Annotated in this window: 99 protein-coding genes, 2 pseudogenes and 1 riboswitch (1 of these 102 only partly in view); of the genes and pseudogenes, 53 read left to right on the top strand and 48 right to left on the bottom strand. The window is 72.2% G+C overall.

Annotated elements, in window-relative coordinates; translation table 11 throughout:
- Positions 1–587, top strand: partial view of a glycosyltransferase family 87 protein gene (locus tag OG956_RS26770; RefSeq protein WP_330340548.1) — the end only. Its footprint begins 649 nt before the window's first position; only the last 587 of its 1,236 coding nucleotides appear in the window; the start codon falls outside the window, past its left edge; it ends in the stop codon at positions 585–587.
- Here the strand turns inward: OG956_RS26770 and OG956_RS26765 are convergent.
- A complete protein-coding gene (locus tag OG956_RS26765) occupies positions 517–1,893 on the bottom strand; it encodes an MATE family efflux transporter (protein WP_330340547.1) in 1,377 nt (458 codons plus the stop codon). The genes OG956_RS26770 and OG956_RS26765 overlap by 71 nt on opposite strands.
- A gap of 90 nt (positions 1,894–1,983) precedes the next feature.
- Between OG956_RS26765 and OG956_RS26760 the strand changes: the two genes are divergently transcribed.
- Entirely contained in the window at positions 1,984–2,514 is a 531-nt protein-coding gene (locus tag OG956_RS26760; RefSeq protein ID WP_330340546.1) for a PadR family transcriptional regulator, read from the top strand.
- A gap of 21 nt (positions 2,515–2,535) precedes the next feature.
- Here the strand turns inward: OG956_RS26760 and OG956_RS26755 are convergent, their stop codons facing one another.
- The 5 genes from OG956_RS26755 to OG956_RS26735 all read right to left on the bottom strand — a co-directional run bounded on the left by OG956_RS26755 (position 2,536) and on the right by OG956_RS26735 (position 7,963).
- Positions 2,536–3,729 (bottom strand): hypothetical protein, encoded by a 1,194-nt coding sequence (locus OG956_RS26755; RefSeq protein WP_443065613.1) that lies wholly within the window; start codon positions 3,727–3,729, stop codon positions 2,536–2,538.
- Between the two features lie 28 nt (positions 3,730–3,757).
- On the bottom strand, positions 3,758–4,789 hold the full coding sequence (locus OG956_RS26750) for a C40 family peptidase (protein ID WP_330340545.1): 1,032 nt from the start codon (positions 4,787–4,789) through the stop codon (positions 3,758–3,760).
- A gap of 295 nt (positions 4,790–5,084) precedes the next feature.
- Positions 5,085–6,119 carry a C40 family peptidase gene (locus OG956_RS26745; RefSeq protein ID WP_330340544.1) on the bottom strand — a complete coding sequence of 345 codons (1,035 nt, stop codon included), beginning with the start codon at positions 6,117–6,119 and terminating at the stop codon, positions 5,085–5,087.
- Positions 6,120–6,339: 220 nt separating this feature from the next.
- Positions 6,340–7,683, bottom strand: a complete 1,344-nt coding sequence (locus tag OG956_RS26740; protein WP_330340543.1) for an NYN domain-containing protein — start codon at positions 7,681–7,683, stop codon at positions 6,340–6,342.
- A 40-nt stretch (positions 7,684–7,723) separates the two neighbouring features.
- Positions 7,724–7,963, bottom strand: a complete 240-nt coding sequence (locus tag OG956_RS26735; protein WP_014672226.1) for a hypothetical protein — start codon at positions 7,961–7,963, stop codon at positions 7,724–7,726.
- Between the two features lie 165 nt (positions 7,964–8,128).
- Between OG956_RS26735 and OG956_RS26730 the strand changes: the two genes are divergently transcribed.
- Positions 8,129–8,920 carry a rhomboid family intramembrane serine protease gene (locus tag OG956_RS26730; protein ID WP_330340542.1) on the top strand — a complete coding sequence of 264 codons (792 nt, stop codon included), beginning with the start codon at positions 8,129–8,131 and terminating at the stop codon, positions 8,918–8,920.
- On the top strand, positions 8,917–9,198 hold the full coding sequence (locus OG956_RS26725; protein WP_330340541.1) for an Lrp/AsnC family transcriptional regulator: 282 nt from the start codon (positions 8,917–8,919) through the stop codon (positions 9,196–9,198). The genes OG956_RS26730 and OG956_RS26725 overlap by 4 nt, the downstream gene beginning before the upstream one ends.
- 41 nt (positions 9,199–9,239) lie before the next feature.
- Here OG956_RS26725 and OG956_RS26720 read toward each other — a convergent pair whose 3' ends face one another.
- The 6 genes from OG956_RS26720 to ctaE all read right to left on the bottom strand — a co-directional run bounded on the left by OG956_RS26720 (position 9,240) and on the right by ctaE (position 16,379).
- Positions 9,240–10,601, bottom strand: coding sequence for an aminotransferase class V-fold PLP-dependent enzyme (locus tag OG956_RS26720; protein WP_330340540.1), 1,362 nt, complete (start codon positions 10,599–10,601; stop codon positions 9,240–9,242).
- 157 nt (positions 10,602–10,758) lie between these two features.
- Positions 10,759–10,875: riboswitch (SAM riboswitch) on the bottom strand.
- Between the two features lie 132 nt (positions 10,876–11,007).
- Positions 11,008–12,072 carry an anthranilate phosphoribosyltransferase gene (gene trpD / locus OG956_RS26715; RefSeq protein ID WP_330340539.1) on the bottom strand — a complete coding sequence of 355 codons (1,065 nt, stop codon included), beginning with the start codon at positions 12,070–12,072 and terminating at the stop codon, positions 11,008–11,010.
- Positions 12,073–12,193: 121 nt separating this feature from the next.
- Positions 12,194–13,831 (bottom strand): cytochrome bc1 complex cytochrome b subunit, encoded by a 1,638-nt coding sequence (gene qcrB / locus OG956_RS26710; RefSeq protein WP_330340538.1) that lies wholly within the window; start codon positions 13,829–13,831, stop codon positions 12,194–12,196.
- Entirely contained in the window at positions 13,828–14,886 is a 1,059-nt protein-coding gene (qcrA, locus tag OG956_RS26705; RefSeq protein WP_330340537.1) for a cytochrome bc1 complex Rieske iron-sulfur subunit, read from the bottom strand. Before qcrA ends, qcrB begins: the two co-directional genes overlap by 4 nt.
- A complete protein-coding gene (qcrC, locus tag OG956_RS26700) occupies positions 14,883–15,695 on the bottom strand; it encodes a cytochrome bc1 complex diheme cytochrome c subunit (protein WP_330340536.1) in 813 nt (270 codons plus the stop codon). Before qcrC ends, qcrA begins: the two co-directional genes overlap by 4 nt.
- 63 nt (positions 15,696–15,758) lie before the next feature.
- Positions 15,759–16,379 carry an aa3-type cytochrome oxidase subunit III gene (gene ctaE / locus OG956_RS26695; protein WP_330340535.1) on the bottom strand — a complete coding sequence of 207 codons (621 nt, stop codon included), beginning with the start codon at positions 16,377–16,379 and terminating at the stop codon, positions 15,759–15,761.
- A 167-nt stretch (positions 16,380–16,546) separates the two neighbouring features.
- On the opposite strand from ctaE, the gene OG956_RS26690 reads away from it, so the two are divergent.
- Positions 16,547–16,948, top strand: a complete 402-nt coding sequence (locus OG956_RS26690) for a hypothetical protein (protein ID WP_330340534.1) — start codon at positions 16,547–16,549, stop codon at positions 16,946–16,948.
- Positions 16,949–17,055: 107 nt separating this feature from the next.
- Here the strand turns inward: OG956_RS26690 and OG956_RS26685 are convergent, their stop codons facing one another.
- The 4 genes from OG956_RS26685 to ctaC all read right to left on the bottom strand — a co-directional run bounded on the left by OG956_RS26685 (position 17,056) and on the right by ctaC (position 21,586).
- Entirely contained in the window at positions 17,056–18,315 is a 1,260-nt protein-coding gene (locus OG956_RS26685; protein ID WP_330340533.1) for a L,D-transpeptidase, read from the bottom strand.
- 186 nt (positions 18,316–18,501) lie between these two features.
- Entirely contained in the window at positions 18,502–18,900 is a 399-nt protein-coding gene (locus tag OG956_RS26680; protein ID WP_330340532.1) for a cytochrome c oxidase subunit 4, read from the bottom strand.
- Positions 18,897–20,630, bottom strand: a complete 1,734-nt coding sequence (gene ctaD, locus OG956_RS26675; protein WP_330340531.1) for an aa3-type cytochrome oxidase subunit I — start codon at positions 20,628–20,630, stop codon at positions 18,897–18,899. The genes OG956_RS26680 and ctaD overlap by 4 nt, the downstream gene beginning before the upstream one ends.
- Entirely contained in the window at positions 20,627–21,586 is a 960-nt protein-coding gene (gene ctaC / locus OG956_RS26670) for an aa3-type cytochrome oxidase subunit II (protein WP_330340530.1), read from the bottom strand. The genes ctaD and ctaC overlap by 4 nt, the downstream gene beginning before the upstream one ends.
- Before the next feature lie 280 nt (positions 21,587–21,866).
- On the opposite strand from ctaC, the gene OG956_RS26665 reads away from it, so the two are divergent.
- A complete protein-coding gene (locus tag OG956_RS26665) occupies positions 21,867–23,246 on the top strand; it encodes a cysteine desulfurase/sulfurtransferase TusA family protein (protein ID WP_330340529.1) in 1,380 nt (459 codons plus the stop codon).
- 19 nt (positions 23,247–23,265) lie between these two features.
- Here OG956_RS26665 and OG956_RS26660 read toward each other — a convergent pair whose 3' ends face one another.
- Positions 23,266–24,240: a carbohydrate kinase family protein gene (locus OG956_RS26660; protein ID WP_330340528.1), complete on the bottom strand. Its 975-nt coding sequence runs from the start codon at positions 24,238–24,240 to the stop codon at positions 23,266–23,268.
- Positions 24,241–24,369: 129 nt separating this feature from the next.
- On the opposite strand from OG956_RS26660, the gene OG956_RS26655 reads away from it, so the two are divergent.
- Positions 24,370–24,579: a hypothetical protein gene (locus tag OG956_RS26655; RefSeq protein ID WP_330340527.1), complete on the top strand. Its 210-nt coding sequence runs from the start codon at positions 24,370–24,372 to the stop codon at positions 24,577–24,579.
- Between the two features lie 102 nt (positions 24,580–24,681).
- A complete protein-coding gene (locus tag OG956_RS26650) occupies positions 24,682–26,226 on the top strand; it encodes a hypothetical protein (protein WP_330340526.1) in 1,545 nt (514 codons plus the stop codon).
- An 84-nt stretch (positions 26,227–26,310) separates the two neighbouring features.
- On the opposite strand, the gene OG956_RS26645 is transcribed toward OG956_RS26650, so the two are convergent.
- Positions 26,311–26,667: an iron-sulfur cluster assembly accessory protein gene (locus OG956_RS26645; protein ID WP_028422454.1), complete on the bottom strand. Its 357-nt coding sequence runs from the start codon at positions 26,665–26,667 to the stop codon at positions 26,311–26,313.
- A 255-nt stretch (positions 26,668–26,922) separates the two neighbouring features.
- Here OG956_RS26645 and nadA point away from each other — a divergent pair, with 255 nt between their 5' ends.
- On the top strand, positions 26,923–28,116 hold the full coding sequence (gene nadA, locus OG956_RS26640) for a quinolinate synthase NadA (protein ID WP_330340525.1): 1,194 nt from the start codon (positions 26,923–26,925) through the stop codon (positions 28,114–28,116).
- Positions 28,117–28,308: 192 nt separating this feature from the next.
- Here the strand turns inward: nadA and OG956_RS26635 are convergent, their stop codons facing one another.
- The 7 genes and pseudogenes from OG956_RS26635 to OG956_RS26605 form a co-directional block, all read right to left on the bottom strand.
- Positions 28,309–31,206: a hypothetical protein gene (locus OG956_RS26635; protein ID WP_330340524.1), complete on the bottom strand. Its 2,898-nt coding sequence runs from the start codon at positions 31,204–31,206 to the stop codon at positions 28,309–28,311.
- A 50-nt stretch (positions 31,207–31,256) separates the two neighbouring features.
- Positions 31,257–31,568 carry a trypco2 family protein gene (locus OG956_RS26630; protein WP_330340523.1) on the bottom strand — a complete coding sequence of 104 codons (312 nt, stop codon included), beginning with the start codon at positions 31,566–31,568 and terminating at the stop codon, positions 31,257–31,259.
- A gap of 203 nt (positions 31,569–31,771) precedes the next feature.
- Positions 31,772–33,595: pseudogene (locus OG956_RS26625) on the bottom strand (efflux RND transporter permease subunit).
- 269 nt (positions 33,596–33,864) lie between these two features.
- Entirely contained in the window at positions 33,865–34,545 is a 681-nt protein-coding gene (locus tag OG956_RS26620) for a response regulator transcription factor (protein WP_330340522.1), read from the bottom strand.
- Positions 34,546–34,632: 87 nt separating this feature from the next.
- A complete protein-coding gene (locus OG956_RS26615; protein WP_330340521.1) occupies positions 34,633–35,850 on the bottom strand; it encodes a sensor histidine kinase in 1,218 nt (405 codons plus the stop codon).
- A gap of 61 nt (positions 35,851–35,911) precedes the next feature.
- Positions 35,912–36,190, bottom strand: a complete 279-nt coding sequence (gene pspAA / locus OG956_RS26610) for a PspA-associated protein PspAA (protein WP_330340520.1) — start codon at positions 36,188–36,190, stop codon at positions 35,912–35,914.
- A gap of 33 nt (positions 36,191–36,223) precedes the next feature.
- Positions 36,224–37,015, bottom strand: a complete 792-nt coding sequence (locus OG956_RS26605) for a PspA/IM30 family protein (protein ID WP_330340519.1) — start codon at positions 37,013–37,015, stop codon at positions 36,224–36,226.
- 258 nt (positions 37,016–37,273) lie between these two features.
- Between OG956_RS26605 and OG956_RS26600 the strand changes: the two genes are divergently transcribed.
- The 3 genes from OG956_RS26600 to OG956_RS26590 all read left to right on the top strand — a co-directional run bounded on the left by OG956_RS26600 (position 37,274) and on the right by OG956_RS26590 (position 39,791).
- Positions 37,274–37,900, top strand: a complete 627-nt coding sequence (locus OG956_RS26600) for a DUF3043 domain-containing protein (RefSeq protein ID WP_330340518.1) — start codon at positions 37,274–37,276, stop codon at positions 37,898–37,900.
- A gap of 83 nt (positions 37,901–37,983) precedes the next feature.
- On the top strand, positions 37,984–38,685 hold the full coding sequence (locus OG956_RS26595) for a class I SAM-dependent methyltransferase (RefSeq protein WP_330342955.1): 702 nt from the start codon (positions 37,984–37,986) through the stop codon (positions 38,683–38,685).
- A gap of 56 nt (positions 38,686–38,741) precedes the next feature.
- Positions 38,742–39,791: a S1C family serine protease gene (locus OG956_RS26590; protein ID WP_330340517.1), complete on the top strand. Its 1,050-nt coding sequence runs from the start codon at positions 38,742–38,744 to the stop codon at positions 39,789–39,791.
- A gap of 70 nt (positions 39,792–39,861) precedes the next feature.
- On the opposite strand, the gene OG956_RS26585 is transcribed toward OG956_RS26590, so the two are convergent.
- Entirely contained in the window at positions 39,862–40,074 is a 213-nt protein-coding gene (locus OG956_RS26585) for a hypothetical protein (protein ID WP_055709718.1), read from the bottom strand.
- Between the two features lie 147 nt (positions 40,075–40,221).
- On the opposite strand from OG956_RS26585, the gene OG956_RS26580 reads away from it, so the two are divergent.
- Positions 40,222–41,424: a bifunctional adenosylcobinamide kinase/adenosylcobinamide-phosphate guanylyltransferase gene (locus tag OG956_RS26580; protein WP_330340516.1), complete on the top strand. Its 1,203-nt coding sequence runs from the start codon at positions 40,222–40,224 to the stop codon at positions 41,422–41,424.
- Positions 41,425–41,499: 75 nt separating this feature from the next.
- Here OG956_RS26580 and OG956_RS26575 read toward each other — a convergent pair whose 3' ends face one another.
- The gene (locus OG956_RS26575) at positions 41,500–42,483 is read right to left on the bottom strand and encodes a methyltransferase domain-containing protein (RefSeq protein WP_330340515.1); all 984 of its coding nucleotides are present in this window, start codon (positions 42,481–42,483) and stop codon (positions 41,500–41,502) included.
- 133 nt (positions 42,484–42,616) lie between these two features.
- On the opposite strand from OG956_RS26575, the gene cobT reads away from it, so the two are divergent.
- The 3 genes from cobT (at position 42,617) to OG956_RS26560 (ending at position 46,353) form a co-directional block, all read left to right on the top strand.
- Positions 42,617–43,681 (top strand): nicotinate-nucleotide--dimethylbenzimidazole phosphoribosyltransferase, encoded by a 1,065-nt coding sequence (gene cobT, locus OG956_RS26570; RefSeq protein WP_330340514.1) that lies wholly within the window; start codon positions 42,617–42,619, stop codon positions 43,679–43,681.
- An 83-nt stretch (positions 43,682–43,764) separates the two neighbouring features.
- Complete coding sequence (locus OG956_RS26565; RefSeq protein WP_330340513.1) at positions 43,765–45,561, top strand: phosphatidylglycerol lysyltransferase domain-containing protein; 1,797 nt, start codon at positions 43,765–43,767, stop codon at positions 45,559–45,561.
- A gap of 24 nt (positions 45,562–45,585) precedes the next feature.
- Positions 45,586–46,353 (top strand): hypothetical protein, encoded by a 768-nt coding sequence (locus OG956_RS26560; RefSeq protein WP_330340512.1) that lies wholly within the window; start codon positions 45,586–45,588, stop codon positions 46,351–46,353.
- Here OG956_RS26560 and OG956_RS26555 read toward each other — a convergent pair.
- A complete protein-coding gene (locus OG956_RS26555) occupies positions 46,293–47,057 on the bottom strand; it encodes a hypothetical protein (protein WP_330340511.1) in 765 nt (254 codons plus the stop codon). The genes OG956_RS26560 and OG956_RS26555 overlap by 61 nt on opposite strands.
- 84 nt (positions 47,058–47,141) lie before the next feature.
- Between OG956_RS26555 and OG956_RS26550 the strand changes: the two genes are divergently transcribed.
- From OG956_RS26550 to OG956_RS26510, 9 genes are all read left to right on the top strand, one after another.
- Entirely contained in the window at positions 47,142–47,927 is a 786-nt protein-coding gene (locus tag OG956_RS26550; protein ID WP_330340510.1) for an adenosylcobinamide-GDP ribazoletransferase, read from the top strand.
- 48 nt (positions 47,928–47,975) lie between these two features.
- Positions 47,976–48,584, top strand: a complete 609-nt coding sequence (locus tag OG956_RS26545) for an RDD family protein (protein ID WP_330340509.1) — start codon at positions 47,976–47,978, stop codon at positions 48,582–48,584.
- A 223-nt stretch (positions 48,585–48,807) separates the two neighbouring features.
- Positions 48,808–50,340 (top strand): leucyl aminopeptidase, encoded by a 1,533-nt coding sequence (locus OG956_RS26540; RefSeq protein ID WP_330340508.1) that lies wholly within the window; start codon positions 48,808–48,810, stop codon positions 50,338–50,340.
- 377 nt (positions 50,341–50,717) lie between these two features.
- The gene (gene lpdA, locus OG956_RS26535) at positions 50,718–52,106 is read left to right on the top strand and encodes a dihydrolipoyl dehydrogenase (RefSeq protein ID WP_330340507.1); all 1,389 of its coding nucleotides are present in this window, start codon (positions 50,718–50,720) and stop codon (positions 52,104–52,106) included.
- Positions 52,107–52,167: 61 nt separating this feature from the next.
- Entirely contained in the window at positions 52,168–53,982 is a 1,815-nt protein-coding gene (sucB, locus tag OG956_RS26530) for a 2-oxoglutarate dehydrogenase, E2 component, dihydrolipoamide succinyltransferase (protein WP_330340506.1), read from the top strand.
- A gap of 292 nt (positions 53,983–54,274) precedes the next feature.
- On the top strand, positions 54,275–54,898 hold the full coding sequence (locus OG956_RS26525) for a GntR family transcriptional regulator (protein ID WP_330340505.1): 624 nt from the start codon (positions 54,275–54,277) through the stop codon (positions 54,896–54,898).
- Between the two features lie 258 nt (positions 54,899–55,156).
- On the top strand, positions 55,157–57,868 hold the full coding sequence (aceE, locus tag OG956_RS26520; RefSeq protein WP_330340504.1) for a pyruvate dehydrogenase (acetyl-transferring), homodimeric type: 2,712 nt from the start codon (positions 55,157–55,159) through the stop codon (positions 57,866–57,868).
- A gap of 77 nt (positions 57,869–57,945) precedes the next feature.
- Positions 57,946–58,962: a helix-turn-helix transcriptional regulator gene (locus tag OG956_RS26515; RefSeq protein WP_330340503.1), complete on the top strand. Its 1,017-nt coding sequence runs from the start codon at positions 57,946–57,948 to the stop codon at positions 58,960–58,962.
- Positions 58,963–59,029: 67 nt separating this feature from the next.
- Positions 59,030–59,548 (top strand): DUF4240 domain-containing protein, encoded by a 519-nt coding sequence (locus OG956_RS26510; RefSeq protein ID WP_330342954.1) that lies wholly within the window; start codon positions 59,030–59,032, stop codon positions 59,546–59,548.
- Positions 59,549–59,655: 107 nt separating this feature from the next.
- On the opposite strand, the gene OG956_RS26505 is transcribed toward OG956_RS26510, so the two are convergent.
- Positions 59,656–60,420 (bottom strand): peptidoglycan recognition protein family protein, encoded by a 765-nt coding sequence (locus OG956_RS26505; protein WP_330340502.1) that lies wholly within the window; start codon positions 60,418–60,420, stop codon positions 59,656–59,658.
- Between the two features lie 901 nt (positions 60,421–61,321).
- On the opposite strand from OG956_RS26505, the gene OG956_RS26500 reads away from it, so the two are divergent.
- The gene (locus OG956_RS26500; RefSeq protein WP_330340501.1) at positions 61,322–62,506 is read left to right on the top strand and encodes a MarP family serine protease; all 1,185 of its coding nucleotides are present in this window, start codon (positions 61,322–61,324) and stop codon (positions 62,504–62,506) included.
- A gap of 72 nt (positions 62,507–62,578) precedes the next feature.
- Here OG956_RS26500 and OG956_RS26495 read toward each other — a convergent pair whose 3' ends face one another.
- On the bottom strand, positions 62,579–63,058 hold the full coding sequence (locus OG956_RS26495; RefSeq protein WP_330340500.1) for a GNAT family N-acetyltransferase: 480 nt from the start codon (positions 63,056–63,058) through the stop codon (positions 62,579–62,581).
- 253 nt (positions 63,059–63,311) lie between these two features.
- On the opposite strand from OG956_RS26495, the gene OG956_RS26490 reads away from it, so the two are divergent.
- Positions 63,312–64,673, top strand: coding sequence for an NAD(P)/FAD-dependent oxidoreductase (locus tag OG956_RS26490; protein ID WP_330340499.1), 1,362 nt, complete (start codon positions 63,312–63,314; stop codon positions 64,671–64,673).
- A gap of 41 nt (positions 64,674–64,714) precedes the next feature.
- On the opposite strand, the gene OG956_RS26485 is transcribed toward OG956_RS26490, so the two are convergent.
- The gene (locus tag OG956_RS26485; RefSeq protein WP_330340498.1) at positions 64,715–66,187 is read right to left on the bottom strand and encodes a regulator; all 1,473 of its coding nucleotides are present in this window, start codon (positions 66,185–66,187) and stop codon (positions 64,715–64,717) included.
- 240 nt (positions 66,188–66,427) lie between these two features.
- Here OG956_RS26485 and lipB point away from each other — a divergent pair, with 240 nt between their 5' ends.
- The 4 genes from lipB to OG956_RS26465 all read left to right on the top strand — a co-directional run bounded on the left by lipB (position 66,428) and on the right by OG956_RS26465 (position 69,566).
- Positions 66,428–67,225, top strand: coding sequence for a lipoyl(octanoyl) transferase LipB (gene lipB, locus OG956_RS26480; protein WP_330340497.1), 798 nt, complete (start codon positions 66,428–66,430; stop codon positions 67,223–67,225).
- 118 nt (positions 67,226–67,343) lie between these two features.
- The gene (gene lipA / locus OG956_RS26475; protein ID WP_330340496.1) at positions 67,344–68,333 is read left to right on the top strand and encodes a lipoyl synthase; all 990 of its coding nucleotides are present in this window, start codon (positions 67,344–67,346) and stop codon (positions 68,331–68,333) included.
- A 253-nt stretch (positions 68,334–68,586) separates the two neighbouring features.
- A complete protein-coding gene (locus OG956_RS26470) occupies positions 68,587–68,784 on the top strand; it encodes an SCO2195 family GlnR-regulated protein (RefSeq protein ID WP_330340495.1) in 198 nt (65 codons plus the stop codon).
- A 92-nt stretch (positions 68,785–68,876) separates the two neighbouring features.
- A complete protein-coding gene (locus OG956_RS26465; RefSeq protein ID WP_330340494.1) occupies positions 68,877–69,566 on the top strand; it encodes a DUF4191 domain-containing protein in 690 nt (229 codons plus the stop codon).
- A 29-nt stretch (positions 69,567–69,595) separates the two neighbouring features.
- Here OG956_RS26465 and OG956_RS26460 read toward each other — a convergent pair whose 3' ends face one another.
- Positions 69,596–70,096: a flavin reductase family protein gene (locus tag OG956_RS26460; protein WP_330340493.1), complete on the bottom strand. Its 501-nt coding sequence runs from the start codon at positions 70,094–70,096 to the stop codon at positions 69,596–69,598.
- A gap of 72 nt (positions 70,097–70,168) precedes the next feature.
- Positions 70,169–70,639 carry an RDD family protein gene (locus OG956_RS26455; RefSeq protein WP_330340492.1) on the bottom strand — a complete coding sequence of 157 codons (471 nt, stop codon included), beginning with the start codon at positions 70,637–70,639 and terminating at the stop codon, positions 70,169–70,171.
- A 210-nt stretch (positions 70,640–70,849) separates the two neighbouring features.
- Between OG956_RS26455 and glnA the strand changes: the two genes are divergently transcribed.
- From glnA to pspAB, 4 genes are all read left to right on the top strand, one after another.
- Positions 70,850–72,259, top strand: a complete 1,410-nt coding sequence (gene glnA / locus OG956_RS26450) for a type I glutamate--ammonia ligase (protein ID WP_330340491.1) — start codon at positions 70,850–70,852, stop codon at positions 72,257–72,259.
- 183 nt (positions 72,260–72,442) lie between these two features.
- Positions 72,443–72,697, top strand: coding sequence for an SCO2583/SCO2584 N-terminal domain-containing protein (locus OG956_RS26445; protein WP_330340490.1), 255 nt, complete (start codon positions 72,443–72,445; stop codon positions 72,695–72,697).
- Between the two features lie 139 nt (positions 72,698–72,836).
- Entirely contained in the window at positions 72,837–73,757 is a 921-nt protein-coding gene (htpX, locus tag OG956_RS26440; RefSeq protein WP_330340489.1) for a zinc metalloprotease HtpX, read from the top strand.
- A 381-nt stretch (positions 73,758–74,138) separates the two neighbouring features.
- Entirely contained in the window at positions 74,139–74,723 is a 585-nt protein-coding gene (gene pspAB / locus OG956_RS26435; protein WP_330340488.1) for a PspA-associated protein PspAB, read from the top strand.
- A gap of 15 nt (positions 74,724–74,738) precedes the next feature.
- On the opposite strand, the gene OG956_RS26430 is transcribed toward pspAB, so the two are convergent.
- The gene (locus OG956_RS26430) at positions 74,739–75,014 is read right to left on the bottom strand and encodes a hypothetical protein (protein WP_330340487.1); all 276 of its coding nucleotides are present in this window, start codon (positions 75,012–75,014) and stop codon (positions 74,739–74,741) included.
- 138 nt (positions 75,015–75,152) lie between these two features.
- Here OG956_RS26430 and OG956_RS26425 point away from each other — a divergent pair, with 138 nt between their 5' ends.
- Positions 75,153–75,899, top strand: coding sequence for an alpha/beta hydrolase (locus tag OG956_RS26425; RefSeq protein WP_330340486.1), 747 nt, complete (start codon positions 75,153–75,155; stop codon positions 75,897–75,899).
- Between the two features lie 55 nt (positions 75,900–75,954).
- On the opposite strand, the gene OG956_RS26420 is transcribed toward OG956_RS26425, so the two are convergent.
- Positions 75,955–76,269 (bottom strand): hypothetical protein, encoded by a 315-nt coding sequence (locus tag OG956_RS26420; protein ID WP_330340485.1) that lies wholly within the window; start codon positions 76,267–76,269, stop codon positions 75,955–75,957.
- 219 nt (positions 76,270–76,488) lie between these two features.
- Here OG956_RS26420 and OG956_RS26415 point away from each other — a divergent pair, with 219 nt between their 5' ends.
- Both OG956_RS26415 and OG956_RS26410 read left to right on the top strand, forming a co-directional pair.
- A complete protein-coding gene (locus OG956_RS26415; protein ID WP_330340484.1) occupies positions 76,489–76,857 on the top strand; it encodes an ArsC/Spx/MgsR family protein in 369 nt (122 codons plus the stop codon).
- A gap of 119 nt (positions 76,858–76,976) precedes the next feature.
- Positions 76,977–77,708, top strand: coding sequence for a hypothetical protein (locus tag OG956_RS26410; RefSeq protein WP_330340483.1), 732 nt, complete (start codon positions 76,977–76,979; stop codon positions 77,706–77,708).
- Between the two features lie 3 nt (positions 77,709–77,711).
- On the opposite strand, the gene OG956_RS26405 is transcribed toward OG956_RS26410, so the two are convergent.
- Positions 77,712–78,569 (bottom strand): alpha/beta fold hydrolase, encoded by an 858-nt coding sequence (locus tag OG956_RS26405; RefSeq protein WP_330340482.1) that lies wholly within the window; start codon positions 78,567–78,569, stop codon positions 77,712–77,714.
- 81 nt (positions 78,570–78,650) lie between these two features.
- Here OG956_RS26405 and OG956_RS26400 point away from each other — a divergent pair, with 81 nt between their 5' ends.
- The 8 genes from OG956_RS26400 (at position 78,651) to OG956_RS26365 (ending at position 86,074) form a co-directional block, all read left to right on the top strand.
- On the top strand, positions 78,651–79,133 hold the full coding sequence (locus OG956_RS26400; RefSeq protein ID WP_330342953.1) for a MarR family winged helix-turn-helix transcriptional regulator: 483 nt from the start codon (positions 78,651–78,653) through the stop codon (positions 79,131–79,133).
- Positions 79,134–79,271: 138 nt separating this feature from the next.
- Entirely contained in the window at positions 79,272–80,303 is a 1,032-nt protein-coding gene (gene glnII, locus OG956_RS26395; protein WP_330340481.1) for a glutamine synthetase, read from the top strand.
- Between the two features lie 103 nt (positions 80,304–80,406).
- Positions 80,407–80,658: a hypothetical protein gene (locus OG956_RS26390; protein ID WP_330343061.1), complete on the top strand. Its 252-nt coding sequence runs from the start codon at positions 80,407–80,409 to the stop codon at positions 80,656–80,658.
- Positions 80,659–80,776: 118 nt separating this feature from the next.
- Positions 80,777–81,358, top strand: coding sequence for a winged helix-turn-helix domain-containing protein (locus OG956_RS26385; RefSeq protein ID WP_330340480.1), 582 nt, complete (start codon positions 80,777–80,779; stop codon positions 81,356–81,358).
- A 68-nt stretch (positions 81,359–81,426) separates the two neighbouring features.
- A complete protein-coding gene (locus OG956_RS26380) occupies positions 81,427–82,476 on the top strand; it encodes an NAD-dependent epimerase/dehydratase family protein (RefSeq protein ID WP_330340479.1) in 1,050 nt (349 codons plus the stop codon).
- 31 nt (positions 82,477–82,507) lie between these two features.
- Positions 82,508–83,773 (top strand): sensor histidine kinase, encoded by a 1,266-nt coding sequence (locus OG956_RS26375; protein ID WP_330340478.1) that lies wholly within the window; start codon positions 82,508–82,510, stop codon positions 83,771–83,773.
- A complete protein-coding gene (locus OG956_RS26370; RefSeq protein WP_330340477.1) occupies positions 83,758–84,411 on the top strand; it encodes a response regulator transcription factor in 654 nt (217 codons plus the stop codon). The genes OG956_RS26375 and OG956_RS26370 overlap by 16 nt, the downstream gene beginning before the upstream one ends.
- A 136-nt stretch (positions 84,412–84,547) precedes the next feature.
- Positions 84,548–86,074, top strand: a complete 1,527-nt coding sequence (locus OG956_RS26365; RefSeq protein WP_330340476.1) for a DUF1996 domain-containing protein — start codon at positions 84,548–84,550, stop codon at positions 86,072–86,074.
- A gap of 125 nt (positions 86,075–86,199) precedes the next feature.
- Here OG956_RS26365 and OG956_RS26360 read toward each other — a convergent pair whose 3' ends face one another.
- Positions 86,200–86,601, bottom strand: coding sequence for a hypothetical protein (locus OG956_RS26360; RefSeq protein ID WP_330340475.1), 402 nt, complete (start codon positions 86,599–86,601; stop codon positions 86,200–86,202).
- A gap of 115 nt (positions 86,602–86,716) precedes the next feature.
- Here OG956_RS26360 and OG956_RS26355 point away from each other — a divergent pair, with 115 nt between their 5' ends.
- The 3 genes from OG956_RS26355 to OG956_RS26345 all read left to right on the top strand — a co-directional run bounded on the left by OG956_RS26355 (position 86,717) and on the right by OG956_RS26345 (position 90,087).
- The gene (locus OG956_RS26355) at positions 86,717–87,217 is read left to right on the top strand and encodes a tetratricopeptide repeat protein (RefSeq protein ID WP_443065612.1); all 501 of its coding nucleotides are present in this window, start codon (positions 86,717–86,719) and stop codon (positions 87,215–87,217) included.
- A gap of 71 nt (positions 87,218–87,288) precedes the next feature.
- Positions 87,289–89,208, top strand: a complete 1,920-nt coding sequence (locus OG956_RS26350; RefSeq protein ID WP_330340474.1) for a hypothetical protein — start codon at positions 87,289–87,291, stop codon at positions 89,206–89,208.
- A 162-nt stretch (positions 89,209–89,370) separates the two neighbouring features.
- Positions 89,371–90,087, top strand: a complete 717-nt coding sequence (locus OG956_RS26345; protein WP_330340473.1) for a TetR/AcrR family transcriptional regulator — start codon at positions 89,371–89,373, stop codon at positions 90,085–90,087.
- Positions 90,088–90,120: 33 nt separating this feature from the next.
- On the opposite strand, the gene OG956_RS26340 is transcribed toward OG956_RS26345, so the two are convergent.
- Together OG956_RS26340 and pulA are read right to left on the bottom strand one after the other, a co-directional pair.
- Positions 90,121–90,477 carry a 5-carboxymethyl-2-hydroxymuconate Delta-isomerase gene (locus tag OG956_RS26340; RefSeq protein WP_330340472.1) on the bottom strand — a complete coding sequence of 119 codons (357 nt, stop codon included), beginning with the start codon at positions 90,475–90,477 and terminating at the stop codon, positions 90,121–90,123.
- Positions 90,478–90,512: 35 nt separating this feature from the next.
- Positions 90,513–95,885: a pullulanase-type alpha-1,6-glucosidase gene (gene pulA, locus OG956_RS26335; protein ID WP_330340471.1), complete on the bottom strand. Its 5,373-nt coding sequence runs from the start codon at positions 95,883–95,885 to the stop codon at positions 90,513–90,515.
- A gap of 188 nt (positions 95,886–96,073) precedes the next feature.
- Here pulA and OG956_RS26330 point away from each other — a divergent pair, with 188 nt between their 5' ends.
- Positions 96,074–98,158, top strand: a complete 2,085-nt coding sequence (locus OG956_RS26330) for a carbohydrate-binding module family 20 domain-containing protein (protein ID WP_330340470.1) — start codon at positions 96,074–96,076, stop codon at positions 98,156–98,158.
- Positions 98,159–98,224: 66 nt separating this feature from the next.
- On the opposite strand, the gene OG956_RS26325 is transcribed toward OG956_RS26330, so the two are convergent.
- From OG956_RS26325 to OG956_RS26310, 4 genes are all read right to left on the bottom strand, one after another.
- Positions 98,225–99,913, bottom strand: coding sequence for a glycoside hydrolase family 13 protein (locus OG956_RS26325; protein WP_330340469.1), 1,689 nt, complete (start codon positions 99,911–99,913; stop codon positions 98,225–98,227).
- 170 nt (positions 99,914–100,083) lie between these two features.
- Positions 100,084–100,989: a sugar ABC transporter permease gene (locus tag OG956_RS26320; protein ID WP_330340468.1), complete on the bottom strand. Its 906-nt coding sequence runs from the start codon at positions 100,987–100,989 to the stop codon at positions 100,084–100,086.
- Between the two features lie 19 nt (positions 100,990–101,008).
- The gene (locus OG956_RS26315) at positions 101,009–102,013 is read right to left on the bottom strand and encodes a carbohydrate ABC transporter permease (RefSeq protein WP_330340467.1); all 1,005 of its coding nucleotides are present in this window, start codon (positions 102,011–102,013) and stop codon (positions 101,009–101,011) included.
- A 99-nt stretch (positions 102,014–102,112) separates the two neighbouring features.
- Entirely contained in the window at positions 102,113–103,390 is a 1,278-nt protein-coding gene (locus tag OG956_RS26310; protein ID WP_330340466.1) for an extracellular solute-binding protein, read from the bottom strand.
- A 344-nt stretch (positions 103,391–103,734) separates the two neighbouring features.
- Between OG956_RS26310 and OG956_RS26305 the strand changes: the two genes are divergently transcribed.
- Both OG956_RS26305 and OG956_RS26300 read left to right on the top strand, forming a co-directional pair.
- A complete protein-coding gene (locus tag OG956_RS26305) occupies positions 103,735–104,769 on the top strand; it encodes a LacI family DNA-binding transcriptional regulator (RefSeq protein ID WP_330340465.1) in 1,035 nt (344 codons plus the stop codon).
- A gap of 68 nt (positions 104,770–104,837) precedes the next feature.
- Positions 104,838–105,719 (top strand): phosphatase PAP2 family protein, encoded by an 882-nt coding sequence (locus OG956_RS26300; RefSeq protein ID WP_330340464.1) that lies wholly within the window; start codon positions 104,838–104,840, stop codon positions 105,717–105,719.
- On the opposite strand, the gene OG956_RS26295 is transcribed toward OG956_RS26300, so the two are convergent.
- From OG956_RS26295 to OG956_RS26275, 5 genes and pseudogenes are all read right to left on the bottom strand, one after another.
- Positions 105,707–108,700, bottom strand: a complete 2,994-nt coding sequence (locus tag OG956_RS26295; protein ID WP_330340463.1) for a bifunctional [glutamine synthetase] adenylyltransferase/[glutamine synthetase]-adenylyl-L-tyrosine phosphorylase — start codon at positions 108,698–108,700, stop codon at positions 105,707–105,709. The two genes, OG956_RS26300 and OG956_RS26295, sit on opposite strands and share 13 nt — an antisense overlap.
- Before the next feature lie 325 nt (positions 108,701–109,025).
- Positions 109,026–109,988 carry a DUF72 domain-containing protein gene (locus OG956_RS26290; protein ID WP_330340462.1) on the bottom strand — a complete coding sequence of 321 codons (963 nt, stop codon included), beginning with the start codon at positions 109,986–109,988 and terminating at the stop codon, positions 109,026–109,028.
- A 20-nt stretch (positions 109,989–110,008) separates the two neighbouring features.
- A pseudogene (locus OG956_RS26285) lies at positions 110,009–110,212 on the bottom strand (hypothetical protein); the annotation flags it as partial.
- A 42-nt stretch (positions 110,213–110,254) separates the two neighbouring features.
- Positions 110,255–111,670 carry an MFS transporter gene (locus OG956_RS26280; RefSeq protein WP_443065611.1) on the bottom strand — a complete coding sequence of 472 codons (1,416 nt, stop codon included), beginning with the start codon at positions 111,668–111,670 and terminating at the stop codon, positions 110,255–110,257.
- 198 nt (positions 111,671–111,868) lie between these two features.
- Complete coding sequence (locus tag OG956_RS26275; protein WP_330340461.1) at positions 111,869–113,230, bottom strand: glutamine synthetase family protein; 1,362 nt, start codon at positions 113,228–113,230, stop codon at positions 111,869–111,871.
- A gap of 344 nt (positions 113,231–113,574) precedes the next feature.
- On the opposite strand from OG956_RS26275, the gene OG956_RS26270 reads away from it, so the two are divergent.
- The gene (locus OG956_RS26270; protein WP_330340460.1) at positions 113,575–114,759 is read left to right on the top strand and encodes a globin domain-containing protein; all 1,185 of its coding nucleotides are present in this window, start codon (positions 113,575–113,577) and stop codon (positions 114,757–114,759) included.
- Positions 114,760–115,343 lie beyond the last annotated feature (584 nt).

The raw sequence follows: 115,343 nt of genomic DNA, 5'->3' as shown, positions 1-115,343 counted from the left end.
ACCGGGGCACCGAGGTGGAGTCGCTCGGCGCCCTGGTCTTCCATGTGGCCCGGCACTTCGGCTGGCGGGGACAGGTGCTGCTGAACTACGGGTCGATCGAGTTCGTCGGCCCGCATGTGGAGCAGGTCAGCGCGGCCGCGCTGGCGCTGACCGTGCTCGGGTTCGGCTGGCTGCTGCTGTGGCGGCTGCGCGCGACCCGCTGGGCGCCGCACACGCTCGCGGAGGCGGCCTTCACGGCGGTGCTGCTGTTCACGGTCACCAGCCGGGTGATCAGCCCGCAGTACATGGTGTGGCTGGTCGGCCTGGCCGCGGTGTGCGTGTCGTACCGGGCGAGCCGGATGGGCGCGCCCGCGCTGATGGTGGTGGCCGCGTCCTTCCTGACGGTCCTGGAGTTCCCGATCGGCTTCGGCCATGTGGTGGTCAGCGACGGGTACGGGGTGCTGCTGCTGGTGCTGCGCAACGGCCTGCTGGTCGCGGCCTCGGTCACGGCGGCCCGCCGGCTGTGGCGCTCGACCGTCACCCCGGCCCCCGCCGCGCCCCTGCCGCCCGAGCCCGCCCGGTCGCGTCAGGCCCCCGTCTCCCCCTGACCCGGCGGCCGGGCGCCTTGGGGCTTGCGGCCCGCCCGGGCAGCGCCGCCACCGCGGCGCACTGCACGGCCATCGCGAGCGCCAGCGCCAGGCAGACGCCGGGCAGGCCGAGGCCGCCGAGGGCGTACGCCAGGGGCAGCTGGACGGCCGTGCCCAGCAGGGTGACCCGCAGCAGCGCCGGCGCCCCGCCGCCGCCCTCGAAGACTCCGCCGAGCGCGATGAAGCAGGCCATCAGCAGCAGATAGGGGCCTATGCAGCGCAGGAACAGCGCGCCCTGGTGGGCGACTTGGGGTCCGGCGCCGAACGCCGCCATGATCCAGGGGGCCGTCGCGGCGAACAGGGCGGAGGCGGCGAGACCGAGGGTCCCGGAGACCAGCACCGCCTGCCGGCCGATGTCCCGCCGCGCGTCCGCGCCGGCGCCCCGGGTGTGCGCGGTGTGGATCGCCGCGGCCTGCCGGACGGCGTAGAAGGCCATGGTGGCCAGGTACATGACCTTGTAGGCGATGGCGTAGGCGGCCACCGCCGTCACCCCGAGCCGGGCCACGATCGCCACCAGCACCAGGGCCCCGCTCTGGCGCACGGTGAAGTCGGCGGACATGGGCAGGCCGGTGGTGAGGGTGCGGCGCAGGGCGGCGGGCCCGGGCGCGGCGGGCGGCGCCGCGGCGGCCGTCCGCAGCACGGCGTCGCGGCGCAGGGCGCGCAGGCCGGCCGCGAGGGCCACGCCGCGGCACAGCACGATGGAGGCGGCGGCGCCCCGGACACCGTAGAGGTGGATCAGCAGGGGGTCGCACAGCAGGATCAGGCCGTTGGCCAGCAGGGCCAGGCGCATCGGGGTGCGGGTGTCGCCGGCGCCCTTGAGGATGCCGTCGACGAGCTGCTGGGCGAAGAAGACGGTCATGCCGGGCAGGGAGACGGCGAAGTAGGCGGTGGCCAGGTGCGGGGCCGTGCCGTCGCCGCCGCCGAGGACCAGGGCGGCCAGCGGCCCGCGCAGCAGGAACCCGCCGGCCGCGACGAGCGGGGTGACCAGCGCGCACAGCGCCCAGCCGCCCCGTACGGCGGCGCGTACGGCGGACGGGTCCCGGGCTCCTCGGGCGTGCGCCACCAGCACGGTCGTACCGGAGGCGAAGACCAGGGCGACGCCGAGCAGCACGTTCTCCGTGTTGGTGGCGACGGCCACGGCGGCGACGGCGGCGCCGCCGAGCCGGGAGACCCAGACGGTGTTGATGATCCCGGAGGCCACCGAGGCGAGCAGGGAGAGGTAGACGGGGTGGGCGAGGGCGATGAGCTGCTTGCGGTGGGCGTTCACGGAGCCACTCCTCTTATCGAGCTACATCGAAACGAGGTAGCTCGATAAGAGGTAGCATGGCCCCAGGGACCGCTGCAAGGAGGAGACCGCGTGCTGGAGTTGTCGATCCTGGGCTTCCTCGCCGAGGAGCCGCTGCACGGGTACGAGCTGAAGGAGCGCATCAAGGCGCTGAGCGGCCATGTCCGCCCGGTCAGCGACGGTGCGCTCTACCCGGCCATCAACCGGCTCGTCGCCGCCGGACTGCTCGACCAGCGCACCGAGGACGGCGCGAGCGCCGCCCCGCGCCGGGTGCTGTCCCTGACGGCCGAGGGCCGGCGGGAGCTGCTCGCGCGGCTGCGCGACCCGAAGCAGGCGGAGATCACCGACCAGGTCCGCTTCAACACGCTCCTGGCCTTCCTGCGGCACCTGGACGACCCCGCCGCCCAGGCGGCGGTGCTGCGCCGCCGGCTGGAGTTCCTCCAGACCCCGGCGAGCTTCTTCTACCGCAAGGGGGAGCCGGTGCGCGCCGAGGAGGCCGGGGACCTGTTCCGCGAGGGCATGCTGCGGGTCGCCCGGGCCACGGGGCAGGCGGAGCGGGCCTGGCTGCGGGAGGCCATCGAGACGCTGGAGAAGGCCTGCTGATCCGCTGCCGGGACGCGTCGGTCACTCGGTCGGGGTCAGCTGCTCCCGCACGTACTCCCGCCACTGCTCGGTGAACGCCTCCGCGGTGGTCCCCAGCACCGTCTTCAGGGCCTCCTCGACCGCGCCCGCCCGCTGCCGATGGGCGCCCACGGCACGGTAGAAGGCGTCGAGCCGGGCCGTGCCCCAGCGTTCGGCGATCATCCGGCAGGCCAGCCAGCCGCTCTCGTAGGCCCGGGCGAGCTCGGCGGGGGCGCTGGTGAAGCCGAAGTCCTTGTCGGTGGGGAGCGCGGTGGGCGCGTGGCCGTCCTGGACGGCACGGGTGAGTTCCGGCGCGGCCTCCGTCGGGGTGCGGCCGGTGCCGAGGTAGCCGATCCAGTCCGCGAAGCCCTCGGACAGCCACAGCGGGGTCGCCGCGGTGGTCTGCGCGCGGGTGGCCACATGCGTGGTCTCGTGGGTGAGCACCACCTGCTTGCCCAGGCCGCCGAGGATGGCGTAGGCCTCGGGGTTGACGACCACCCGGTCCGCCGGAGCCGTGCCCGAGCCGCCCGCCTCCCCGGTGGTGACGGCGGCGATGCCCCGGTAGTCGGCGGTCGGCGATCCCAGCAGCCGGGCCATGCCGTCGAGGGAGCGCGGGACGAGGACGACGACATGGCGGGCCCAGCCGGTGCCCCAGACCCGGGAGACGGCCGGGACCGCGCGGTCGGCGAGCCGCGCGTAGCCGCGCAGGTCCGCGGTGGCCCGCCCGGTGCCCAGCACCAGGCTGTGGGCGCCCTCGACGGCGGTCACCGCGCCCTGGTCCCACAACTGCTGCCCGGCGTCCCGGGCGGGCCGGTCGGCGGTGACGTACCACCTGCCGTCCGCGGTGCGGCGCAGGGTGAGGGTGCGGCGGGCGTCGACCGGGGCCCTGTCGTACCCGGCGACGCGGTAGCTGAGGTCGGCGTCGGCGGTGGCGCCGGAACCGGTGCGGTGCACGCCGGTGACCCGGTAGCGCCAGGAGGCCAGCGGCAGGGCGCGCAGCCGGGTGTACTCGGTGCGGGCGCCCGTCGCCCCGTATGCCGTCTCGTCGTGGTGCAGCAGGGCGGCGGAGCGCCGGTCGAGCAGGTGCTGCACCTCGGTGCGGGTGGAGTCGGCCGGGGTGCCGCCGCAGCCCGCCGAGGGCAGCAGCAGGACGAGCCCCACGGCCCCGATGCTCCACGCCCGTCTGCGACCAGCCACTTCCCGATCGTAACGGCGAGCGGGCGGATCAGGGCCGGGTGACCGAGGAGATCGGCATCATCCCGACCGGGTCGTAGCGCACCGCGGCTCCCGGATAGGGGGCGTGGATGACCCGGCCGTTGCCCACGTACATGCCCACGTGGCTGGCGTCGGAGCGGTAGACCACGAGGTCGCCGGGCCGGATCCCGGACAGCGGGACGCGCCGGCCGGCGAAGCGCTGCTCCTGCGAGGTGCGCGGCAGCTGGATGCCGGCGTGCGCGTACGACCACTGCATCAGGCCCGAGCAGTCGAAGCCGGAGGGGCCGTTGGCGCCCCACACGTAGGGCCGGCCGAGGGCGGAGCGGGCGGCGGCCACCGCGGCGGCGGCGCGGGCGTCGGGGGCGGCACTGCCGCCGGCCAGGTCGGCGAGCTCGGACAGGTCGGCGCGGCCGGAGTCGTCGGAGCGCGAGGCCCGGCCGAAGGCGGCGCGCGCGGCGGGCGACAGTGTGCCGAGCAGCCGCTGGGCCTCGGCGAGCTTCTTCTGCACGGTCCGCTTGTGCGCGGCCACGGCCTCGCGGCCGCGCACAAGCTCGGCGAGCTTCCCGGCCGCCTGCGCGCGCTCCTGCGCCAGTTCCCGCAGCGCCGACCGCAACTCCCGCAGATGCCCCGCCTGTTGGGCGGTGATGCGGTCGAGGGTGGCGGCCTTGTCGAGGTAGTCGTCGGGGTCGTTGGAGAACAGCAGCGCGACGGCCGGGTCGATGCCGCCCGCGCGGTACTGGGCGCCGGCCAGCGCACCGAGCTGTTCGCGCAGGGTGTTGACGCGCTGCTGCTGCCGGGCGATGCGGTCCTGGGCGGCCCGCACCTCGCGGCGCAGCACCCCCGCGCGCTCCTGGGCCTTGTCGAAGGCCTGGGTCGCCTGCTCGGCCTCCTGGTAGAGGCGGTCCACCTCGGCACGGGCGTCGGGGTGCGGCGCCGCGTGCGCCGGTACGGCGCCGAGCGCGGCGGTCGCGGCCGACAGTACGCACAGGGCGGCGGTGCCCCGGTCGAATCCAAAGGAGGCAAGGCGGCGATGAGACCCCACGGCAGTCCTTCTGCTGGCGGACGTACGACCGTTCCCCCGGCGCCTGGGGACGGGGAGACCCCGGCGCCGGGGAAACGCGGCAGACAGTAGCCGTGCGCGGGAGCGCCGACCAACGGCCGGGGCGGCGACACACAGTGACGCCCCGCCGCTGACGCAGGTCACCGGCGGGGCGTGGAGTCAGCTCCGGTCCAGGGGATTCGCCCGTTCGGGCGCCATCCCGACGGCGTTCCCGGCGCGTACGCGGGTAACAGAGCGGGTTTCGCCGGAGGACCGGGCCGTGTCGCGCGGGGTGGGGTCAGACGCGGACGCCGAACTGGAACGGCATGTCGGACATCGCCTCGTAGCGGACGACGGCACCGGTGTGCGGCGCGTGCAGCACCTGGCCGTTGCCGGCGTACAGGCCGACGTGGTGGATGTCGCCGTAGAAGAACACCAGGTCGCCGACCTTGAGCTGGCTCTGGTCGTAGATCCGGGTGCCGATGGTGGCCTGCGCCTCGGAGGTGCGCGGTATGGAGACGCCGGCCTGGGCGTAGGCCCAGGAGGTCAGGCCCGAGCAGTCGAAGGAGGACGGGCCGGAGGCGCCGTAGACGTACGGCGAGCCGAGCTTGCTCTGGGCGGCGGCGAAGGCGGCGGAGGCGCGGCCGGAGGCGGGCGGGGCGTCGCCGAGGTTGACGCGCTCGCTGGAGGAGCGGTCGGCGCGCGCCTGCTGGGCGGCGAGCTCCTGCTTCTCCTTGGCCGTCAGGGTGTTGAGGATCTTCTGCGCCTCGGCGAGCTTGGCCTGGACCTCCTTCTTCTTCTCCTCCAGCTGGGTGCGGGTGGCGGAGAGGTCCTTGAGCTTGTCGGCGGCCTCGGCGCGCTCCTGGGCGAGTTCGCGCTGTTTGTCCTGGATCTTCTTCAGGGCGTCGACCTGCTGGGCGCTCAACTGGTCGAGCGTGGACGCCTTGTCGAGGAAGTCGTCCGGGTTGGAGGACAGGAAGAGCTGGACCGAGGGGTCGATGCCGCCCGAGCGGTACTGCGCGGTGGCCAGCGAACCCAGGCCGTCGCGCAGCTTGTTGAGGTCCTGCTGACCGCGGGCGACGTTGTCCTGGATGGTGGAGATTTCCTTCTGCAGCTTCTGCTGCTTGTCCTTCGCTCCGTTGAACTTCTCGGTGGCCTGCTCGGCCTCCTCGTAGAGCTTGTCGACCTTGGCCTTGACCTGGTCCTTGGTGAGCTTCTGGCTCGGCGCGGCATTGGCGGCGTTCGCGCTCAGGACGACAGCGGCTGCGGCTGCGGTGGTCAGCACGGTCACGCGGGCGCGACTCTGCTGCTTGGGTCGACGGTGGGACGCCACGGAGGACGAACTCCTTCTTGTGAGTGAGTGAGTGATCACCCGTTCGGAGGTTCGAGCCCAGACCCTAGTGACCCACTTGTGATCAGTTCAAATCCTCACACCAGAAAATCGCATCACACAATGCATTCTTTGCACACAACTCACAAGCAGTGATGCGTGATTGACACTAGGTGGCGTGAAGATCACTCCAATTCGGACATTGCCCATGTCCGACGGACCTTCAGGACAGTCGCTTGAGAAGCACCGCAGACGCGACCGGTCGGGCACCCGCCCTGGCGACCCCGTCGGCCACCTCGCGGTCCGTGGAGGCGACGATGACCGGACGGCCCGGCGGCTCGGCGCGCACGAGCTGGCGGATCAGCTCGTCCGCGGTGACGCCCGGCTTGGAGAACAGCACCCGCACCCCGCGCGGCGGCGCGAGCAGCACCGGGGCGGCCAGTTCGGCGCCGTCGAAGACGCACGTCACCTCGGCGCCGGTCTGCGCGGCGAGCGCGGAGAGCTGGCCGAGCAGCCTGAGCCGCTGCTTCTCCAGCGGCATCTGCGGATAGCCGGTCTTGGTGACGTTGTAGCCGTCGACCACCAGATGCGCCTGCGGCAGCGCGAGCAGCTGGTCGAGGATGGCCGGGTCGTGCTCCGACAGGGCGCGCGCCGCGATGTCCTTGGGGGTCATCCGGCCCGGTTCGACGGCGTCCACGGTCTCGGCGGGGCGCACGGACACCGGCGGCAGGGCGAGTTCGCGCCGCAGGCCCTGGGTGGCGTCCAGCAGGGTGTCGAGCAGCAGCCGTACCCGCATGTCCTCCACGCTGCGCCCCTCGCGGGCGGCGCGGCGGGTGGCCTCCAGCGCGGCCTCGGCCTCGCCGAGCCGGGCCTTGAGCCGGCGGGCCTCGCTCTCGGCGGCCGACACCTGGGTGTGCGCCTCGGCGCGCAGGGCGTCCATCTCGGCCTGGGCCCTGCGCAGAGCGGCCTCGCCGCGCTTGACGTCGCTGAGCGCGGCCCGGAGCTTGCGGTGAAGCGATTCGGCTTCCTTCTTCGCCGACTCCAGCTCCGCGCGCAGCCGGTCGGTCTCTGCACGGGTGTGCTCGCGGGCGTGGGCCAGCTCGGAGCGCAGCCGGTCCAGTTCCGCCCGGGTCTCCTCGTCGGCGCGCTCGGCGTCCGCGCGCTGGGCCTCCTCGCCGGCCGCGGTGACCAGCTTCACCCAGCCCGCCGGGCGCAGTACGTAGGCCGCGGCCGCCACGTCGAGCGGGTCCGCGGCCGGGGGCGGGGAGCCGGAGTCGAGGGCGCCGGCGAGTTCCGGCTGCGCCTCTCTGAGCTTGTCCCCGATCCGCTGCCGGAACAGCGCGTCGGTCTCCAGCGCCGCCGCCATCGCGTTCCCGGCGAACTTCGCCCGGCGGGTGGGGGTGAACCGGGCGTACTGCCTCAGCTGGGCGGGCAGTTCCGACAGGGTCAGGCCGCCGAAGCCGTCCGAGACGATCTGCACGACCCGGCGGCGCACACCCTCGGGCAGCGGACGGTCAAGCACCTCGGCGGTGCCGTCGCCCGGCCCCCCGCCTGTGGTCTCCGCCATCCGTCACACCCCACTACTTCCCTGCCCGGGTCCGCTCCGCTCAGGAGCCGGCACCCGGCCTGTCCACGAGTTCCACCTGGTCCACCGCGTTGCACCAGCGGCAGCGCACCGACTCGATGGTCTCACTGACCACCTCGCGCTCCTCCACGGTCGGCTCCCCCGCCAGATCGAGGTGGACGTACTCGACGACCTTCGAGGAACGCGTCACGTCGAACCGGGTGAGGTTGCCGCACAGGGTGCAGCGCCATCGGGTCGTCGCGGTCGGCAGGGGAACCGTCATCGTCGCTGTCCGCTTCCTTCTCGTCATCGCTCGTGGTGGCCGCACGCGCCGCCGGCCGGCACGTGTGGCCGTAACCCTACGGCCTGGCGGCGACTCGCCGCTGATCCGTCCACGGCGGCGAGGCAGTCTGTCAGCTTGCGTCCCGTTACGTCATGCTCTGTAGTCATGATCAGCCAGTGGACTACGGCGGCCGGCAGGGTTCTCCGAGCGGTCCGGAGCACCTCGGCGCCCATGACGTACGGCCTCATCGCCCTGTGCTGTCTGCTCTTCGTCCTGGGCCCGGCCTCGGGGCTCACCCCCGGGTACGGCTCCGGGCAGGCCCTGCTCGCCGCGCAGCGGGCGTATTTCGCGCGCTGGGGCGTGGTGCCGGCCGAGCTGTTCGCCAGGCCGGTGCGCGACGCCCTGACCCCGGCCACGGCCCTGTTCGTGCACGGAAACTGGGTGCATCTGCTCGGCAACATGCTCTTCCTCTTCGTCTTCGGCACGATGACCGAGGAACGGATGGGCCGGGTCGAGTTCACCCTGTTCTACGTCGGCTGCGGCTACCTGGCCCTGCTGGGCTACGCGGCCGCCAACGCCGCCTCCGGGCAGTCGCTGGTCGGCGCCTCGGGGGCGATCTCGGCGGTCCTCGGAGCGTTCCTCTACCTGTTCCCCCGCGCGCGCGTGACCAGTCTCCTGCCGTTCCTGTTCTTCCTGCCGCTCCGGTTTCCGGCGTGGGTCGTGCTGCCGTTCTGGGCGGCGCTGCAGTGGGCGGCGGCCGGGCGGGCGTCCGACGGCCCCGGGGTGGCCTATCTGGCGCACGTGATCGGCTTCGGCCTGGGCTTCGGCTACGCGTGGGTGCGCCACGGCGCCTGGGAGGGCCCGCAGGGCGGCCTTCGAGGGGCGGTGGTGGGAGACGGGCGGGCTAGAGTGAAAGCCGCCCCTGCTCAGGCCCTCGAGGGAGAGAACCAGCCGTGATCACCGCGATCGTTCTGATCAAGACCAGCGTCGACCGGATCCCCGAGATCGCGGAGGAGATCGCCGCTCTCGAGAGCGTCAGCGAGGTCTTCTCGGTCACCGGCACCTACGACCTGATCGCCATGGTCCGGGTCCGCCGCCACGACGACCTGGCCGAGGTCATCCCCGGCCGGATCAGCAAGATCCCCGGCGTCGAGGCCACGGACACGCACGTCGCGTTCCGGACGTACTCCCAGCACGACCTCGAGGCGGCGTTCTCGATCGGACTGGACAACTGATCGTTTCGAACGGCTGCCCAGACGGGTGCGGGGCGCGCTGATCACACCGCCGGGACGCAGCGGCCGTCCTCCGTGCGGTACGTCCACTTCGCACCCTCGGTGACGAGTTCCCTCACGGCGGTGACGAAGCGGTCGACGTGCTCGTCGGGCGTGCCCGCGCCGAAGCTGACGCGGATGGCGTTGAGGGACTTCTCGCCCGGCGCGGCCTCGGGGGCGCCGCACTCGCCCTGGCTCTGCGGGTCGCTGCCGAGGAGGGTGCGCACCAGGGGGTGGGCGCAGAACAGGCCGTCGCGCACGCCGATGCCGTACTCGGCGGAGAGCGCGGCGGCGAAGTGGGAGCTGTTCCAGCCCTCGACCACGAAGGAGATGACGCCGACGCGCGGGGCGTCGTCGCCGAACAGCGACAGGATCCGCACCTGCGGCACCCCGGCGAGGCCCTCGCGGACCCTGGCGATCAGGTGCCGCTCGCGGGCGACCAGGTTCTCCCAGCCGGCCTCGGTGAGGGCCTTGCAGGCCGAGGCGATGGAGTAGGCGCCGATGACGTTCGGGGAGCCCGCCTCGTGCCGGGCGGCGCTGTCGTGCCACTCCACGTCGACGCCGCCGTCCTGACGCCGGGTCACCTTGCGGCTGGCGCCGCCGCCCGCGAGGTACGGCTCGGCCGCGCGCAGCCAGTCGGCGCGGCCGGCCAGGACGCCGGAGCCGAAGGGGGCGTACAGCTTGTGCCCGGAGAAGGCGACCCAGTCGACGTCCAGGTCGCGGACGTCCACCGGGTGGTGCGGGGCGAGCTGGGCGGCGTCGAGGACGATCCGGGCGCCGTGCGCGTGGGCGGCGGCGGCCAGTTCGCGCACCGGCCACAGCTCGCCGGTGACGTTGGAGGCGCCGGTGACGCAGACCAGGGCCGGGCCGTAGGGATCCCGGTCGGCGAGGGCCCGCTCCAGGGTCGCGACCGCCTGCTGCGGGGTGCGCGGGGCGTCCAGGTAGGTCACCCGCGTGTCCTGCCAGGGCAGCAGGGAGGCGTGGTGCTCGGTCTCGAAGACGAAGACCTGGCAGCCGGCGGGGAGCGCACGGGCCAGCAGGTTCAGCGAGTCGGTGGTGGAGCGGGTGAAGATCACCTGGTCGTCCGCGCGGCAGCCGAGGAACTCGGCGACGGTCCTGCGGGCGTTCTCGAACAGGTCGGTGGAGAGCTGGGAGAGGTAGCCGGCGCCGCGGTGGACGCTGCCGTAGTACGGCGCGTAGGCGGCCACGTCGTCCCAGACGCGCTGCAGGGCGGGGGCGCTGGCCGCGTAGTCGAGGGCTGCGTAGGTGACCTCGCCTCCGGTGACGAGCGGGACGGTGACATCCCTGCCCAGAACGGGCAGCGGGGCGCAAACGGACTGGTCGGCGGCAGCGGTGAAGACGGACATCGGTGAACTCCCGTGAGGAACACGCCCGCAGGGGCGTACGAAGATGAGAAGAAGGGTGTGCGGAGGCGGGGCTCGGCGGCCCTATCGCATTCGCTTGCTCACGGAAGACTCCCTCGACGACCAGGACCCCTGGTCCCGCGCTCGGCAGCGCGCGAGGGGTCCGCGCTTGCCGTAGACCTCGCTGCCTACGGCCTGGTCCTCACCCGGGGCACCCCGCCACGGACGGAGGGTTGCCGGACAGCCGGCCGGGGCCTGATGGCTGTCACTCATGACCTGGTACGGGAACTTAAGGGAAAAGATCGCCGCCCCGCAACCCGTGTCCGGATCGCGGGACGACGAACCTCCGGCGGCAGGGCCTGGTGCTGTGGCCGGAAAGGTTTGCCGGTGAACCTTTCCGGTCGCAGCACTAGGCGTTGCTGGCCGCCACCCAGCGCTCCAGGGTGCGCTTCGCCGCGCCCGTGTCGATCGACTCGGCGGCCTTGGCCATGCCGGCGCGCAGCTGGTCGGCGAGCGGGGCGTCCGTCGGGTGCAGGGCCGCGAGGGCCGCCGCCGAGTTCAGCAGCACCGCGTCCCGCACCGGGCCCTTCTCGCCGTCCAGCAGGCGCCGCGCCACCTCCGCGTTGTACGACGCGTCCGCGCCGCGCAGGGCCTCGACGGGAACGAGGTCGAGGCCGACGTCCCTGGGATCGAAGGTCTCCTCGGTGACCTTGCCGTCCCGGACCACCCAGACCCGCGAGGTGGCGGTCGTGGTCAGCTCGTCCAGGCCGTCGTCGCCGCGGAACACCAGGGCGGAGTTGCCGCGCTCGGCGAGGACCCCGGCCACGATGGGCGCCATCCGCGGGTCGGCGACGCCGACGGCCTGGGACCTGACCTGCGCGGGGTTGGTCAGCGGGCCGAGGACGTTGAAGGTGGTGCGGATGCCCAGCTGGCCGCGCGCCGGGGCGACATGACGCAACGACGGGTGGAACCTCACCGCGAAGCAGATGGTGATGCCGGCCTCTTCGGCGACCTCGGCGACCCGCTGCGGGGTCAGGTTCAGATTGATCCCGAGCTTCTCCAGCACGTCGGAGGACCCGGAGGCGGAGGACGCGGCGCGGTTGCCGTGCTTGACGACCTTGGCGCCCGTGCCCGCCACGACGATCGACGACATCGTGGAGATGTTCACCGTCTTGGCGCCGTCGCCGCCGGTGCCGACGATGTCGACGGCCGGGCCCGGCACCTCGATCACATTGGCGTGCGCGTACATCGTGCGGACGAGCCCGGTGATCTCCTCCACCGTCTCGCCCTTGGCCCGCAGGGCCACCATGAACCCGGCGATCTGCGCGTCGGTCGCCTCGCCGCGCATGATCAGGTCCATCGCCCACGCGGTGTCGTCGGCGGACAGGTCCCGGCCGTCCAGCAGGCCGTTCAGCAGGGCGGGCCAGGAACGGCCCGCCGCGGTGTCGCCTCCAGCGGGGGTCACAGCGCTCATCAGCCGCTCCTGGGTGTCGTACACGGAATCAGTGGTGGTTTCCCACCCTATCCACCCCCGTACACGGCGAAGGGCCCCGTCCGTAAGCCGGACGGGGCCCTTCCCTGTGGCGACGCGGGGATCAGTGGTGGCCGTGGCCGCTCGTGATCTCCTTGTACTCCTCGACGGTCGGCTTCGGGATCTGGTTGTTCTCGCCGTAGTAGGCGTTGGACAGCTTCACCCGCAGCTTCTCGCCGGCACGCACCTTGCGCTCGACGCCGTTCTCGTCGACCGTCGGGCCGATCTCGGCCGGCTTGTACTGCTCGTGCGCGGTGAGGGTGTGCAGCTGCTCCTGGCTGAGCGGCTCGTGCACCTCGATGAACTCACCGTGCGGCAGCCGCTTGATGATGCCGGTCTCGCGGCCGTGCAGCACCTTGTCGCGGTCACGCCGCTGCAGACCCAGGCAGATCCGCTTGGTGACGAGGAACGCGATGACCGGGCCGACGAAGAACCCGATCCGGACGAACCAGGTGACCGCGTTGATCGACAGGTGGAAGTGGGTGGCCCACAGGTCGTTGCCACCGCCGACCAGGGTGATCATGTAGATCGTCACCCAGGCCACACCGAACGCGGTGCGCGTCGGGGCGTTGCGCGGGCGGTCCAGGATGTGGTGCTCGCGCTTGTCGCCGGTGATCCACGACTCGATGAACGGGTAGACCGCGATCGCCGCCAGGACCAGCGGGAAGAGAACCAGCGGGATGAACACGCCCAGGACGAGCGTGTGGCCCGCGAAGTTGATCTCCCAGCCCGGCATGAAGCGGATCAGACCCTCGGCGAAGCCCATGTACCAGTCGGGCTGGGCGCCGGTGGACACCTGGTCCGGGCGGTAGGGGCCCATGGCCCAGATCGGGTTGATCTGGGCGACCGCCGCGATGGCCGCGATGACACCGAAGACCAGGAAGAAGAAGCCTCCGGCCTTGGCCATGTAGACCGGCAGCAGCGGCATGCCGACGACGTTGTTGTTGGTCTTGCCCGGACCCGCGAACTGCGTGTGCTTGTGGTAGAAGACCAGGATCAGGTGCGCCACCATCAGACCGAGCATGATGCCCGGCAGCAGCAGGATGTGGATCGAGTAGAACCGGGCGACGAAGTCGTGGCCGGGGAACTGACCGCCGAAGAGGAAGTACGACAGGTACGTGCCGACGATCGGCACGGACAGGATCGCGCCCTCCATGAAGCGGACACCGGTGCCGGAGAGCAGGTCGTCCGGGAGCGAGTAACCGGTGAAGCCGGTGAACATGCCGAGGACGAACAGCAGGAAGCCGAACAGCCAGTTGATCTCACGCGGCTTGCGGAACGCACCGGTGAAGAACACGCGCATCATGTGCACGAACATGCCGGCGAGGAAGATCAGCGCGGCCCAGTGGTGGATCTGCCGCACGAGCAGGCCACCGCGCACGTCGAAGGAGATGTGCAGGGTCGAGTTGAACGCCTCGGACATCAGCTGCCCCTGGAGCGGGACATAGCTGCCGTGGTACTCCACCTCGTTCATCGACGGGTGGAAGAACAGCGTCAGATAGACACCCGTCAGGATGATGATGATGAAGCTGTACATGCACACTTCGCCCAACATGAACGACCAGTGGTCGGGGAAGATCTTGCGCATGTTGGCCTTGGCCAGGGAGTAGATCCCGAGCCGGCCGTCGGCCCAGTCGGCGACACGCTCGCCGGCCGGTGCCTTCCCGCGAGAGCGGGGTGCGTCGTTCGATGCAGTACTCATCCGCGCTCCCAGAATGCAGGACCGACGGGCTCCTCGAAGTCGCCGAGCGCCTGGAGGTAACCCTCGCTGTCCACACCGATGCGCAGCTGCGGCAGGGCGTGGCCGGCGGGGCCGAAGATCACTCGGGCACCGTCGGAGAGGTCGAAGGTGGACTGGTGGCACGGGCACAGCACGTGGTGCGTCTGCTGCTCGTACAGGGAGATCGGGCAGCCGACGTGGGTGCAGATCTTCGAGAAGGCGACGATGCCCTCGTGCGACCAGTCGAGCTCGCGCTTGTCCTTGATGTTGCCCGGCTGGAGCCGGACGATCATCAGGGCGGCCTTGGCGATCTCCGTCTGGAAGTCCTCGCTCGTCTCCTCCAGCCCGTCGGGCTTGGCGAAGGTGAGGGAACCGACGGCGACGTCCTCGGGACGCAGCGGCTGGCCCGTGTTCATGTTGACCAGGCGCTTGCCCTTGGCCCACAGCGTGTGACGCAGCGAGGTGCCGGGCAGCGGGCCGAGGTCGCGCAGCAGCATGACGCCGGAGAGCGGCACCAGCGCCAGCGCACCGAACATCGTGTTGCGGATCAGCTTGCGGCGGCCGAGCGCCGACTCCTTGGCGCCCTGCCTGAAGTCCGCGTGGACCTTCGCGCGGACCTCGGGGGCGGCCTCGATCGGGTGCCGCTCGTCGGCGACCTCGACGTCGGACATCAGGGTGCGGGCCCAGTGGACCGCGCCCGCGCCGATGCAGAACAGCGCCGTGCCGAGGGTCAGGCCCAGCGCGAAGTTCAGCGCGCTGAGGTGCCCGATCGGGAACACGAAGATGTTCTTGTCGTGCGGGATCGTCACGTACGAGGCGATGAAGCCGAGGGTGGCCAGCATCGACACCGTGAACAGCAGGGCGACCGCGCGCTCGGACCGCTTGGCGGCCCGCTCGTCGATGTCCTGGATGCGGTGCTCGTGGGGCGGCAGGCCCGGATCCGCGAACGGGTTCTCCTCGTCCGCGATCCCTACCGCGCCGTGCGCGTGGTCCTGCTCAGCGGGCAGGTTCTCTTCTGGAATGTCTTGGCTACTCATGACTTCTTGGCCTTTGCGGTCCGAGCGGCGACCCAGACGGCGACGGCGATCAGCGCGCCGAGGCCGAAGATCCAGGCGAACAGACCCTCACTGACCGGCCCGAGGCCGCCCAGCTCCAGACCGCCGGGGTTCGTCGTCTCGCTGCTGTCGACCGCGTGCAGGTACGCGATGATGTCCTTCTTGTTCTTCGAGGACAGCGTGGTGTCGGGGAAGGACGGCATGTTCTGCGGGCCGGTCTGCATGGCCTCGTAGATGTGCTTCGGGTCGACACCCTCCAGCGTGGGCGCGAACTTGCCCTTGGTGAGGGCACCGCCCTTGCCGGTGAAGTTGTGGCACTGCGCGCAGTTGGTGCGGAACAGCTCGCCGCCCTTGGCGATGTCCGCGCCCGCCGGACCGTACTGGTCCTTGGTGGGGACGCTCGGGCCGGCGCCCAGCGAGGCGATGTACGCGGCGAGCTGGTCGATCTGCGTCTGGTTGTAGACGACCTTCTTGCGCGGGACCTGGGCGCCCTGCGAGGTGGCCGCGGGCATACGGCCGGTGCCGACCTGGAAGTCGACGGCCGCGGCGCCCACGCCGACCAGGCTCGGCCCGTCGGAGGAGCCCTGGCCACCGGTGCCGTGGCAGCTGGCGCAGCCGACCTCGTAGAGCTTCTTGCCCTCCTGGATGGTCAGGGACTGGGCGGAATCATCGGCCTGCGCCTTGCCCGCGGGTGCGAACGCGGCGTACAGCCCCCCAGTGGCCGCCAGCGCGAGGAGTAGGACGACGACCGCCGCCAGCGGATGGCGTCGTCGTGCGGAGAGCTTTTTCACGGATTACCCCGGTGTCAGGATCTTCTGCGTCGGTGCTTCTGGATGTGCGGGAACCGGTCCCGGCTACTTGATCAGGTAGATCGTGGCGAAAAGGCCGATCCAGACCACATCGACGAAGTGCCAGTAGTAGGACACGACGATGGCGGCGGTCGCCTGCTCGTGGGTGAACCTCTTGGCCATGTAGGTGCGTCCGAGGACCAGCAGGAAGGCGATGAGACCGCCCGTCACGTGCAGGCCGTGGAAGCCGGTGGTCAGGTAGAACACCGAGCCGTACGGGTCCGAGGACAGCGAGATGCCGTCGTCCTTCACCAGGCTCGTGTACTCGTAGATCTGACCGCCGATGAAGATCGCACCCATGATGAAGGTGAGGATGAACCACCCGCGGAGCTTCTTCACGTCACCGCGCTCGGCCGCGAACACGCCGAGCTGGCAGGTGAGCGAGGAGAGCACCAGGATCGTGGTGTTCGTCGCGGAGAAGGGCACATTGAGCGCGTCGGCCATGTGCTTCCAGTGCGCCGGACCCGTCACCGATCGCAGGGTGAAGTACATCGCGAAGAGGGCCGCGAAGAACATCAGCTCGGAACTCAGCCAGATGATGGTTCCGACGCTGGTGAGGTTCGGCCGATTGACCGACGGGTGCGCGTGCCCGGTTTCTACTGTCGTTGCTGTCGCCACGACCGACATTATGTCGGTCGCTTATCCCGCCCTCACTCCGGGGGGTGCCGTTCGGAGTGTTGCTCCCCACCGGACCGGTGTTGACGTGGTGTTCATGGGCACTTCCACGGGAGTAAGCTCCGCCCCGAACGGCCCTGTCCGTCCCGTCCGTACGACGCCGACGTCCCGGAGGAACCATGCAGCCGACCGCCACGGTGCTGGTCTACAGCGACGACTCCAACACCCGCGAGCAAGTACGGCTGGCCGCCGGCCGCAGGCCCGCTCCGGACGTGCCCCTCGTCGAGTTCGTCGAGTGCGCCACTCCCGGCGCGGTGCTGCGTGAGCTGGACAAGGGCGGCATCGACGTCTGCGTGCTGGACGGCGAGGCCGTGCCGATGGGCGGTATGGGGGTGTGCCGGCAGATCAAGGACGAGGTGTTCAACTGCCCGCCGGTGCTGCTTCTGATGGGGCGGCCGCAGGACGCCTGGCTGGCGACGTGGAGCCGGGCGGACGCCGCGGTCACCCTGCCGGTGGATCCCGTCGAGTTCGCGTCGGCGCTGGCCTCGTTGCTGCGGCAGAGGCGGCTGGTGGGCGCCTGACAGACCGGGGGCGCCGGGTTTCGTGCGCGGGTGCGGGCCGGTGGGGGCGTTCGCGCCCGCGCAGCGGTAGCCGCACGTCGCACACGGCCCCGCGCCCTGCGAGGCGCTCACAGGGCCGCCGGCTGGAGGCGGACCGTGTCCGCGTCCGACGGCGCCGTCTGCTTGGTGCTGGTCAGGGCGCTGCCCTGCGTCCACTTCTTCCAGTCGACGTTCCAGTCGCCGAAGCCGTTGCCGAAGTCCTCCATCTGGTGACCGCGCGAGTTGACGACCTGGACGATGTCGCCGGGGTGGATGTTCTCGAAGAACCAGGCGGCGTTGGCGTTGCTCATGCCGGTGCAGCCGTGGCTGACGTTCGCGTAGCCCTGTGAGCCCACGGACCAGGGCGCGGCGTGGACGTACTCGCCGGACCAGGTCACCCGGGCGGCGTAGTAGACGTTCAGGTCGTAGGAGTCGGAGCTGCTCGCGGAGATGCCGATCGTGGTGCCGCGCATCCGCACGAGGTACGACTTCTCCAGGACGACCTTGATGCCGTTGCGGGTGTCGTAGCCGGGCTTGCCGGTGGTGACAGGGATCCGTTTGATCGCCTCGCCGTTCTTGTAGAACGTCAGCTGGTGGGCCGCGGCGTCGGTGAGGGCCAGGATCCGGTCGCCGATGGTGATCTTCACCGGCTTGGACGGGGCGCCCCACAGCCGGTCGCCGATCTTGATGCCGTCCAGGTTGCTGTGCACCGTGACCGTCGTGCCGGTGGGCCAGTACTCCTCGGGCCGGTAGTGGAGTTCCTTGTCGTTCACCCAGTACCAGGAGCCCTGCACGGCCGGCACGGAGTCCACCCGGAGGGCGCGCTCCACGACGGCGCGCTGCGCCCTGTCCTTGACCGCCTGGTTGAGTTGGGCGGTGATGGGCTCGCCGACGCCGTACCGGCCCGGTTTCGGACCGAAGGTGACGGTCAGGCGCTTCTTGCTGCTGGGTCTGCTGGTGTCGAAGGCGAAGACCTTGCGGCCGGGCGCGCCGTCATCGTCCTCGGTGCTCACCGTGACCGTGTAGTGGGCGTTGGCGGCCAGCGGGGCGGTGCTGTGCCATCTGCTGCCGTCGGCGGCGAGTTCGCCCGCCACATGGCGCCCTGCGGAGTCCTGGACGGTGACGTCGGTGATGCGGTCGTCGCCGTCGGCGGTGACCTCCAGGGGCTTGTCCGGATCGGCCTTCTTCCCTGCCTCGGTCGGGCCGTTGAAGGAGATCACGTCCGCCGCGTCGTACGGCTTGGCCGACAGAGGGTCGCCGTCCGGACCGCAGGCGGTGACGCCCATGCCGAGCGCGGTCGCCAGCAGGGCGCAGCTGACGACGGTGCGGGTCCGCGGAGTGTGGTTCATACGATCACGCTATGAGGCGCTGACCCTATCGGCGCGGCAGGTGACCCGTACGGGGGATCGACACTGCTGCGAGTGAACGACACACCGGCCCCGCCTGCGCCGGAATGCCGGCTCCACCGGTGTAGAAGACGGGAGCCCGGACCCCTCCTGACGAAGGGTCCGGGCTCCCGGGTGGTGCGCTCGGTGCTACTGGGTGCGGTTCTCACCGTGGTAGTACTCGAACACCCAGCCGAACAGACCGACCACGATGAACGGGGCGGAGAAGTAGATCAGCCACCAGCCGACCGCGATGCTGAGGAAGGCGATCGCACCGCCGAAGCCCAGCAGCAGCGGCTGCCAGCTGTGCGGGCTGAAGAAGCCCAGCTCGCCCGCGTCGTCCGCGACGTCGGCCTCCTTGTCGTCCTGGGCGCCCGCGTCGACCCGCCGGGCCGTGAAGCCCAGGTAGAAGCCGATCATCACGCTCAGACCGAAGGCCAGGAAGAGCGCCGTGGTGCCGGCCGGCTCCTTCGACCACACGCCATACACGATGGCCATGATCAGGAGGAAGAAGCTCAGCCAGATGAACATCCGGCCCTGGATCTTCACTTGCCGGCCTCCTTGCTGCCCGCGATGGCGCTGCCGTGACCGGCGTGCTCGAGCTGCTCCAGCGCGGCGATCTCGGGGTGGTGCAGGTCGAACGCCGGGGATTCACTGCGGATCCGCGGCAGGGTGACGAAGTTGTGCCGCGGCGGCGGGCAGGAGGTCGCCCACTCCAGGGAGCGGCCGTAGCCCCACGGGTCGTCCACGCCGACCGGCTTGCCGTACTTGGCCGTCTTCCACACGTTGTAGAGGAACGGCAGGATCGACAGGCCGAGCAGGAAGGAGCAGATGGTCGAGACCGTGTTCAGGGCGGTGAAGCCGTCGGCGGCCAGGTAGTCGGCGTACCGGCGGGGCATGCCCTCGGCGCCCAGCCAGTGCTGGACCAGGAAGGTGCCGTGGAAGCCGATGAACAGCGTCCAGAAGGTGATCTTGCCCAGGCGCTCGTCGAGCATCTTGCCGGTCCACTTCGGCCACCAGAAGTGGAAGCCGGAGAACATGGCGAAGACGACCGTGCCGAAGACGACGTAGTGGAAGTGGGCCACCACGAAGTACGAGTCGGACACGTGGAAGTCCATCGGCGGCGAGGCCAGGATGACACCGGTCAGACCACCGAACGTGAAGGTGATCAGGAAGCCGGTCGCCCAGAGCATCGGCGTCTCGAACGACAGGCTGCCCTTCCACATGGTGCCGATCCAGTTGAAGAACTTCACACCGGTCGGGACGGCGATCAGGAACGTCATGAAGGAGAAGAACGGCAGCAGCACGCCGCCGGTGACGTACATGTGGTGCGCCCACACCGTGACCGACAGACCGGCGATCGCGATGGTCGCGGCGACCAGGCCCATGTAGCCGAACATCGGCTTGCGGGAGAACACCGGGATCACTTCGGAGATGATGCCGAAGAACGGGAGGGCGATGATGTACACCTCGGGATGGCCGAAGAACCAGAAGAGGTGTTGCCACAGCAGGGCGCCGCCGTTGGTGGCGTCGAAGACGTGGGCGCCGAACTTGCGGTCCGCCTCCAGCGCGAACAGCGCGGCCGCCAGCACCGGGAAGGCCAGCAGGACCAGGACACCGGTCAGCAGCACGTTCCACACGAAGATCGGCATGCGGAACATGGTCATGCCCGGGGCGCGCATGCAGATGATCGTGGTGATGAAGTTGACCGAGCCGAGGATCGTGCCGAAACCGGACATGGCCAGACCCATGATCCACATGTCGGCGCCGACGCCCGGGCTGCGGACCGCGTCCGACAGCGGGGAGTAGGCGAACCAGCCGAAGTCGGCCGCGCCCTCCGGGGTGAGGAAGCCGCCGACCGCGATGAGCGAGCCGAACAGGTACAGCCAGTAGGCGAACATGTTCAGCCGCGGGAAGGCCACGTCGGGCGCGCCGATCTGCAGCGGCATGATCCAGTTCGCGAAGCCGGCGAACAGCGGCGTCGCGAACATCAGCAGCATGATCGTGCCGTGCATCGTGAACGCCTGGTTGAACTGCTCGTTCGACATGATCTGCAGACCCGGACGGGCCAGCTCGGCGCGCATGAGCAGCGCCATCACGCCACCGATCAGGAAGAACGCGAACGACGTCGCAAGGTACATCGTCCCGATCGTCTTGTGGTCGGTGGTCGTCAGCCACTTCACCACGACATTGCCGGGCTGCTTGCGCCTGACCGGCAGCTCGTCCGCGTACGCGCCTTCAGCTGCCGCGGCACCCTGGGGTTCGTTGAGGATGCTCACAGGTTGTTCGTCTCCCGGTTCTTCTCGTGGCTCGTCTGCGCGATGCCGGCGGGAATGTAACCGGTCTGCCCCTTCTTGGCGAGGTCCTGGAGGTGCTTCTGGTACGCCGCCGGGGAGACGACCTTCACGTTGAACAGCATGCGCGAGTGGTCGACACCGCAGAGCTCGGCGCACTTGCCGAGGAAGGTGCCCTCGTGGTTCGGGGTCACCTGGAAGGCATTGGTGTGGCCCGGGATGACGTCCTGCTTCATCAGGAACGGCACCACCCAGAAGGAGTGGATGACGTCACGAGAGGTCAGGACGAAGCGAACCGTCTTGCCCTTGGGGAGCCAGAGCGTCGGACCGGGGTTGTTCGTCTGCGGGTTCCGCGTGCCGGGCGTACCGACGTCGTAGACACCGCCGGCGTTCGCCGGGAAGTCCTTCTTGAACCGGTCCGGAATGGCGTCCAGGTTCTTGTCGGTCTTGGCGTCGCCGGAGACACCGGGGACGTTCTCGATGTAGTTGAAGCCCCAGCTCCACTGGAAGCCGACCACGTTGACCGTGACGTCGGGCTTCTTGGAGAGGTCCAGGAGCTTCGACTCGTCCCGGGCCGTGAAGTAGAAGAGCACCGAGATGATGATGATCGGGACCACCGTGTACAGGGCCTCGATCGGCATGTTGTACCGGGTCTGCGGAGGTACCTCGACCTTGGTGCGGCTGCGCCGGTGGAAGAAAGCACTCCACAGGATCAGGCCCCACACCAGCACGCCGACGGCGAGCGCGGCAGCCCAGGAGCCCTGCCACAGGGAGAGGATCCGCGGAGCCTCTTCCGTGGTCGGGGTGGGCATGCCAAGGCGGGGGAAGTCCTTGTATGTGCAACCGGTTGCGGTCGCCAGGACCAGGCCCGCGGTCAGTGCCTGCAGCAGCTTCCGCCGCATCGGGCGCCGCGGCGAGCGGTCGGAGCCGTTGGGACTCACGTAGCGCCTTCCCGAGAGTCTCGCCCGCGCGGTCGGCTGCGGCCTTCTCGCTGGTCGGTCGCCGCCCTGCGTCGGGCAGGGGTTTGGATGTTTATGCGGACCAAACCCTAGCCCACCCTCTCCGAGGCTTCGCGGGGAGGGGTGCCTACTGGCTCGGGTGGTTCGCTGGATTGGCGGCCGGGGGTCCGTCGTGGCTGGTCGCGCCCCGCGGCGGAGCCTCTGATGTCACAGCCCCGCGCCCCTGGTTCGGCTGCCCCTGCCGGGGTCTTACCGTTGCCGTATGGCCTACTTTGACGCTGCCTCCGCCGTTCCGCTCCACCCCGTCGCGCGTCAGGCGCTGCTGGCCTCCTTGGACGAGGGCTGGGCGGATCCCGCGCGGCTGTACCGGGAGGGGCGCAAGGCGCGGATGCTGCTGGACGCCGCGCGGGAGGCGGCGGCCGAGGCCGTCGGCTGCCGCGCGGACGAGGTGGTGTTCACCTCCTCGGGGACGCGGGCCGTACACACGGGCGTCGCGGGGGCGTTGGCCGGGCGGCGGCGGGTGGGACGCCACCTGATCGTGTCGGCGGTCGAACACTCCTCCGTCCTCCATTCGGCTGAGGTGTTCGAAGCGGACGGCGGGACGGTGACCCGGGTGCCGGTGGACCGGATGGGGGCGGTGGACCCGTCCGGCTATGCGGACGCGCTGCGCGAGGACACCGCGCTCGCCGTGCTCCAGTCGGCCAACCACGAGGTGGGCACCGTGCAGCCGGTGGCCGAGGTGGCCGGGGTGTGCCGGGCGGCCGGGGTGCCGCTGCTGGTGGACGCGGCGCAGTCGCTGGGGTGGGGGCCCGTCGAGGGTGACTGGTCGCTGCTGACGGCCAGCGCGCACAAGTGGGGCGGGCCGTCCGGGGTCGGGCTGCTCGCCGTGCGCAAGGGGGTGCGGTTCGCCGCCCAAGGGCCCGCGGACGAGCGGGAGTCGGGGCGCGCGCCCGGGTTCGAGAACATCCCCGCGATCGTGGCCGCCGTGGCCTCCCTGCGGGCGGTGCGGGCCGAGGCGGCCCAGGAGGCGGTACGGCTGCGGGAGCTGACGGAGCGGATCCGGGCCCGGGTGCCGCAGCTGGTGCCGGACGTCGAGGTGGTCGGCGACCCCGAGCGCCGGCTGCCCGGGATCGTCACCTTCTCCTGCCTCTACGTCGACGGCGAGGCGCTGCTGCACGAGTTGGACCGGGAGGGCTTCTCCGTCTCCTCCGGGTCGTCCTGCACCAGCAGCACGCTGACGCCCAGCCATGTGCTGAAGGCGATGGGCGTGCTGAGCGAGGGGAACGTACGGGTGTCCCTGCCGGCGGGGGCGGCCGAGGCGGACGTGGAGCGGTTCCTCGAGGTGCTGCCGGGCGCGGTCGCGGGGGTCCGGGAGAAGCTGGGCGCACCGGCCGCACCGGCCGCCCAGGAGGGCCCCGGTGAAGTGCTCGTCGACTCCCTCGGCAAGCGCTGCCCGATCCCGGTCATCGAGCTGGCCAAGGTGTTCGGTCAGGTCCCGGTGGGCGGCACGGTGCGGGTCCTCTCCGACGACGAGGCGGCCCGCCTGGACATCCCGGCGTGGTGCGAGATGCGGGGGCAGGAGTACGTCGGTGAGGAGCCGGCGGACGGAGGAACGGCCTACCTGGTCCGCCGGGTGAGCTGAACGCCCTCGAACGCCGGCCTCAGCGGAGGTGGGTGCGCACTTCGTCCCCGGCCTCGTCCCCGTACGCCTTCACGAACCGCTCCATGAAGTGCCCGCGGAGCAGCCGGTACTCCTGGGTCCCCACCGTCTCGATGACCAGCGTCGCCAGCATGCAGCCCACCTGGGCGGCGCGCTCCAGCGAGACGCCCCAGGCCAGCCCCGACAGGAACCCGGCGCGGAAGGCGTCGCCGACACCGGTGGGGTCGGCCTTGCGCTCCTCCTCGGGGCAGCCGACCTCGATCGGGTCCTCGCCGACCCGCTCGATGCGCACACCGCGCGAGCCGAGCGTGGTGACGCGGTGGCCGACCTTGCCCAGGATCTCGGCGTCGCTCCAGCCGGTCTTGGACTCGATGAGGCCCTTCTCGTACTCGTTGGAGAACAGGTACGTCGCCCCGTCCAGCAGCAGCCGGATCTCCTCGCCGTCCATGCGGGCGATCTGCTGGGAGAAGTCGGCGGCGAACGGGATCCCGCGCGAGCGGCACTCCTCGGTGTGGCGGAGCATCGCCTCCGGGTCGTCGGCGCCGATGAGGACCAGGTCGAGGCCGCCCACGCGGTCGGCGACGGTCTTCAGCTCGATGAGGCGGGCCTCGCTCATCGCGCCGGTGTAGAAGGAGCCGATCTGGTTGTGGTCGGCGTCGGTGGTGCACACGAAGCGGGCGGTGTGCAGGGTCTCGGAGATCCGGACCGAGGCGGTGTCCACGCCGTGCCGGTCGAGCCAGGCGCGGTACTCGTCGAAGTCGGGGCCGGCGGCGCCGACCAGGATCGGCTTGGTGCCCAGCTGGCCCATGCCGAAGGCGATGTTCGCGCCGACGCCGCCCCGGCGCACGTCGAGCTTGTCGACCAGGAAGGAGAGTGAAACCGTGTGCAACTGGTCCGCGACGAGCTGGTCGGCGAACCTGCCGGGGAAGGTCATGAGGTGGTCGGTGGCGATGGAGCCGGTGACTGCGATGCGCACGACGGCATTCTCCTGCGGGAGGCTGGGTTGACAGTTAACGCTACCCGGTTGGCCGCCCGCGCCGCAGCCGACGAAACTACCCGATAGTAGGTATTTCTTCGCACCCCGGAGCAGGCCTACGGTGCCGTCATGACGAACCTCAAGGTCCACTCCCCCGCCCCGGCCGACCTCGAGGGCGGTCTCGCCACGCTGCGCGGTGACTGCGCCCGGATGGCTCCGCACTGGGCGGTTCCCGAGCACCCCGAGTCCCGGCCGGTGCCGCCGTCCCTGATCCACGGGGTGAGCGTGCCGGCGCGTTCCGCTCGGCTGCTGGACGCCATGTCCGAGTACGGCGACTGAGGCGCGGGGCGCGTTCCGCAGGGAACCGCACGCTCCCCTCCCGCGTCCCATCGCCGTCCCCCACGCGGGGGAGGCGGGATACGACCAGCGAGGAGCGATGCGGTGAACACCGAGCGACCCGAGAACCGCGAGCACCCCGACGGCTCCGGACGCGCCGGGGGCTCCGGACACCCCGAGGACTCCGGCCCGGGCGGGCGGGCGCACCGGCGGCGGTCGCGGCTCGTCGTGGTCGCCGTGGCCGCCGCCGTGCTGCTGGCCGGCGGCGGTGGCGCCTACCTCGCGGCGAGCGGCGACAGCGGCGGTCGTACGGGCGGACCGGGCACGGCCGGCTCCGGCGCCACTCCCCCGCCGCTCGCGCTGGACGGCTTCGGCGGCGGTGTCGCGCCGGGCGAGCCGGACCCGTACGGCGCCGTGTACGTCGCCCAGGGGCGGTTGCCGGCCGGTCCCGGTTCCGCGCCGGTGTACGCGCCGAAGGGCGAGGTCGGCCGGGCCGCGGTGGCCCGGCTGGCCGAGGCACTGGGTGTCGACGGCGCCCCGGTGGCCGAGGGGCGGATCTGGCGGGTCGGCGGCAAGGACGGCACCGGGCCGAGCCTGACGGTGCACCGGGACGCGCCGGGCAGCTGGACCTTCAGCCGGTACGCGCCGGGCACCGACGACTGCAGGAAGGGCGCCCTGTGCACGCACGACCCGATGGGCCCCGCCGGCGCCCCCGTGAGTGCGGCGAAGGCGATCCGGGCCGCCGCGCCGGTGCTGAAGGCGGCCGGGCTGGACGACGCGAAGATCGACGCGAGCCAGGTGATGGGCGCCCAGCGGGTGGTCGACGCCGATCCGGTGGTCGGCGGGCTGCCGACGTACGGCTGGACCACCGGCCTGACCGTGGACCGGCAGGGCGAGCTGGTCGGCGGGCACGGCCTGCTGGGGGCGCCGGCGAAGGGCGCCGCGTATCCCGTGCTGAGCGCCGCGAAGACGCTGAAGCTGATGAACGCCGCGCCGAGGGGCGACCACCGGATGGGCATCGGCGGGTGCGCCGGCCCGGTGCCGCCGAAGGACCGGCTGGAGTGGCCGTGCCCCGCGTCCACGGGTGCGCCGAAGCGGGGGGCGGATGCGGGAGAGGACCAGGTCACCGTGGAGAAGGCGGTGTTCGGGCTGGCCGCGCACTCGGTCTCCGGGCGGCAGACGCTGGTGCCGTCGTGGCTGTTCCGGGTACGGGGGCCGGACGGGCAGGGGGCGTCCACGGTGTCGTACCCGGCGGTCGACCCCCGGTACCTGGCGCCCGCGGCCACGCCCTCGGCGCCCACCGCGTCCGGGACGCCCCGGACCGTGAAGGTGACCGGCTATCTGGCCGACGACCGCGAACTGACCGTGAGCTTCTACGGCGGTGTGTGCGCCGACTACACGGTGGCGGCGCGGGAGAGCGACGCGCGGGTGACCGTGAGCGTGACGGAGCATCCCTGGCCGGACAAGGTGTGCGTGCTGATCGCCAAGGAGTACGTGAAGACCGTACGGCTGGCCGCGCCGCTGGGCGGACGGACCGTGGTCGGCGCGGACGGCAGCCGGATCCCGCGGGCCAAGCCGGGGGCGTTGCGGCCGGACGCCTCGCCGCGGACCCGGCAGGAGAGCGCGGCACGTCCCGCCGCAGGCCGGTAGGACACCGCGGTACGACGAAGGCGGCGGCCCCCCGTGCAGGGGGCCGCCGCCTTGGCGGGCCGTCGGGCCGTGCGGGCGCTCGGCTCAGCTGAAGGAGTCGCCGCAGGCGCAGGAGCCGGTCGCGTTCGGGTTGTCGATCGTGAAGCCCTGCTTCTCGATGGTGTCCACGAAGTCGATGGTGGCGCCGCCCAGGTACGGAGCGCTCATCCGGTCCGTGACGACCTTGACCCCGCCGAAGTCCTTCTCCACGTCACCGTCGAGCGAGCGCTCGTCGAAGAAGAGCTGGTAGCGCAGGCCGGAGCAGCCGCCGGGCTGGACGGCGACGCGCAGCGCGAGGTCGTCGCGGCCTTCCTGGTCGAGCAGGGCCTTGACCTTGGCCGCGGCGGCGTCGGTCAGGATGATGCCGTCGGTGACGGTGGTGGTCTCGTCCGATACGGACATCTACATCTCTCCCGGGTTGTACGGAGACTGCTTGCCGACGAGTGCAACCGGCGCTTCCGCGGATTCATTCCGGGCCGGGCAGTCACGTTGTCGCGTTGGTGGTTCCCTCTTCATGCTCGCACACGCCCGGGAACGCCGACAGCGGCCCGAAGGGGGACGCGGGCGGGATTCACGTCACATCGACGCTATGGACATCGTCAAACTGACGTGAACCGGTTATGATAGATAGCGTCAGTTAGACGAAAAGTAGAAAGGGTGCGTGTCGTGACCACCGCCCAGACCCCGGAGCTCGACGTGCAGCCGACTCCGCTCGCCCTGCTGCTGCTCGGCCGGGAGGCCGACCCGAAGAGCGAGCGGGGCGTCGAGTGCCCCGGTGACCTTCCGTCGCCGTCCGACCCCGACCTGGTGGCGCGCGCCCGCGCGGCCAAGGAGAAGCTCGGCGACAAGGTCTTCGTGCTCGGCCACCACTACCAGCGCGACGAGGTCATCCAGTTCGCCGACGTCACGGGCGACTCCTTCAAGCTGGCCCGGGACGCGGCCGCGCGCCCGGAGGCCGAGTACATCGTCTTCTGCGGTGTGCACTTCATGGCCGAGTCGGCGGACATCCTCACCTCCGACGACCAGAAGGTCGTCCTGCCCGACCTCGCCGCCGGCTGCTCGATGGCCGACATGGCGACGGCCGAGCAGGTCGCGGAGTGCTGGGACGTGCTGACGGAGGCCGGGATCGCCGAGCAGGTCGTCCCCGTCTCGTACATGAACTCCTCCGCCGACATCAAGGCGTTCACCGGCAAGCACGGTGGCACGATCTGCACCTCGTCGAACGCCAAGCGGGCCCTGGAGTGGGCCTTCCAGCAGGGCGAGAAGGTGCTCTTCCTGCCCGACCAGCACCTCGGCCGCAACACCGCCGTCCGGGACATGGGCATGTCCCTGGACGACTGCGTGGTCTACAACCCGCACAGGCCCAACGGCGGCCTGACGGCGGACGAACTGCGCGCCGCGAAGATGATCCTGTGGCGCGGGCACTGCTCCGTCCACGGCCGCTTCAACCTGGACTCGGTCAACGACGTGCGCGAGCGCATCCCCGGCGTGAACGTCCTGGTGCACCCCGAGTGCAAGCACGAGGTCGTGGCCGCGGCGGACTACGTCGGCTCCACCGAGTACATCATCAAGACCCTCGAGGCGGCCCCGGCCGGCTCCAAGTGGGCCATCGGCACCGAGCTGAACCTGGTCCGCCGGCTGGCGAACCGTTTCGCGTCCGAGGGCAAGGAGATCGTCTTCCTCGACAGGACGGTCTGCTTCTGCTCGACCATGAACCGCATCGACCTGCCCCACCTGGTCTGGGCCCTGGAGTCCCTCGCCGAGGGCAACCTGGTCAACCGCATCGAGGTCGACAAGGAGACCGAGGCGTTCGCCAAGCTCGCCCTGGAGCGGATGCTGGCACTGCCGTAAGGATCTTCGTCTGTACGTCGGCAAGGGGCGCTTCCCGGGATCCGGGGGGCGCCCCTTTCGTGCCCCCGATCGCTCGCGCGGTCGCTCTCCGTCGCACTGCCCGGGTTCTCCCAGGTGTTCCTGCCCCCGACACGACCGCCCCGGCCGGGTGCCGGCGTGGTCGGGGCGGACTTGCGCAGACGAGGTCGACACCTAGCGCTGCAGCCATTCGAGCAGGTCGTCGTGGCGGAGCTGGTACGCCGTTCCAGCCGACCTCAGCAGACCGCGGTCGTGGCACCAGCGCAGGAAGCCGGCCAGGCGCCATGGCAGCCGGCCCCTGGTCGCGGCGATCACGCCGAGATACTGGCGGGTGGTGATCGCCACGAACCCGGGACCGGCGGCCAGACCGCAGGCCGCGGCCGTCACGGCGGCGAACGGCCAGGGAACCCTCAGCCAGTCGACGAAGAGCAGCGCGTAGAACGCCACCCCCGCCATGACGGCGCCCGAGACCAGCCCGGCCAGCGCGTCGTTGCGCAGGGGGGACAGCGGGGTGGGCACGCCCGCCGGATTCGGGTCGGGGTCTCCGCCGCCTCTGCGCCGGGCCCCTCGCAGCCCCGCCCGCACCCCCACCACCAGGCCGATCGCGCCGGCACCGAAGCCGGCGGTGAGCCCGACGAAGTCGCCGAGCCGGCCGGCCGCGAACCCCGCGATCAGCATCACGGCCAGAGCGGTCGGCACGGCGGCGGCGACCAGCCGGCCCCGGTCGACGTCGACCCGTACCGACAGGGCCAGGCCGAAGCCGAAGACGAACGCGAACGCGCCGCCGGCGGCCAGCGCGAACCCCTGGCCGAACAAGGGCGCCAGGGGCAGCATCAGTACCCCGCCGAGCACGGTGCCCAGGCCCACCCGGCTCCAGCCGAGCCGGCCGCGCAGCCGCTGGAACAGCATCCGGCGGGGCTGCACATGACGCCCCCGTGCCTCCCAGGCGGAGACCAGCGGGGCCGGGGTGAGCAGAGCCAGCAGCACCGCCCCGGACAGCGGAAGCGCACCATTGCGGTGGAAACACAGGGCCAGCAGGACGAGGGCGGGGAGCCAGCAGACGAGGGTGATCGCCACCGCGGTGTAGCGCGCCGCGCGCGGCCCCGCGACCGGCCACAGGGTGTGGACTTCGAAGTCCCGGGATGACGTGAAGCCGCCCCCGTCGGCCGGCGCCGCGTTGCCCCCGCGCAGGCTCGCGGCGAGGAGCCGCAGCCACCGGGTCACGTCCCGCGCCGCGTAGCGCGGGCTCCGCTCCGCCGGGTCCGCGCCGCACACGGTGGGGATCAACGCCTCCAGGAGTGCGGCCCGCACCTCCTGCCGGGCTGCCGGGGAGTCGGGGACGCCCGCGAACGACCCGATCCGTGCGGCGCCCGACTCCGAACGGGACACCAGCGACGCCAGCGTCAGCGTCCACGGCGACGTCAGCGCGGCGGCGGTGGCCGTTCCGGGGGCGAACAGGGTCTGCTCCATCGCGCGCAGCCGGGCCTGGTCCAGGGCCCGCTCGATCAGATACCGCCGGCCGTCCGCAGCGCCCACGTCCTCGATCCGGACCGTGGCGCAGTCCAGCAGGCGGTCACCGGCGCGGCTGAGTGCCGTGTACTCGGTGGCGCGGCAGGTCAGGACCAGCGGCCCCTCGAAGGCGTTGAGCTGGGCCAGGGCGGTGACGGCCCTGGACCGGGCGCCGTCCGGCGGGTCCAGTTCGTCCAGGCCGTCCAGGACCGGCATGATCCTGCCGGTCGCCAGCAGGTGGCGCGCCGTCAGGACCGAGCCGCTCAGGTACTCACGGGCCACGCGAGCGGTGAACCAGTCAGTGAACGGCACGGCGGCGGTGTCCCACTCGGCCAGGCCCATGGGCACCGGGACCGGACCCTGGTAGCGCCGGCGGCTGAGCAGCCGGTGGACCAGTTCGTAGGCGAGGAGCGTCTTGCCGGCGCCCGGCCCGCCGGTGATGACGAGCCGCTTGGGTACGAGTTCGTCCAGGAAGTCGGCGATGCGCGCGAAGTCCCCGCGCGGCCAGGCGCGTTCCGCGTCCCTGCCGCCCTGCGGCACGGTGGTGAAGGTCACGTTGATGGCCTTCTTGTCGCCGCCCAGCAGTTGCCGGCGCCGACGCGTCACCTCCCCCAGCACCGCCTCGGACAGCTGGTCGCGGGCGGCCTCCCTACCGTCTCCGGGGCGGTGCGGGGAGCGCAGACGCAGGATCGACCACATCGCCACGATGCCCGCGAAGAACGAGCCTATGACCCAGGCGAGGCCCGCGGACCTCGGACCGAGCCGCAGGGACAGCAGGAGGGTCACGACGCCGCCGCCCAGCGCGGACAGCGACGCCTCCGGCATCCGGTGCCGCAGGCGCGGCGGCGGCATGCTGACCGGCAGGAGTTCCGGACCGGTCGGCGGGTCGGCTGCCGGGCCACCGATGTCCTCGATGACCAGGTGGACGCCGTACGTCTCCAGGGTCTGCCGGAAACCGGGCAGTTCGGACAAGGCGGTGACGGGAACGGCGTCCAGCACTCCGAGGGCCAGGGCCTTCTCCGCCCGCAGGACGGCCACCAGATGGGGCCCGCACAGCACGGCCGTTCCCGAGCCGCCGTGCCATCCCGCCCGCCCCGGCACAATGCCGGTGTCGACATGCACCGTGAGCAGCCCGGACTTCATGGCGTGCAGGGGGTCCACATGGCCCCGCACGGGCATCGTGTCCCGTTCGTACCGCGAGCGTTTGGCCGCGTCGGGAAAACCAAGGCCGAGGCACGGCACGCGGTCCCGGCCGGTGACGCGCCCGTACCGTACCGGCGGGCCGGGCGGTGGCCGCCACTGCGGGGCGGTGATCCGCACCAGTGCCCCGTCCGCCTCGGCGGGCAGCTCCGCGTCGGCCTGCCGCGGCAGCCACACCACGTCGGCGGGCAGCCACTCGGTGCGCCCCAGCCGGTCCAGCTGCCGCACCTCGACCCGGCCGCCGGCCTGTGTGCCCTCCAGGACATGGCAGGAGGTCAGTACCAGGTCGTCACCGAGGACGTAGCCGCTGCCGGTGTGCCGCCCGGCCGGATTCCAGATCTCGACGACCCTCGCCTCGTCCATGCGCCGCCTCGTCCGTCACCCGCTGAGCCGCCGCGCGTCCGCCGTGGTGGTCACAGCGGACGCCGGTCGGAATCGCCGGCGATGCGCAGGTCGTCACCGTGACCGTCCACGGGTTGCAGGGTGAGCTTGATGCGATGGGTTTGCGCGAGCCCGACCGATCCGTTCGCCTCCACCGTCCAGGGCAGCACGAACACCTTGGCCTTGGCCCCGCCTTCCTTCCTGACCTCCACGCTGAACTCCAGCTCCACCGGACCGGTGGTGAACCGCACGGATTCACCGCGGCCCTCCTCCAGCGCACCCTGCAGCGCGGAGCGGACGGCGCTGATGGTCTCCTCCAACTCGGCCCACGGTTCCTGCGCCACGTCGTAACCCCCCGGTCGCGACCGAACATGCCTGGGCGGTAAGGAAGTTGGCACCTGCCGAGCCCGACCCGGACCGCCGTGCCCGACCGTACCGGATCAACCCGGCCCCGCGGAACGCCTCAGCAGCCACTCCGGGCCGACAGGCCGAAGCCCCCGCAGCCGTCGCGTGCGACTGCGGGGGCTTCGGGAGAGCGGCGTGCGCGTCAGACGCCCGCCGGTTCCGGCGTGCGCCGGGTCTCCGGGTTCTGCCTGGCGGTCCGCTTCTGAGCGCGCCGCTCCTTGCGGAGTTCCAGCATCGCGTAGAGCGTCGGCACCAGCAGGAGTGTCAGCAGGGTCGAGGTGATCAGGCCGCCGATGACGACGACCGCGAGGGGCTGGGCGATGAAGCCGCCCTCGCCGGTGACTCCGAGGGCCGTCGGGAGGAGCGCGAAGATCGTCGCCAGGGCCGTCATCAGGATCGGGCGCAGGCGGTGGCGGCCGCCCTCGATCACGGCCTCGACCACGCCGTATCCCTGCCCGCGGTACTGGTTGACCAGGTCGATCAGGACGATCGCGTTGGTCACCACGATGCCGATCAGCATCAGCATGCCGATCACCGCCGGGACGCCCATCGGGGTGCCGGTCGCGACCAGCAGGCCGATCGCGCCCGTCGCCGCGAACGGGACGGAGACCAGGAGGATCAGGGGCTGCGCGAGGGAGCGGAACGTGGCCACCGGCAGCATGAAGACGATCGCGACGCCGCCAGCATGGCCAGGCCAGTTTCTTGAACGCGTCGTTCTGGTCCGAGGTCACCCCGCCGATCTCCGCCTTCGCGCCCGCCGGGAGCTTCAGCGCCTTGATCTTCGACTGCAGTTCGGTGCTGACGGCGCCCGTGTTGGCACCGGCCGGCCTGGCCGTGATGGCGGCGGCGCGCCGGCCGTCGATCCGGGTCAGCGACACCGGGCCGTCCACCAGCTCCACCGTGGCGATGTCGCCGAGCCTGACGGGGCCGAGGCGCAACGCCTTGAGCTGGGCCGGCGTGGTCGCGGGCTTGGCCGACTTCACGACGACGTCCCGCTCGGTGTCGTCGAGGACCGCCTTCGCCGCCGTCGTCCCTCGCACCGCCTGGGCGACCGCCGCGCCGAGCTTCTGGTCGTCGAAACCGGCCGCCGCGGCCTTGGCGTTGGCCTTCACCGAGATCCGCGGCACGCTGGTCGCGAGGTCGCTGGTGACGTCGGTGACGTGGTCCAGGCCGGCGACCGCGGAGCGCACCTGCTCGGCCGCCGTGCGCAGAGCCTGCGGGTCGGCGGCCTTCACGCGATCGAGTCGTCGACGGCCCGGCCGATGGCGATGGTCAGCGCGCCGAGCGTGAGCATGTTCAGGAGCAGGCCGCCGGTCCACAGCACGATCAGGGCGAGGACGACGGACAGCGGGATGGACACCGCCGTGACCAGCGTCGAGCGGACCGACGCGAGGAAGACCAGGATGACGAGGACCGCGAAGAGCAGGCCGAGGGCGCCCTCCGTGGTCAGGCCCTTGATGGACCTGGAGACGGCCGGGCCCTGGTCGCTGACGACGGTGAGCTTCGCGCCGGAGCCGAGCTGGGCGCGCAGGCCGGGCAGCTTGTCCTTGACCGCGTTCGAGATGGTGACCGCGCTGCCGTCGTGGTCCATGGTCACGGTGACGGCGAGGCTGGGCCGGCCGTCGGTGCGGGTGACGGAGTCGGCCGGGGCCGGCTGCTCCTGGACCGCGGCCACGTCGCCGAGGCGTACGGGCTTGCCGCCGTTCTGGCCGGTGACCATGAGGTCCTGGATCTGCCGCAGCGAGATGAAGCCGCCGCCGACCTGCACGGTGCGGCTCACGCCGTCCTCGTCGAAGGAGCCGGCCGGGACCGTCGCGCCGCCCGCCTGGAGCGCCTGGCCGAGCGCGGCGGAGGTGAGGCCGGCCCGCGCCGGCTTCGCGTCGTCCCGGGTGACCGTGACCTGCAGGCCGCGGACGCCGGTGACCTGGACGCGGCCGACGCCGTCGATGTCCTTCAGCGCCGGCACGACTACGGCGTCCAGCTGGTCGGCGAGGGCCTGCTGGTCCTTGGTCGGAGGTGGCGGCGAGGACCACGGTCGGCATGTCGTCGGTGGAGCCGGAGACCACCTGCGGGTCGACGCCGTCCGGGAGCTGGTTGCGGGCCCGGTTCACGGCCTGCTGAACGTCGGAGACGATCCGCTTGGTGTCGTTGCCGTGGTCGAAGGACGCCATGATGACGGCGTTGCCCTCGCCGGCGGTGGAGGTGACGCCCTTGCCCAGTACGCCAGGGTGGAGATCACTCCGTCCGCGGCCGCACCAGCCCCGACTCGTACGCGATCACCACGAGCTGCGCCCGGTCACGCGCGCCCAGCTTGGCCATGGCCCGGTTGACGTGCGTCTTCACCGTCAGCGGGCTGACCTGGAGGCGTTCGGCGATCTCGTCGTTGGAGTGGCCGCCGGCGACCTGGACCAGCACCTCGCGCTCCCGCCCGGTGAGGGCGCCGAGCCGCTCGGAGCGGGCGGGGTCGCGGCCGTCGTCGCCGTCGCCCTGGGCGAGGAACCGGGCGATCAGCCCCTTGGTGGCGGCGGGCGACAGCAGGGCCTCGCCGCCGGCCGCGACCCGGATGGCGTTCAGCAGCTCCTCCGGCTCGCTGCCCTTGCCGAGGAAGCCGGAGGCGCCCGCGCGCAGCGCCTGGACGACGTAGTCGTCGACCTCGAACGTCGTCAGGATGACCACGCGGACCTGCGCCAGGGAGGGATCAGAGCTGATCAGGCGGGTGGCGGCCAGCCCGTCCGTGCCCGGCATCCGGATGTCCATGAGGACGACGTCAGCGGCCTGCTCCTTGGCCAGCAGGACCGCTTCGGCCCCGTCGGAGGCCTCCCCCACCACCTCCATGTCGGGCTCGGAGTCGACCAGCACCCGGAACGCGCTGCGCAGCAGGGCCTGGTCGTCGGCGAGCAGGACACGGATCGTCATGCGGTCTCCCCCGGGGGCCGTCGCACGAGCCCGGTACGGGTCCCGGCGCGGGTCTTCACGGTCTTGCCCGTTCTCGTCCTTGCGGGCTCAGCGGTGTTCACGCGTCTCGGTGCGGGTCTTGAGGGGCAGGATCGCATGGACGCGGAAGCCGCCGCCGTAGCGGGGCCCGGTGGTCAGGGTGCCGCCGAGGGCGGTGACCCGCTCGCGCATGCCGATCAGTCCGTGCCCGCCGCCGCCCCCGGGCGCCCCGGCCGCGCCCGCCCCGTCGTCCAGGACGGTCACCTCGATGTCCGTCCCCACCCGTACGACGCTGACCTCGGCCCTGGCCCCGGTTCCGGCGTGCTTCTGCACATTGGTCAGGGCCTCCTGGACGATCCGGTAGGCGGCCAGGTCGACGGCGGCGGGCAGTTCGGCGCCCTGGTCGGCGCGGGCCACCTCCACCGGCAGGCCCGCGTTGCGGAAGGTGTCGGCCAGCTCCTGGAGCCGGCTGAGCCCGGGCGCGGGCTCGGTCGGGGCCTCGGGGTCGCCGGACTGGCGCAGCAGACCCACGGTGGCGCGCAGCTCCTCCAGCGCGGCGCGCCCGGCCTCGCGGACGTGCGCCAGGGCCTCCTTGGCCTGGTCCGGCCGCTTGTCCATGACGTGCGCGGCGACCCCGGCCTGCACGTTCACCAGGGCGATGTGATGAGCGACGACGTCGTGCAGATCGCGGGCGATGCGCAGCCGCTCCTCGGCGACCCGGCGGCGGGCCTCCTCCTCACGGGTGCGCTCGGCGCGCTCGGCCCGCTCCTGGATCGCCCGGACGACCGCACGGCGGCTGCGGACGGCGTCCCCGAGGGTGGCCCCGATGCCGGTCCAGGCCAGGACGCCGAGGTTCTCCTGCGCGTACCAGGGCAGCGGGCCGGCCAGCATGGCGGCGGCCGTCAGCACGGTCATGGTGAGCAGGCCGACCCGCCAGGTGGTGGTGCGGTCGGTGGTGGCGGCGACCGTGTAGAGGGCGACCACGGCGGACATCGCGACCGGGGCGCGGGGGTCGCCGGTGACGGACTCGATCACGGAGAGGACACCGGTGACGGCGAGCACGGTCTTGGGGGCGCGGCGGCGGAAGACGAGCGCGGCCGCGGCCAGCACCATCAGCAGGAGGCTGAGCAGGTCGGGGGTGCGCAGGCCCCAGGTGACACCGTTCGCTCCGCGGGGCACGACGAGGGAGCCCGCGACCATGCACACCAGCACGCCCGCGGCGATGGACGCGTCCAGCGCGAGGGGGTGCGCCTTCACACTGCAGCGGGCGCGGTCGAGAGTGCTCACGGAGGGAACAGTACGGCCCGCCGTCCGGGTGCCGGTGCCGCCGAGGAGTACCCGGACGGCGCTACCCCGGGATCAGCCCCTCGTCGCCGAGCATCGCCCGGACCTCCGCCAGCGACGCGTCCGGAGACGGAAGGATCAGTTCCGAGGGCTCGAGCGCGTCGTCGGGAAGGGGCGTGCCGAGACGGCGTACGGCGTCCAGGAGCGCGCCCAGGGTGCGGCGGAACGCCGCCTCGTCGCCGCGCTCCATCTCCGCCAGCAGCTCGTCGTCCAGCTTGTTCAGCTCGGCGACGTGGGAGTCGTCCAGCTGCACCTGGCCCTCCCCCATGATCCGTACGATCACGTCCGCCTCCTCGGCTCGGGTCCCGGCGCCGGGCTACTGCTTGTCGAAGCGCGGGGTGTCCTGCGGCTGCTGCTGGGTCTGCCCCTGGCCGGTACCGCCCTCGATGGCCTGCTGCGGGGAGCCTCCGGCCAGCTCGGCCTTCATGCGCTGCAGCTCCAGCTCCACATCACTACCACCGGAGATCCGGTCCAGCTCGGCGGCGATGTCGTCCTTGGCCATGCCGGAGGGGTCGTCCAGGGCGCCGGAGGCGAGCAGCTCGTCGATGGCGCCGGCGCGGGCCTGCAGCTGCTGCGTCTTGTCCTCGGCGCGCTGGATGGCCAGGCCGACGTCGCCCATCTCCTCGGAGATGCCGGAGAAGGCCTCGCCGATGCGGGTCTGGGCCTGGGCGGCGGTGTAGGTGGCCTTGATGGTCTCCTTCTTCGTACGGAAGGCGTCGACCTTGGCCTGCAGGCGCTGGGCCGCCAGGGTGAGCTTCTCCTCCTCGCCCTGGAGGGTGGCGTGCTGCGTCTGGAGGTCGGTGACCTGCTGCTGGAGCGCGGCCTTGCGGGACAGCGCCTCGCGGGCCAGGTCCTCGCGGCCGAGCGCGAGCGCCTTGCGGCCCTGGTCCTCCAGCTTGGTGGACTGCTGCTGCAGCTGGTTGAGCTGGAGCTCCAGACGCTTGCGGCTGGTGGCCACGTCGGCGACGCCGCGGCGGACCTTCTGCAGCAGCTCCAGCTGCTTCTGGTACGAGTAATCGAGGGTCTCGCGCGGGTCCTCGGCCCGGTCAAGGGCCTTGTTCGCCTTCGCGCGGAAGATCATCCCCATACGCTTCATGACACCGCTCATGGGCTTCGCGCGCCCCCTTCTGACGGACTCCAGCTCACAGATCCTGCGACAGGACCCACAGTACGGGCCCTGACTCCATTACCGCACTGTTCGGGGACCGATGCGCTCATCCCCAAGGACGACTGCGGACCGCACCGCTCCGGCGTGAGGAGTAGGTGATGCCCTGCCGTATCCCCCGCGACCCCGTGCCGTAACGTCCCCTCTGTCCCCCTACAGACGTCCGGTGTTGCCGGATCGTTCCCCGTCGGGCTGGGGTCCATGCCGGTGAAGCCCTTACCCTTGGGTTTTGTGTTCCGTAGCCGTGCCAAGGAAGAGAAGGCCCCCGCCGACAAGGCGCCGGTGACCCTCTCCAAGCAGCCCCGTGACCCGCAGGCCCCGAAGGGCAGGCCCACGCCCAAGCGCAGTGAGGCCCAGTCCCAGCGGCGCAGCGTGGCCCACACGCCGACCGACCGCAAGGAGGCCGCCAAGCGCCAGCGCGAGGAGCGGCGCCGGGCACTGGAGCGGCAGCGCCAGGCGCTGGCCACCGGTGACGAGCGGTATCTGCCGGCCCGGGACAAGGGCCCGGTCCGCAAGTTCGCCCGCACCTGGGTGGACTCGCGGTTCAACGTGGCGGAGTTCTTCCTGCCGCTCGCCGTGGTCATCCTGGTGCTGAGCGTGGTGCGGGTGCCGCAGATCCAGTCGATCGCGCTGCTGCTGTGGCTCGTGGTGATCGTGCTGATCGTGCTGGACTCGGCGGTCAGCGGCTTCCGGCTGAAGAGGCGCCTCAAGGAGCGCTTCCCGGACGAGAACACGCGCGGCGCGGTGCCCTACGCGCTGATGCGGTCGCTGCAGATGCGCCGGCTCCGGCTGCCGAAGCCGCAGGTCAAGCGCGGAGAGCGGCCCTGAGCGCAGACGCTTTCACCGGGGGTGCGGCCGAGGCCTGGCTGGACAAGTTGGGCAGGCTGCGTGACGTCGTACGCCAGGAGCTGGTGTCGCGGCAGCTGGACGAGCAGATAGCCGGGCGGTTCCCGGTCGGGCGGCGGCTGCGGGTGCTCGACGTCGGGATGGGCCAGGGCACGCAGGCGCTGCGGCTGGCCCGGCTCGGCCACCAGGTGACCGGCGTCGAGCAGGACGCGACGATGATCGCCGCCGCCCGCGAGGCGCTGGCCGCCGAGCCGGAGGGCATCCGGGAGCGGGTCCGGCTGGTGCAGGGTGACGGGCGGGACACCGGGGTGCACTTCCTGCCGGGCAGCTTCGACGTGGTGCTGTGCCACGGCGTGCTGATGTACGTCGAGGAGCCCGACCCGCTGGTGGCGGGCCTGGCGCGGATGCTGGCGCCCGGCGGGCTGCTCTCGCTGCTGGTCCGCAACGGCGACGCGCTCGCCATGCGGCCGGGCCTCGCCGGCGACTGGGCGGGCGCCCTCGCCGCCTTCGACACCACCAGCTATCGCAACCGCCTGGGCCTGGACGTACGGGCCGACAGGCTGGCCTCGCTCACCGCCACGCTCGCCGGGATCGCCGCCCCGCTGCACGCCTGGTACGGCGTCCGGGTGTTCACGGACACGGCGGCGGACGACGCGGGGATCCCGGACGACCTGGAGACGCTGCTGGCGGTCGAGGAGCGGGCCGGGCGCACGGACCCGTATCGCGGGGTGGCGGCGCTGCTGCACCTGTGCGGCGTGCGGGGCTGAGCCCGTTCGGGCCAGCACCGCGGGCCGGATGACCGGCGCCCACCGAGACTCGGGGTATGGACGCTTCCCCTGACCGTGCCCTGCGGAGGGCGGCCGTCGCCGCGCTGGTGTGCTGCCTGGCGGCCGGCTGCACCACCGGTTCCCGCCAGAACGCCTCCGCGCCCGCGGTTGCGGACGCGCCGAAGGCCGCGAGTGATCTGCAGAGCCAGTACCAGAAGGTCATCGAAAAGGCCCTGCCGTCGGTGGTGCAGATCCAGTCGAGCCGCGAGCTGGGCTCCGGGGTGGTGTACGACGGCAAGGGCCACATCGTCACCAACGCGCACGTGGTCGCGTCGCAGAAGACGTTCAAGGTGACCACGGCCAGCAGCGAGCAGCCGCTCACCGCGCGGCTGGTGTACTCCTACCCCGCGCAGGACCTGGCCGTGATCAAGCTGGACAAGGTGCCGGCCGGGCTGAAGGCGGCGGCGTTCGGCGACTCCGAGAAGGTGGAGGTCGGCCAGATCGTGCTGGCCATGGGCTCGCCGCTCGGGCTGTCGTCCAGCGTGACCCAGGGCATCGTCTCGGCGACCGGGCGGACCGTCAGCGAGGCCGGCGGGGGCACGGGCGCCACCCTGGCGAACATGGTGCAGACCTCGGCCCCCATCAACCCCGGCAACAGCGGCGGCGCGCTGGTCGATCTGGCCGGGCACGTCATCGGCATCCCGACGCTCGGCGCCGCCGACCCCGCCCTGGGGAACAGCGCGGCGCCCGGCATCGGGTTCGCCATCCCGGCGTCGACGGTGAAGACGATCGCCGGGCAGATCGTCGACAAGGGCCGGGTGACCAACTCGGGGCGGGCCGCGCTCGGCATCACCGCGCGGACCGTCGTGAACGACAACTACCAGCCGGCCGGGGTGGCCGTCGTCAGCGTGAAACCCGATGGCGCGGCGGACAAGGCGGGCCTGCGCACCGGCGACATCATCACCGGGCTGGGCGGCCGGTCCGTCTCCGACCTCACGTCCCTGGCGGTGGCGCTGGCCGGGGACGGACCGGGCCGGAAGACCACGGTCACCTACCAGCGGGACGGCCACGAGAAGAAGGCCACGGTGACACTGGGCGAGCAGTGACGAGGGGTACGGCGGTGGCGGCGCCCCGGTACGACGGCGGGAGCCGCCGGGGCCGCACCCCTCGCACCGGCTAGGCGGCGTCGGCGTGCAGGCTCATCGGCCCGTAGATCTCGGTGTTCTCCTCGAACAGCCGCACCTGGTCGGCGCCGCCCTCGAGGAGCGCCTTCCAGTGCTCGCCGATCCAGGACTCGGCGTCCCCCTGCGTGGTGAACTCCTCGGGCTGCACGGCGGGCTGGACCTCCGTCCCGTCGGCCTTCTCGAACCGCCACGTCCATGCCGTCATGTGGGCCTCCTTCGATCCAACACCTGCCCGCAGCGTATGCGCTCGGCGGGGCCGGCCGTGAGAGGTGGTGGATCATCCGCGGGTGAGGGGGGCGATGCCGGGGTGCTGGAGTGAGCGGTACCCGCGGGCGCGGGTGAGAATCGGGGCGTGGAAGTGACTCTGCTCGGTACAGGCGCGCCCGCCGGACTGCCCCGTCCCGACTGCCCGTGTGCCGCGTGCGCGACCGCACTCGGCCGGGAGGCCCGGGCCGCCACCGCCGTGCTGGTGGACGGGGCGCTGCTGCTGGACCTGACGCCGGGTGCGGCGTTCGCGGCGGCGCGGGCCGGGCGTTCGCTGGGCGGGGTGCGGCAGGTGCTGCTGTCGCATCCGCACGACGGCCCCGCGGTGGAGGTGCCGGCCGGGCTGCCGCAGCCCGGCCGGGTGCCGGACGGGCGGGAGTTGGCGCTGCTGACGGGCCATCGGGTGCGGGCCCTTGCGATGGACGCGGGCGGCACCGGCTACGCGGTGACGGGGCCGGACGGGCAGCGGCTGCTGTATCTGCCGCCGGGCGGCGCCCCGGCCGGTCTGGAGCAGGCGACGGCGGAGCCGTACGACATGGTCCTCGCGGACGTCGTGGGCCGCCCGGACGCGCTGGCCCGGCTGCGGGCGGTGGGCTCGGCCGGCCCGGCGACGGACGTGCTCGCCGTCCACCTCGACCACGACGTGCCGCCTGGTGCCGAGCTGGGCCGCCGGCTGGCGGCGGCGGGGGCGCGGGCCGTGCCGGACGGCACGACGCTGACGGTCGGCGCGTACGAGGAGGTGCCGGACGTGCCGCGCCGGACGCTCGTGCTGGGCGGGGCCCGCTCGGGCAAGTCGGTGGAGGCCGAGCGGCGCCTGGAGGCCTTCCCGGACGTGCTGTACGTGGCGACCGGCGGCACGCGCGGCGGGGACGCCGAGTGGGCCGAGCGGGTGGCGCTGCACCGGGAGCGGCGGCCGGGGTCGTGGCGTACGGCGGAGACGACGGACCTGGTGCCGCTGCTGCGCGAGGAGGGGCCGCCGCTGCTGATCGACTGCCTGTCGCTGTGGCTGACGTACGCCATGGACTCCGTCGGGGCGTGGGACGACGCGGAGTGGGCGGGCGGGGGTGAGAAGTCCCTGCGGGAGCGGGTGCGGGAGCTGACGGAGGCGGTGCGCCGCACCCGGCGGACCGTGGTGGCCGTGTCCAACGAGGTGGGGTCGGGCATCGTGCCGGCGACCGCGTCCGGGCGGCGGTACCGGGATGAACTCGGACGGTTGAACGCGGCGTTCGCGGCGGAGTGCGAGCAGGTGCTGCTGGTCGTCGCCGGTCAGGCGTTGGTGCTCCGGGGTTGAGAGGGCGCCCGGTGCTGGTGCCGCGGCGGGCGCCTGCCGACGCGTGCCGACGCGACCCGCCACGCGAACCCGGAGTCAGCCACGGTCCTTGCGGGCCACGATCCGGTACGCGTTGGAGAACGGTGTGCGGCGGAACAAGGGCGCCAGGGCGTGGTCCAGGACCGAGGCCAGTGCCCGCACGGGTGCCATGGCGGCTCTCGGCAGCGGGACCTGGGCGGCCGCCAAGGAGACCGCGCCTGACAGGTCGCAGGGCGTGTGGGGGGCCCTGCGGTCGACCACCAGAACCGTGCAGCCGAGGTTCTCCAGCTCCACGCGCAGATTCGCCGAAGGCACCAGGTGGAGGTGGCGGGGCTGGCCGTACGGGAGCCAGAACCTGCCGAGCAGCGCGGCGAACGCGCAGCGCGGGTCGGCGACTTCGACGACGAGGTGGCCGCCGGGGCGCAGGGCCGTGAGCGCGGCGCGGAGTTCGGCGCGCGGGTCGGGCGTGTGCTCGAGATGGCGGAACATGCTGACGACGTCGTAGCGGCCGCGCAGCCGGGCGGTCATGCCGGGCGTGGCGAGGTACCCGCGGTGGGCCTCCTCGACCCGCTCCTCCAGCTGGGCCTGCTGCACCCGGGCGGTCGGGTCCAGGCCGTCGAAGCTCGTGTACGGGAAGACCTCCTTCGCCGCCTCGGGGAAGCGGGCGTGGCCCGTGCCCACGTCCAGCCAGCTCTCCGCCTCGGCCAGCGCCGACAGCCGCCGGGCGGTGGCCCGGTGCCGCCGGCGCACCGCGCGGGCGGACAGCACGCGGGCGGTGAACCCCTCCAGCTGCCGTTCGTACAGGTCACGGTGGAAGAAGGCGAACCCTTCCGCCGTGAGCCGGGGGTTCTGGAAGACGTGGGCGCAGTCACGGCACTCATCGAGGACGAACCGGCCCGGCCGGTGCCGCAGCGGGTCCCTCGCGCGCACCCGGGTGCGCAGGCACCCGGAGCCGCACCAGGGGCAGTCCTCGCGGCGCGGTTCGAGGAACGGGTCGCAGGACCGAGGGAGGGGCGTCGGCGTGTGGGGCGAGGTCGGCATGGGCGGCTCCCTGAGCGACATTCCGCAGCAAACCGGAACGTATGGGATACCGATCCTGGGTGCAACGACGCCGCACGGGTGTGGTGACCCTGTGGCGCGGAAGCGTTCGGCCTCTGGCGGTACTGTTCGGCGAATGAGCAGGCTTAATCTGGACGACTTCACCGATCTGATCGAGCGCCCGGACGGGGGCGTGCGCCGTGACGCCGAGGCCCGGCGGGAGCGCCAGATCGTGCCGCCGGGAGCGTTGGGCCGCCTCGACGAGCTGGGCGAGTGGCTGGCCGCCGCACAGAGTGCCGTGCCGGTACGGACCGTGGAGCGGCCGAAGGCGGTCCTCTTCGCCGGTGACCACGGCATCGCCGGGCTGGGCGTCTCGGCGCGCCCGGCGGGCAGTGCGCAGCAGCTGGTGCGGGCCGCGCTGGAGGGCGGGAGCCCGGTGTCCGTGCTCGCGCGGCGGCAGGACGTGCCGGTGCGGATCGTGGACATGGCCGTGGACTGCGCGCCGGACGCCTTCCCCGAGGACGTCGTACGGCACCGCGTGCGGCGCGGCAGCGGCCGTATCGACATCGAGGACGCGCTCACCCTGGAGGAGGCCGAGGCGGCGGTGCGCGCGGGCGTCGCCGTCGCCGACGAGGAGGCCGACTCGGGCACGGACCTGGTGGTGCTCGGCGACATCAGCGTCGGCGGCACCACGGCGGCGGCGGTGCTGATCGCCGCGCTGTGCGGGACGGACGCGTCGGTGGTGACCGGGCGGGGCGGGCTTCCGATCGACGACCTGGCGTGGATGCGCAAGTGCGCGGCGATCCGGGACGCGCTGAGGCGGGCGCGGCCGGTGCTCGGCGACCAGTTGCAGTTGCTGGCGACCGTCGGCGGGGCGGATCTCGCGGCGATGACCGGGTTCCTGCTGCAGTGCGCGGTGCGGAAGCTGCCGGTGGTGCTCGACGGGGTGGTGACGGCGGCGTGCGCGCTGGTCGCGCAGCGGGTCGCGTTCCGGGCGCCGGACTGGTGGCTGGCCGGGCACGACAGCGGGGAGCCGGGGCAGGCCAAGGCGCTGGACCGGATGGCCCTTGAGCCGCTGCTGAAGCAGGGCGTGAGGGTCGGCGAGGGCACGGGCGCGCTGCTCGCGCTGCCGCTGGTGCGGGCCGCGGCGGCGCTGGCCGCGGAGCTTCCGGAGAGGGAGCCGAAGGAGGAGAACGAGTAGCCGGTCGCGTGGAAGCGTGCGCACAGCACACGCACATGTCCGATGTACGGTTCGCCGGGGCGGCCCCCATATGATCCTTCAGCATGGGAGATGCCCGAATTGCCGTTCCGCAGCAAGCCGAGTCGGGGCGCCCGGGTGAGCAGGGGCGGCGGGCCGGCGGGGCCTCCCGGCGGGCCGCCGCCGTCGCCGTCTGGTATCTGCGGACCGTCGCCTTCATCAACTTCCTCAGCGCGGCGTGGGTCTCGCTCGGCCAGGACGTGCGCCGGCACAACCAGGACGACTTCTTCACGCCGTACCTGCTGACGGCCGGTTTCGCCTCGGGCGTGTTCACCGCGTTCCTGGCGATCACCATGCGCCGCCGCAAGCGGGCCGCGTGGATCCTGAACCTGGTGCTCAGCGGCGCCTTCCTCGCCCTGTTCGCGTTCGCCATGGCGTTCCCCGAGATCCGGCGGTACCCGCAGAACTGGATCTCACTGGGGCTGACGGCCGTGTTCGTCGGCGCGCTGCTCGTGGGCCGGCGGGAGTTCTACGCCAAGGGCGACCGCGCCAATCCCCGGCTCGCGGCGACGGTCGCCGTGGGCGGCGGACTGGCCGCGAGCCTGCTGGCCGGACTGCTGGTGTCGGTCACCAACCAGGCGCCGGACGCGGCCCGTTCGACGTTCCTGGAGCGCTGGCACTACGGCACCCTGCGCCTGGTGTCGGTGGCCGCCGACGAGTCGCGCTTCCCCGGCATCTCCCCGCCGAACTGGGCGAACGTCGCCGTCAACGTGCTCAGCACCGCCCTCGTCCTCGCCGTGTTCTACGCCGCGTTCCGCTCCCGGCGCGCCGTCGACCCGCTCACCGAGGACGACGAGAAGCGGTTGCGGGCCCTGCTGGAGCGGCACGGCGACCGCGACTCGCTGGGCTACTTCGCGCTGCGCCGGGAGAAGAGCGTGGTGTGGTCGCCCACCGGCAAGGCGGCCGTCGCCTACCGGGTGGTCGGCGGGGTGAGCCTGGCCTCCGGGGATCCGCTCGGGGATCCGGAGGCGTGGCCGGGCGCGATCGTGCCCTGGCTGGCCGAGGCGCGGGCGCACGGCTGGATCCCGGCGGTGATGGGGGCGAGCGAGGAGGCCGGGACGGTCTACGCCCGGCACGGCCTCGACGCCCTCGAACTCGGCGACGAGGCGATCGTGGAGGTCGCCGACTTCACGCTGGAGGGCCGGGCGATGCGCACGGTGCGGCAGGCGTACAACCGGGTGAAGCGGGCCGGGTACGCGGTGCGGATCCGGCGGCACGAGGACATCCCGGCCGAGGAGATGGCGCATCTCGTCGAGCGTGCGGACGACTGGCGGGACGGCGCGACCGAGCGCGGGTTCAGCATGGCGCTCGGCCGGCTCGGGGACCCCGAGGACGGGCAGTGCGTGATGCTGGAGTGCACGGACGCCGAGGGCGGGCTGCGGGCGCTGCTGTCCTTCGTGCCGTGGGGGCCGCACGGGCTGTCCCTGGACCTGATGCGCCGCGACCGGGACTCCGACAACGGGCTGATGGAGTTCATGGTCATCGAGCTGCTGCGGCGGGCCGGCGAGATCGGGATCACGCAGGTGTCGCTCAACTTCGCGATGTTCAGGTCGGTCTTCGAACGCGGAGCGCGGATCGGCGCCGGTCCGGTGCTGAGGCTGTGGCGGTCGCTGCTCAGCTTCTTCTCCCGCTGGTGGCAGATCGAGTCGCTGTACCGCGCCAACGCCAAGTACCGGCCCATCTGGGAGCCGCGGTTCCTGCTCTTCGAGAAGAGCGCGGACCTGCTGCGCATCGGCGTCGCGTCCGCGCGTGCCGAAGGCTTCCTGGAGGCGCCGGGACTGCCGAAGTGGCTGCACCGCAGGCACCTGGAGACCCACCGGTGAGGATCGCCCGATGAGGAACGTGAGATGAGGCCGCCGGCCCGCTGGGCGCGCGGGGAGTGGGGGCCGCTGTGCGGCGCGGTGCGCGGAGCCCTGCGCGGGCGGGGCCTGCGGGCGGCGCCGATGACGCTCGGCGCGGTCGGTCTGACGGCCCTGCTGCAGTACGTGCAGAACCGGCCGTGGGGCTACCAGTTCGTGCAGGACATGGGTGCCGTACGCGCCCAGGACCCCCTGTGGCAGGCCCTGCTGCGCACCCCGCTGTCCCTCTTCGTGCCGGCGCTGGATCTGCCGGTGTGGGGCGCGCTGGCGCAGATCCTGCTGGTGTTCGGCATCGCCGAGATGTGCATCGGCTGGTGGCGGACCCTGGTCATCGCGTACGCCGCCACGCTCGCCGGGACCCTGTACGCGCGCACCGGCATCGCGCTCGGCGCGCACGCCCCGTTCGGGCTGCCCTGGACGGACGCGCAGGTCGTGGACACCGGCCCGTCGGCGGCCGTGGTGGGGCTCGCGGTGTACGTGAGCTGGCGCTACGGCGCGTACCTCACCTCGGGCGCGGTGACGCTGGCGATGGTCGCCGAGGTGCTGGTCAAGGAGAACCTGGCGGGCAAGGAGCATCTGGCCGCGCTGATGGCCGTGGGGCTGATCTGCCTCACGGTGGCGGTGCGGCACCGCTGCGCGCCGGGGCTGCGGCTCGGGGCGCCGGGCGCGTACGGCCGCCCGCCGCGGTGGTTCGCTCAGTGGCGGCCGGGCAGCCGGGCCGGGCGCGGGTCGGGTTTGCCGCCGATCCAGTCCTGAACGGCGCGGCGCGGCCGGGCCCAGCGGCGGTCGTGACGGTGGGCGCGCAGCTCGGCCTTGGCGCGGGCGCGGGGCCGGCGGCCGTAGAAGCGGCGGGCCCAGGGGGAGCCGGGTCGGGCCAGCCGTACGGCGCCGATCAGCGCGACCAGCGGCACGATCGCCCCGAACACCGCGATGCGGGCCTTGCCCTTGCTCAGGGCGACCAGCGCGAAGAGGAAGTTCATGGCGATGGTGGTCAGGGCGCCGCCGCGGTCCTTCAGCTCCTCCGGGGACAGGTCGTTGACGCCGAACGGGGAGAACCCGGCGAGCAGCAGCCCGACGAGCGCGGCGGCGAGCACGACGACCTCGACGCTCTTGCGGCCCTCCTCGCTCCAGTAGACGTCGTCCAGGTGCAGGATCAGCGCGAACTCGTCCAGGACGAGACCGACGCCGATCCCGAAGACCACGGCCGCGATGGCGCCGCCCGGGCCGCGCCGGTCGCTGGCGACCGCGCCGAACCCGCCGACGACGGTGAGGACGACACCGGGCACCGCGTGGTGGATGTGCAGCCCGCCCGCCTTGACGTTCCCGAACGGCCCTTTGCCGGCCCGGATCAGCCGGGTGATCACCCGGGTGACCACGAAGGTGAACAGGAAGGCGCTGAGGGCGAGCAGCAGGGGAAGCTTGCCCGGTTCGAGGATGTTCCGTTCCCACCAGTGCCCCATATGCGCACTTTATCCCCGAGGGCGGCGGACGGCTCCCGCCCGGGGCCCCACGGCGGCCCGGCGACCGCCGGGTAACCTTCGCCGGTGCCCACGTCCTCCCCTCACGACGCCCTCCGCTTCGCCTTCGGCACCCTCACCGCGCTGCCCGTACGGGTGCGCCGCTGGGACCGGGAAGCGGCGCGCGGGGGCATGCTGAGCGCCCCGGTGGCCGGGCTGGCCGTCGGCGGCTGCGCCGCCGGGCTCGGCCTGCTGCTGCTCGCGCTCGGCGCCGGCCCGCTGCTCGCCGCCGTCGCCTCGGTCTCGGTGCCCGCCGCCCTGACCCGCGGACTGCACCTCGACGGCCTCGCCGACACCGCCGACGGCCTGGGCAGCGGCAAGCCCGCCGAGGACGCGCTCAGGATCATGAAGCAGTCCGACATCGGCCCCTTCGGCGTCGTCACCCTCGTCCTGGTGCTGCTGGCCCAGGTCGCCGTGCTCGCCCAGCTGTACGGCGCCTCCTGGGCCCGGGGCGCCCTGGCCGCAGTCGTCTCGGCCGTCGCGGCCCGCCTCGCCCTCACCCTGGCCGCCCGCACCGGCGTGCCGGCCGCCCGCCCGGAGGGCCTGGGCGCGGCTGTCGCGGGGGTGGTGCCGGTGCCCGGGGCGCTGGCGGTCACCGCCGCGGTCACGCTCGGTTCGGCCGCCGGGGGTTCGGCCTTCGGCCCGTACGGCGCCCTGCACGCGGCGGCCGCGGTCCTGCTCGCGCCGGCCGCGGCCGAACTGCTGCTGCGCCGCTGCGTCCACCGCTTCGGCGGGGTGACCGGGGACGTCTTCGGCGCGCTGGCGGAGACGGCGGCGACGACGGCGCTCGTGGTGCTGTCGCTGGGCCGATAAACTCCTCGGCCGTACACGGACAAGCTGTTGCACACCGGGGGAACTTCCGTGCCGAAGCTGCGCCGTATCACGGCCTGGTTCATCGACTTCGCTCTGGTCGCGGCGGCCGCCGCGCTGCTCGCCGTCCTGACCTTCCACAGGATCACCGCGCTCGTCACCGACGTGCCCGAACTGGCCACGAAGGGCGGCCTCGGCCTCGTCACCTCGCGCGGTGACGTCATCGGCGCCGGCGAGCACCTCGGCCTGTCCGTGTGGGACACGATCGTGCTCGACGTGGAGGAGGCCTTCGGCGCGCTCGTCGTCGTCGCCTTCCTCTACCAGTGGACCTGCCTCGCGCTGCTCGGCCGCACCCTCGGCAAGGGCCTGCTCGGCCTGCGCGTCACCCCGCGGCTGTCCCGGCACGCCCTGCGCCGGGCCGCCGTCACCACCGCCGCCGACGTCGCGGTGTACGCGCTGGCCTGTGTGCTGCTGGTCGAGGGCGAGTTCGTGCTGTCGGTGCTGGTCTGGGCGGTCGCCGTGCTGCTGTTCCTGGTCAACGCGCTCACCGTGCTCTTCCCCGGCGGCCGCTCCCTCGCCGACCGGCTCGCCGGCACCTCCGTGGTGGGCGCCCTGCAGCGGACGGAGCCCGGCCCGGTGGGCGGCGCGCCCCGGTGGTGAACGCCCGCGGCGATGTGAAAACGCAACGCCACACACAGGTGAACGTCCGCTGGAATGAGCGAACGCGCGCACGCGCGTAGTCTCGTCCCGGGTGTTCGCCGACAGGGTGAAGGCCCCGGTGCCACCTGCGCCCAGGCATGGACCTAGGGTCGGCTCTCGGGCCCGGTCGACCCACCCCCCTTCGGCCACAGCAACTTCACATCGGAAGCGAGAACTCACCACCGTGACTGCTCTGACTCTCAGCACCGCAGCGGCGCCCGGCCTGCGGGCCGACGCGATCGTGATCGGTGTCGCCAAGGGCGCCCAGGGGCCCGTCGTCGCGCCGGGCGCCGAGGCCGTGGACAAGGCGTACGACGGCAGGCTGGCCGGCGTCCTGGAGACCCTCGGCGCCTCGGGTGCCGAGGGCGAGCTGACGAAACTGCCCGCCCCGGCCGGCTTCAAGGCTCCCCTCGTGGTGGCGGTCGGCCTGGGCGAGGAGCCGGACGCCAAGAGTGACGAGGGCTACGGCTCCGACGCGCTGCGCAAGGCCGCCGGCGTGGCCGCCCGGGCGCTCGCCGGCTCCAGGAAGGCCGCGTTCGCGCTGCCCGTGGACAGCCCCGGCGCGGTCGGCGCGATCGCCGAGGGCGTCCTGCTCGGCGCGTACTCCTTCGACGTCTACAAGGAGAACGCCGGCGGCGGGAAGGCCGGGAACGGCAAGGCGCCGCTGGCCGAGGCGGCGCTGCTCGGCGGCAAGCCGCGCGACGCCTCCCACAAGGGGGCCGTCGCCCGCGCCGTCGCCGTCTCCGAGGAGCTGAACCGCGCCCGCGACCTGATCAACACCCCGCCGAACGACCTGACCCCCGCCGCCTTCGCCGGCATCGCGCAGACCGCGGCCAAGGAGCACGGCATCAAGGTGCAGGTCCTCGACGAGAAGGCCCTGGCCAAGGGCGGCTACGGCGGCATCCTCGGCGTCGGCGGCGGCTCCGCGGCCCCCCCGCGCCTGGTGAAGCTGTCGTACACCCACCCGAAGGCGGCCAAGCACCTCGCCTTCGTCGGCAAGGGCATCACCTACGACTCGGGCGGCATCTCGCTGAAGCCGGCCGGGCACAACGAGACGATGAAGTGCGACATGAGCGGCGCCGCCGCCGTGTTCGCCGCGGTGGTCGCCGCCGCCCGCCTCGGCCTGGAGGTCAACGTCACCGGCTGGCTGGCGCTGGCCGAGAACATGCCGTCCGGCTCCGCCGTGCGCCCGGGTGACGTGCTGCGCATGTACAGCGGCAAGACCGTGGAGGTCCTCAACACCGACGCCGAGGGCCGGCTGGTCCTCGCCGACGCGCTGTGGGCGGCCTCGCAGGAGAACCCGGACGCGATCGTGGACGTCGCGACGCTCACCGGCGCGATGATGCTGGCGCTGGGCAGCCGGACGTTCGGCATCATGGCCAACGACGACGCGTTCCGCACCGCGGTGCACGAGGCGGCGGAGGAGGTCGGCGAGCCGGCCTGGCCGATGCCGCTGCCGGAGCACCTGCGCAAGGGCATGGAGTCCCAGGTCGCCGACATCGCGAACATGGGCGAGCGGATGGGCGGCGGCCTGGTCGCCGGTCTGTTCCTGCGCGAGTTCGTGGGCGAGGGGATCACCTGGGCGCACCTCGACATCGCCGGGCCGGCGTTCAACGAGGGGGGTCCGTTCGGGTACACGCCGAAGGGCGGCACGGGTACGGCCGTGCGGACGCTGGTGCGGCTCGCCGAGCTGACGGCCGCGGGTGACTTGGGCTGAGTCGCCTGAGAGCCCGGTCGCTTCCGTAGCACGGTGTCTGCAGGGGCGTGGGGGTCTTTCGCGCAGTTCCCCGCGCCCCTTGGCCGGCTGCCGCCGACCTGCGTGGCGCGAAGGCCGGATGGGGCGCGCCCGCGCGGCGGAGCCGCATACCGAACACGGTCCCGCGCCCCTTCTCGGTGCCGCTGCCCCGTTCGTTTCACGGGAACGTGGGACGTCTCACACCCCGGCCCGGCGTCTCGATCTCCTCCGACAAGTGCAAAGATGGAGCCCGGCAGGACAGGGCCCCACCGAAGGGCCGAAGCATCAAGCGGCCGGACACCAGCCGCCTGCCGGTCAGTGAAGACCGGCGTACGGCGCACATGCATGGAGGACGTGACGTGGCGAACGACGCCAGCACCGTTTTCGACCTAGTGATCCTCGGCGGTGGTAGCGGTGGTTACGCCGCGGCCCTGCGCGGGGCGCAGCTGGGCCTGGACGTCGCCCTGATCGAGAAGGACAAGGTCGGCGGCACCTGCCTGCACCGGGGTTGCATCCCCACCAAGGCCCTGCTGCACGCGGGCGAGATCGCCGACCAGGCCCGCGAGAGCGAGCAGTTCGGTGTGAAGGCCACCTTCGAGGGCATCGACGTCGCCGCCGTCCACAAGTACAAGGACGGCGTCATCGCCGGCCTGTACAAGGGCCTGCAGGGTCTGATCGCCTCCCGGAAGGTGACGTACATCGAGGGCGAGGGCCGGCTGTCCTCCCCCACCTCCGTCGATGTGAACGGTCAGCGCATCCAGGGCCGCCACGTCCTGCTGGCGACCGGCTCCGTGCCGAAGTCGCTGCCGGGCCTGGAGATCGACGGCAACCGGATCATCTCCTCCGACCACGCCCTCGTCCTGGACCGCGTGCCGAAGTCCGCGATCATCCTGGGCGGCGGCGTCATCGGTGTCGAGTTCGCCTCGGCGTGGAAGTCCTTCGGCGCCGACGTCACCATCATCGAGGGCCTGAAGCACCTCGTCCCGGTCGAGGACGAGAACTCCTCGAAGCTTCTGGAGCGCGCGTTCCGCAAGCGCGGCATCAAGTTCAACCTCGGCACCTTCTTCCAGAAGGCCGAGTACACCCAGGACGGCGTGAAGGTCACCCTGGCGGACGGCAAGGAGTTCGAGGCCGAGGTCCTACTGGTGGCCGTCGGCCGCGGACCGGTCTCGCAGGGCCTGGGCTACGAGGAGCAGGGCGTCGCCATGGACCGCGGCTACGTCCTGGTCGACGAGTACATGCGGACCAACGTCCCGACGATCTCCGCCGTCGGTGACCTCGTCCCGACGCTCCAGCTCGCGCACGTCGGCTTCGCCGAGGGCATCCTGGTGGCGGAGCGTCTGGCCGGTCTGAAGGTCGTTCCGATCGACTACGACGGTGTCCCGCGGGTGACGTACTGCCACCCGGAGGTCGCCTCCGTCGGTATCACCGAGGCCAAGGCCAAGGAGATCTACGGCGCGGACAAGGTCGTCGCTCTCAAGTACAACCTGGCGGGCAACGGAAAGAGCAAGATCCTCAACACCTCGGGCGAGATCAAGCTCGTCCAGGTGAAGGACGGTGCCGTGGTCGGCGTCCACATGGTCGGCGACCGCATGGGCGAGCAGGTCGGCGAGGCCCAGCTGATCTACAACTGGGAGGCGCTGCCGGCCGAGGTGGCCCAGCTCATCCACGCCCACCCGACGCAGAACGAGGCGATGGGCGAGGCGCACCTGGCGCTCGCCGGCAAGCCGCTGCACTCCCACGACTGAGCCTTCGGTCAACGGGCGCGACGACACAGACTTCCGCAATTCGTTAGGAGCAACCGAAACCATGGCGGTTTCCGTAACCCTTCCGGCGCTCGGCGAGAGCGTCACCGAGGGCACTGTCACCCGCTGGCTGAAGGCCGAGGGCGAACGCGTCGAGGCCGACGAGCCGCTGCTCGAGGTCTCCACCGACAAGGTCGACACCGAGATCCCGGCGCCCGCCTCCGGCGTGCTGGCCTCCATCAAGGTCGCCGAGGACGAGACGGTCGAGGTCGGCGCCGAGCTGGCCGTCATCGACGACGGCTCCGGTGCGCCGGCTGCCGCTCCCGCCCCGGCCGCCGCCGAGGCTCCGGCCCCGGCTCCGGCCGCCGAGCCCGCTCCGGCCGCCCCCTCCACGGAGCAGGCCGCTCCCGCCCCGGCGCCGACCGCCGAGGCCACCGCCGGCGCCTCCGGCGCCCAGGGCACGGACGTGGTCCTGCCCGCGCTCGGCGAGTCCGTCACCGAGGGCACCGTCACCCGCTGGCTGAAGTCGGTCGGCGACAGTGTCGAGGCCGACGAGCCGCTGCTCGAGGTCTCCACAGACAAGGTCGACACCGAGATCCCGGCGCCCGCCTCCGGCGTGCTGCTGGAGATCGTGGTGAACGAGGACGAGACCGCCGAGGTCGGCGCCAAGCTCGCCGTCATCGGCGCCCCGGGTGCCGCCCCGGCCGCCGCTCCGGCTCCGGCCGCCCCGGCCCCCGCCGCCGCTGCCCCGGCCCCGGCCGCCCCCGCGGCTCCGGCCGCCCCCGCGGCTCCGGCCGCGCCCGCTCCGGCCCCCGCCGCTCCGGCCGCGCCCGCCGCTGCCGCCCCGGCCCCGGCGCAGCCCGCCGCTCCGGCGCCCGCCCCGGCGGCTCCGGCTCCGGTGACCCCGGCCACCGCGCCGACCTCCCCGACCGCCACCCAGGCGACGGACGAGGGCGCCTACGTGACCCCGCTGGTGCGCAAGCTCGCCGCCGAGAACGGCGTCGACCTGTCCACCGTCAAGGGCACCGGCGTCGGCGGCCGTATCCGCAAGCAGGACGTGCTCGCCGCCGCCGAGGCCGCGAAGGCCGCCGCCGCTGCCCCGGCTCCGGCCGCCGCCGCTCCGGCCGCCAAGAAGGCGCCGGCCCTCGAGGTGTCCCCGCTCCGTGGCCAGACCGTCAAGATGACCCGCATCCGCAAGGTCATCGGTGACAACATGGTCAAGGCGCTGCACGAGCAGGCCCAGCTGTCGTCGGTCGTCGAGGTCGACGTCACCCGCCTGATGAAGCTGCGCGCCAAGGCGAAGGACTCCTTCGCGGCCCGTGAGGGCGTCAAGCTCTCCCCGATGCCGTTCTTCGTCAAGGCGGCGGCCCAGGCGCTGAAGGCCCACCCGGTCATCAACGCCAGGATCAACGAGGCCGAGGGCACGATCACCTACTTCGACACCGAGAACATCGGTATCGCGGTGGACTCCGAGAAGGGCCTGATGACCCCGGTCATCAAGCACGCCGGCGACCTCAACATCGCGGGCATCGCCAAGGCCACGGCGGAGCTGGCCGGCAAGGTCCGCGCCAACAAGATCACCCCGGACGAGCTGTCCGGCGCGACCTTCACCATCTCCAACACCGGTTCGCGCGGCGCGCTGTTCGACACGATCATCGTGCCGCCGGGCCAGGTCGCGATCCTCGGCATCGGTGCCACGGTCAAGCGCCCGGCGGTCATCGAGACCGAGGAGGGCACGGTCATCGGCGTCCGCGACATGACCTACCTGACCCTCTCCTACGACCACCGCCTGGTCGACGGCGCCGACGCGGCCCGCTACCTGACGGCCGTCAAGGCGATCCTGGAGGCGGGCGAGTTCGAGGTCGAGCTGGGCCTGTAGCCGCCGGTCAGTGCAGTACGTCAGTGCCCCCGCCCGGAATCTCCGGGCGGGGGCACTGACGTGAGGGGCGCGGGACCCTATCGGCATGCGGCGCCGCCGCGCGAGCGCGATCAACCCGAGTGACCCGCACCCGCCGGACAAGGGACGGAACCGAGCACATGGGCGCAACCGGTCCACCCCACCGGAGGTGTGCGCCTCGTCTCACCTGCACGAAAGCACCCCCGCGCGCCCTACCCGCGGAGCGAACCGGCCTTATTGTCTAAACGTCAGCGCCCCGACCAAGGAGCCCACAATGACCGCGCCCGTCGTCCACTCGCTGCGCGAACAGATCCGCGAGCACATCGTGGAGGGGATCGTCAGCGGGCGCTGGCAGCCGGGTGAGCGGATCGTGGAGCGGCGGATCGCGACCGAGCTGGAGGTCAGCCAGACCCCGGTGCGCGAGGCCCTGCGGGAGCTGGAGTCGCTGCGGCTGATCGAGTCCGCGCCGAACAAGGGCGTGCGCGTCCGCAATCTGACCGCGGCGGACCTGGAGGAGAGCTACCCGGTCCGGGCCGGCCTGGAGGCGATCGCGGCGGAGCTGGCGGCCGACCGTCTCGCCGAGGACTGCACGGCCCTGGAGCCGCACGTCACGGCCCTGTACGAGGCCGACCGCAAGGCGGACGGCACCGCCCAGGTCCGCCACACCGTCGGCTTCCACCGCGAACTCGTCCGCGCCGCGCGCAACTCGGTGCTGCTGCACACCTGGGAGGGCCTCGGCATCGAGGTCTTCACCGCGCTGTCCATCCGCTGGCTGGGCACGGTCCAGCAGTCGTACGCGGAGGAGCACGAGGAGCTGGTCGCCGCGTTCAAGAGGCGGGACCCACGCATCGCGGAGATCGTGAAGGCCCACGTCCTGGGGTGCGCGCCACGCGCCTGACGCCGGCCGAGCGTTCCCCCGCTCACCTGCGAAAACAAGGCGATTTCGCGTCACCCGGTGTCATTGCCGAAGGCACCCGGTGCCTACTTTCTCGGAATCGAGCCTTTTTGGCCCTCAACCCTTTGATCGATCATCGATCAGGGAGTTACAGTCACCGACGGACTTTACCGAAGTCCAAGCCCTGTCCTGCCAAAGACCAAGGGCACCCCCGAACCCTTACCGATGAGGGAACCCCCTTCGACTGAGGAAGGCGGCGACATGACCGACCCCCACGCCATCCAGCCGAGCGCGCTCGACCAGCTCCCGGACCGCGACCCGGAGGAGACCGCCGAGTGGCAGGCCTCCCTCGACGCCGTCGCCAGGGAGGCCGGGCCGCACCGCGCCGCGTACCTGATGCGCCGCACGCTGGAGCGCGCCGAGGCGGGCGGCATCGCGCTGCCGAAGCTCCTCGAGACCGACTACGTCAACACCATCCCGACCGCCGCCGAGCCGGCCATGCCCGGCGACCCGGAGATGGAGGCCCGGATCACCGCGTGGAACCGCTGGAACGCGGCCGCCATGGTGACCCGCGGCTCGAAGTACGGCGTCGGCGGCCACATCGCCACCTTCGCCTCCGCGGCCTGGCTGTACGAGACCGGCTTCAACCACTTCTTCAAGGGCAAGGAGTCCGAAGACGCCGCCGGCTCCGGCGACCAGCTGTACATCCAGGGCCACGCCTCCCCCGGCATCTACGCCCGCGCCTTCCTCGACGGCCGCCTGACCGAGGCGCACCTGGACAACTTCCGCCAGGAGGCCGGCGGCAACGGCCTGCCGTCGTACCCGCACCCGCGCCGCCTGCCGTGGCTGTGGGAGTTCCCGACGGTGTCGATGGGCCTCGGCCCGCTGTCGGCGATCTACCAGGCGCGCTTCAACCGCTACCTCACCCACCGCGGCATCAAGGACGTCTCCGCCTCCCACGTCTGGGCCTTCCTCGGCGACGGTGAGATGGACGAGCCGGAGTCGACCGCGGCCCTCGCGCTCGCCGCCCGTGAGGAGCTGGACAACCTCACCTTCGTCATCAACTGCAACCTGCAGCGCCTCGACGGCCCGGTCCGCGCCAACTTCAAGATCGTGCAGGAGCTGGAGGCCCAGTTCCGCGGCGCCGGCTGGAACGTCATCAAGACGCTGTGGGGCACCGCCTGGGACGAGCTGTTCGCGCTCGACACCACCGGCGCGCTGGTACGCCGCCTGCGCGAGGTACCGGACGCGCAGATCCAGACGTACCAGACCCGCGACGCCGCCTACATCCGCCAGGACTTCTTCGGCAAGGACCCGGCGCTGGCGGAGATGGCGAAGCTGCTGAGCGACGACAAGATCCTCGAGTGCTTCCACCTCTCGCGCGGCGGCCACGAGGCCCGCAAGGTCTACGCCGCGTACAAGGCCGCCGTCGAGCACAAGGGCGCGCCGACCGTGATCCTGGCCCAGACGGTCAAGGGCCACACCCTCGGCGAGGGCTTCGCGTCGAAGAACGCCAACCACCAGATGAAGAAGCTGACGGTGGACGAGTTCAAGGCGATGCGCGACCTGCTGGAGCTGCCGATCAAGGACAGCGACTTCGTCGACGGCGTGGTCCCCTACGGCCACCCGGGCGCCGACTCCCCCGAGGTCCGCTACCTCCAGGAGCGCCGCGCGGCCCTCGGCGGCCCGGCCCCGGCCCGCCGCACGCACCCGCTGCCGGCGCTGCCCGCACCGGCCGAGAAGGCCTTCGCCGCCTTCGACAAGGGCTCCGGCTCGCAGAACGTGGCCACCACGATGGCCTTCGTCCGCCTGGTCAAGGATCTGGTCCGCGACAAGGAGACCGGTAAGCGCTGGGTGCCGATCGTCCCGGACGAGGCGCGCACCTTCGGCATGGAGTCGCTGTTCCCGTCCCTCGGGATCTACTCCCCCAAGGGCCAGACGTACGAGCCGGTCGACCGCGACCAGCTGATGTACTACAAGGAGGCCAAGAACGGCCAGATCCTCAACGAGGGGATCACCGAGGCCGGTTCGATGGCCGACTTCATCGCCGCTTCGACGTCGTACGCGACGCACGGCGAGGCGATGATCCCGTTCTACATCTTCTACTCGATGTTCGGCTGGCAGCGCACCGCCGACCAGATGTGGCAGCTCGGCGACCAGCTCGGCCGCGGCTTCCTCGTCGGCGCGACGGCCGGCCGTACGACGCTGACGGGCGAGGGCCTGCAGCACGCCGACGGCCACTCCCCGGTCATCGCCGCCACCAACCCGGCCGCGCTGACGTACGACCCCGCGTTCGCCTACGAGATCGCGGTCATCGTCCGTGAGGGTCTGCGCCGGATGTACGGCGAGGCCAAGCCGGGCGAGGACCAGAACGTCTTCTACTACCTGACGGTCTACAACGAGCCGCTGCCGCAGCCCGCCAAGCCGCAGGGTCTCGGCATCGACGAGGGCATCGTCAAGGGCCTGTACCGCTTCAACACGGCGGAGTCCGCGGGGCTCTCCCCGGCCGCGAACGCCCCGCGCATCCAGCTGCTGGGCTCCGGCACGGCGATCCACTGGGCGCTGAAGGCGCAGAAGCTGCTCGCCGAGGAGTGGGGCGTCGCCGCCGACGTGTGGTCCGCGACCTCCTGGACGGAGCTGCGCCGCGACGCGATGGAGGCGGACGCCGCCCTCCTGCGCGGCGAGGAGCGGGTGCCGTACGTCCGCCAGGCGCTGCAGGGCGCCGAGGGCCCGGTGCTGGCCGTGTCCGACTACATGCGCCAGGTGCCGGACCAGATCGCGCAGTGGGTGGAGCAGGACTGGTCCTCGCTCGGCGCCGACGGCTTCGGCCTGTCGGACACCCGGGACGCCGCCCGCCGCCACTTCGGCGTCGACGCCGAGTCGATCGTCGTCGCGGCGCTCGCCCAGCTCGCGCGGCGCGGCGAGGTGAAGGCCACGGCGGTCAAGGAGGCCCGGGAGAAGTACGGGCTGTAAGGACCGGGGTCCACTGAAGGGGTACGGCCGCCGGCCGTACCCCTTCTGTTGTCGGTGGCCCCCGGCATCATGAACGCATGCGTGCCGCGCGGCTCATCAAGATGGTGCTCCTTCTGCAGTCCCGGCCGGCGATGACCGCGGCCGAGCTCGCGCGGGAGCTGGAGGTGTCGGAGCGGACGGTCCAGCGGGACGCCCAGGCGCTGTCGGAGGCGGGCGTGCCGGTGTACGCCGACCGGGGGCGGGCCGGCGGGTACCGGCTGGTCGGCGGGTACCGGACACGGCTGACGGGGCTGGCCAGGAGCGAGGCGGAGGCGCTGTTCCTGAGCGGGGTGCCGGGGGCGCTGCGCGAGATGGGCCTCGAGGACGCCGCGTCCGCGGCCCGGCTGAAGGTGTCGGCGGCGCTGCTGCCGTCGCTGCGGGACGCCCCGGACAGCGCCGCGCAGCGGTTCCATCTGGACGCGCCGGCCTGGTTCCGGGAGCCGGAGACGCCCGCGCTGCTGCCCGTGCTCGCCGAGGCGGTCTGGGACGACCTCCGGGTCACCGCGCGCTACCGGCGCGGCGAGGACGAGGTGGAGCGGGTGCTGGAGCCGTACGGGCTCGTGCTGAAGGCGGGCGTCTGGTACCTGTGCGCGCGGGTGGCCGACGGCGGTTCCGAGCGGGCCTACCGGACCTACCGGATCGACCGGTTCAGCGCCGTGGACACCCGCGAGGAACGTTTCACACGTGATCCGGACTTCGATCTGCCCGGCCACTGGGCGGAGCAGGCCGAGCGGTTCGCCCGGTCGATCCTGCGCGCCGAGGCCGTCGTACGGCTGTCCCCGCGGGGTGTGCGCATGCTGCGCTGGGCCGTCGACCCGGTGGCGGCGCGGGAGGCGCTGAGCGGTCCGGAGGGGCCCGACGGGACCGGCTGGGTGACGGTGACGCTCCCGGTGGAGTCGGAGGAGGTCGCGCACGCGCAGCTGACGGCGCTCGGGGCGGAGGCGGAGGTGCTGGCCCCGCCGGGCCTGCGGGAGCGGTTCGCCGCGGACGCGGCCCGGCTGGCCGCGCTGTACGGCCGTGACGACGCGGCGCCGCCCGCCGCGGACGCCGGATAACGATCCGCCGCACACCGGCGTACTCCGCGTGCGGCCCGCCGGTGGAGGCCCGATGCTGGTGGACGTGATGGACGAGACGGAGTTCTGGGAGCTGATCGACGCCGCCCGCGAGGCCGCCGAGGGCGACCCCGAGGAACAGGCCGACGTGCTCGTGGACCGGCTGCTCCAGCTGGACCCCGACATGATCCTGGACTTCGCCCGTCACTTCGAGGCCCGCTACAACCGCGCCTACCGCTGGGACCTGTGGGGCGCCGCCTGGGTGCTCCTCGACGGGGCCAGCGACGACGCGTTCGACTTCTTCCGCTGCTGGCTGATCGGCCAGGGCCGGGAGGTGTACGAGGGCGCCCTGCACGATCCCGACTCGCTGGCGGAGCTGCTGGACGAGTTCGACGAGGAGGTCGACGGCGACGGCGAGGAGCTGGGCTACGCCGCGGACGAGGCCTACGAGCAGCTGACCGGCACCGTCGCGCCCGACCTGGGCATCGCCCCGGCGCCCGCCGAACCGGAGGGCGCCCCGCTGGACTTCGAGAACGAGCGGGCGCTCGCGGAGCGGTTCCCGCGCCTGTGGGACCGCTTCAGGGAGTAGCGGCATGCGTACGACGGCTGTTCATGATCCCCACCTCCGGTCGGCTGGTGATGGGACCGACCGTAGGGCCCGGGGCTCTGAGCCGGCTGCGCGGCGGCTGGAACCTCCTAGGGGAAGGCTGTGAGCCGCGCGGTGGAGGTACGGCCCTGGAGGCGCGCGGCCTTCTCCCTGAGCTCGGGGAGGCGGGCGGTGAGGGCGGCGCCGGGGCAGCTGGTCATGAACCCGGCGTTGTGGCCGGCCAGGGCGGGCAGGGTGACGGCGGTGCCGGCCTTGTAACGGGCGAGGTTGTTGCTGGAGACCAGGCGGACGCTCGAGCGGGGGTCGACGTCGGCGAGGCCCAGCTTCCAGGCGACCAGGGCGGCGATCGCGTCGGTCATCGCCTTCGGCACGGGGGCGCCGGCGGTGAAGGTGCCGAGGGCGGCGATGCCGGCGGTGCGGTGGTTGAAGCCCTGGGTGTGGGCGCCGGTGACGGGCCGGTCGACGCCCCCGGCGCGGCCCTCGTAGATGGTGCCGCAGCGGTCGACGATGAAGTTGTAGCCGATGTCGTCCCAGTTCCGGGCGCCGGTCTGGCCCGCGTACAGCCGGCGGATGATCTCCGGCGCGTCGGCGCAGTCGTAGGCGCTCGGCGAGTCGGTGTGGTGCAGGAAGACGGCGACCACCTTGTCGTCGTAGCGCGGCGGCGGCTGGATGCGCCCGGCGGCGCCCAGCCAGACGGAGCGGGGCACGATGCGCGGCCGGGGGGCGCGGTGGGCGAAGGGGACGCGGGCGGGCACGGCCCGCTCCGGCACGACCACGGCGGCGCGCTCGACCCCTCGCACACACAGCCCGAGCGTGAGCACGGCCACCAGCCCGGGCAGACACCCGAGCAACACCGCGAGGGCACGAGGTTTCCGGGGGCGGGGGTGGTGCGGTGCCTGGGGTTGCTCGTGTGTGTCTTGGGTCGCGGGGGGCTCTTCTGGGGCGGGGGGCTGCGCCTGCGTGGCCTCAGGCGTCGCCGCGGCTTCCCGGGCCTGCCGGGGCTCGGGCGTCACCGACGCGTCCCGTGCCTGCGGGCTCTCCGGCGTGCTCGGCGTCTCGGCAGGTCGCGGTGTCTCCGGCGTCAGCGGTGTCTGCGAGGTGGCGGAGGTGCTCCGCGTCGCGGTGGGCCGCGGTGTGCGGCGCGTGCTGGGAGGCCTCCGGGTGCCCAGCTGTCCCAGGGGCGGCGCGAGCCTCGGGCACCCCGGGAGGGTGAACCTGCGGCGTCCCAGAAGGTCCGTGAGCCTCCGGGCCGCGGATCTGCGCCGGTGCCCCGCGGCCTGCCGGACCTGGACGCTGCCCGGCGTCCCGGAGGACTCCGGCGGGCCCGGTGTCCCGGCGGCCTCCGAGGCGCCCGGCAGCCGGGCCGGCTCGGGAGTGTCCGATATCCCGGCGGCGTCCGCCGTGTCAGGCGGTTCCGGTGTTCCCGGTGCCGCCGATGTCTGCGGGCGTCCCGGCGCGGCCGACGGCCCCGGTGTCGCCCCTGGCTCCTGCGTTCCCGGTGTTTCCGGCCTCTGCCGGTCTCCGGGCGTCTCCGGTGTTCTTCGGACGGCGTGCATGAAGCCACTCTCCGGCGGCCGGGGCATGCCCGCGATGTGCACTCTGCCACCTGGCGGAACCATCATCCCGGTCCGGGACGTTTCCGGGGGTACACACATACTGGCCGGCTTCACCGTCCGGTGCCGCGCCGGTGTCGTGGTGAGTGATCAAAGGGGCCCGTCCCGTCCGTACTGAGGGGTCCGAGAGAAAGGCGGCTCCGTGGACCTGCTCGACCTGGTGCTCGCGCTGGTGATCGTCGTCTACGCAGCGTCCGGTTACCGGCGCGGGCTGGTGGCCGGCTGTGTCTCGCTGGCCGGTTTCGTCGGCGGCGCCGTCGTCGGCGTGTGGGTGCTGCCCTGGGTGACCGGCCTGGTGGAGCGCGGCACGCCGGAGGCGACGGTGCTCGCGGTGGTGACGGTGCTGGTGCCCGCGGTGGTGGGGCACGAGCTGGCGGGCCGCCTCGCGCTGCGGCTGCGCGGCGAGCTGGACCGGGGCCCGCTGCGGGTGCTGGACGGCCTGGGGGGCGCGGCGGCGAACTCGGTGGCGGTGCTGATCGTGGCCTGGGTGGCGGCGAGCGTGCTGGGCGCGGCACCCTCGCAGACGCTGAACACCGCGATCCGGAACTCGACGCTGCTGGGCGCGGTGCAGGACGCGATGCCGGACACCACGCCCGTCTGGTTCTCGCGGGCCACGTCGGCGCTGACCGAGGCGGGTTTCCCGCAGGTCTTCAATCCGTTCGAGAACGAGTCGACGGCCCGGGTGGCCCGGCCCACCGGGGACAGCGTCACCCCGGCGGCGACGAGCGCGGCCAAGCTGAGCACGGTGAAGGTCGAGGGCGTCTCGGGCAGCGAGGGCCGGGAGGGCAGCGGTTTCGTCTACGCCGCGCAGCATGTGATGACCAACGCGCACGTGGTGGCCGGCATCGACCACCCGGCCGTGCGGGTCGGCGGCGTCGGGCGGTCGTACCCGGCCCGGGTGGTGCTCTTCGACCCCGACCGGGACGTGGCGGTGCTGTACGTGCCGGGGCTGCACGCGCCGGTGCTGCGCTTCGACACCAGTGCGGCGCGCGGCGACTCCGCGGTGGTCGCCGGCTATCCGCAGGACGGCGGCCTGAACCTGCAGGCGGCGACGGTGGCGAGCCGGGTGGAGGCGACCGGGCAGAACATCTACAGCGACGGCACGGTCACCCGGGACATCTACTCGATCCGCTCCACGGTCCGGCCGGGCAACTCCGGCGGCCCGCTGCTGACCACGGACGGCAGGGTGTTCGGGGTGGTGTTCGCCCGCTCCACCTCGGACGCCGAGACGGGGTACGTGCTGACGGCGCAGGAGGTGGCGGGCGACGCCACGCGCGGGGCCAGGGCGACGGCCGCGGTGGACACGGGCCGGCTGGTCAGTTCCTAGGCCCTGGTGCCGCGCGGCAGACACGAAGGGCCGGCGCGCGGCAGACACGAAGGGCCGGACAGGCCCTGGCGCTCACAGGCGCCGGCCCATGAACACGTCGTCGACGTAGGCGCCGTCGAGCAGGAACTCCTCCGGCATCACGCCCTCCACGGCGAACCCCTCGGACTCGTACAGGGCGCGGGCCGGGGCGTTGTGCCCGAGCACGCGCAGGGTGAGGCGGCGCGCACCGCGTCCGCGCGCCTCCTCGACGGCGGCCCGGACCAGCGCGCGCCCGACGCCCCGCCCGCGCGCCTCGGCGGCCACGGCGAGGCCCTGTATCTGCAGGACGTGCGCGTTGGACGCGAGCGGGGTCGGGTGGGCGATGCGGATGTAGCCGACGATCCGCCCGTCGGCTTCGGCGACGACGTAGTCCTCGGGCAGGTGGCGCTCGTCGAAGAACGGCCCCAGCGGCGGGGGCGAGACGGCGTGCAGGGTGGACCAGGCGGCCCGGTCCAGGGCGGCCAGTTGCTCTTCGTCGGCGGCCACGGCGATGCGTATGTACGGCTCCGGCATGACGATCACCCTACGACGGGCGGCCGGAAGGCCTCACGGAGGCGGTCACGGCGGCCCGGTGTACACACGGGAGTTCTCCTGTGACGTCCTGAGATCTCTTGTGACCGTATGCGACCTCCATGCGACCGTGCCCTGCCGATGCGCGACTGTTCGCGACCGATCACGGACCTAACCTCGAGCCGAACTCGGGTATCCCCGGAGCCTGTTGGGGGCATGACGTCTCCACCGGCCGCGCAACCACAGGAGGGGCCTCGTGCTTGAGCCCGCGTACCAGGTGGACGTCGTCATCGTGGGAGCCGGAATCGCCGGACTCTCGGCGGCTCACCGGCTGACCAGCGCAGGAATCTCGACCGCAGTCCTCGAGGCCGCCCCCTACGTCGGCGGCCGCATGTCGACCGAGAAGGTCGACGGCTTCCGGCTCGACCGCATCGGACAGCTGCTGTCCACGTCGTACCCCGAACTCCGTACCTCCCCGGGCCTGGACTCCCTGATCCTGCGCAGTTACGCGCCGGGCGTCCTGCTGCACCGCGACGGACGCACCCAGCGCGCGGGCGCACCGGCGTCCGGCGGAAGCACAAGGGGCGCACTGCATGTGGTGCGCGCTCTGGCGAGCGCCCCCAGGGGCCCGGCGGGCACCCCCGGCCGGACCGGCGCACCGGTGGGCGGCGCGGTCGACCAGGCCCGGCTCGGCGCCGCGCTGGGCCGGATCGCCGCCACCCCGGTCGAGCGCATCCTCGCCCGCCCCGAGCTGCCGGCCGGCCAGGCCCTCGCCCGGCGCGGGCTGCCGTCCCGCACCGTCGACGGCTTCCTGCGCCCCCTGCTCGCCGCGCTGCTGTGCGACCCGGAGCTGACCACCTCCAGCCGGTGCGCCGACCTCGCCCTGCGCTCCTTCGCCGGCGGCCGGCTGTGCGTGCCGGAGGGCGGCGCGGAGATGCTGCCGGAGCAGCTGGCCCGGGCGCTGCCGCCCGGCACCGTGCACACCGGGGTGCGGGTCACCTCGGTGTCCACGACGTCCGTCACCACAGCCGAGCACGGCCGACTGCGCTGCCGTGCGGTGCTGCTGGCGACGGACGCCCGCGCGGCGGCGGAGCTGCTGCCGGGGCTCAGGGTGCCGGACTTCCATCCGGTGACCGTGGTCCACCACACCACCGACGAACCGGCGGCGGCCTTCGCCACCGGCGCCTCGCTGCTGCTGGACGCCGACCGGGGCGGGCCCGTGGCGCACACGGCGGTGCTCAGCAACGTGGACCCGAGCCGGGCGCCGGCGGGGCGGGTGCTGATCTCCTCGACGGTGCTCGGGGCTCCGCCGGAGAGCGTCGACACGGCGGTGCGCATCCATCTGTCCCGTCTCTACGGCACCTCGACGCGCCGCTGGGAGACGCTGGCCGTGCACCACACCCCGGAGGCGGTCCCCGCCATGCGGCCCCCGCACGACCTGCGCCGTCCCGTACGCCTGCTGGCGGGCCTGTACGTCTGCGGCGACCACCGCGACACCAGTACGGTCCAGGGCGCCCTCCACTCCGCCCACCGCGCGGCGGCGGCGATCCTGGCGGACCTGGGCGCGGGCTCGATGCACCGCGCCGACCCGGCGCCCAGTCTGCCCAGGGCGGCGTAGCGCCCGGAGAACACCCGCGCGTCGACGGCGGGTCGCGGCGGCTATCCCAACGCCGCCGCCACCCTCTCCCGGTAGCCCCGCACCGGGGCCGCGTCCCGGTACGGCTCCAGACGGCGTTCGAAGTCGCGCACGTACTCCACCGCGCGAGCGCTCCGCATCTCCGCGGCCTGGCCCGCGGCCTCCGCGGCCAGCGCGCACGCCTGGTCGAGTTCGCCGAGGCCGAGGCGGGCCGTGGCGAGGACGACGCGGCAGAAGAGCCGGCTGCGGGCGTAGGCGGGCGCGCGCAGCTGGAGGGAGCGTTCGGCGTGCTGGGCGGCCGCCCGGTACTGCTGCAGATCCCGGTGGCAGTGCCCGAACTCGTCGGCGAGCTGGGCCTCGTCGAAGAACCGGGCCCAGTACGGCACCTCGTCCCCGGGCCGGGCCGCCTCCAGGGCGCGCTCGGCCCGCACCAGCGCCGCCGTGCACGCCCGCACCTCGCCGAGCACGCCGTGCGCCCGCGCCTCGGCGGCGTGCAGCAGCGCCTGCACGACCGGCGGGCCGCCCGTGCCCATGCCCTGCTGGGCGACCCGGGCCAGCTGGACGGCCTCCCTGCCGTGGCCGAGATACACGGCCTGGCGGCTCATGGTGACCAGGACGTAGGAGCCGTACGCGCGGTCGCCGGCCGCCTGGGCGAGCCGCAGGGCCTGCACGAAGTAGCGCTGGGCGAGTCCGTGCGCGGCGATGTCGTACGAGGTCCAGCCGGCGAGCCGGGTGAGGTCGGCCGCCGCGGCGAACAGCCTGCGGCCGGTCTGCTCGTCGTAGGAGCCCCGGAGCATCGGCTCGCACTCGTGCTCCAGGTAGCGCACCAGGGCCTGCCGGGCGTGCCCGCCGCCGTACCGGTCGTCGAGCGTGCGGAACAGCTCGCCCACCGAGCGCAGCGCGCTGATGTCGCCGCCGGTGACCTTGTGGCCGGGGGCCCGCTCGGCGTGCCCGCGCGCCCGGGGCGGGACGGTGAGCGCCGGGCGGCCCTGGGCCTTGGCCGGGGCGGGGCGGCCCTGCGCGGGGACGCGGGCGGCCGGTTCCCGGGCGACCTTGTCGTCGGCCTTGCCGATCAGCCAGTCCCGGCTGGGCACCACGAGCCCGGCCGGGGTGAAGGCGATCTTGCGCAGCTCGGCGTGGCTGCCGGAGTCCTTGCGCCACAGCCCGCTGACGATGTCGACGGCCTCCTCCGGGGTGGCCGCGAACTCCAGCCCCGCGTACACCGGCGCGCACGCGTCCAGGCCGAGGTCCTGGGCGGTGAGCCGGCGCCCGAGCCGGCGCGTGAAGACCTCGGCGATGAGGGCGGGGGTGGTGCCCCTGGGCTGCTGTCCGCGCAGCCAGCGGGTGACCGAGGTCTTGTCGTATCTCAGGTCCAGCCCGTGTTCCAGGCCGAGCTGGTCGACGCGACGGGCCAGACCCGCGTTGGAGAATCCCGCTTCTGCGATGAGCGCGGCGAGCTGGCGGTTGGGGGTGCGCTGCGCGGGTCGGTCCGTCATCTGCGGTGCGGTCTCCTGCCTTCCGGGCCCGACGACGTGCCCGGTTTGCCTTTGAGCAGCCCTTATGGCCTCACGAACGGCGCGAATGTAGCGGAGAGTGAGCAGGCGCTCGCACATTCCGCCAGGCATTCATCCGATCGTGTGAGAAACGCCCGTAGGGCTGACGTACACCGGACGGACGTACAGTGGCGTGGGCGCTTTACGTGCCTGACACACCGGTCGCTGAGGGAGGCGCTTGCCGTGAGTGAGTTGCGGTTCGTCCGCATGGGGTTCGGTGCGGATGCCGTCGATTACCAGGAGGCCTGGGACGAGCAGCGCCGGGTGCACGCGGCGCGGTTCGCCGACGAGGTCCCGGACACCGTGCTGCTGCTGGAGCACCCCCCGGTCTACACGGCGGGGCGGCGCACCGAGGACAGCGAGCGCCCCCTGGACGGCACCCCGGTGATCGACGTGGACCGCGGCGGCAAGATCACCTGGCACGGACCGGGCCAGCTGGTGGGCTACCCGATCCAGAAGCTGCCCCGCCCGGTGGACGTGGTCGCGCACGTACGGCGGCTGGAGGAGGCGCTGATCCGCACCTGCGCGGAGTTCGGCCTCGAGACCACCCGGGTCGAGGGCCGCAGCGGGGTGTGGGTGCTCGGCGACCCGGTCGAGCAGCGGCCGGCGCTCGGAGGGCTGTCCCTGGACTTCGACCCCCGGATGAGCGACCCGGAGTTCGACCCCCGGCTCAACGGCCCCGACTACGCCCCCTCCAACGCGGGCCAGCGGCGCGAGGACCGCAAGATCGCCGCGATCGGCATCCGGGTCGCCAAGGGCGTCACCATGCACGGCTTCGCGCTCAACGTGAACCCGGACAACAAGTGGTTCGACAGGATCATCCCGTGCGGCATCCGCGACGCGGGCGTCGCCTCCCTCGCGGGCGAACTGGGCCGCGACATCACCATCGCCGAGGTGCTGCCGGTCGTGGAGAAGCACCTGAAGGACGTCCTGGAGAACGCGGAGCTCAAGCCCCGGGTGATCGAGAAGGCGTCCGCCTGAGCCGCCCCGCGCCGGGGGAATGCGCCCTGCGACCGCGGGGTTGATCTCCCCGGCAGGGCGCAAGGAACACGGGCGTACCCTGGTGTACGCCGAAGAATCAAAGCTTAGGGAGCCGGTCGTGTCCGCAGTCGCACCCGACGGACGCAAGATGCTGCGCCTGGAGGTCCGCAACAGCCAGACCCCCATCGAGCGCAAGCCCGAGTGGATCAAGACCCGGGCGAAAATGGGCCCCGAGTACACGAAGATGCAGAACCTCGTGAAGAGCGAGGGCCTGCACACGGTCTGCCAGGAAGCCGGCTGCCCGAACATCTACGAGTGCTGGGAGGACCGCGAGGCGACCTTCCTCATCGGCGGCGACCAGTGCACCCGGCGCTGCGACTTCTGCCAGATCGACACCGGCAAGCCCGAGGCGCTGGACCGCGACGAGCCGCGCCGCGTCGGCGAGTCCGTGGTCACCATGGACCTGAACTACGCCACCATCACCGGCGTCGCCCGCGACGACCTGGAGGACGGCGGCGCCTGGCTGTACGCCGAGACCGTGCGCCAGATCCACGCGCAGACGGCGCACCGGGAGGGCGGCCGTACCAAGGTCGAGCTGCTGGCCCCGGACTTCAACGCGGTCCCCGAGCAGCTCGAAGAGGTCTTCTCCTCCCGCCCCGAGGTCTTCGCGCACAACGTCGAGACGGTTCCGCGGATCTTCAAGCGCATCCGCCCCGGCTTCCGCTACGAGCGCTCCCTGAAGGTCATCACCGAGGCCCGCGACTACGGCCTGGTGACCAAGTCCAACCTGATCCTCGGCATGGGCGAGACCCGCGAGGAGGTCAGCGAGGCGCTCAGGCAGCTGCACGACGCCGGCTGCGAGCTGGTCACCATCACCCAGTACCTGCGCCCCTCCGTGCGGCACCATCCGGTCGAGCGCTGGGTGAAGCCGCAGGAGTTCGTGGAGCTGAAGGAGGAGGCCGAGCAGATCGGCTTCTCCGGGGTGATGTCGGGTCCGCTGGTGCGGTCGTCGTACCGGGCCGGGCGCCTGTACCAGATGGCCGTGGAACAGCGTCATTCAGCTGCTCCGCAGCGGGGCGGCTCCTTCGTCGCCGGCCAGGCGGTGTGAGCCTCGCCACCCAGGTGGCGTGAGCCGCGCGTGTGAATTCACGCACAAGTTGCTACTGGCCAGTAATGGCCGAGTTCACGCGGTCCCGGCCGTCCTCGCTGATGAGGGCGGGCGCCGGGGCCGCGTCGGCGTTTCAGTGCCGCCTGTCAAGGCTTCATGGGCGTTTGACCGGTCGGACACGCCCTGGTAACACCGATCAGTGACTCTGGTATCACGCCTCGTACACCATCCGCTCCGAGGGGGGACCTCGATCATGCAGGCCGCGCCCGTACGCGCCACCGCCATCCCGTCCTTCACCGATGCTCTCCGCGCCGTCGAGTCCCTGCTCATGAGCGGCGGTCAGCGCACGGCCCGGCGCAACGCGTGGACCTCCGTACTGGAGGACCGCCGCCGGGCCAAGGACCGCGTCGAGGTCCAGCGCTTCCTGGAGCAGGCCGCCGGCCGCTCCTGACGCCCGCCCCGGCCGTGTCCCCGGACACCCGCGTCCCCGTCCCGCGGGCACTGCCGTCGTCCGCACTCCCAGGGCCACGTAGACTTCGTGACATGGCGAGGAAGGAAACCGCGGCGGACGCCGCGAACGCAGGGCGACTGAAGCAGATCGCCCTCACCTACAAGATGACCAGCAAGGTCGACAAGAAGATCGGCCTTGTACTCGGGGCCGTCGGTCTCGGCACCCTCGCTGTCTTCCTTGTGATCGGCTTCTTGATCGGGCACCCGGTCTACCTGGGCATCTTCGGCCTGCTGATCGCTCTGCTGGCGACGGCGATCGTGTTCGGCCGCCGGGCCGAGCGTGCCGCGTTCGGCCAGATGGAGGGCCAGCCGGGCGCCGCGGCGGCCGTGCTCGACAACATCGGCCGGGGCTGGACGACGACTCCCGCGGTGGCGATGAACCGCAGCCAGGACGTGGTGCACCGGGCGGTCGGCAAGGCCGGCATCGTGCTGGTCGCCGAGGGCAACCCGAACCGGGTCAAGAGCCTGCTGGCCGCCGAGAAGAAGAAGATGAACCGCATCGTGGCGGACGTGCCGGTGCACGACGTGATCGTCGGCAACGGCGAGGGCCAGGTCGAGCTGAAGAAGCTGCGCACCACCCTGCTGAAGTTCCCGCGCGTGCTCACCGGTCCCCAGGTGACGGCCACCAACGACCGGTTGCGGGCCCTGGGCGACCTGATGAGCAACATGCCGCTGCCGAAGGGCCCGATGCCCAAGGGCATGCGGATGCCGAAGGGCCGCTGAGCCCGCCGGGCCCGTCGGTTCCGGCCCTGTCAGTTCAGGCTTCGGAACTCCCGCTCGCAGTACACCATCGGCGACCCCTCGCCCAGCCGTACTCCCGTTACCCGGCCGATCAGGATCGTGTGATCCCCGGCCGGGTAACGCGCGTGTGCGGCGCAGTCCAGCTGTACGGGCGCCTGCCGCACCGCCGGCAGACCGAAGGGGCTCGGCTGGAGCAGGTCGTCGGAGAACTTGTCCGCGCCCTTGGTGGCGAACAGCAGGGCCAGCGGCTCGTGCTCCGGCGCCAGCACGCTCACCGCGAAGTGGTCACAGCGCGCGAACACCGCCGCCGAGTCGGCCGCGTCCGCGAGGCACACCAGGATCAGGGGCGGCTCCAGGGAGACGGAGCAGAAGGAGCTGGCCGTGAAACCGCGCGGAGTACCGTCCTCGCAGCGTGCGGTCACCACCACCACGCCCGACGGAAAGCGCGCCATGGCGTCCCGGAACTCCTCGGGCGTCACCTCGGCCGCCATCACATCCTGAGCATCGGTCATACGGCGACCATGCCGCCGACGGTGTGACCGGGCAACCGGATGAGGGGCATACGGGCCATCACCGGTGAGCGGTCAGACACGGACCTCCACGGTCTTCGCCAGCCGGTCGTGCAGCCCGCGGCCGTCCCGGTCCCAGATCAGCGCCGGGACCGCGAGGCACAGCAGGACCGTCCGCAGCAGCGACCGCAGCGGATGGACCGTGCCGGTCTCCAGGGCGACCACCCGGATGCCGAAGAGCCGCTTGCCCGGCGTGAAGCCGATCGTGCCGACGGTCAGGACGCTCATGACGAAGAAGACGCCGAGCGCCCAGTTGCTCGTCGCAGGCACCCGGTAGCCGTTCGTGATCAGGCCGTATGCGATCAGGACGCTCAGCCCCCAGTCCACGGCCAGCGCGCCGAGGCGCCGTCCCGGGCCCGCGACGGAGTTCGGCCCCTCCTGCGGGAGACCGAGCCGCTCACCCCGGTAGCCGAAGTCCGCACCGGCCTCCTCCATGGCCGCGCGGGGCCCGGAGAGCCACGATCCGAGTGCTTGCCTGTTGTCCACCCGTCAACGGTACTGCGCCCGGTTTCGCGCACTGTGCCGAGGGGTGTGTCGGGGCTACGGTGGACACGTGGCCGGTTAACTTCTGCGAAACAAACGGGTCACGCCCGAGAAATCACCCGTCCCTAGGGTCGAGGCCAGCGTGTGCCACCGCACTGGCCGCACGAACGATCTACCACCCCGGCGAGGACGGTCGGGAGTAGGAGGAGCTGGATGTTCCAGAACGCCGACGAGGCCAAGAAGTTCATCGCGGACGAGGACGTCAAGTTCATCGACGTCCGCTTCTGCGACCTGCCGGGCGTCATGCAGCACTTCACGGTGCCCGTTGAGGCGTTCGACCCGGACGAGGAGCTCGCCTTCGACGGATCGTCGATCCGTGGTTTCCAGGCGATCCACGAGTCCGACATGGCCCTGCGCGCCGACCTGTCCACCGCCCGTGTGGACCCGTTCCGTCGTGACAAGACCCTCAACATCAACTTCTTCATCCACGACCCGATCACGGGCGAGCAGTACTCCCGTGACCCGCGCAACGTGGCGAAGAAGGCCGAGGCCTACCTCGCGTCGACCGGTATCGCGGACACCGCCTACTTCGGTCCCGAGGCCGAGTTCTACGTCTTCGACAGCGTGCGTTTCGCCACGTCCGCGAACGAGTCCTTCTACCACATCGACTCCGAGGCGGGCGCCTGGAACACCGGTGCGCTGGAGGACAACCGCGGTTACAAGGTCCGTTACAAGGGCGGCTACTTCCCGGTCCCGCCGGTCGACCACTTCGCCGACCTGCGCGCCGAGATCTCCCTGGAGCTGGAGAAGGCCGGCCTGAAGGTCGAGCGCCAGCACCACGAGGTGGGCACCGCCGGCCAGGCGGAGATCAACTACAAGTTCAACACGCTGCTCGCCGCCGCCGACGACCTGCAGCTGTTCAAGTACATCGTGAAGAACGTCGCCTGGCGCAACGGCAAGACGGCGACCTTCATGCCGAAGCCGATCTTCGGTGACAACGGCTCGGGCATGCACGTCCACCAGTCGCTGTGGGCGAACGGCGACCCGCTGTTCTACGACGAGGCCGGCTACGCGGGCCTGTCGGACACCGCCCGCTACTACATCGGCGGCATCCTCAAGCACGCCCCGTCGCTGCTGGCCTTCACCAACCCGACGGTGAACTCGTACCACCGTCTGGTTCCGGGCTTCGAGGCGCCGATCAACCTGGTGTACTCGCAGCGCAACCGCTCCGCGGCCATGCGTATCCCGATCACGGGCTCCAACCCGAAGGCCAAGCGCGTGGAGTTCCGCGCCCCGGACTCCTCCGGCAACCCGTACCTGGCCTTCTCCGCCCTGCTGCTGGCGGGTCTGGACGGCATCAAGAACAAGATCGAGCCGGCCGAGCCGATCGACAAGGACCTGTACGAGCTGGCTCCGGAGGAGCACGCGAACGTCGCCCAGGTCCCGACCTCCCTCGGCGCCGTCCTCGACGCCCTCGAGGCCGACCACGAGTTCCTCCTCCAGGGCGACGTGTTCACGTCCGACCTGATCGAGACGTGGATCGACTTCAAGCGCACCAACGAGATCGCGCCGCTGCAGCTGCGTCCGCACCCGCACGAGTTCGAGCTCTACTTCGACGTGTGACAGACGCCACCTGAAAGGCCCCCCGGCTCCGGCCGGGGGGCCTTCGGCGTGCCCGGCCCGGACGGGGCCGGGCCGGGAGCGCGGAGGAGCCCCGGGCGGGAGGGAACTTTTTCCCGCTTCCCGGACTTCCTACTTCCGGGGGATCATCCTCCTGCCCTGCCGGACGAGAGAGGTTGAACGGGGATGACGGAACAGGACGACTGGGAGCGCGAGTTCGATCACCGCTGGGCGAATTCCGCCGAGCACAAGGAGCCCTCGGCCCGGGCCCGTATGCTCGCCGCGCGCTGGAAGGACACCCCGCCGGACCCGGCGCCCTTCCGCGCCGACCCCGCGCCGGCGCCGCGCCGGGCGTCGTGGGCCTCGACGGGCGTGGTCGTCGGCGCCGTCCTCGCGGTCATGGTGCTGATCGGGCTGCTCCAGTTCGGCGTGTCGCGCTAGCGGAGCGGGGACCGTCCGCGACCGGCGGCCGGCTCACAGTACGTTTTGCTGCTCCTAGGGCCGTTCCGGACCTGTTCATGGGAGTCGGCGGGTGCACACTGGACAGCGGGACGAGTGCCTGACTGCGGGGTGATGCAAGATGCAGAGCCGCTTCCGGAGCGACCGACGGCTGACCGTGCGCATGGGGCTGACCATGTTCCTGCTCGGTCTGCTCTACGTCGCCTTCATCGCCGCGCTGATCGCGCTGCTGAGGTCGTGGGTGCTGGTCGTCGTGGTGATCGGCGCGATGTTCGTGGCGCAGTTCTGGTTCTCCGACCGGATCGCCATGTTCGCGATGCACGGCAGGGTCGTGGAGCGCGAGGAGTATCCCGAGCTGCACGCGGTGATCGACCGGCTGTGCGCGATCGCGGACATGCCCAAGCCGGTGGTCGCGGTGTCCAACATGGACATGCCCAACGCGTTCGCGACCGGCCGGAACCCCGACCACGCCGTGGTCTGCGTGACCACCGGGCTGCTGCGACGGCTGGAGCCGGCGGAGCTGGAGGGCGTGCTGGCGCACGAGCTGTCGCACGTGGCGCACAAGGACGTCGCCGTGATCACGATCGCGTCCTTCCTCGGTGTGCTCGCGGGCCTGATCGTGCGGTTCGCCTTCTACTCGCAGATCTTCGGCGGGGGCCGCCGGGACCAGAACACCGCCGCCCTCTTCGCCATGATCATGGGCGTCTCCGCCGCCGTGTACGCGCTCAGCTTCCTGCTGATCCGGGCGCTGTCCCGGTACCGGGAGCTGGCGGCGGACCGCGCGGCCGCGCATCTCACCGGACGCCCGTCGGCGCTCGCCTCCGCACTCACCAAGGTCACCGGGGACATCGCCCGGATCCCGACCAAGGACCTGCGCACCGCCCAGGCCTTCAACGCCTTCTACTTCACCCCGGCGGCCGGCAAGGAGCCCGGCATCGAGCGGTTCTTCTCCACGCACCCGAGCCTGGAGCAGCGGCTGGAGCAGCTCGCCCGCATCTCGGCGGAACTGGGCGAGGCCGCCGCCCCCGGGAAGGCGGGCTGAGCGGATGGCGGATGGCGCGCGGGCGCATCGCACCGGCGAGGCCAGGGCCGGCCGGACGACGCCCGGGCGATCCGCACCGGGGAAGGCGGGCCGACGACCGGACGGGACCGACCGGACGGCACCCGAACACACCCCGCCCCAGGGAACGCGGGACCGACCGGACAGGACCGACCGGACGGCACCCGAACACACCCCGCACCAGGGAACGCGGGACCGACCGGGCAGGACCGACCGGACGGCACCCGAACACACCCGCACCAGGGAACGCGGGACCGACCGGACAGGACCGACCGGACGGCACCCGAACACATCCACACCGCAGAAGGCGGGACCGACCGGATGACGGCCGAACACATCGCACCGGGAAAGGCGGGCTGAGACTTGGGGCTGCTGGACATCCTGCTGGGCCGTACGAAACCGGTCGCGCCCGATCTCGACCAGCTCTTCGCGCTGCCCTCGGCGGCCGTGACCCTCGAGGCCGCGGCCGGTTTCCGGCCGACCGGGACCGGCGCCGTGTGCTTCGCCACCGTGGAGGGCGCGGCCTTCGAGCAGACCCACCGGGAGGTGCAGGCGCTGCTGGACGCGGACACCGAGCGCTCCGGCCCGCCGGTGGAGCTGCGCCGGGACGACTACGGCTACTCCTGGCTGGTGTCCGAGCGCAGCCCCGAGCAGCTGCCGGAGCTGGTCAACGACCTGCACGCGGTGAACAGCGCCATGGAGGTCAACGGCTTCGGCCCGCAGCTGCTGTGCTCGCTGGCCGCCTTCACGGACGACGGGGGCCGAAAGCTGGCGCTCGTCTACCTCTACAAGCGCGGGACCTTCTACCCCTTCGCGCCCCTGCCCGGGGCCGCCGAGCGGCGGGACAACCCGCTGGAGCTCCAGATGAAGGCGACCCTCGCGAACGATCTGCGTATCGAGCAGGACCTGGGCCGCTGGTTCCCGGTGTGGGGCGCCCCCGGTATGTGACCGGGGACGCCTGGCTCACCTGCTCTTCTCCCGCGCCTGCCGACGGGCCTCGAAGGGCCGCTCGCGGCGGTAGCGGCGCTCCCACTTCGCCTGCCGGTCCCGGCGCTCGCGGTAGGCGCGGTAGCTGTCCGGCAGGGGCGGGCCGGCCGGGCCGGCCGGTGGCGTGCCGGGGGAGCCGCGTCCGTGCGTCGCGTACAGATACAGCAGCGCGACGGCGGCGAGCCACCACAGATGGTTTCCGATGCCGAGGATCACCAGGACGACGGTCCCGGACGCGAGGATGCCACGCATGACGGACCTCCGTTGGGGTGAGTGTGGCGGGGGGTGGGGTGTGTCGGCTTCGTGCCGTTTGTTCAGCGTAGGGAGCCCGGCACGGGGCCCGCATCCGGTTTTCCGTCCGGCGGGGGCCCGCCGTGAGTGAATGACTCCATGAGCGAACTGGCGTACTTCACCCACGACTTCGACGGCGAACGGCTCAGCGGCGTGCACACCGGTGCGTCCGGCAGGGCCACCGCGGTGCTGCTGCACGGCGCGGGCACCGGCAGCAAGGACCGCCTCCTGCCGCTGGTCGGCGAGTTCGCCGGGCAGGGCTGCCGCGCCCTGGCCTTCGACTTCTCCGGGCACGGCGGGAGCACGGGAAGACTCGCTGAGCTGAGCCTGCGCCGCCGGTTCGAGCAGGCGGTGTCGGTGCTCGACGCGCACGTCCCGGCGGAGGACCCGCTGATTCTGGTCGGGTTCAGCATGAGCGGACAGACCGTCGCCGATCTCGTACGGCACCACGGCACGCGGGTGGCGGCCGTCGGCCTGTGCTCCCCCGCCGTCTACTCCCCCGATGCCTGGGAGGTGCCCTTCGGGGACGGCCGGGGCCGGTTCACCGAGATCCTGCGCACTCCGGACAGCTGGCGGGCCTCGTCCGCGCTGGAGGCGTACCGGGCGTACGCGGGCCGGGCGGTGCTGGCGGTGCCGGGCGCCGACGCGGTGATTCCGCCGGCGGTGACCGCGGCCGTACAGGACGCGCTCTCGACGCGGGCCGAGTACTCCCGCTTCGAACTACCTGGAGCCGAGCACCGGTTGGGGCTGTGGTTCCGCGACCACCCGGAGGACCGGCGGGAGTTCGTGAGCCGTCTGCTGGCCCCGTCGGCCGAACGGGAGCCGCTGGAGTCCCTTCCGGCGTGAGAGCGCGCCGGGTGTCCCGCCCGCCGGCGGGCGGGACACCCGGCGCCGGTCCGCCTCAGCGGCTGTAGCGCATGAACGCCCGGACCATGCGGCAGGTGGTGTCGGAGGGCGGGCGCATGCCGATCTCCTCCGCCGTGCTGCGGATCTTGTCGTCCCGGGCCTGGGCCGGGAGGTAGACGCCCGAGTCGAGCAGGGCTATGGCGAGGCGCATGGCCTTCAGGCGGCGGTTGTGCGCCACGTACCACTCGCGGGGCCGCCCGGCCGGCAGCGGCCGCTTGATCACGGGCTCGTACGGCGAGTCGAACAGAACGGGGTGCTGGGCGGTGGACTGAGTCCGGGACGGCTTCGGCTTCAGGGCGGCAGCGGGCACAGGCATCCTCCTGTCGCGGTCAGGGCCCCGCCGGACAGCCCGGCGACGCCCTCGAACACTTCCTCCAGTCTACTGCCGGGCACTGACAATCACAGGACCGCAGGGGCGGGTAAACACCCAGGTGGCAAAGGGAATTGGAGGCATGCGACGGGGGTGCGGGGAGGGGCTGCCGGGGCGTCGGAAAATCGAACAGAGCCGGTGGCGGGTACCGTGTGCGGCATGGAAATCTGGATCAACCCGGCCTGCTCCAAGTGCCGCAGCGCCATCAGCCTGCTCGACGCCGAGGGCGCCGAGTACACCGTCCGCCGCTATCTGGAGGACGTGCCGAGCGAGGACGAGATCAGGGCCGTCCTCGACCGGCTGGACCTGGAGCCGTGGGACATCACCCGCGCCCAGGAGGCCGAGGCCAAGGAGCTGGGGCTCAAGGAGTGGGCGCGGGACGCCGCCACGCGGGACCGGTGGATCGCCGCCCTCGCCCGGCACCCGAAGCTCATCCAGCGGCCGATCATCACCGCCGACGACGGTACGGCCCTGGTGGCCCGCTCCGAGGACGCGGTGCGCGAGGCCCTGTCCCGCGACAAGAGCTGAGCGGTGCTCAACTCGTCTGTGACACAGCGCACTTCACCGACACCCGAAACCGCTGAGTAACCTCGTTCGGCATCTCGTACATAGCGGCGTACGCTCCCCTACCTCTCCAGGAGGCGCGCATGTCGCGTAGGCGCACCCTCAGTACGAAGAAGAAGATCGCGCTGCTCGTCAGTGCCGCGGCGGTGGCGGGCGGCGGGGCCTTCGCACTGGCCACGACGTCCAACGCGGCCCAGCCCGCGCAGGGCGCGAAGACGCTGTCCGCCGCGGACTCGACGGTGTGCCAGGGGCTCGCCACGGCCCACGGCAACAACGACCGGTTCATCGCGGACCAGAAGGCCCATCCGGACGCCCAGTCGGCGGCCCGGATCGCCAACCGCGAGGCGGTCATCAAGCAGATCGAGGTCCAGCAGAAGGCGGCCGGATGCACGGTTGGGGAGTCGGCTCAGGGCTCCCAGACCGGGCAGCAGGTCGCCGGCCAGCAAGGTGCCGGTCAGCAGGGATCCGGGCAGCAGGCCGGCGGCGCCCAGTCGGCCCAGCCCTCGCAGTCCTCCGCCGCGGGGAACGACGCCGGGAACAACGCCGGCGGCGGGGCCGCGGCCTCCGGTCAGCAGGTGTGCAACGGCTCCACCGTGACGCTCTCCGGTGAGGGCGGCGCCCCGGCCGCGTCCAGCAACCAGTTCCCGGCCGGCACGACCCTGAAGGTCACCAACCTGGACAACAACAAGTCCACCACGGTGAAGGTGACCTCCGTGTCCGGCAGCTGCGTGCTGCTCAACAACGCGGCCTTCGAACAGGTCCGTGAGCCCGGCAAGTTCCTCATCCGGCACGCCCGGATCGAGAAGGTGGGGTGAGGTTCAGGGACCGGACAGGAAAGCGGTGAGGCGGCGGGCCAGGGCCTCGGGGGCGGCATGCGGCAGCGCGTGATGCGAGACGTCCGGCAGGACGGCCGTCTCCACGTGCGGCAGCAGCGCCTGCGCCCTGGCAGCCACCTCACGGGCGTCGTGGGTCCTGCTGTTCGCGGCCACGAGCAGCAGGACCCGGGCGTCCAGGGTCCGCAGCGCGTCCGGCGCCGGGCGCGGGCCGGTCACCGGCTTCGCGGCCGGGAAGCCGGCGGCAGCCTCCTGGAGTGCGAGCCAGTCAGGGTCCAGGGGTGCTCCCGAGGTCTCCCACTCCAGGAAGGCGCGGGCCCGGCGGGGCGTGGGCCGCAGCAGCATCGGCAGGGCACGCAGCAGATACGCCGCCTTGAACCCGGCGAAACTCTGGGTCGGGTCCAGGAGGAACAGGCGGCGTGTCCGGGCGGGGGCGCGCAGGGCGTAGTGGAGGGCGATCCAGCCGCCGTACGAGTGGCCGCCCAGGTCGGCCGAGGCGACGCCCAGGCCGTCCAGGACCGCGTCCAGCCAGAGCGTCAGGTCGGCGACCGTACGGGGGTGGCGGTCGCCGGCCGGGACGCTCAGGCCCGGGGCGCCGACCACGTCGACCGCGTGCACCCGGCGTATCCGGGCCAGTTCCGCGACCTGGGCGTACCAGGAGACGGAGGTGGCCCCGCCGCCGCCCGGCAGCAGGAGCAGCGGGGGCGCGTCGCGGGGGCCGCAGGTGTTGACGCGGGTGTCGCCGAAGGGGGTGGCGACGGTCAGCGCCTGCCGCTCGCCGGGCCATTTCGCCAGGAGCTCGTCGTATGCGGCCCGGAAGACCCGGCCGTCGTATCCCGTCACGGCATCGCCCCCTATTATCTCGTTCAGCAAGACAATCGCTCGGCGAGATAATAACTTCGGAGGCCCCGCGTGCCACCCGAGATGGAGATCGTCCACCTCCTGCGTGCCGCCGCCGTCGAACTCGGCCTGCACAGCGCTCGGTTCGCGCAGGCGAACGGCATGCACCCCACGGACGTACGGGCCCTGATCTCGCTCATGGACGCCCGGCGGGCCGGTGAGGAGCTGACCGCGGGGCGGCTCGGGGCGCTGCTCGGCCTCAACTCGGCGGGTACGACCGCCCTGCTCGACCGGCTGGAGCGGGCCGGTCATGTGCGCAGGGAGCGCGGCGCACAGGACCGGCGGAAGGTCGTCGTGGCGCTGGAGGAAGCCGCCGTGGACCTCGGATGGGCCTTCTTCGGGCCGCTCATCGAGCGCTCCACGGAGTTGCTGCGCGGCTACGACGACCACCAGCGTGCCGCGATCCGGGACTTCCTCGACGGGGTGCGGCAGGCCGCGGCGGAGGGCGCCCATACCCCGTCCGCCGGCGCCTCACCACGTGAGCCGGGAGGCGGAAGGACCAGGTAACGCGGGGTTCACACACGGGCAACGGCCGGGAAACCGCCTGTTGACAGGCTGCGCGGCAGATCGGCGCGGCGCCCCGGCGCCGCAGCAACCCGCAGCACCCGCACCGAGTGCGGCCCCACCACCCCGAGGACGGCCCCCGTGACCTTCAAGGCTGAGTACATCTGGATCGACGGCACCGTCCCTACGGCGAAGCTCCGTTCCAAGACGAAGGTCATCACGGGTGACTTCGCCGGCCTGGAGTCGCTGCCCGTCTGGGGCTTCGACGGCTCCTCCACCAACCAGGCCGAGGGCCACTCCTCGGACTGCGTGCTCAAGCCGGTCTTCACGTGCCCCGACCCGATCCGCGGCGGCGACGACGTCCTGGTGCTGTGCGAGGTCCTGGACACCGACCTGACCCCGCACCCGTCCAACACGCGGGCCGCGCTGGCCGAGGTGGCCGAGCGGTTCGCCGCGCAGGAGCCGGTCTTCGGCATCGAGCAGGAGTACACCTTCTTCGACGGCTCCCGGCCGCTGGGCTTCCCCGAGGGCGGCTTCCCGGCCCCGCAGGGCGGCTACTACTGCGGTGTCGGCGCCGACGAGATCTTCGGCCGCGAGATCGTCGAGGCCCACCTGGACAACTGCCTGAAGGCCGGTCTCGGCATCTCCGGCATCAACGCCGAGGTCATGCCGGGCCAGTGGGAGTTCCAGGTCGGCCCGCTCGCCCCGCTGGAGGTCTCCGACCAGCTGTGGGTGGCCCGCTGGCTGCTGTACCGCACCGCCGAGGACTTCGGCGTCTCGGCGACCCTGGACCCGAAGCCGGTCAAGGGCGACTGGAACGGCGCGGGGGCGCACACCAACTTCTCCACCAAGGCCATGCGCGAGGGCTACGACGCGATCATCACCGCGTGCGAGTCGCTCGGCGAGGGCTCCAAGCCGCTGGACCACGTCAAGAACTACGGCGCCGGCATCGACGAGCGCCTGACCGGCCTGCACGAGACCGCCCCGTGGGACAAGTACTCCTACGGCGTCTCCGACCGCGGCGCCTCGGTGCGCATCCCGTGGCAGGTCGAGAAGGACGGCAAGGGCTACATCGAGGACCGCCGCCCGAACGCCAACGTCGACCCGTACGTGGTGACCCGCCTGCTGGTGGACACCTGCTGCACCGCGCTGGAGAAGGCCGGCCAGGTCTGATCCACGCCGCAGGGCCCTCTGGGGGCGCTCACCGCGAGGTGGGCGCCCCTTTCGCACGCCGTCTGCCTGCCGCGTTGTCGGCGGCGCGTGCCATCGTGGGGGCGTGGAGACCGACTGGGGGGAGCTGCCGGCCCGCGCGACCGTGCTCGGCTGGGCGTCGCCCCGTCCGGATACCGAGACGACATCTCGCACAGGGGTCCTGTCCGGGGGCGGTGTCTGCTTCAATGGGCGCATGGCCAGCTTCCAGAAGACCACCGCGACGGGTCGCCATGACCTCGAGCCCTTCTGGCCTTCCCGTCAGCACCACGACTTCGACCGGGTGTGTTGCCGCGCGGTGAACGCGCGGGCCCTCTAAAGCCGTAACCCCCGGCCTTCGGCCAGCGCGAACGACGTACGTCCTCCGGCGCGCCCGACCACGAATCGCGGCCGTCGCTCCCACCGACGAACCTCTCGCGCGAAAGAGCTGACCTCTCATGGCGACCACTCGTTCTCTCTCCCCCGCCTCCGCCTCCACTCTCACCGCCCCCGCCCGGCACCGGCTGCGCGCCGTCGACCGGGACGAGGTGGTCGACGTCGCGGACCTGCTGCCGCCGGGCGCCACCTGGCTGCCCGCGCCGCAGCACACCCTGCCGGCCCTGCCCGGACAGCCCCCGATGGTCGGCTACCTGGTGCTGGTCCCGGCCGACCAGCGGCCCCCGTTCCTGCCGGTCGCGGTGCCGGACCAGGGGGACCAGCCGGAGCGGGCGCCCGGGACGGGCCCCGAGCCGCTGGTACGGATCGACCCCGTGCGCCGCACCGCCAGCGTCGAGGGCCGTGAACTCGACCTCACCTACCTGGAGTTCGAGCTGCTGGCGCACCTGGTGGCCCATCCGCACCGGGTGCACACCCGCGACCAGCTGGTCACCACGGTGTGGGGGTACGGCCATGTCGGCGACGGCCGGACCGTCGACGTGCACATCGCCCGGCTGCGCCGCAAGCTGGGCGCCGAGCACCGCCAGACGATCCAGACGGTGCGCCGGGTCGGCTACAAGTACACCCCGCCGACCGGCCGCTGACCGGTCTCCGCTCTGCCCTCGGCAGAGTCCCGTACCACCGCGCGCCCGGAGCGGGCACGATGCCCGGCATGAGACTTCTGGTGCTGGGCGGTACGGAATTCGTGGGGCGGGCGGTCGTCGAGGCCGCGCTGGGGCGGGGCTGGGAGGTGACCGTCTTCCACCGCGGACGGCACCAGCCCCCGCCCGGGGTGCGGTCGTTGCACGGCGACCGCACCGCCCCGGACGGCCTCGCCGCACTGGCCGCCGACGCGGGCTCCTGGGACGCCGTGATCGACACCTGGTCGGCCGAGCCGCGTGCCGTGCTCGCCGCGGCACGGCTGCTGCGGGGCCGTGCCGGGCGGTACGCGTACGTCTCCAGCCGGTCGGTGTACGCCTGGCCCTGGCCCTCGCTGGACGGGCCCGACGACGCCGGGGCGCTGGTCGAGGGCGCCGCCGACGCCGGGCCGGCCGACTACGCCAGCGACAAGCGGGGCGGCGAACTGGCCGCCGTCGAGGCGTTCGGCGCGGCGGACTCGCTGCTGGTGCGGGCCGGGCTGATCCTCGGGCCGTACGAGAACGTGGGCCGGCTGCCCTGGTGGCTGACCCGGATCGCCCGCGGCGGCCCGGTCCTGGCCCCCGGGCCGCGCGAGCTGCCGGTGCAGTTCGTCGACGCCCGCGACCTGGCCGGCTGGCTCCTCGGCGCGGTGGAACAGGGGCTCGGCGGCCCGTACGACCTGATCGGACCGCCGGGCCACAGCACCATGGGCGAGTTGCTCGACGAGTGCGTCCGGGTCACCGGCTCGGGCGCCGAGCTGCGCTGGACCGATCCGCAGGCCGTCCTGGCCGCCGGGATCGAGCCGTGGACGGACCTGCCGGTGTGGGTGCCGCCGGACAGCGAGCTGTACGCGTGCGCGCACCGCACCGACGTGTCCCGGGCGCTGGCCACCGGCCTGGTGTGCCGGCCGCCCCGGGAGACCGTCGCGGACACCTGGCGCTGGCTCACGGAGCTCGGCGGCACGGCGCCGGTGCGGCCGGACCGCACGGCCAAGGGCGTCGATCCGGAGGTGGAGGCGAGGCTGCTGGCCGCGGCCGGCGGTGTACCTGGTACCACCCCCCGGGAGGGGACCTCGCACCCGTGACCCCCGCCCCGGGGTCGGCGAGACTTTCCGCATGAGCAGCGAAGACAAGAGCGGCCGCGCCCGGGAGGTGCTGCTGGCCGCCGTGCGCGGACTGGTGCTGGCAGTGACGGTGCTGCCCTTCGGCATCGTGTTCCTGGTCCTGGTCCCGCTGAGCCTCGCCTTCATCCCGCTCGGCGTCGGACTGGTGACGACTCCGGCCGTGCTGACGGGCGTGCGCGCGCTGGCGGACGTGCGCCGCAGGCTGGCGGGCGAGTGGTGCGGGGTGCGGATCCGGGCGGCGTACCGGCCGGTCCCCCGCGGGGCCTACCCCTGGACCCGCACCTTCACCATGCTGGGCGACCCCCAGACCTGGCGGGACGTGCGCTGGCTGCCGGTGGACGTCACGGCCGGTTTCGTCACCGCGCTGCTCCCGGCCGTGCTGCTGTTCTACCCCGTCGAGGGGCTGATGCTGCCCCTGGGCCTGTGGCAGCCGTACACGCACGGCGGCGGCGGCGCCTACTGGTACGCGTTCGTCCCGGTCGACGGCGAGCTGAGCGCCGTCGGCGCGGGCGTCCTCGCCCTCGTCCTCCTCGGCGTCGCCCTGCGCTACACCCCGGCCGCGCTGACCGCGCACTTCCGGCTCACCCGGGCGGTGCTCGACAACGCCAGAGGCGAACTCGCCGAACGGGTCCGGGTGCTGACCCAGACCCGGCGGGACGCCGTGGACACCTCCGCCGCCGAACTGCGCCGCATCGAGCGGGACCTGCACGACGGGGCGCAGGCCCGGCTGGTCGCCATGGGCATGGACCTCGGCACCATCGAGATGCTGGTGGAGCGGGACCCGGCGCAGGCCAAACGGCTGCTCGCCCAGGCCCGCCGGAACTCCGCCGAGGCCCTGGAGGAGCTGCGCGACCTGGTGCGCGGCATCCACCCGCCGGTCCTCGCCGAACGCGGACTCGGCGACGCCGTGCGGGCGCTGGCGCTGCGGCTGCCGCTGCCCTCCGAGGTGAGCGTGGACCTGCCGGGCCGGGCGGAGGCGCCGGTGGAGTCGGCGGCCTACTTCGCGGTCAGCGAGCTGCTCACCAACGCCGCCAAGCACTCCGGCGCCGACCGGGTGTGGGTCGACGCGCACCACACCGACGGCCGGCTGCGGATCACGGTCACCGACAACGGCAGGGGCGGCGCGGAGGTCGGCGCCGGCTCCGGACTCGCCGGGGTGGAGCGGCGGCTCGGTACATTCGACGGCGTCCTGGCCGTCAGCAGCCCCGTCGGCGGCCCCACCCTGGTGACCGTGGAGATCCCGTGCGCGTTGTCCTAGCCGAAGACCTCTTCCTGCTGCGCGACGGGCTGGTCCGGATGCTGGAGGCCTTCGGCTTCGAGATCGCCGCCGCCGTCGAGTCCGGCCCCGAACTCGCCCGGGCACTGGCCGAGCTGGAGCCGGACGTGGCGGTGGTCGACGTACGGCTGCCGCCCACGCACACCGACGAGGGCCTGCAGTGCGCGCTCAAGGCCCGGCGGGAGCGGCCGGGGCTGCCGGTGCTGGTGCTGTCCCAGCACGTGGAGCAGCTGTACGCGCGCGAACTGCTCGCGGACGGCACCGGTGGGGTCGGATATCTGCTCAAGGACCGGGTGTTCGACGCCGAGCAGTTCGTCGACGCCGTACGACGGGTGGCGGGGGGCGGTACGGCGATGGACCCGCAGGTGATCCAGCAGCTGCTGTCCCGGCGGGCCGGCGACGACCGGCCGCTCGCGGGGCTGACCCCGCGGGAGCTGGAGGTGCTGGAGCTGATGGCGCAGGGCCGGTCGAACGCGGGCATCGCGGCCCAGCTGGTGGTGACGGAACGGGCCGTCGCCAAGCACACCTCCAACATCTTCGCCAAGCTCGGCCTGGAGGTGTCCGACGACGACAACCGGCGCGTGCTGGCGGTCCTCGCCTATCTGGACCGGGACCGCTGACCTGCCAACTCCCGTGTTTCCGTGAGGAATTTGTGAGACCGGTGAACACCTCTGAGGCGGCGTCCGTATGGAAGGGCGCCGCTTCACTCCTGTCGGGCGCCTCGATGCTGCCCCGCAAGGAAGTCAGAGGAGTTCCATGGGACGCAACACACGAAAACGCCGTACGCCGCTGGCCACCAAGGCCATAGCCGCATCGGCGGCCCTAGCGCTCGGTGGGGGCGGGCTGATCTGGGCGAACTTCTACGCCTCGGCGCACGAGTCACACCACCAGACGTGGGGAGGCAACCAGACGAAGGCCGCGACGGCGCAGGTCGCGACGATCTCCTGCCCGGACGTCCAGCAGAAGCTGACGAACGTGCCGAACGCGGCCCGCCAGGGGGTGGCCAGGGAGCTGGCCAACCTCGACCGGCAGATCACCGAGGCCTACAACCGGCTCGCCTCCACCCGCGACGCGCAGGCGAAGGACCCGAGCTTCGTGCAGAACTCGATCGTCGGTCCGCTGAAGGAGAAGCGGGCGGCGACGATCGACCGGATCCGGATCGACATCCAGCGCGTCGGCGGCTCCTTCGACAACGCGATCAAGCAGCTCGCCGCCTGTACGACGCAGACCGCCGACCGGACCACCGCTGGGGGGAACAGCGGTGGCCAGCAGCAGAACAACGGCGGCGAGCAACAGGGCGGCCAGCAGCAAGGCGGCCAGCAGGGTGGTCAGCAGCAGGGCAACAACGGCGGTCAGGCCGGTGACGGCCCCTCCGCGGCGGACTTCGTGGACATCACCAAGGTCGCGCCGAACGTCCTGGCCAAGCCGAACAAGACCCCCAACGCCTCGACGGGTTCGTTCACCACCCGCTGCGGCGTGAACGCGAACCAGAACCACAACAGCGACAACGTCATCGTCGCGCCCGGCGTGACCAACGGCGCCCACCACGTCCACGACTACGTCGGCAACCAGAAGGTCAACGCCTTCTCCAGCAACCAGACGTTCCTGCAGGGCGGCAGCAGCTGCCAGAACCGCAACGACCTGTCGGCGTACTACTGGCCGGTCATCCGCGAGCAGGACGGCACCCAGGAGAAGGACGCCAACGCGGACGGCGGCGGCAAGGACCTCAACGTCGGCAAGATCCTGGTCGCCCAGCAGGCGCAGATCAAGTACGTGGGCAGCCCGGCGAGCAAGGTCGTCGCGATGCCGCAGTTCCTGCGCATCATCACCGGCGACGCCAAGGCCTTCACCAACGGCACGGCCAACGCCAACGCCCACTGGAGCTGCACCGGCTTCGAGAACAAGGTCCAGCTGACGGACAAGTACCCGATCTGCCCGTCGGGCAGCAAGGTGGTGCGCACGTTCGCCTTCCAGAGCTGCTGGGACGGCCAGAACATCGACAGCGCCAACCACCGTACGCACGTGGCCTTCGCCGACCCCGCGAGCGGTGTCTGCCCGAACGGCTTCAAGGCCATCCCGCAGCTGACCATGCGGCTCGTCTACAACGTGCCGCAGCCGGTGATCCAGGCGGACGGCACGGTGAAGAACGCCTACGCGGTCGACGGCTTCCCGGAGCAGCTGCACAAGCCGATCACCGACCACGACGACTTCATCAGCGTCACGACCGGCGGCCTGGCCAACAAGATCGCCAACTGCATCAACAACGGTCAGAACTGCGCATGACCTTCTGACCACGCCCTGCCCGCCCGGGGCCGTGAGCCCCGGGCCACAGGAACAAGGCCGGTGACGGACCCCCCTCCCGTCACCGGCCTTTCCCGTGCCCTCAGCCCTTGCGCAGCCCTCGTGTCTCAGCCGCGGTGGCCGGAATGGGCCGCATGGTTGGTGCCGATCTCCACGTCCCCGCCGAGGGTGCCGCGCAGCGCCTCGACCACCCCGTCGTCGCCGACGGCGACCCACTTGCGGCCGACGAGGTAGTAACCGCCGTAGTCCTTCGCGTCGTTGATCCACTCCCGCTGCCCGCGGTCGGTGGCGAAGGTGGCGAGGACGAACTTCCCGTCGGAGTTGGTGCAGATGGCCTGACGGATCGTGTCGGCGTCCGTCTGCATGTTCGGCTTGCACTTCACCTCGGCGGCCAGGCTCTCCAGACTGCCGGTCGCCGTGGGCGGCACCGCCTTGGTCCCGCCGCCCGCACCGCAGCCCGCCAGCGCCAGTACGGCCACGGCGGCCGGCAGCAGTCGTGTCACCCTCATCTGTTCCTCCGGTCCTGTGGGCCAAGCATGCCTCAGCTCCTTCGGATACGGCTGCGCGCCGCCGTGCGCTCAAATCCCGGTGACGCGACGACACGGGTTGTGCCAGGGTGGCCCGGTGGACAAGGACTGGGAAGACCGCGTGGCCGCCGCCTGGGCCACCTTCGACGACTATCCGGAAGAGCGTGCGCACGAGTTCCGCGCGGTGATCGACGCGCTGGTCGCCGAGCTGCCGGAGGGCAGCCCCCTGGGCCCGTTCGAGCAGGCCTGTGCCTGGGACTCCACCGGCCACTCGGACAAGGCGGCGCCGCTGTACCGGGAGGCGCTGGCGCGCGGGCTCGGCGGCTACAAGGGACGGCGAGCGAAGATCCAGCTGTCCAGCTCGCTCAGGAACATCGGCGAGGCGGAGGAGGGCGTCAAGCTGCTCACCCCCGAACTCGACGCCCCGCCGGACGAGTTGGACGACGCGGTACGGGCCATGCTCGCCCTGTGCCTGTCCAGCCTCGGCCGCGACCGGGAGGGCCTGTCCCTCGTTCTCGGCGCCCTGGCCCCCCATCTGCCGCGCTACCAGCGGTCGATGGCCAACTACGCCCGCGCGCTGGTCGATCCGCAGGACTGACGGCGGCCCTCGCGGCAGCCGCGTCACCCGTCCGGCGGTGACCTACGCCCGGTTCGCTCGTTCTGCATGACGTGCAGTCACAGGATGTAGCCCAGCGTCACGCGCCCGCCTCCGGGAACACCGGAGCGTTCGACGTCGAGCAGGCCGAGGCCGCGCTCGTCGAGCACTATCCACGGCTGGTCCGGATCGCCTATCTGGTGCTGCCGCCGGGCCTCGGCCGCAGCCGCCGGGTCCTGACCGCACACGCCCTCGTCCAGCGCGCCCTGCCCCGGGGCCGCAAGCGGCAGGCCGCGATCCCGGCCCAGACCTCGGGCCGCCACGGCCGCGACCCCGGGTACGCCTTCCTGCGCGAGCGGGTGCTGTGTACGGCCCTGGAGGCGGCCCGGCCCCGCAAGGGCCTGCCCCGGCTGTCCCAGCTGCCGCCGCTGCTGCCCCAGGTGTGGGGTCTGAGGCTCTTCCCGCGCTCCGGCGGCGCCGACGAACTCGCCCTGGACCAGCGGCTGTCCGCCCTGTCCGGCCCGGCCCGCGCCGCCTGCGTGCTGCGCGGCCTGGAGAAGCTGTCCGACACCGAGATCCGGCGGCTGCTCAAGGCCGCCGGGGTGGGCGACCCGGGCGGCGCGCTGGCCGCGGCGAACGACGTGCCCCTGCGGCCCTCGCTGTTCTCCTCCACCGAGTTCGACCCCTGTCTGCTGCAGGCGCGGCCCACCGATCTGATGCGCCGCCGCCAGCACACCAAGGCCGCCCTCGCCGCCGCGGCCGCGCTCGCCGTGTGCGGGGCGCTGGTGGCCCTGCCCTCCGGCGGCTGGGGTCCGGACGGCGCCGCCGCGCCCGTCTACGCCGAGAACCCGTCCGCCCAGGCCGCTCTCGACCCGGCCCGGCTGGTCCGGGTCTCCCCCGCCGACTGGAAAACGGCCGCGCGCGACGACTTCTCGGTGTGGCCCGCGCGCGGCCCGCTCACCGGGGACACGGCCCTGCTGCGGCGCGCCCTCGCGGTGTGGGCCCGTCCGGGCGGGACGGTCCGCGTCTCGGCGACCCCCGGCACCCAGACCGGCGGCCCGGCCGGCCCGCCGCAGCTGCTGTACGCGGGCCGGGTCGACAACGCCCGCGTGGTGATCTTCTACGACGGCCTGCGCATCGCCCGGTACGCCGAGCCGGTCGACGGCACCGCGGGCGCGGCCCTCGACTTCGCCCGGGCCGACGGCGCGACCGGCGCCGAGGCGAGCGCGCTGGTGCTGAACCGCGCCGACGGCAACGTCCGGTACCTGACCGCGCCCTGGGTGCGCAGGGCGGCTTCGCGGGACCTGACGAAGCCGGACTCGGCCGCGGCCCCGCTGAAGATCACCGACGGCATCACCGCACCGCTGGCCAGTCCCGCGCTGCGGCCCGGCGACTGCACCTCCTGGACCGTGCTCCAGCTGACCGACGCGTCCGGCACCGGACTCACCACCGACCTGGGCGAGTTGATCCCGGCCCACCTCACCGCCGGCCGGCCCGGCGCGGCGGGCGAGGCGTCCGATGCGGCCGGGCTCAGGACCTGGGCGCCGTTCGCCTGCTCGCTGCAGGCGGACCGCGCCGCCGGGGTGCGCAGCGTCAACGCCTGGGCCTTCGCCGAGCAGCCGCTCCCCGACGGCAGCGGGGCGGCCGGCTGGGTGTGCACCAGGGCGGAGACCTGGCGCGGCGACGGCACGGGCGCGCTGGCCCAGTTCCGCACGCCGGGCGGGCCGGCCGGCGCGGTGGTGGCCAAGGGCACGGACGGTCGGTCCTGCGGTCCGCGTGACCCCCATGTGCTCGCCGGGGTGCTGTGGAAGTCGGCGGCGGGTCACTGGTATCTGCTGGCGGCGGGCGACAAGGACACGGCGGCCATCCGGGCCGGCGGCGGGGTCACCGCGGCCGGGCAGGGCCAGTTCCTGGTGGCCAGGGCCGAGCAGGGCGCCCGGGCCAGGCTGACGGGCACGCTGACGGACGGCACGCGGATCGAGGGGCTGCACTAGGTCCGCCTCGAACGGTTCGCGCCGGGTGCGCCGCCCGGCGGCGACGAGAAGCGGGACGACGCGATGCTGATCTGCGTCTCGCGGGCGCGGTGATCGTTTGGTGCTCGATATGTGAACATCTGAGCCCGATCGGATCGGTCATCCGATCGGTAGGGTGTGCGCATGAGTACCGGGGTTCGCCGCAGGATGGGCGTCGAGGAGCGGCGGCAGCAGCTGATCGGCGTCGCCCTCGAACTGTTCAGCCAGCGCTCGCCCGACGAGGTCTCCATCGACGAGATAGCCTCGGCGGCGGGCATCTCGCGCCCGCTGGTCTACCACTACTTCCCCGGCAAACTCAGCCTGTACGAGGCCGCGTTGAAGCGGGCGGCGGAGGATCTCGCCGCCCGCTTCGACGAGCCGCACGAGGGCCCGCTCGGCGCGCGGCTGCTGCGGGTGATGGGCCGCTTCTTCGACTTCGTGGACGAACACGGGCCCGGTTTCTCGGCGTTGATGCGCGGCGGTCCGGCGGTGCCCGCCGACGGAGTCGGCTCGAGAGAGCACGCGTCGGCCACCAACGCGCTCATCGACTCCGTACGGCAGGCCGCCTACGTGCAGATCCTGTCGCACCTGGGTGTCACGGACGCGCCCCCGCGGCTGGAGCTGGTCGTCCGCTCCTGGATCTCCCTCGCCGAGTCCACGGCACTGATCTGGCTGGACGGCCGGCGCATCCCGCGCGCCGAGCTGGAGGTCCAGCTGGTGCACGACTTCGCCGCGCTGGCCGCGGTCGGCGCCGCCTACGACGAGGACATGGCGGCCTTGCTGAAGGAGATGGTCCAGGACGAGCCGGCCGACGGCCCCTTCGCGGAGCTCGTCGGCCGGCTGCTGTCCCTGGCGCCCTGAGAGCGCCCCCGCGTCCCCCGCGTCCCCCGCGTCCTACCGGTCGAACTTCCGGTAGGACGCGTCGAGTTCGCGTACCTCGGCGGAGGCGTGCAGGGTGACGCCGTCCTCCGGTGCCAGGTGCTTGCGGAGCAGGTCGAGCACGGCCTCCGTCAGCCGCGCCTTGGTCTCCTCGCCGCGCCCGGCGAGGAGGCCGATGGTCACGTGCACGACATGGTGGCTCTCGTCCGTCAGACCCTCGTACCCGTACCCGGTGTTGGCCTCCCGGAACAGCGTCTTGCAGGCCTCGGGCCGGGCCGCCGCGATGTCGACGACCGCGTTGTGCAGGTCCCGTACGAACGCCTCCGAGTGGATCTCGGCGTTGTACGAGTAGTCCACGGTGATCTGCGGCATGAGTGCTCCTGTTCTGTCCGGGCGACGCCCCGACCCTACGCGCCCGCCCGCCGGAACACCGCGACGGTCCGCGCCGGGACGCTGAACGTGCCCGTGCCGGCCGCGTAGGACGAGGTCTTCACCACGGGGTCGGCGCCCTTCGCCTGCACCGGGTGCAGCCGGTAGGCGGCGCCGGCCAGACCGGTGTTCCTCTGCTCCTGCCGCTCGGGCGTGGCGTTGAAGACGACGACCAGATCACCGAGCCTCATGGTGATGACACCCGGGGTCTCGTCCTTCCCCGACAGCGGGAAGGACAGTTCGTCCTGCACCTGCGCGGCCGTGCCCAGCGAGAACGCCTTCTCCGTCGTACGGATCCTCAGCAGGTCCCGGTACGCGGCGGAGGCGCCGGTGATCTGCGGGCAGCCCACCTTCACGCCGGTGAGCAGCGGCCGGGCGAAGTCCCACTTGGACTGGTTGTCGGCCGCCATGGGCAGCCCGCGCCCGAAGCCGTTGCCGTCGGCGCAGTTCCAGTGGATGGCGTTGAACCAGTCGCCGCTGTCGAAGGAGTTGCGGTCCAGCGACTTGGAGCGGAGCAGGTCGGTGCCCGCCTGGGACAGGGCCGGCCCCTGCGACAGGGCGGCCGTGGCCATGGCCAGGACCTGCATGCGGGCCCGGTCGGACGCGGAGGTGTCCTTGGGGAGCTTGTAGGTCAGGGCGTCGAAGAGGGACTCGTTGTCGTGCGCGTCCACATAGGCGAGGGCATCGCCGGGGGCGTCCGCGTAGCCGGCGGGCGAGCCGTTGTAGTCGATCTCCGCTCCGGTGACGTCCTTGCCGTCGGTGTCCGTGAAGTGGTACTTCGCGAGGTTTCCGGTGAGGCCGACCTTGATCAGGTCCTGGTAGTGCAGCAGGCGCGCCTTCTGCTCGTCCTTCGAGCCGTTGGCGCTGGAGCCGTTGGGGTCGGTGTAGAGGCCGGACGCGAAGCCCTGGACGCCGGGGTCGGCGTCGAAGGGGCTGCCGCCGCGCACTGCGTCGCGGGCGCGGTCGGAGAAGGTGGCGATGCCGGTGCCGGCCATGTTGGCCTGGGTGGCCTGGACGAACCGGGCGTCGTTGGCGACCTCGCCGAAGTTCCAGCCCTCGCCGTACAGGATGATCTTCTTGCCGTCGACGCCGTCCTTCTTCAGAGTCAGCGCGTCGAGGGCCTTGCGGACCGCGAGGATGTTGGCCTTCGGGTGGTGGCCCATGAGGTCGAAGCGGAACCCGTCGACCTTGTACTCCTTGGCCCAGGTGACGATCGAGTCCACGACCAGCTTGCCCATCATCGCGTTCTCGGGCGCGGTGTTGGAGCAGCAGGTGCTGTTGGCGACGCTGCCGTCGGCGAGCAGCCGCTGGTAGTAGCCGGGCACGATCCTGTCGAGGACGGAGGTGTCCGCCTGGCCGCTGGCCGCCGTGTGGTTGTAGACGACGTCCATGACGACCCTGAGGCCGTCCTGGTTGAGGGCCTGCACCATCCTGCGGAACTGGACCGTGCGGGCCGTGCCGTCCGGGTCGGTGGCGTAGGAGCCCTCGGGGACCGTGAAGTGGTACGGGTCGTAGCCCCAGTTGTAGGCGTCCTTCGCGGCGGTCTTCGCCACGCACGCCTGCTGCTGGTCGGAGTCGGCCGGGTAGGAGGCCAGGTCACAGCCGGGGGTGGCCTGGTCGGCCTTCTTCTCGGGGACGGTGGCGAAGTCGAACGCGGGCAGCAGGTGCACGTAGGACGTGCCGGACTTCGCCAGCGCGCGCAGGTGCCGGGAGCCGTCGCTGTTCTTGTCCGTGAAGGCCAGGTAGGTGCCCCGGTCCCTGGCCGGGACGGTCGTGTCGGCGACCGAGAAGTCCCGGATGTGCAGCTCCTGGATCTGGGCGTCCCTGAGCGGTACGGCCTTGGGCTTGCGCAGGGACGACCAGCCGCTCGGGGCGAGCGCCTCGTCGTTCAGGTCGACGACCAGGCTGCGCTCGGAGTTCGCGGTCAGGGCGACCGCATAGGGATCGGTGACCTTGTTGGTCACCATCTTGCGGACGCTGGGCGCCCACACCTTCACCACGTACCGGTAGGGCTTGCCCTTCCAGGACGCCGGGCCGGTGACGGACCACACGCCGGTGGTGTCGTCGCGGTGCATCGCCTTGAGGGAGCCGTCCAGCTCCAGCGAGACGCTCTGCGCGGTCGGCGCCCAGACGGAGAGGGTGGGCCTGCCGTCGTGGAAGACCGGGCCGAGGTGCGCCTTGGTCGCGGCCGGGTACAGGTCGTCGAGCACGCCCGCGATCTGCACGCCGGTCGCGGCCAGCACGGCGCCGTTGGCGGCGCGCTGGGAGGCGACCAGCTGGCCCCGCAGCGGTGCGCGCACACGGCCGCGGTCACGCGGGTCGACGGACCAGGCGGTGTAGTCCTTCAGGTGCGGGAACTTCGCCTTCTGGGCGTCGGTCAGGGTGGTCTTCTCCAGCCGGATCCAGCGCTCGTCGTCGCTGGTCAGCGTCCCGTCCTTGACGGCGATCGAGCCATCGCGGGAGTACAGCAGCTGGGTGGAGGCGGCGCCGTCGGCGCCGTTCCAGGCGACGGTGTCCCGGTCGATCCAGACCGCCTTGGAGGTGGCCGGGTCGAGGGCGGCCGCGCTGCCCGCCGGCTGCGGCAGCAGGTACTTCTCCTGGCCGTTCAACAGCCACACCTCGTAGCCGTTCGCCTTGAGGTCGAGTGACTGGTCGGCGGGCAGGTCCTTCTCGTCGCCCTTGTGGACGATGTAGCTGAGGCTGGTGGCACCCTCGGCGAGCGGCACCTCGAAGACAGCGCCATAGGCATCAGTCTTCACCGGCTTCAGGGGGTTCGACCAGTCGGTGGGGTTCGCGGCGCCCGTCCAGACGTGCAGGCCCCAGCCGTCGTAGTTCCCGTCGGCGCGGTGGTAGTGGAGGACGGCCTTGGTCCTGTCCTGCGCCGGGTAGCCGGGCTTCTGGGTCAGGACGTCCGGCTTCCCCTGCTGGACCCAGACCTCACCGGTCTTGGTGACGTCGATGCTCCGGTCGGCGGAGACGTCCTTGTTCCCGTTCTTGTCGACGACCAGGAAGCCGACATCGGAGGCGCCGGGCTTGAGCCTGACGTAGGCGAAGGCGCCCCAGGCGTCCCGGCCGGTGAAGGGGTGGCCGGCCGGCCAGGTGGTGGCCTCGCCGTCGGCGATGTCGCCCCAGGCGTACAGGCCCCAGTTGCCGTAGTCGCCGTCGGCGCGCTGGTAGTGGACGATCGCGTAGTCGCGGGAGGAGGCGGTGGGGACCTCGGGTGCGGGCGGGGGGCCGGAGGTGCTGCTCGCCAGGGCGCTCGCGGTGTGCCCGGCGGCGTCGATGACGACGGCCTTGTAGCGCAGTGCGGTCCCGGCGGGCACGTCCTTGCCGAGGGTCTGGGTGACCTTGTACGGGGCGTGGTCGGCGGAGCCGAGCACCTGCCACCTGGCGTTGCCGACCTGGGCGGCGAAGACGACCCGGTTCAGCCGGCCGCCGTCGACGCCGGCGGTGACGTCCACGGTGCCGGTGGCTCCGGCGGCCGGGGCGGTGAGGGTGATCGTGGGCTGCGTGGCGGGCTCGGCGAGGGCACCGGCGGCCTTGTAGACGACGGCGGACTCGGCCGGGACGGTGATGCCGATCTTGCGGTCGGCGTCGGAGGTCACGGTGTCCGTGGCGCCGTAGACGCCGTGGTACGACATGCCCGCCGAGCCGGTCGCGAAGGTCGCCGTCTTCGCCTCGTCCGCGTTGTTCAGGGCGACGACGTACTCCTGGCCGGTCCTGGCGTCCGTCCGGGTGAAGGCGTAGATCCCGGGGCCGTCGGCCGCGTAGCGCTCGGTCTGGACGCCGTCGGCGAGAGCCGGGTTGGCCTTGCGGAGCTTGGACAGCGCGGCGATCCGCCGGTACAGCGGGGCACGGGTGTCGTAGGAGTCGCTGGCGTGGGTGCGGTCGGTGCCGATCTCGTCGTCCTTGAGATAGTCGGGCACCTGGGAGGCGAACATGGTCTGGCGGGCGTCCTTGTCGCCGCCGGCGCCGGTGAAGCCCTGCTCGTCGCCGTAGTAGACCACCGGGTTGCCGCGGCTGAGGAACATCAGCTCGTTGGCCAGCTCGTCCTTCTTCAGGATCTCGGCGTCGGTCGCCCTGGGGTTGTCCTGCTGCAGGAAGTACCCGATGCGGCCCATGTCGTGGTTGCCGAGGAAGGTGACCTGCTCGTACGCGTTGGCCTTGTCGGTCGTGTACTTCCAGTCGTCACCGAAGACGCTCGCCAGCTTCCGCGCGCTCGCGCCCTGGGAGGCGTAGGCGCGGGCCGCGTCCTGGAAGGGGAAGTCGAGGGTGGCGTCGAGGCGGCCCCGGGTGACGTACGGGGACGTGATGTTCGTGTCGGCGGAGTAGACCTCGCCGAACAGGAAGAAGTTCTTCCGTCCGTGCGCCGCGGCGTACTTGTCGAGCGCGGTCGCCCACTGGGTCCAGAACGGCATGTCGACGTGCTTGACGGTGTCGATCCGGAAGCCGTCGACGGCGAAGTCCCTCACCCACCGCTCGTAGATCTGCTCCATGCCGTGCACGACCTCGGGACGCTCGGTCCACAGATCGTCCAGGCCGGAGAAGTCGCCGTAGGTGGCGGACTCGCCGGCGAAGGTCGAGTCGCCCCGGTTGTGGTACATCGTGGGGTCGTTGAGCCAGGCCGGGACCTTGGACCGGCTGGTGACCGTCGGCGTGTACGGGAACGAGGCGCGGGAGACCGCCGGGAACCTCCTGCCGCCGTCCGCGTAGTCGGCGTCGTCGAAGGGGCGGCCGTCCTCGGTCAGGTAGGGGAAGGCGCCCTTGGAGCGGTAGTCGGAGGACTTCTCCCGGTCGGCCACGACGTCGGCGGTGTGGTTGGTGATGACGTCGAAGAAGACCTTCATGCCCTTGGCGTGCGCCTTGGAGATGAGGTTCTTCAGGTCCTGGTTGGTGCCGAAGTGCGGATCGACCTGGGTGAAGTCGGTGATCCAGTAGCCGTGGTAGCCGGCGGAGGCGTTGGCGCCGGCGCCCTGCACGGGCCGGTTCTTGAAGATCGGGGCCATCCAGATGGCGGTGGTGCCCAGGCCCTTGATGTAGTCGAGCTTCTTCGTCAGGCCCTTCAGGTCGCCGCCCTGGTAGAAGCCCTTGTCGGTGGGGTCGTAGCCGGTACTGAGCCGGGAGCCGGTCAGTCCGCCCCTGTCGTTGGAGGTGTCGCCGTTGGCGAAACGGTCCGGCATGACGAAGTAGAACTGCTCGCGGGTGTCGTCGTGCCGGGCCGGCTGGGCGGCGAGGGAGGCGTCCGAGGGGGGCGCGGGCGGACTGGCGGCGTGCGCCGCCAGTGGCTGGATCAGTGCGGCGGCGAGGGCTGCGGCGGTGACGGCCGCGGCCCGTTTCGCTCTCGGTATCACAGGCGGTAACTCCTAGCGCAAGCGGCTCTCTTGGGTCCGACCCCGCGCGACCGTATCGCCGCCGAAAGCATTGCTGCAAGAGTCTTGAAACTCATAGCAAGAAGTTTCAGCACCAGTCTTGACGTGCCCTTCTCAACTGCCTCACGCTCACCGGTTGTTGAACCCCCACACCTTCTTCGGAGCCGCACATGACCGGAAACCGACACCGAACCCTCGGTCCGCCGGGGCCCGTCCGTCGCACGGCCGGCGCCGTGGCCGCCGGCGCGCTCGCCCTCGCCGGCGTGCTCGCCCTGCCGGCCCCACCCGCGCAGGCGGACACCACCGCCAAGGGCGACGTGATCGCCAACCTCTGGGAGTGGAACTGGGACTCCGTCGCCGCGGAGTGCACCAACGTGCTGGGCCCGGCGGGTTACGGCGCGGTCCAGGTGGCGCCGCCGGAGGAGTCCCTCAAGCAGTCCTCGTCCTACTGGTGGGACGTCTACCAGCCGTACTCGTACAGCCTGAACAGCCGCTTCGGCAGCCAGGCGAAGTTCGGCGCCATGATCAGCGCCTGCCACAAGGCCGGGGTGAAGGTCTACACGGACGCGGTGATCAACCACACCGCCGCGCAGACCGGCACCGGGTACAACGGGTCGGCCATCACCGACAAGTACTCCACCCCGGACTGGTCCCGCGGCGACTACCACGACTCCGGCCAGTGCCCGACCTCGGACCTGACCATCCAGGACTACTCCAACCTGACCCAGGTCCAGAACTGCGAACTGCTGGGCATGCCCGACCTGAAGACCGGGTCGGACACCGTCCGGGCGGGAATCGCGAACTACCTCAACACCCAGCTCGCGCTGGGCGTGGACGGCTTCCGGATCGACGCGGCCAAGCACATCCCGGCGGCCGACCTCGCGGCGATCGAGGGCAAGCTGACCCACACCACCTCGGGGACGGCGCCGTACGTCTTCCAGGAGGTCTATCCGGGTGCCACCCCGCAGCCGAGCGACTACTACGGCACCGGCGACGTCCTGGACTTCACCTACGCCGCCAGGTTGAAGTCGGCGTTCCAGGGCAACGTGAGCGACCTGGCGTCGCTGTCGTCGTCCGGCATCCTGCCCGCCGCCAACTCGGTGTCCTTCGTGACCAACCACGACACCGAGCGCAACGGCACGGACATGTCGTACAAGGACGGCGACACCTACAAGCTCGCCAACCTCTTCCAGCTCGCCTACAAGTGGTCGGCGCCGACGGTGTACGCCAGCTGGGAGTGGACGCAGAGCGACCAGGCCCCGCCGAACTCCGCCGGGTTCGTCACCAGCACGGACTGCTCCGGGGGCGCCTGGTACTGCCTGGACCGGGACACCGCCGTGGTCGGCATGGTGGCCTGGCACAACGCCACCGACGCGGCCGCGGTGTCCGACTGGCAGACCAAGTCGTCGTCCGTGATCGGGTTCGGGCGCGGCGGCAAGGGGTTCTTCGCGCTGAACAACGGCACGTCGGCGGCCACGTACACGTTCACGACGGGCATGGCCGACGGCACGTACAGCAACGTCGTCGACGGCGGCAGGACGACGGTGACCGTCTCCGGCGGCAGCGCGTCCATCACGATCCCGGCGAAGAGCGCGGTCGCCTTCTACAACGCGTCCTACACCTGCACGGTGGGCTGCGGGGACGCGGGCGGCAGCTCCGGTGACACGGTCAGCGCCACCTTCGACGAGTACGCGCCCACGACGTCCGGCACCGACGTGTACGTGAGCGGCTCGATCCCGGCCCTGGGCGGCTGGGACACCTCGAAGGCGGTCAAGCTGTCGTCCGCGGGCTACCCGGTCTGGTCCGGCGAGGTGAACGTCCCGGTCGACACGTCCTTCACCTACAAGTACATGAAGAAGGACGCCTCGGGCAACGTCACCTGGGATTCGAACGCCAACAGGTCCGCGGCCACGACCACATCGGCCCTCACCCTGAACAACTCCTGGAACGTGGCGGACACGGACGCCACCGACGTCACCTTCAAGGAGAACGCGACGACCGACTGGGGCACCAACGTCTACGTCACGGGCTCCATCCCGTCCCTCGGCTCGTGGAACACCGGCGACGCGATCCCGCTGTCCTCGGCCGCCTACCCGACGTGGAGCAGGCTGGTCATCGTCCCGAAGAACACGTCCTTCACCTACAAGTACCTCAAGAAGGACTCCTCCGGGAACGTGACCTGGGAGTCGGGCGCGAACCGCTCCTACACGACGGGCGGTTCCTCCGGATACACCACCGGCGACACCTGGAAGTAGCGGGAGCGAAAAGGCGAGGGCCCGCCGCGTGGCAGCGGCGGGCCCCCGTCCTGGGTCACCCCGCTGTCACTCCGCCGTGGTCCACCAGACGGTCGTGTCGGCCGGGACCTTCGTCTCGTCGTCGGTCTCGGTCACCTCGCCGCTGGCGAGCAGCACCCGGCCGTACGCCGGGGTCGTCACCGACTCCCCGGTGGTGTTGGTGACGCAGACGAACTCGCCGCGCCGGAAGGCCAGGACGCCCTCGGGGGCGCGCAGCCACTCCACCGCGTCGCCCGCGCCCAGGTCGGGCTGGGTGCGGCGGGCGGCCAGCGCGGCCCGGTACAGCTCCAGCGTCGAGCCGGGGACACCGGTCTGCGCCTCCACGCTCAGCTCGCCCCAGCCGGCCGGCTGCGGCAGCCAGCTGCCGCCGCTGCCGAAGCCGTAGCTGGAGCCCTCGCGGGTCCACGGGATCGGGACGCGGCAGCCGTCGCGGAAGCCGTCCTGGCCGGCGCCGCGGAAGTACGCCGGGTCCTGGCGCACCTCGTCGGGCAGGTCGACGACGTCCGGCAGGCCCAGCTCCTCGCCCTGGTAGATGTACGCCGAGCCGGGCAGCGCCAGCATGAGGAGGGTGGCGGCGCGCGCCCGGCGCAGGCCCAGTGCGCGGTCGCCGGCGGTGCGGATCTGGGTGCCGAGGCCGGGCGGGTTGGCGAAGCGGGTGGCGTGCCGGGTGACGTCGTGGTTGGACAGGACCCACGTGGCGGGGGCGCCGACCGGGCGCATGGCCTCCAGGGTCCGGTCGATGACCGTACGGAGTTCCTTCGCGTCCCACTCCGTCGACAGGTACTGGAAGTTGAAGGCCTGGTGCAGTTCGTCCGGGCGGACGTAGAGGGCGGTGCGCTCGACGGTCGGGGTCCAGGCCTCGGCCACGAAGATCCGCTCACCGGCGTACTCGTCCAGGATGCGGCGCCACTGCCGGTAGATCTCGTGCACGCCGTCCTGGTCGAAGAACGGCATGACATCGTTGCCCAGCAGCTTGAGCTGGTCGTGGGCGCCGAGGTCGGGCAGGCCGTCGGCCTTCACCAGGCCGTGGGCCACGTCGATGCGGAAGCCGTCGACGCCCATGTCCAGCCAGAAGCGCAGGATCGAGCGGAACTCGTCGCCGACGGCCGGGTGCTCCCAGTTGAAGTCGGGCTGCTCGGGCGCGAAGAGGTGCAGGTACCACTCGCCGGGCGTGCCGTCCGGTTCGGTCACCCGGGTCCATGCGGGGCCGCCGAAGATGGACTCCCAGTCGTTGGGCGGGAGTTCGCCGTCCCTCCCCTTGCCGGGGCGGAAGTGGTAGCGCTCCCGCAGCGGGGAGCCGGGGCCCTCGGCGAGGGCGCGCCTGAACCACTCGTGCTGGTCGGAGGAGTGGTTCGGGACCAGGTCGACGATGATCCTGAGCCCCAGCTCGTGGGCGTCGCGGATCAGCGCGTCGGCGTCCAGGAGGTTGCCGAACATCGGGTCGACGGCACGGTAGTCGGCGACGTCGTAGCCGGCGTCGGCCTGCGGGGAGGCGTAGAAGGGGCTGAGCCACACGGCGTCGACGCCCAGGTCGCGCAGGTACGGCAGGCGGGAGCGTACGCCTTCCAGGTCGCCCATGCCGTCGCCGTTGCTGTCGGCGAAGCTGCGCGGATAGACCTGGTAGATGACCGCGTCCCGCCACCAGTCGCGGCGGCGGTCGGCGACGGCTGCGACGGCGGAGCGGGGGGCCGGTGCGGCGGAGTGCTGCTGGCTCATGGCGTCCTTGAGAGGTAAACGGGTTCGGGTCATGGGCGCGTGGATGCGGTACGGCTGCGGGTGCGGACCGGGGAACGGGTGCGAGGCGGCCGCGGTGTCAGCGGGGTCTGGGGGAGGACACCGCGGCCGCCCGCCCGCGCGCACGCGGCGCGCGGGAGCCCTGGGGGCCGTCAGCCCTTGGTGCCGCCGGCGGTGAGGCCGGTGACGAGGTTCTTCTGCACGAGGTAGAAGAACACCGACACGGGTATCGCGATCAGCACCGCGGTGGCGGCCATGTAGTTCCACTGGGCGTCGTGCTCGCTGACGAAGGTCTGCAGACCGACGGCGAAGGTGTACTTGGAGTCGTCCAGCATGAAGGTCGTCGCGAAGGCGACCTCGCCGACGGCGGTGATGAAGTTGTAGAAGGCGGCGACGGCCAGGCCCGGCCGGGCCAGCGGCAGGATCAGCCGGAAGAAGGTGCCGAACGGGGTCAGCCCGTCGACGCGTCCGGCCTCGTCGATCTCGAAGGGGATGGTGTCGAAGTACCCCTTGAGCAGCCAGGCGCTGTACGGCACGGCCGTGGTGCAGTTGATGATGATCAGCGCCCAGTAGGTGTCGATGAGATCGAGCTGGCTGAAGATCTCGTACATCGGCACGATCAGGATGGCGATCGGGAAGGCCTGGGTGAGCAGCAGGACCCACATCAGCTGCTTGTAGCCGGGAAAGCGCATCCGGGAGACCGCGTAACCGGTGGTGGCCGCGACGAGGACACCGACCAGGGTGGTGCCGAGCGCCACGATCATCGTCGACTTGAACCAGTCGAAGAACCCGGTGTGCTCCAGCACGAAGCGGTAGTTGGAGAAGCCGGCCTTGGCCGCGATCTTGCCCGGGTGCAGGTAGTCGTCCTTGTCGGGGCCGAGCGACAGGTAGATCAGCCAGGCCACCGGGGCGAGCGCGATCAGGCTCGCGACGGCGAGGCCGCCGTGCAGCAGGGCGGCGCCGAGCGGGCCGCGTTCGCCGCGCCGGCGCACACGCCGCGGGGGCTGTGCGGCGGGGGCGGGTCCGGCCTCGGTCTTTTCCAGGGTCGTGGTGCTCATGGCGGCGGCTCCTGCGGCGTCAGACGGCGAGCTGGTCATTGCGCTTCAGCCAGCGGAAGTAGAAGGAGGTGAAGACGGTGATGATGGACAGCAGCAGTACGCCGTACGCGGCGGACTGGGCGAAGTCGCGCGGCTGCTGTCCGAAGCCCAGGAAGTAGGCCCAGGTGACGAGGATCTGGGCGTCGGGGGCGCTGGTCGGGCCGAACAGCAGGAAGATGATGGCGAACTGGTTGAAGGTCCAGATGATGCCGAGCAGGACGACGGTGGAGCTGACGGACCGCAGCCCCGGCAGGGTGACGTGCCGGAAGCGCTGCCAGGCGGTCGCGCCGTCCATCTCGGCGGCCTCGTACAGCGAGGAGTCGATGGACTGCAGGCCGCCGAGCAGCGAGAGCATCATGAACGGCACACCGCACCAGGTGTTGACCATGATCGCGGCGAACCGCTGCCAGAAGGTGTCCTCCAGCCACTGCGGCTCGGGCAGATGCATCGCGTGCAGGATCTGGTTGATCACTCCGGAGTCGGAGAGCATGATCCGCCAGGAGAAGACGGTGACGAAGGTCGGCACCGCCCACGGCAGGACCAGCAGCACCCGGTAGAAGGTGCGGCCGCGCAGCTTCTCGTTGAGCATGAGCGCGAGGCCCAGCCCGATCGTGTAGTGCAGGGCCACACAGGCGGCCGTCCACACGACGGTCCAGATGAAGTGCGACCAGAACCGGTCGTACGACAGCGGGCCGAACAGGATGTCCTTGTAGTTGCCGAACCCGATGAACCTGTAGGTCGCCGGGATGTGGTTGACGCCGATCGTGCGGGCCGAGTTCAGGCTGTTGGCGTCGGTGAGGGTCAGGTAGACGCCGCGGACCAGCGGATAGCCCACGATCACGGCGAGCACGACGACCACCGGCGCGATCATCGCGTAGGCGTACCAGTACCTCTGGTAGCCGTTCTTGATGCGCTGCCCCAGCCCGGGCCGAGGCGCGCGGTCACCGCGGCGCTTGCCGGTCGCGCGGTCGATGGCGACTGTCATGGTTCGACACCTTCAAAGGATCAAGGAGTTGGCCGGGCACAGGGCGGCGGCCGTCGGATCCTTCCCCTCCTGAGCGAGGATCCGACGGCCGACCGGGTGTCACTTGCTGAAGTCGGGCACCAGCTTGGTGATGGCGGCCTGGGCGTTGCTCAGACCCTGGTCCAGCGACTCCTTGCCGCCGGCGATCTTCGGCAGCTCGGTGTCGAGCGGACCCCACAGGGAGCTGTACTCGGGCAGCGCCGGGCGGGGCTGGGCGGCCGGCAGCACGGCCTGGTAGCCGGCGATGCCGGGGTCGGCCTTGACCTGGGCGGTGTAGGCGTCGGAGCGGGTCGGCAGGGTGGAGTTCTTCAGGGCGATGGTCTCCTGGGAGGACGCCGAGGTCATGAACTTCACGAACTTCAGCGCCGCATCCCGGTGGGCCTTGTCCGAGCCGGCGTAGACCGAGAGGTTGTGGCCGCCGGTCGGGGCGCCCGCCTTGCCGGTGGAGCCGGCCGGGACGGTGGCGATGCCCAGGTTGGACTTGTCCTTGAAGGCGCTGCCCTTGTAGAAGTTCGTGATCTCCCAGGGGCCCTGGATGATCGCGGCGACCTTGCCGTTGACGAACGCGTCCTGGATGTGGGCGTAGGCGTCGGCGGTGGTGTCGGCCTTGTGCAGGCCCTTGCCGGAGAAGGTGCTCAGCCAGGTGCCGTAGGCCTTCTTCGCGGCCGGCGAGTCGACGGTGATCTTCTTGGCCGCGGCGTCGACGGTGTCGGTGCCCTCGCCGTACAGGAAGGTCTGCGCGTAGTAGGCCTGGGTGGAGCCCCAGTAGCCGTACTGACCGGTCTTGGCCTGGATCCTGGCGGCGTCGGACTTCAGCTCGTCCCAGGTCCTGGGCGCCTCGGTGATGCCGGTCTTCTTGAACAGGGCCTTGTTGTAGACGAGGGCCAGGGTGTCGGTGACCAGCGGCACGCCGTAGGTCTTGCCCTGGTACTGGGCCTGGCGGAGCAGGCTGGGCTGGAACTTGGCCTGGTCGGCGAGGGCCTCGGTGCCGTCCAGCGGCAGGAAGTAACCCTTCTTCGCGAACGCCGGGGTCCAGCCGACCTCGGAGCGCAGCACGTCGGGGGCGCCCTTGGAGCCGGCCGCGGTGTCGAACTTGTTCTGCGCCTGGTCGAAGGGGACGTCGACGTACTTGACCTTGATGTTCTTGTTGGCCGCCTCGAACTTCTGGACCAGGGCCTTGTACGTCGGCGCCTCGTTGGTGGCGTTGGAGGTGTCCCACCAGGTGATGGTGACCGGGCCGTCCGACTTGCCGCTGCCGCCGTCGTTCCCGCCGCCGCAGGCCGTCGCCGCGAGGGCGAGGGACGCCACCAGCGCGGAGGCCGCTATGCCACGCCGCATGAGTTCTCCTTGAGGGTTAAGCCCGTGTGAGGCAGGGGCGGCCCCGTCCGCCGTCCCCGCGGTCTTGCCGACAGCGCCGTTGCGGCGGCCGGGCGACCAGGAACGTAACAGCGTTGTAAGCGTTGCGAAAGACCTTGCAGAAAAAAAGTGCAAGGGAACACGATGGTTACCCTGTCGTTACCGCTCAGCACTCGGCAGAGACTTGTGCAAGACTCTGCAAGCTCTTGCCACCACCCATGCGAGGGAGCCCGATGAGGCAGCAACCCAGGGCGAGCCGTCCGGCCGCCCGAACCCGGCGTCCCGTCGGTGTGCAAGGCGGCATACGCCAGGTACAGTCCGGTGCCGTGACCACACGGCTTGCCGACATCGCTGCGCAGGCGGGGGTGAGCGAAGCGACCGTCAGCCGGGTCCTGAACGGGAAGCCGGGCGTCGCAGCCACCACCCGCCAGTCCGTGCTGGCCGCGCTGGACGTGCTGGGCTACGAGCGGCCGGTGCGGCTGCGGCAGCGCAGCGAGGGCCTGGTCGGGCTGATCACCCCCGAGCTGGAGAACCCGATATTCCCGGCCCTGGCCCAGGTCATCGGCCAGGCGCTGACCCGCCAGGGCTACACGCCGGTGCTCGCCACGCAGACCCCGGGCGGCTCGACCGAGGACGAGCTGACCGAGATGCTGGTGGACCGCGGGGTCGCCGGGATCATCTACGTCTCCGGGCTGCACGCGGACACCACCGCCGACATGTCCCGCTATGAGCGGCTGCGGGCGCAGGGCGTGCCGTACGTGCTGGTGGACGGGTTCTCTCCGCAGGTGCAGGCGCCGTTCATCTCCCCCGACGACCGGGCCGCGATGACGCTCGCGGTGACCCATCTGGTGTCGCTCGGGCACACCCGGATCGGGCTCGCCCTCGGGCCGAAGCGGTTCGTGCCGGTGCAGCGCAAGATCGAGGGCTTCGTCCGGGCCATGCAGGACCAGTTGGGGCTCACGGCCGACGCGGTCGAGTCCGAGCTGATCCAGCACTCGCTGTACACGCTGGAGGGCGGGCAGGCCGCCGCGACCGCGCTGATCGAGCGGGACTGCACGGCCGTGGTGTGCGCCAGCGACATGATGGCGCTCGGCGCGATACGGGCCGCCCGGCAGCGGGGGCTTCAGGTGCCGCAGGACGTGTCGGTGGTGGGCTTCGACGACTCCCCGCTGATCGCCTTCACCGACCCGCCGCTGACCACGGTCCGCAAGCCGGTGCCGGCGATGGGGCAGGCCGCGGTGCGCACGTTGCTGGAGGAGATCGGCGGGACGCCTGCGCCGCACAGCGAGTTCGTGTTCATGCCGGAGCTGGTGGTGCGCGGTTCGACCGCTTCGGCGCCGCATGTCGTCCGTACGTCGTAGAAGGTGCGTCCCGGACCCGACCTTGGGATGATCGGTCGAGGACGCCTTTTCTGGCAGACTTGATGGCTATGAGTGACTCGACCGTGACGCAGTCGGAAGGTCGCGAGAAGGTGGCCGTTCCGGGTTCCGTCACGGACGAGGTCGAGCACGAGGCGCGCGGTGGTCTCGCGGGCCGGCTCAGGCGCCCGCGGCGGCCCCGGCTGTGGTTCGAGATCCTTCTGATCGCGGTGAGTTACTGGACGTACTCACTGATCCGCAACGCCGTCCCCGAGCAGCGGGGCAAGGCGCTGCGCAACGCCGACTGGGTGTGGCGCGCCGAGCACCATCTGGGCATCGCCGCCGAGCAGTCCGTCAACCACGCGGTGAACTCGGTGACCTGGCTGATCGTCGGCATGAACTACTACTACGCCACGCTGCACTTCGTCATCACGATCGGGGTGCTGGTGTGGCTGTACCGGTGGCATCCGGGGCGCTACTCGGCGGCCCGTCTGGCGCTGTTCGCGACGACCGGCGTGGCCCTGCTCGGTTACTACCTGTTCCCGCTCGCGCCGCCGCGGCTGATGCGCGGCGGGCACTTCGTGGACACGGTCATGGTTCACCACACCTGGGGCTCGATGGCCTCCGGCGACCTGAAGGACATGTCGAACCAGTACGCCGCGATGCCGTCCATGCACATCGGCTGGTCGCTGTGGTGCGGGCTGACGGTGTTCGCGCTGGCGTCCGTGCCGTGGGCGCGGGTCCTCGGGCTGCTCTACCCGGCGGCCACCCTGCTGGTCATCGTGTCCACCGCCAACCACTTCTGGCTGGACGCGGTGGGCGGCGTGCTGTGCCTGGCCTTCGGGTTCGCCGTCGCGCGTGCCTGGTTCGGTGCGCTGCCCCACGCCCTGCCGAGACGGGCGCCGGCCCCGGTCCGGGCGGCGGAGCCGGCGCCGTCCGCTCAGTCCGCGTAGAACAGCTCCTCCACCACCGTGCGGGCCCTGCGGGCGGTACGGCGGTAGGCGTCCAGCATGTCCCCGGCGTGGCCGGCGCCGTAGCCCAGGTAGCGGCCCACGGCGGCCAGCTCGCGGGGCTCGGTGGGGAAGGTGTCCCCGGCCCGGCCGCGCACCAGCATCACCGCGTTGCGCACCCTCGTCGCCAGCACCCAGGCCTCGTCCAGGATCTCCGCCTCCTCCGCGGACAGCAGCCCGGCGTCGCGGGCGGCGGCCAGCGCCTCGCGGGTCCGGGTGGTGCGCAGACCGGGCTGCTCCCAGCCGTGCCTCAGCTGGAACAGCTGGACGGTCCACTCGACGTCGGACAGCCCGCCCGGACCCAGCTTGGTGTGCAGCTTCGGGTCGGCGCCGCGCGGCAGCCGCTCGGACTCCATCCGGGCCTTCAGCCGGCGGATCTCGCGCACGGCGTCCTCGCCGAGACCGCCCCGCGGATAGCGCAGGGGGTCGATCAGCTCGGTGAAGCGGCGGCCCAGCTCCTCGTCCCCGGCGACCGGCTCGGCCCGCAGCAGCGCCTGCGACTCCCAGACCAGGGACCAGCGGCGGTAGTACGCCTCGTACGACTTCAGGGTGCGCACCATCGGGCCCGACTTGCCCTCCGGCCGCAGGTCGGCGTCGATGAGCAGCGGCGGGTCGGCGCTGGGCAGCGCCAGCAGGCGGCGCATCTCGGCGACGACCCTGTTCGCGGCGGCGGACGCCTCGTGCTCGTCCACGCCGTCCTGCGGCTCGTGCACGAAGACGACGTCCGCGTCGGAGCCGTAGCCCAGCTCGTGACCGCCGAACCGGCCCATCCCTATGATCGCGAACCGGGTGGGCAGCGTGTCGCCCCAGCCGTCGCGGACCACGGCGCGCAGGGTGCCGGCGAGGGTCGCCGCGGTGAGGTCGGAGACGGCCGCCCCGACCCGGTCGACCAGGGCGCCCTGGTCGGCCTCCGCGGGGCTGGTCTCGGTGCCGTAGGAGCCGACGATGTCGGCGGCGGCCGTGCGGAACAGCTCGCGGCGGCGCACGCCGCGGGCCGCGGTGACGCCCTGCTCGGCGTTCTCCGCGCGGCCCACGGCGGCCAGGATCTCCTGCTCGAGCGCGGCGCGCCCGCGCGGCGCGAGGCCGGCGCCGTCGCCGTCGCCGAGCAGGGCCACCGCCTCGGGGGCGCGCATCAGCAGGTCGGGGGCGAGGCGGCCCGCCGACAGCACGCGGGCCAGGTTCTCGGCGGCCGCGCCCTCGTCGCGCAGCAGGCGCAGGTACCAGGGGGTCTTGCCGAGCGCGTCGGAGACCTTGCGGAAGTTCAGCAGGCCCGCGTCCGGGTCCGCCGAGTCCGCGAACCAGCCGAGCAGGACCGGCAGCAGGGTGCGCTGGATCGCCGCCTTGCGGGTCACGCCGGAGGCCAGGGCCTCCAGGTGGCGCAGGGCCGAGGCGGGGTCGGCGTAGCCGAGGGCGACGAGGCGTTCGCGGGCCGCCTCGGGGCTCAGCCGGGCCTCGCCCGGGGCGAGCTGGGCCACCGCGTCGAGGAGCGGCCGGTAGAAGAGCTTCTCGTGCAGCCGGCGTACGACGCCCGTGTGCCGCTTCCACTCGCGGTTCAGCTCGGCCACCGGGTCCGTGCGCAGGCCCAGGGAGCGGCCCAGCCGCCGCTGGTCCTCCTCGGCCGCGGGCACCAGGTGGGTGCGGCGCAGGCGGTAGAGCTGGATGCGGTGCTCCATCGAGCGCAGGAAGCGGTACGCCTCCTCCAGGCGGGCGGCGTCGTCGCGGCCGACGTAGCCTCCGGCGGCCAGGGCCTGCAGGGCGTCGAGGGTGGTGCCGCTGCGCAGGGACTGGTCGGTGCGGCCGTGCACCAACTGCAGGAGCTGGACGGCGAATTCGACGTCGCGCAGACCGCCGGGGCCGAGTTTCAGCTCCCGGTCGATCTCGGCGGCGGGGATGTTCTCGACGACGCGGCGGCGCATCTTCTGCACGTCCGCGACGAAGTTCTCGCGCTCGGCCGCCTTCCACACCAGGGGCTCGAGCGCGTCCACGTAGGCCTGGCCGAGTTCGGCGTCCCCCGCGACCGGGCGGGCCTTGAGGAGGGCCTGGAACTCCCAGGTCTTCGCCCAGCGTTGGTAGTAGGCGAGGTGGGAGGAGAGGGTGCGGACCAGGGGGCCGTTGCGGCCCTCGGGGCGCAGGTTGGCGTCCACCGGCCAGATGGAGCCCTCGACGGTCGTCTCCGAGCAGATCCGCATGAGGTGGGAGGCGAGGCGGGTGGCGGCCTTGAGGGCCTGGGTCTCGGTGCTCCGCTCGGTGGCCTCCGCCACGAAGATCACGTCCACGTCGGAGACGTAGTTCAGCTCGTGGCCGCCGCACTTGCCCATCGCGATCACCGCGAGGCGGCAGGCGGCGGCGTCCTCGGGCGCGTTCTGCCCCGCCAGCGCCAGGGCCGCGCGCAGGGTGGCGGTGGCGAGGTCGGCGAGTTCGGCGGCCGTCTCGGCGACGTCCGTGGTGCCGCAGACGTCACGTGCGGCGATGGACAGCAGGCAGCGGCGGTAGGCGACGCGGAGGGTGACGGGGTCGGTGGCCTCGGCCAGGCCGCGTTCGAACTCCTCGACGCCGGGGTGGAGGTCACTCGGCTCGTAGGTGACCAGGGCCTGCCAGTCGGCCGGGTGGCGGGCCAGGTGGTCGGCGAGGGCGGCGGAGGCGCCGAGGACGCCGAGGAGGCGGTCGCGCAGGGGCTTGGCCGCGATGAGGGTGTCCAGCAGTTCGCGGTGGGCGGTGGGGGTCGGCTGGGCCTCCAGGAGGCGGACCAGGCCGTGCAGGGCGAGGTCGGGGTCGGCGGTGGCGCCGAGGGCTTCCAGGAGGACGGGGTCGTTGCGGACGGGGGTGAGTTCCGGGCCGTCGAGGAGGCGCTCGGCGGCGGAGGGGTCGGTGAAGCCGTGTCGGAGCAGGCGGGTGAAGGTGCTGCTTCTGCGCCCCGGCGTCATGTCCGTGGCCTCCCCTCGATGCGGTCTTCCTGGCCAGAGCCTAGCTGGAGGGGGGCCGGGGGGCTTGGGGTGGCGGGGGTGGGGGCGACGTGGGATGGGGGCGGCGGGGCCCGGGGCGGTGCGGGTGCGTGGGCGCTCGCGGCGCGTCGTCGGTTGCGGGTGCGCGGGCACTCGCGGTGCCTCGTCAGGTGCGGATGCGCGGAGCCGCACGGGTGCGCGGGCACTCGCGGCGCGTCGTCAGGTGCGGATGCGTGGGGCCGTGGGGCGATGCCTGCGGCGGCCCCTGCGGGCTTGTCGTGGCTCGGGTTGCGCCGGAGGTCTTGTCTCAGTCGGTGCCGCGCCGGGTGGTGTCCGTCCTCGGTCCGGCGCCCTGTCTTCCGGGTGGGTGAGCCGCGTCTTCGCCGGCCGCTGCGGGCGGACACCACCCGGCACGTCCCCTTCCCGCCGTGCGCGGCCGCGGCACCGTCGTGGTCAGCAGGGTCTGCAGGGCGTGCGCCGCCTTCGGCGCCGCGTCGCCGCAGCAGTTGTTGAAGAGGGCGTGGACCTCCTCGGCCGCTGCCGACAGGGATCGGATGCGTGGCAGCCACTCGGTGAGTTCGGCGGTGGTGTAGGTGTGCCGGAAGCGGTCCTCCTTGCTGCCCGTGCCCCAGTGCGGGCTGCGGCCGTGGAAGCGGATCAGGGCCAGGCGGGGTGTGGTGACGGGGGCCGTCGGGGGGAGGCCGGGCGCGTCGACGGCCACGGCTGTGGCGTCCAGGTCCCTGAGGAAGGCGGTCGTACGGTCGCTGTGCCACCAGGCGGCGTTGCGGAACTCCACGGCGAAGGGCCAGTCCCGGGCGCGTTCCCTGGCGGCGCGGATGAAGGCCTCGGCGTCCGGGCCGGGGGTCAGGGCCGGCGGGTACTGGAAAAGGAGGGTGCCCAGGCGGCCGGAGTCGCGCAGGGGGGCGATGGCCTCGGCGTAGCGGCTCCAGACCTCGTGAAGGAGGCCCTCGTCGCGGGGGCGGTCGCGTAAGTCCCGGGGCAGGGCGGCGGGGCGGGTGGGGTGGCCGGTGAGGAGGGAGAAGGCCTTGACGTCGAAGCGGAAGCCGGGTGGGGTGCGCTCCGCCCAGAGGCGGGTGGTGCGGGGCGCGGGGAGGGCGTAGTACGGGGAGTCGGCCTCGACGACGGGGAAGCGGGTCGCGTAGTGGCGCAGGCGGCGCTCCGGGTCGCGGTGGCCGGGCGGGTACCAGCCGCTCGTCAGGAGTGCGCGGTCGGTCCAGCCGCAGGTGCCGACGAGGATCCTCGCTGTCATGGGACGCAAGTACCCGGCGTTCATCCGCTCTTCACCCTCGAGGTTGGCGTTCTCGGGGGTGGGGCAGGGGCTGTTGACTGGGCCCCGCGCCGCCACAACTCCCGGGCGCGGGCGCGGATGTTGCGGGAGCCGCTGCGGTCTGCGTGATCAACGAATCCGCAGGACCGGCACGCGAACCGGGCCTGGGAGACCCGGTTCGCCTTGTCGACGTGGCCGCACTCGGCCTTGATACCGGGTAGCGGTAGCCGGCCGGGCCGGGCTCTCGCCTAGCCGGACGGCGCACGGCTCGGGACGCACAGCCAGGCCAGGGCCGCGGCGGTCAGGTAGGCGAGAGCGCCGGCGATCATGGAGGCGCGCAGTCCGCCGCCGTAGCCGGCGCTGCCGGCCAGCAGGCTGCCGCCGAGTGCCACGCCGGCGGCGCTGCCGATCTGCCGGGTGGTGTTGAACAGGGCGGAGGCGGCCCCCGCGTACGCCTCCGGCGCCGCGCCCATCACGGTGGCGGTGGAGCCGGTGAGCGCGAAGGACGTACCGAATCCGGTGGCCGTCATCGGCGCCACCAGCAGCGCGTAGGCCGGTTCGGCGCCCAGCGCGGCCCAGCCGCCGAGACCGAGGGCGCCGAGCAGCATCCCGCACATCACCAGCGGCCGGTCGCCGGTGCGGCGGCTCAGCCTTCCGGACAGGACGGAGGCGAACATGGTCACGGCCACGGCCGGGAAGAGGGCGAGCCCGGTGTCGAGGGCGCTGAGGCCGCGCTGGTGCTGGAAGTCGAGGCTCGCGGTGAACACCATGCCGTAGAACGCGAAGTTGAACAGCAGGCCGATGGCGGCCGCGCCGCTCATCGCACGGGTGCGCAGCAGCCGCAGCGGAAGGACGGGGCTGCGGGCGAGCCGCTCGCGCAGCACGAACGCCGCCACCGCCAGGACGGCCAGGCCCAGTCCGGCGAGCACGGCCGGATCGGACCAGCCGCGCCGTCCGGCCTCGTTCAGCGCGGCCGTCAGCAGGGCCACCGCCGCCACCACGGCGCACTGGGCCGGGCCGTCCAGGGGCCGTTCGGCGTGCCGCGGGGACCGTGCGACGTACCGCCACGTCAGGGCCAGGCAGAGGGCGCCGACGGGAAGGTTGATGAGGAAGACCCAGCGCCAGCCCGCCGTGGACACCAGCAGCCCGCCCACCAGGGGCCCCGCCGAGGCCGCGATGCCCGCCATCGACCCCCACAGCCCGAAGGCGCGCGAGCGTGCCGCCGGCGCCGGGTAGGCCTCCTGGAGCAGGGCGAGCGAGCCCGGGACGATCAGTGCCGCGCCGAGCCCCTCCACCAGCCGGGCCCCGACGAGGAAGGCGGCGCTCGGCGCGAGCGCGCACGCCGCCGAGGCCACCGTGAACACCGCGACGCCGGCGCAGAAGACGCGCCGGTTGCCCAGCCGGTCGCCCAGCGCGCCACCGGTCATCAGGAACCCGGCGAAGACGAGGGTGTACCCGTCGGTGATCCACTGGATGCCGGTGAGCGAGGCCGACAGGTCCCGGCCCACCACGGGGACGGCGACATTGATGATCGTGACGTCCAGGATGACCATGAAGTACCCGGCGCACACGGCCAGCAGCGGCGCCGTGGAACGCCGTGCGTCCGGCGGGGCAGCCCCCGGACACCCGGCCTCCCGGCCGCCGGCCGGCTCCGCGAAAGGCACGTCGCCGACCCCGTTCTGTCCACGGCTCCCTGGGCAGTGAGCATGCTAAGCCGCGAAGAACGGAAATTCGGTGACAAACGCCCCCCGCCTGGGCGCGGCTCCGCCGAACCACCGGGCTGCCGGAAGACGAGGGGGCCGGCGGTCCGTGACCGCCGGCCCCGAGGCATCGTTTCGGCGGAAACCCGCCCCGGCCCGCCCCTACAGCACCGGCAGGTTCTTCTTCAGCTCGAACGCCGTGACCTCCGAGCGGTACTCCTCCCACTCCTGGCGCTTGTTGCGCAGGAAGAAGTCGAAGACGTGTTCGCCGAGGGTCTCGGCGACCAGGTCGCTGCTCTCCATGAGGGTCAGGGCCTCGCCGAGGTTCTGCGGGAGCGGTTCGATGCCCATCGCGCGGCGCTCGGCGTTGGACAGGGCCCAGACGTCGTCCTCGGCGCCCGGCGGGAGCTCGTAGCCCTCCTCGATGCCCTTCAGGCCGGCGGCCAGGAGGACGGCGTAGGCCAGGTAGGGGTTGGCGCCGGAGTCGAGGGAGCGGACCTCCACGCGCGCGGAGCCGGTCTTGCCGGGCTTGTACATCGGGACGCGGACCAGGGCGCTGCGGTTGTTGTGGCCCCAGCAGATGTACGACGGGGCCTCGCCGCCCGCGCCGGCCGTGCGCTCGGAGCCGCCCCAGATGCGCTTGTAGGAGTTCACCCACTGGTTGGTGACCGCGGAGATCTCCGCGGCGTGCTTCAGCAGGCCCGCGATGAAGGAGCGGCCGACCTTGGAGAGCTGGTACTCGGCGCCCGATTCGTAGAACGCGTTCCGGTCGCCCTCGAAGAGGGACAGGTGGGTGTGCATGCCGGAGCCGGGGTGCTCGGAGAACGGCTTGGGCATGAAGGTCGCCTGCACCCCCTGTTCCAGCGCCACCTGCTTCATGACCAGGCGGAACGTCATGATGTTGTCGGCCGTGGACAGTGCGTCGGCGTAGCGCAGGTCGATCTCCTGCTGGCCGGGGGCGCCCTCGTGGTGGGAGAACTCCACCGAGATGCCCATCGACTCCAGCATGGTGATCGCCTGGCGGCGGAAGTCCATGCCGACGTTGGTGGGCGTGTGGTCGAAGTAGCCCGAGTTGTCCGCCGGGGTGGGGCGGGAGCCGTCGAGCGGCTTGTCCTTCAGCAGGAAGAACTCGATCTCGGGGTGGGTGTAGAAGGTGAAGCCCAGGTCGGAGGTGCGGGCCAGGGCGCGCTTGAGCACGTACCGCGGGTCGGCGAAGGACGGGGAGCCGTCCGGCATGAGGATGTCGCAGAACATGCGGGCGGTGCCGGGGGTCTCCGCGCGCCAGGGCAGGACCTGGAAGGTCGACGGGTCCGGCTTGGCGATCATGTCGGACTCGTAGACCCGGGCGAAGCCCTCGATGGCCGAGCCGTCGAAGCCGATGCCCTCGTCGAAGGCCTGCTCCAGCTCGGCAGGGGCCACGGCGACGGACTTCAGGAAGCCCAGCACGTCCGTGAACCACAGGCGTACGAACCGGATGTCGCGCTCCTCCAGTGTCCGGAGCACGAACTCCTGCTGCTTGTCCATCTTCCGATTCCCCATCCTTGCTGGTCAGGCCGCCTGTCCTCGGTCCCGCGGGAGGCGGTCGGCACCTGAGCATCCCACCACAACACGATTTCGTGCGCGTTGCGGACCTTGATCGCGGACGCGTCCTCGGCCTGAACGCCTCGCGTACGGCGGATGTACTCCTGTGTCGCCCATCTTGCCTGCTCGGACCGGCATCCGTAATGGGCGGTCCGGATCCGCCGCGCGCGGGGCCGGTGCGCTGAGTGAGGAGAGTGCGGGGAGTGAGGGACACCACGCCCGTTTAATTTGCATCTCAGATGCAAGTTTTCTTAGCGTTCCGATCAGTCGAGTTGCAAGGAGTCCCGATGCTGACCGAGCAGTCCGCAGCCACCGTCCGCGCCACCCTTCCCGCCGTCGGCGCGGCCATCGGCGACATCACCGAGCGGTTCTACGCCCGGCTCTTCGCCGCCCACCCCGAGCTGCTGCGGAACCTGTTCAACCGCGGCAACCAGGCCTCCGGCGCCCAGAAGCAGGCCCTCGCCGGCTCGATCGCCGCCTTCGCCACCCACCTGCTGGACCACCCCGGCCGGCGGCCCGACGCGATGCTCGGCCGGATCGCCCACAAGCACGCCTCCCTGGGCGTGGCCCCCGAGCACTACCCGATCGTCCACGAGCACCTCTTCGCCGCCATCGCCGAGGTCCTCGGCGAGGCCGCCACCCCCGAGGTCGCCGCCGCCTGGACCGACGTCTACTGGCTGATGGCGAACGCGCTCATGGCGATCGAGAAGCGGCTGTACGAGGAGAGCGGCAGCACCGAGCGGCGGCCCTGGGAGGTCGTGGAGCGCGTCGCGGAGACCGCGGACGTGGTCACCTTCCGGCTGCGCCCGGCCGACGGCTGCCCGGTGCGCGACTTCCGCGCGGGCCAGTACGTCTCCGTCCAGGTCGAGCTGCCCGACGGCGCCCGCCAGATCCGGCAGTACAGCCTGTCCGGCGCGCCGGGCGGGACGCTCCGCCAGTTCAGCGTCAAGCGCGTGACCGGCGACGACGCCACCCCCGCCGGCGAGGTCTCGAACCACCTCCACGCGCGCGTGCGGGTCGGCGACGTGCTGCACCTGTCCGAGCCGTACGGCGACCTCGTCCTGGACGCCGACGCCGGCACCCCCCTCCTGCTCGCCTCCGCGGGCATCGGCGTCACCCCCATGGTCGCGATGCTGGCCGACCTCGCGGCGAACGGGCACGCCGCTCCGGTCACCGTGGTCCACGGCGACCGCTCCCCCGCCGGCCACGCTCTGCGCACCGAGCACGAGACGTACGCCGGGAAGCTCGCGGACGCCTCCGTGCACTTCTTCTACGAGCGCGACGCCGGGCCGGGCGCCCGCACCGGCCTGGTCGACCTCGCCGGCATCGCCGTACCGGCCGGCACGCGCGCGTACCTGTGCGGACCGCTGCCCTTCATGCGCGCGGTGCGCGGTCAGCTGATCGAGAAGGGTGTGGCCCCGGCCGACATCCACTACGAGGTGTTCGGCCCGGACCTGTGGCTGGCCCAGTAGGGCGGCTGACCGGTCAGGCGGACAGGCCGCGTCCGCCGGCCACCTCGGTCTCCTTGTTCATGAGCGGTGACAGCCTGTCGGCCAGGGCTTGCTAGTCGGCGGTACGGCCGTGGGCCGACGACCAGCAGCCTGCCGTATCCGGCAAGGACTGCACCGGCCCGCTGTCCGCCGGAAGCGTCCGCGGACCGGATCCGGCGGGCGGCGTCAGCACGCCCACCTCGTAGTCCGTGGGGTGCGAGACCGGCTCGGTGACCATGGGACGGCGTCGGCCGGGTCCCGCAGGCCGAACGCGACGATCGTGTACTGGTTGCCGGACGCGTTCTTGTAGAGGACCCCGATCACGCCCCGGCAGCGTCGCCGCCGGGGACGGCCGCGCCGAGCGCACCGGCCGCTCGGAGGGTGCGGCCGGCGCCTGCGGGGGCGCGGCCGCCGCGCGCTCCGCCGTCCCGGCCGCCGTCGCGTGCCGCGTGCGGTGCGCCGTACTCAGCCAGAAGGCCGCCCCCGCCACCACGGCCACGGCGGCGGCGACGGCCGTCGCCGCCATCAGGCCCCGGCGGCGCGGCCGCCGTGCGGCGGCCCCGGGT

The organism is Streptomyces sp. NBC_00557 (genome assembly GCF_036345995.1).
In the GTDB taxonomy this organism is placed as follows: domain Bacteria; phylum Actinomycetota; class Actinomycetes; order Streptomycetales; family Streptomycetaceae; genus Streptomyces.
This window is presented reverse-complemented; position numbering and strand designations above follow the sequence as displayed.

Bases quoted from the DNA above. Each gene is read 5' to 3' on its own strand.
- OG956_RS26690 (WP_330340534.1), top strand. From the start codon at position 16,547: ATGCAGCCGACCGCCACGGTGCTGGTCTACAGCGACGACTCCAACACC.
- OG956_RS26365 (WP_330340476.1), top strand. From the start codon at position 84,548: ATGGGACGCAACACACGAAAACGCCGTACGCCGCTGGCCACCAAGGCC.
- OG956_RS26270 (WP_330340460.1), top strand. From the start codon at position 113,575: ATGCTGACCGAGCAGTCCGCAGCCACCGTCCGCGCCACCCTTCCCGCC.
- OG956_RS26575 (WP_330340515.1), bottom strand. From the start codon at position 42,483: ATGCCGACCTCGCCCCACACGCCGACGCCCCTCCCTCGGTCCTGCGAC.
- aceE (WP_330340504.1), top strand. From the start codon at position 55,157: ATGACCGACCCCCACGCCATCCAGCCGAGCGCGCTCGACCAGCTCCCG.
- OG956_RS26415 (WP_330340484.1), top strand. From the start codon at position 76,489: ATGGAAATCTGGATCAACCCGGCCTGCTCCAAGTGCCGCAGCGCCATC.
- OG956_RS26565 (WP_330340513.1), top strand. From the start codon at position 43,765: ATGGGAGATGCCCGAATTGCCGTTCCGCAGCAAGCCGAGTCGGGGCGC.
- OG956_RS26430 (WP_330340487.1), bottom strand. From the start codon at position 75,014: ATGCGTGGCATCCTCGCGTCCGGGACCGTCGTCCTGGTGATCCTCGGC.
- OG956_RS26635 (WP_330340524.1), bottom strand. From the start codon at position 31,206: ATGGACGAGGCGAGGGTCGTCGAGATCTGGAATCCGGCCGGGCGGCAC.
- OG956_RS26380 (WP_330340479.1), top strand. From the start codon at position 81,427: ATGAGACTTCTGGTGCTGGGCGGTACGGAATTCGTGGGGCGGGCGGTC.
- OG956_RS26740 (WP_330340543.1), bottom strand. From the start codon at position 7,683: ATGGCGGAGACCACAGGCGGGGGGCCGGGCGACGGCACCGCCGAGGTG.
- OG956_RS26330 (WP_330340470.1), top strand. From the start codon at position 96,074: ATGACCGGAAACCGACACCGAACCCTCGGTCCGCCGGGGCCCGTCCGT.
- OG956_RS26560 (WP_330340512.1), top strand. From the start codon at position 45,586: ATGAGGCCGCCGGCCCGCTGGGCGCGCGGGGAGTGGGGGCCGCTGTGC.
- OG956_RS26295 (WP_330340463.1), bottom strand. From the start codon at position 108,700: ATGACGCCGGGGCGCAGAAGCAGCACCTTCACCCGCCTGCTCCGACAC.
- OG956_RS26605 (WP_330340519.1), bottom strand. From the start codon at position 37,015: ATGAGCGGTGTCATGAAGCGTATGGGGATGATCTTCCGCGCGAAGGCG.
- OG956_RS26665 (WP_330340529.1), top strand. From the start codon at position 21,867: ATGGCCTACTTTGACGCTGCCTCCGCCGTTCCGCTCCACCCCGTCGCG.
- qcrB (WP_330340538.1), bottom strand. From the start codon at position 13,831: ATGAGTACTGCATCGAACGACGCACCCCGCTCTCGCGGGAAGGCACCG.
- OG956_RS26585 (WP_055709718.1), bottom strand. From the start codon at position 40,074: ATGACGGCATGGACGTGGCGGTTCGAGAAGGCCGACGGGACGGAGGTC.
- ctaE (WP_330340535.1), bottom strand. From the start codon at position 16,379: ATGTCGGTCGTGGCGACAGCAACGACAGTAGAAACCGGGCACGCGCAC.
- OG956_RS26510 (WP_330342954.1), top strand. From the start codon at position 59,030: ATGGACGAGACGGAGTTCTGGGAGCTGATCGACGCCGCCCGCGAGGCC.
- OG956_RS26385 (WP_330340480.1), top strand. From the start codon at position 80,777: ATGGCGACCACTCGTTCTCTCTCCCCCGCCTCCGCCTCCACTCTCACC.
- OG956_RS26325 (WP_330340469.1), bottom strand. From the start codon at position 99,913: ATGAGCCAGCAGCACTCCGCCGCACCGGCCCCCCGCTCCGCCGTCGCA.
- OG956_RS26465 (WP_330340494.1), top strand. From the start codon at position 68,877: ATGGCGAGGAAGGAAACCGCGGCGGACGCCGCGAACGCAGGGCGACTG.
- htpX (WP_330340489.1), top strand. From the start codon at position 72,837: ATGCAGAGCCGCTTCCGGAGCGACCGACGGCTGACCGTGCGCATGGGG.
- OG956_RS26400 (WP_330342953.1), top strand. From the start codon at position 78,651: ATGGAGATCGTCCACCTCCTGCGTGCCGCCGCCGTCGAACTCGGCCTG.
- OG956_RS26310 (WP_330340466.1), bottom strand. From the start codon at position 103,390: ATGCGGCGTGGCATAGCGGCCTCCGCGCTGGTGGCGTCCCTCGCCCTC.
- OG956_RS26345 (WP_330340473.1), top strand. From the start codon at position 89,371: ATGAGTACCGGGGTTCGCCGCAGGATGGGCGTCGAGGAGCGGCGGCAG.
- OG956_RS26275 (WP_330340461.1), bottom strand. From the start codon at position 113,230: ATGGACAAGCAGCAGGAGTTCGTGCTCCGGACACTGGAGGAGCGCGAC.
- OG956_RS26300 (WP_330340464.1), top strand. From the start codon at position 104,838: ATGAGTGACTCGACCGTGACGCAGTCGGAAGGTCGCGAGAAGGTGGCC.
- OG956_RS26445 (WP_330340490.1), top strand. From the start codon at position 72,443: ATGACGGAACAGGACGACTGGGAGCGCGAGTTCGATCACCGCTGGGCG.
- OG956_RS26320 (WP_330340468.1), bottom strand. From the start codon at position 100,989: ATGAGCACCACGACCCTGGAAAAGACCGAGGCCGGACCCGCCCCCGCC.
- OG956_RS26515 (WP_330340503.1), top strand. From the start codon at position 57,946: ATGCGTGCCGCGCGGCTCATCAAGATGGTGCTCCTTCTGCAGTCCCGG.
- qcrA (WP_330340537.1), bottom strand. From the start codon at position 14,886: ATGAGTAGCCAAGACATTCCAGAAGAGAACCTGCCCGCTGAGCAGGAC.
- OG956_RS26315 (WP_330340467.1), bottom strand. From the start codon at position 102,013: ATGACAGTCGCCATCGACCGCGCGACCGGCAAGCGCCGCGGTGACCGC.
- OG956_RS26470 (WP_330340495.1), top strand. From the start codon at position 68,587: ATGCAGGCCGCGCCCGTACGCGCCACCGCCATCCCGTCCTTCACCGAT.
- OG956_RS26620 (WP_330340522.1), bottom strand. From the start codon at position 34,545: ATGACGATCCGTGTCCTGCTCGCCGACGACCAGGCCCTGCTGCGCAGC.
- OG956_RS26340 (WP_330340472.1), bottom strand. From the start codon at position 90,477: ATGCCGCAGATCACCGTGGACTACTCGTACAACGCCGAGATCCACTCG.
- OG956_RS26425 (WP_330340486.1), top strand. From the start codon at position 75,153: ATGAGCGAACTGGCGTACTTCACCCACGACTTCGACGGCGAACGGCTC.
- OG956_RS26495 (WP_330340500.1), bottom strand. From the start codon at position 63,058: ATGCCGGAGCCGTACATACGCATCGCCGTGGCCGCCGACGAAGAGCAA.
- OG956_RS26360 (WP_330340475.1), bottom strand. From the start codon at position 86,601: ATGAGGGTGACACGACTGCTGCCGGCCGCCGTGGCCGTACTGGCGCTG.
- OG956_RS26685 (WP_330340533.1), bottom strand. From the start codon at position 18,315: ATGAACCACACTCCGCGGACCCGCACCGTCGTCAGCTGCGCCCTGCTG.
- sucB (WP_330340506.1), top strand. From the start codon at position 52,168: ATGGCGGTTTCCGTAACCCTTCCGGCGCTCGGCGAGAGCGTCACCGAG.
- OG956_RS26410 (WP_330340483.1), top strand. From the start codon at position 76,977: ATGTCGCGTAGGCGCACCCTCAGTACGAAGAAGAAGATCGCGCTGCTC.
- OG956_RS26645 (WP_028422454.1), bottom strand. From the start codon at position 26,667: ATGTCCGTATCGGACGAGACCACCACCGTCACCGACGGCATCATCCTG.
- OG956_RS26485 (WP_330340498.1), bottom strand. From the start codon at position 66,187: ATGACGGACCGACCCGCGCAGCGCACCCCCAACCGCCAGCTCGCCGCG.
- OG956_RS26525 (WP_330340505.1), top strand. From the start codon at position 54,275: ATGACCGCGCCCGTCGTCCACTCGCTGCGCGAACAGATCCGCGAGCAC.
- OG956_RS26655 (WP_330340527.1), top strand. From the start codon at position 24,370: ATGACGAACCTCAAGGTCCACTCCCCCGCCCCGGCCGACCTCGAGGGC.
- OG956_RS26735 (WP_014672226.1), bottom strand. From the start codon at position 7,963: ATGACGGTTCCCCTGCCGACCGCGACGACCCGATGGCGCTGCACCCTG.
- OG956_RS26555 (WP_330340511.1), bottom strand. From the start codon at position 47,057: ATGGGGCACTGGTGGGAACGGAACATCCTCGAACCGGGCAAGCTTCCC.
- glnA (WP_330340491.1), top strand. From the start codon at position 70,850: ATGTTCCAGAACGCCGACGAGGCCAAGAAGTTCATCGCGGACGAGGAC.
- OG956_RS26720 (WP_330340540.1), bottom strand. From the start codon at position 10,601: ATGTCCGTCTTCACCGCTGCCGCCGACCAGTCCGTTTGCGCCCCGCTG.
- cobT (WP_330340514.1), top strand. From the start codon at position 42,617: ATGAGCAGGCTTAATCTGGACGACTTCACCGATCTGATCGAGCGCCCG.
- OG956_RS26375 (WP_330340478.1), top strand. From the start codon at position 82,508: ATGAGCAGCGAAGACAAGAGCGGCCGCGCCCGGGAGGTGCTGCTGGCC.
- OG956_RS26590 (WP_330340517.1), top strand. From the start codon at position 38,742: ATGGACGCTTCCCCTGACCGTGCCCTGCGGAGGGCGGCCGTCGCCGCG.
- OG956_RS26600 (WP_330340518.1), top strand. From the start codon at position 37,274: ATGCCGGTGAAGCCCTTACCCTTGGGTTTTGTGTTCCGTAGCCGTGCC.
- trpD (WP_330340539.1), bottom strand. From the start codon at position 12,072: ATGAGCGCTGTGACCCCCGCTGGAGGCGACACCGCGGCGGGCCGTTCC.
- OG956_RS26730 (WP_330340542.1), top strand. From the start codon at position 8,129: ATGATCAGCCAGTGGACTACGGCGGCCGGCAGGGTTCTCCGAGCGGTC.
- OG956_RS26460 (WP_330340493.1), bottom strand. From the start codon at position 70,096: ATGACCGATGCTCAGGATGTGATGGCGGCCGAGGTGACGCCCGAGGAG.
- OG956_RS26290 (WP_330340462.1), bottom strand. From the start codon at position 109,988: ATGACAGCGAGGATCCTCGTCGGCACCTGCGGCTGGACCGACCGCGCA.